The 115343-nt window shown below is 59.3% G+C and carries 96 protein-coding genes, 1 pseudogene and 1 riboswitch (1 of these 98 running past the window's edge); of the genes and pseudogenes, 46 read left to right on the top strand and 51 right to left on the bottom strand.

What is annotated here, in order from left to right; translation table 11 throughout:
• Positions 1-408 carry the 5' portion of an NAD-dependent epimerase/dehydratase family protein gene (locus ACR0B5_RS15940; RefSeq protein ID WP_480541866.1) on the bottom strand. It extends 606 nt beyond the left edge of the window, so 408 of the gene's 1014 nt are visible here — the first part of the coding sequence; it begins with the start codon at positions 406-408; its stop codon lies off the left edge, out of view.
• A gap of 125 nt (positions 409-533) precedes the next feature.
• On the opposite strand from ACR0B5_RS15940, the gene ACR0B5_RS15935 reads away from it, so the two are divergent.
• On the top strand, positions 534-1277 hold the full coding sequence (locus ACR0B5_RS15935; protein WP_480541723.1) for a metallophosphoesterase: 744 nt from the start codon (positions 534-536) through the stop codon (positions 1275-1277).
• A 43-nt stretch (positions 1278-1320) separates the two neighbouring features.
• Here ACR0B5_RS15935 and ACR0B5_RS15930 read toward each other — a convergent pair whose 3' ends face one another.
• Complete coding sequence (locus tag ACR0B5_RS15930; protein WP_170472451.1) at positions 1321-1845, bottom strand: CBS domain-containing protein; 525 nt, start codon at positions 1843-1845, stop codon at positions 1321-1323.
• A 112-nt stretch (positions 1846-1957) separates the two neighbouring features.
• Here ACR0B5_RS15930 and ACR0B5_RS15925 point away from each other — a divergent pair, with 112 nt between their 5' ends.
• From ACR0B5_RS15925 to ACR0B5_RS15910, 4 genes are all read left to right on the top strand, one after another.
• A complete protein-coding gene (locus tag ACR0B5_RS15925) occupies positions 1958-2143 on the top strand; it encodes a hypothetical protein (RefSeq protein WP_170377287.1) in 186 nt (61 codons plus the stop codon).
• 66 nt (positions 2144-2209) lie between these two features.
• The gene (locus ACR0B5_RS15920) at positions 2210-3235 is read left to right on the top strand and encodes an FAD:protein FMN transferase (RefSeq protein WP_480541720.1); all 1026 of its coding nucleotides are present in this window, start codon (positions 2210-2212) and stop codon (positions 3233-3235) included.
• A gap of 15 nt (positions 3236-3250) precedes the next feature.
• Complete coding sequence (gene nqrM, locus ACR0B5_RS15915) at positions 3251-3487, top strand: (Na+)-NQR maturation NqrM (RefSeq protein WP_170377292.1); 237 nt, start codon at positions 3251-3253, stop codon at positions 3485-3487.
• A gap of 93 nt (positions 3488-3580) precedes the next feature.
• On the top strand, positions 3581-5221 hold the full coding sequence (locus tag ACR0B5_RS15910; RefSeq protein ID WP_480541864.1) for a sulfatase-like hydrolase/transferase: 1641 nt from the start codon (positions 3581-3583) through the stop codon (positions 5219-5221).
• Here ACR0B5_RS15910 and ACR0B5_RS15905 read toward each other — a convergent pair.
• On the bottom strand, positions 5218-6639 hold the full coding sequence (locus ACR0B5_RS15905; protein WP_480541718.1) for a pyridoxal phosphate-dependent decarboxylase family protein: 1422 nt from the start codon (positions 6637-6639) through the stop codon (positions 5218-5220). The genes ACR0B5_RS15910 and ACR0B5_RS15905 overlap by 4 nt on opposite strands.
• A gap of 3 nt (positions 6640-6642) precedes the next feature.
• On the bottom strand, positions 6643-7776 hold the full coding sequence (locus ACR0B5_RS15900) for a DUF819 family protein (RefSeq protein ID WP_480541716.1): 1134 nt from the start codon (positions 7774-7776) through the stop codon (positions 6643-6645).
• Between the two features lie 213 nt (positions 7777-7989).
• Here ACR0B5_RS15900 and gpmI point away from each other — a divergent pair, with 213 nt between their 5' ends.
• Genes gpmI through ACR0B5_RS15885 form a run of 3 tightly spaced genes read left to right on the top strand, consistent with a single transcriptional unit; the run spans position 7990 to position 11975 of the window.
• A complete protein-coding gene (gpmI, locus tag ACR0B5_RS15895) occupies positions 7990-9504 on the top strand; it encodes a 2,3-bisphosphoglycerate-independent phosphoglycerate mutase (protein ID WP_480541714.1) in 1515 nt (504 codons plus the stop codon).
• Complete coding sequence (locus ACR0B5_RS15890; RefSeq protein WP_480541712.1) at positions 9501-10631, top strand: murein hydrolase activator EnvC family protein; 1131 nt, start codon at positions 9501-9503, stop codon at positions 10629-10631. The genes gpmI and ACR0B5_RS15890 overlap by 4 nt, the downstream gene beginning before the upstream one ends.
• 6 nt (positions 10632-10637) lie before the next feature.
• Complete coding sequence (locus ACR0B5_RS15885; RefSeq protein WP_170463085.1) at positions 10638-11975, top strand: S41 family peptidase; 1338 nt, start codon at positions 10638-10640, stop codon at positions 11973-11975.
• A 47-nt stretch (positions 11976-12022) separates the two neighbouring features.
• Here the strand turns inward: ACR0B5_RS15885 and ACR0B5_RS15880 are convergent, their stop codons facing one another.
• From ACR0B5_RS15880 to ACR0B5_RS15870, 3 genes are all read right to left on the bottom strand, one after another.
• Entirely contained in the window at positions 12023-13549 is a 1527-nt protein-coding gene (locus tag ACR0B5_RS15880) for an MFS transporter (protein ID WP_480541710.1), read from the bottom strand.
• Positions 13550-13626: 77 nt separating this feature from the next.
• Positions 13627-13986: a hypothetical protein gene (locus ACR0B5_RS15875; RefSeq protein ID WP_480541708.1), complete on the bottom strand. Its 360-nt coding sequence runs from the start codon at positions 13984-13986 to the stop codon at positions 13627-13629.
• Positions 13987-13997: 11 nt separating this feature from the next.
• Positions 13998-14759, bottom strand: coding sequence for a DUF6478 family protein (locus ACR0B5_RS15870; protein WP_480541707.1), 762 nt, complete (start codon positions 14757-14759; stop codon positions 13998-14000).
• 204 nt (positions 14760-14963) lie between these two features.
• Here ACR0B5_RS15870 and ACR0B5_RS15865 point away from each other — a divergent pair, with 204 nt between their 5' ends.
• The 4 genes from ACR0B5_RS15865 to ACR0B5_RS15850 are packed head-to-tail and all read left to right on the top strand — an operon-like array spanning position 14964 to position 21218.
• Positions 14964-18071 carry an ABC transporter transmembrane domain-containing protein gene (locus tag ACR0B5_RS15865; RefSeq protein WP_480541705.1) on the top strand — a complete coding sequence of 1036 codons (3108 nt, stop codon included), beginning with the start codon at positions 14964-14966 and terminating at the stop codon, positions 18069-18071.
• Positions 18058-18954: a CPBP family intramembrane glutamic endopeptidase gene (locus tag ACR0B5_RS15860; protein WP_419740747.1), complete on the top strand. Its 897-nt coding sequence runs from the start codon at positions 18058-18060 to the stop codon at positions 18952-18954. The genes ACR0B5_RS15865 and ACR0B5_RS15860 overlap by 14 nt, the downstream gene beginning before the upstream one ends.
• Positions 18955-19014: 60 nt before the next feature.
• Positions 19015-19947 (top strand): acetyl-CoA carboxylase, carboxyltransferase subunit beta, encoded by a 933-nt coding sequence (accD, locus tag ACR0B5_RS15855; protein ID WP_170377315.1) that lies wholly within the window; start codon positions 19015-19017, stop codon positions 19945-19947.
• The gene (locus ACR0B5_RS15850; RefSeq protein ID WP_480541702.1) at positions 19944-21218 is read left to right on the top strand and encodes a bifunctional folylpolyglutamate synthase/dihydrofolate synthase; all 1275 of its coding nucleotides are present in this window, start codon (positions 19944-19946) and stop codon (positions 21216-21218) included. The genes accD and ACR0B5_RS15850 overlap by 4 nt, the downstream gene beginning before the upstream one ends.
• Before the next feature lie 73 nt (positions 21219-21291).
• Here ACR0B5_RS15850 and zapE read toward each other — a convergent pair whose 3' ends face one another.
• Positions 21292-22350, bottom strand: a complete 1059-nt coding sequence (gene zapE, locus ACR0B5_RS15845; protein ID WP_480541700.1) for a cell division protein ZapE — start codon at positions 22348-22350, stop codon at positions 21292-21294.
• Positions 22351-22499: 149 nt separating this feature from the next.
• Here zapE and ACR0B5_RS15840 point away from each other — a divergent pair, with 149 nt between their 5' ends.
• Entirely contained in the window at positions 22500-23741 is a 1242-nt protein-coding gene (locus ACR0B5_RS15840; protein ID WP_480541698.1) for an MFS transporter, read from the top strand.
• Positions 23742-23825: 84 nt separating this feature from the next.
• On the opposite strand, the gene ACR0B5_RS15835 is transcribed toward ACR0B5_RS15840, so the two are convergent.
• The 4 genes from ACR0B5_RS15835 to ACR0B5_RS15820 form a co-directional block, all read right to left on the bottom strand.
• The gene (locus tag ACR0B5_RS15835) at positions 23826-24281 is read right to left on the bottom strand and encodes a YaiI/YqxD family protein (RefSeq protein WP_170641243.1); all 456 of its coding nucleotides are present in this window, start codon (positions 24279-24281) and stop codon (positions 23826-23828) included.
• Complete coding sequence (gene sthA / locus ACR0B5_RS15830; RefSeq protein WP_170377338.1) at positions 24278-25735, bottom strand: Si-specific NAD(P)(+) transhydrogenase; 1458 nt, start codon at positions 25733-25735, stop codon at positions 24278-24280. The genes ACR0B5_RS15835 and sthA overlap by 4 nt, the downstream gene beginning before the upstream one ends.
• Positions 25736-25738: 3 nt before the next feature.
• Positions 25739-26572: an S-formylglutathione hydrolase gene (gene fghA, locus ACR0B5_RS15825; protein WP_170555005.1), complete on the bottom strand. Its 834-nt coding sequence runs from the start codon at positions 26570-26572 to the stop codon at positions 25739-25741.
• A 105-nt stretch (positions 26573-26677) separates the two neighbouring features.
• Entirely contained in the window at positions 26678-27607 is a 930-nt protein-coding gene (locus tag ACR0B5_RS15820) for an AEC family transporter (protein ID WP_170555007.1), read from the bottom strand.
• Positions 27608-27754: 147 nt separating this feature from the next.
• Here ACR0B5_RS15820 and ACR0B5_RS15815 point away from each other — a divergent pair, with 147 nt between their 5' ends.
• Entirely contained in the window at positions 27755-28372 is a 618-nt protein-coding gene (locus ACR0B5_RS15815; RefSeq protein WP_170472485.1) for a TetR/AcrR family transcriptional regulator, read from the top strand.
• Between the two features lie 77 nt (positions 28373-28449).
• Here the strand turns inward: ACR0B5_RS15815 and ACR0B5_RS15810 are convergent, their stop codons facing one another.
• From ACR0B5_RS15810 to ACR0B5_RS15800, 3 genes are read right to left on the bottom strand one after another with little or no spacing between them, the layout of a single operon-like run.
• Positions 28450-29820 carry an HlyD family type I secretion periplasmic adaptor subunit gene (locus tag ACR0B5_RS15810; RefSeq protein ID WP_480541695.1) on the bottom strand — a complete coding sequence of 457 codons (1371 nt, stop codon included), beginning with the start codon at positions 29818-29820 and terminating at the stop codon, positions 28450-28452.
• Positions 29817-31568, bottom strand: a complete 1752-nt coding sequence (locus tag ACR0B5_RS15805; RefSeq protein ID WP_480541694.1) for a type I secretion system permease/ATPase — start codon at positions 31566-31568, stop codon at positions 29817-29819. Before ACR0B5_RS15805 ends, ACR0B5_RS15810 begins: the two co-directional genes overlap by 4 nt.
• A 60-nt stretch (positions 31569-31628) precedes the next feature.
• Positions 31629-35366, bottom strand: coding sequence for a beta strand repeat-containing protein (locus tag ACR0B5_RS15800; RefSeq protein WP_480541692.1), 3738 nt, complete (start codon positions 35364-35366; stop codon positions 31629-31631).
• A gap of 358 nt (positions 35367-35724) precedes the next feature.
• Here ACR0B5_RS15800 and ACR0B5_RS15795 point away from each other — a divergent pair, with 358 nt between their 5' ends.
• On the top strand, positions 35725-36681 hold the full coding sequence (locus ACR0B5_RS15795) for a LysR family transcriptional regulator (RefSeq protein WP_480541690.1): 957 nt from the start codon (positions 35725-35727) through the stop codon (positions 36679-36681).
• A gap of 18 nt (positions 36682-36699) precedes the next feature.
• On the opposite strand, the gene ACR0B5_RS15790 is transcribed toward ACR0B5_RS15795, so the two are convergent.
• Positions 36700-37401, bottom strand: a complete 702-nt coding sequence (locus ACR0B5_RS15790; protein ID WP_170555019.1) for a GntR family transcriptional regulator — start codon at positions 37399-37401, stop codon at positions 36700-36702.
• Between the two features lie 78 nt (positions 37402-37479).
• A complete protein-coding gene (locus tag ACR0B5_RS15785) occupies positions 37480-38838 on the bottom strand; it encodes a formimidoylglutamate deiminase (RefSeq protein ID WP_480541688.1) in 1359 nt (452 codons plus the stop codon).
• Between the two features lie 82 nt (positions 38839-38920).
• Here ACR0B5_RS15785 and hutI point away from each other — a divergent pair, with 82 nt between their 5' ends.
• The 13 genes from hutI (at position 38921) to ACR0B5_RS15720 (ending at position 53810) form a co-directional block, all read left to right on the top strand.
• Positions 38921-40129 carry an imidazolonepropionase gene (gene hutI / locus ACR0B5_RS15780; RefSeq protein WP_480541686.1) on the top strand — a complete coding sequence of 403 codons (1209 nt, stop codon included), beginning with the start codon at positions 38921-38923 and terminating at the stop codon, positions 40127-40129.
• Positions 40126-41664 carry a histidine ammonia-lyase gene (gene hutH, locus ACR0B5_RS15775; protein WP_480541685.1) on the top strand — a complete coding sequence of 513 codons (1539 nt, stop codon included), beginning with the start codon at positions 40126-40128 and terminating at the stop codon, positions 41662-41664. The genes hutI and hutH overlap by 4 nt, the downstream gene beginning before the upstream one ends.
• Complete coding sequence (hutG, locus tag ACR0B5_RS15770; protein WP_480541683.1) at positions 41661-42455, top strand: N-formylglutamate deformylase; 795 nt, start codon at positions 41661-41663, stop codon at positions 42453-42455. Before hutH ends, hutG begins: the two co-directional genes overlap by 4 nt.
• Entirely contained in the window at positions 42452-44134 is a 1683-nt protein-coding gene (gene hutU, locus ACR0B5_RS15765) for a urocanate hydratase (RefSeq protein WP_480541681.1), read from the top strand. Before hutG ends, hutU begins: the two co-directional genes overlap by 4 nt.
• A 126-nt stretch (positions 44135-44260) precedes the next feature.
• Complete coding sequence (gene bioB / locus ACR0B5_RS15760) at positions 44261-45241, top strand: biotin synthase BioB (protein ID WP_480541680.1); 981 nt, start codon at positions 44261-44263, stop codon at positions 45239-45241.
• The gene (locus ACR0B5_RS15755; protein ID WP_480541678.1) at positions 45238-46371 is read left to right on the top strand and encodes an 8-amino-7-oxononanoate synthase; all 1134 of its coding nucleotides are present in this window, start codon (positions 45238-45240) and stop codon (positions 46369-46371) included. Before bioB ends, ACR0B5_RS15755 begins: the two co-directional genes overlap by 4 nt.
• The gene (gene bioD, locus ACR0B5_RS15750) at positions 46368-46988 is read left to right on the top strand and encodes a dethiobiotin synthase (RefSeq protein ID WP_480541676.1); all 621 of its coding nucleotides are present in this window, start codon (positions 46368-46370) and stop codon (positions 46986-46988) included. Before ACR0B5_RS15755 ends, bioD begins: the two co-directional genes overlap by 4 nt.
• Positions 46985-48271, top strand: a complete 1287-nt coding sequence (gene bioA, locus ACR0B5_RS15745) for an adenosylmethionine--8-amino-7-oxononanoate transaminase (RefSeq protein ID WP_480541674.1) — start codon at positions 46985-46987, stop codon at positions 48269-48271. The genes bioD and bioA overlap by 4 nt, the downstream gene beginning before the upstream one ends.
• Entirely contained in the window at positions 48268-48888 is a 621-nt protein-coding gene (locus ACR0B5_RS15740; protein ID WP_480541672.1) for a pimeloyl-ACP methyl esterase BioG family protein, read from the top strand. The genes bioA and ACR0B5_RS15740 overlap by 4 nt, the downstream gene beginning before the upstream one ends.
• On the top strand, positions 48885-49646 hold the full coding sequence (locus tag ACR0B5_RS15735) for a methyltransferase domain-containing protein (protein ID WP_480541670.1): 762 nt from the start codon (positions 48885-48887) through the stop codon (positions 49644-49646). The genes ACR0B5_RS15740 and ACR0B5_RS15735 overlap by 4 nt, the downstream gene beginning before the upstream one ends.
• Positions 49647-49831: 185 nt before the next feature.
• Positions 49832-51193 (top strand): glutamine synthetase family protein, encoded by a 1362-nt coding sequence (locus ACR0B5_RS15730; protein WP_480541668.1) that lies wholly within the window; start codon positions 49832-49834, stop codon positions 51191-51193.
• A gap of 92 nt (positions 51194-51285) precedes the next feature.
• A complete protein-coding gene (locus ACR0B5_RS15725; protein ID WP_480541666.1) occupies positions 51286-52668 on the top strand; it encodes an aldehyde dehydrogenase family protein in 1383 nt (460 codons plus the stop codon).
• Positions 52665-53810, top strand: a complete 1146-nt coding sequence (locus ACR0B5_RS15720; protein WP_480541664.1) for an iron-containing alcohol dehydrogenase — start codon at positions 52665-52667, stop codon at positions 53808-53810. Before ACR0B5_RS15725 ends, ACR0B5_RS15720 begins: the two co-directional genes overlap by 4 nt.
• A 42-nt stretch (positions 53811-53852) precedes the next feature.
• Here ACR0B5_RS15720 and ACR0B5_RS15715 read toward each other — a convergent pair whose 3' ends face one another.
• The gene (locus ACR0B5_RS15715) at positions 53853-56258 is read right to left on the bottom strand and encodes a YbcC family protein (protein ID WP_480541662.1); all 2406 of its coding nucleotides are present in this window, start codon (positions 56256-56258) and stop codon (positions 53853-53855) included.
• 15 nt (positions 56259-56273) lie between these two features.
• Positions 56274-57824 carry a proton-conducting transporter transmembrane domain-containing protein gene (locus ACR0B5_RS15710; protein WP_480541660.1) on the bottom strand — a complete coding sequence of 517 codons (1551 nt, stop codon included), beginning with the start codon at positions 57822-57824 and terminating at the stop codon, positions 56274-56276.
• A 116-nt stretch (positions 57825-57940) separates the two neighbouring features.
• Between ACR0B5_RS15710 and ACR0B5_RS15705 the strand changes: the two genes are divergently transcribed.
• The gene (locus ACR0B5_RS15705; protein ID WP_480541658.1) at positions 57941-58819 is read left to right on the top strand and encodes a LysR family transcriptional regulator; all 879 of its coding nucleotides are present in this window, start codon (positions 57941-57943) and stop codon (positions 58817-58819) included.
• On the opposite strand, the gene ACR0B5_RS15700 is transcribed toward ACR0B5_RS15705, so the two are convergent.
• From ACR0B5_RS15700 to ACR0B5_RS15675, 6 genes are all read right to left on the bottom strand, one after another.
• A complete protein-coding gene (locus ACR0B5_RS15700; RefSeq protein ID WP_480541657.1) occupies positions 58813-60546 on the bottom strand; it encodes a thiamine pyrophosphate-binding protein in 1734 nt (577 codons plus the stop codon). The genes ACR0B5_RS15705 and ACR0B5_RS15700 overlap by 7 nt on opposite strands.
• A gap of 102 nt (positions 60547-60648) precedes the next feature.
• On the bottom strand, positions 60649-61560 hold the full coding sequence (locus ACR0B5_RS15695) for an SMP-30/gluconolactonase/LRE family protein (RefSeq protein WP_480541655.1): 912 nt from the start codon (positions 61558-61560) through the stop codon (positions 60649-60651).
• Positions 61557-62531: an ABC transporter permease gene (locus ACR0B5_RS15690; protein WP_480541654.1), complete on the bottom strand. Its 975-nt coding sequence runs from the start codon at positions 62529-62531 to the stop codon at positions 61557-61559. The genes ACR0B5_RS15695 and ACR0B5_RS15690 overlap by 4 nt, the downstream gene beginning before the upstream one ends.
• Positions 62528-63454 (bottom strand): ABC transporter permease, encoded by a 927-nt coding sequence (locus ACR0B5_RS15685; RefSeq protein ID WP_480541652.1) that lies wholly within the window; start codon positions 63452-63454, stop codon positions 62528-62530. Before ACR0B5_RS15685 ends, ACR0B5_RS15690 begins: the two co-directional genes overlap by 4 nt.
• Before the next feature lies 1 nt (position 63455).
• Complete coding sequence (locus ACR0B5_RS15680) at positions 63456-64925, bottom strand: sugar ABC transporter ATP-binding protein (RefSeq protein ID WP_170679925.1); 1470 nt, start codon at positions 64923-64925, stop codon at positions 63456-63458.
• A gap of 4 nt (positions 64926-64929) precedes the next feature.
• Positions 64930-65943 (bottom strand): substrate-binding domain-containing protein, encoded by a 1014-nt coding sequence (locus ACR0B5_RS15675; RefSeq protein WP_480541650.1) that lies wholly within the window; start codon positions 65941-65943, stop codon positions 64930-64932.
• A gap of 224 nt (positions 65944-66167) precedes the next feature.
• Between ACR0B5_RS15675 and ACR0B5_RS15670 the strand changes: the two genes are divergently transcribed.
• Complete coding sequence (locus ACR0B5_RS15670) at positions 66168-67358, top strand: GAF domain-containing sensor histidine kinase (protein ID WP_480541648.1); 1191 nt, start codon at positions 66168-66170, stop codon at positions 67356-67358.
• Positions 67331-68086: a response regulator transcription factor gene (locus ACR0B5_RS15665; protein WP_480541646.1), complete on the top strand. Its 756-nt coding sequence runs from the start codon at positions 67331-67333 to the stop codon at positions 68084-68086. The genes ACR0B5_RS15670 and ACR0B5_RS15665 overlap by 28 nt, the downstream gene beginning before the upstream one ends.
• An 8-nt stretch (positions 68087-68094) precedes the next feature.
• On the opposite strand, the gene ACR0B5_RS15660 is transcribed toward ACR0B5_RS15665, so the two are convergent.
• From ACR0B5_RS15660 to ACR0B5_RS15610, 11 genes and pseudogenes are all read right to left on the bottom strand, one after another.
• On the bottom strand, positions 68095-69105 hold the full coding sequence (locus tag ACR0B5_RS15660; RefSeq protein ID WP_170472546.1) for an iron ABC transporter permease: 1011 nt from the start codon (positions 69103-69105) through the stop codon (positions 68095-68097).
• 1 nt (position 69106) lies between these two features.
• The gene (locus ACR0B5_RS15655) at positions 69107-70057 is read right to left on the bottom strand and encodes an ABC transporter substrate-binding protein (RefSeq protein WP_480541644.1); all 951 of its coding nucleotides are present in this window, start codon (positions 70055-70057) and stop codon (positions 69107-69109) included.
• A 12-nt stretch (positions 70058-70069) separates the two neighbouring features.
• Complete coding sequence (locus ACR0B5_RS15650) at positions 70070-70846, bottom strand: ABC transporter ATP-binding protein (protein ID WP_480541642.1); 777 nt, start codon at positions 70844-70846, stop codon at positions 70070-70072.
• On the bottom strand, positions 70843-71247 hold the full coding sequence (locus ACR0B5_RS15645; RefSeq protein WP_480541640.1) for a DUF1636 family protein: 405 nt from the start codon (positions 71245-71247) through the stop codon (positions 70843-70845). Before ACR0B5_RS15645 ends, ACR0B5_RS15650 begins: the two co-directional genes overlap by 4 nt.
• A 49-nt stretch (positions 71248-71296) precedes the next feature.
• A riboswitch (cobalamin riboswitch) is annotated at positions 71297-71500 on the bottom strand.
• A 35-nt stretch (positions 71501-71535) separates the two neighbouring features.
• On the bottom strand, positions 71536-72024 hold the full coding sequence (locus ACR0B5_RS15640) for a hypothetical protein (RefSeq protein WP_480541638.1): 489 nt from the start codon (positions 72022-72024) through the stop codon (positions 71536-71538).
• Entirely contained in the window at positions 72021-72242 is a 222-nt protein-coding gene (locus ACR0B5_RS15635) for a hypothetical protein (RefSeq protein WP_480541636.1), read from the bottom strand. Before ACR0B5_RS15635 ends, ACR0B5_RS15640 begins: the two co-directional genes overlap by 4 nt.
• Positions 72243-72361: 119 nt before the next feature.
• Positions 72362-73027 (bottom strand): D-lyxose/D-mannose family sugar isomerase, encoded by a 666-nt coding sequence (locus tag ACR0B5_RS15630; RefSeq protein WP_480541634.1) that lies wholly within the window; start codon positions 73025-73027, stop codon positions 72362-72364.
• Positions 73028-73045: 18 nt separating this feature from the next.
• A complete protein-coding gene (locus tag ACR0B5_RS15625; RefSeq protein WP_480541632.1) occupies positions 73046-73972 on the bottom strand; it encodes a carbohydrate kinase family protein in 927 nt (308 codons plus the stop codon).
• A gap of 28 nt (positions 73973-74000) precedes the next feature.
• Positions 74001-74960, bottom strand: coding sequence for a glucokinase (locus ACR0B5_RS15620; protein WP_480541862.1), 960 nt, complete (start codon positions 74958-74960; stop codon positions 74001-74003).
• A gap of 66 nt (positions 74961-75026) precedes the next feature.
• Positions 75027-76328: pseudogene (locus ACR0B5_RS15615) on the bottom strand (GH1 family beta-glucosidase); the annotation flags it as partial.
• Positions 76325-77362 carry a LacI family DNA-binding transcriptional regulator gene (locus ACR0B5_RS15610; RefSeq protein WP_480541630.1) on the bottom strand — a complete coding sequence of 346 codons (1038 nt, stop codon included), beginning with the start codon at positions 77360-77362 and terminating at the stop codon, positions 76325-76327. The gene ACR0B5_RS15610 and the pseudogene ACR0B5_RS15615, both read right to left, overlap by 4 nt.
• Before the next feature lie 216 nt (positions 77363-77578).
• Between ACR0B5_RS15610 and ACR0B5_RS15605 the strand changes: the two genes are divergently transcribed.
• From ACR0B5_RS15605 to ACR0B5_RS15560, 10 genes are all read left to right on the top strand, one after another.
• A complete protein-coding gene (locus ACR0B5_RS15605) occupies positions 77579-78937 on the top strand; it encodes an ABC transporter substrate-binding protein (RefSeq protein ID WP_425085368.1) in 1359 nt (452 codons plus the stop codon).
• 55 nt (positions 78938-78992) lie between these two features.
• On the top strand, positions 78993-80000 hold the full coding sequence (locus ACR0B5_RS15600) for a carbohydrate ABC transporter permease (RefSeq protein WP_170377422.1): 1008 nt from the start codon (positions 78993-78995) through the stop codon (positions 79998-80000).
• A gap of 4 nt (positions 80001-80004) precedes the next feature.
• Positions 80005-81153, top strand: coding sequence for a carbohydrate ABC transporter permease (locus ACR0B5_RS15595; protein ID WP_419740820.1), 1149 nt, complete (start codon positions 80005-80007; stop codon positions 81151-81153).
• Positions 81154-81162: 9 nt separating this feature from the next.
• Positions 81163-82818, top strand: a complete 1656-nt coding sequence (locus ACR0B5_RS15590) for an alpha-amylase family glycosyl hydrolase (protein ID WP_480541628.1) — start codon at positions 81163-81165, stop codon at positions 82816-82818.
• A 3-nt stretch (positions 82819-82821) separates the two neighbouring features.
• Positions 82822-83904: an ABC transporter ATP-binding protein gene (locus ACR0B5_RS15585; protein ID WP_480541626.1), complete on the top strand. Its 1083-nt coding sequence runs from the start codon at positions 82822-82824 to the stop codon at positions 83902-83904.
• Between the two features lie 143 nt (positions 83905-84047).
• Complete coding sequence (locus tag ACR0B5_RS15580) at positions 84048-84731, top strand: sugar phosphate isomerase/epimerase family protein (protein ID WP_480541624.1); 684 nt, start codon at positions 84048-84050, stop codon at positions 84729-84731.
• Positions 84732-85772, top strand: coding sequence for a LacI family transcriptional regulator (locus ACR0B5_RS15575; protein ID WP_170702138.1), 1041 nt, complete (start codon positions 84732-84734; stop codon positions 85770-85772). It begins immediately after the preceding gene.
• 27 nt (positions 85773-85799) lie between these two features.
• On the top strand, positions 85800-86549 hold the full coding sequence (locus ACR0B5_RS15570) for a basic amino acid ABC transporter substrate-binding protein (protein ID WP_480541622.1): 750 nt from the start codon (positions 85800-85802) through the stop codon (positions 86547-86549).
• A 65-nt stretch (positions 86550-86614) separates the two neighbouring features.
• A complete protein-coding gene (locus ACR0B5_RS15565) occupies positions 86615-88261 on the top strand; it encodes an amino acid ABC transporter permease (protein WP_170718472.1) in 1647 nt (548 codons plus the stop codon).
• The gene (locus tag ACR0B5_RS15560; protein ID WP_480541620.1) at positions 88258-90219 is read left to right on the top strand and encodes a beta-galactosidase; all 1962 of its coding nucleotides are present in this window, start codon (positions 88258-88260) and stop codon (positions 90217-90219) included. The genes ACR0B5_RS15565 and ACR0B5_RS15560 overlap by 4 nt, the downstream gene beginning before the upstream one ends.
• A 10-nt stretch (positions 90220-90229) precedes the next feature.
• Here ACR0B5_RS15560 and ACR0B5_RS15555 read toward each other — a convergent pair whose 3' ends face one another.
• From ACR0B5_RS15555 to ACR0B5_RS15510, 10 genes are all read right to left on the bottom strand, one after another.
• On the bottom strand, positions 90230-92146 hold the full coding sequence (locus ACR0B5_RS15555) for a beta-galactosidase (protein ID WP_480541618.1): 1917 nt from the start codon (positions 92144-92146) through the stop codon (positions 90230-90232).
• Positions 92143-93003: an SMP-30/gluconolactonase/LRE family protein gene (locus tag ACR0B5_RS15550; RefSeq protein WP_425085377.1), complete on the bottom strand. Its 861-nt coding sequence runs from the start codon at positions 93001-93003 to the stop codon at positions 92143-92145. The genes ACR0B5_RS15555 and ACR0B5_RS15550 overlap by 4 nt, the downstream gene beginning before the upstream one ends.
• Complete coding sequence (locus ACR0B5_RS15545; RefSeq protein ID WP_480541616.1) at positions 93000-93605, bottom strand: 2-dehydro-3-deoxy-6-phosphogalactonate aldolase; 606 nt, start codon at positions 93603-93605, stop codon at positions 93000-93002. The genes ACR0B5_RS15550 and ACR0B5_RS15545 overlap by 4 nt, the downstream gene beginning before the upstream one ends.
• On the bottom strand, positions 93602-94495 hold the full coding sequence (locus ACR0B5_RS15540) for a 2-dehydro-3-deoxygalactonokinase (protein WP_480541614.1): 894 nt from the start codon (positions 94493-94495) through the stop codon (positions 93602-93604). Before ACR0B5_RS15540 ends, ACR0B5_RS15545 begins: the two co-directional genes overlap by 4 nt.
• A 4-nt stretch (positions 94496-94499) precedes the next feature.
• A complete protein-coding gene (locus tag ACR0B5_RS15535; protein ID WP_480541612.1) occupies positions 94500-95264 on the bottom strand; it encodes an SDR family NAD(P)-dependent oxidoreductase in 765 nt (254 codons plus the stop codon).
• Entirely contained in the window at positions 95264-96973 is a 1710-nt protein-coding gene (locus tag ACR0B5_RS15530; RefSeq protein WP_480541610.1) for an IlvD/Edd family dehydratase, read from the bottom strand. The genes ACR0B5_RS15535 and ACR0B5_RS15530 overlap by 1 nt, the downstream gene beginning before the upstream one ends.
• Positions 96974-97028: 55 nt before the next feature.
• On the bottom strand, positions 97029-98369 hold the full coding sequence (melA, locus tag ACR0B5_RS15525; protein WP_480541608.1) for an alpha-galactosidase: 1341 nt from the start codon (positions 98367-98369) through the stop codon (positions 97029-97031).
• A gap of 22 nt (positions 98370-98391) precedes the next feature.
• Positions 98392-99240: a carbohydrate ABC transporter permease gene (locus ACR0B5_RS15520; RefSeq protein WP_170377452.1), complete on the bottom strand. Its 849-nt coding sequence runs from the start codon at positions 99238-99240 to the stop codon at positions 98392-98394.
• Position 99241: 1 nt separating this feature from the next.
• Positions 99242-100165 carry a carbohydrate ABC transporter permease gene (locus ACR0B5_RS15515; protein ID WP_170555117.1) on the bottom strand — a complete coding sequence of 308 codons (924 nt, stop codon included), beginning with the start codon at positions 100163-100165 and terminating at the stop codon, positions 99242-99244.
• A 92-nt stretch (positions 100166-100257) separates the two neighbouring features.
• Positions 100258-101517 carry an ABC transporter substrate-binding protein gene (locus tag ACR0B5_RS15510; RefSeq protein ID WP_170377456.1) on the bottom strand — a complete coding sequence of 420 codons (1260 nt, stop codon included), beginning with the start codon at positions 101515-101517 and terminating at the stop codon, positions 100258-100260.
• A gap of 149 nt (positions 101518-101666) precedes the next feature.
• Between ACR0B5_RS15510 and ACR0B5_RS15505 the strand changes: the two genes are divergently transcribed.
• From ACR0B5_RS15505 to ACR0B5_RS15490, 4 genes are all read left to right on the top strand, one after another.
• Positions 101667-102473 carry an IclR family transcriptional regulator gene (locus tag ACR0B5_RS15505; protein ID WP_170667152.1) on the top strand — a complete coding sequence of 269 codons (807 nt, stop codon included), beginning with the start codon at positions 101667-101669 and terminating at the stop codon, positions 102471-102473.
• Positions 102470-103528, top strand: a complete 1059-nt coding sequence (locus ACR0B5_RS15500) for an ABC transporter ATP-binding protein (protein ID WP_209250735.1) — start codon at positions 102470-102472, stop codon at positions 103526-103528. Before ACR0B5_RS15505 ends, ACR0B5_RS15500 begins: the two co-directional genes overlap by 4 nt.
• 123 nt (positions 103529-103651) lie before the next feature.
• Positions 103652-104683 carry a trans-3-hydroxy-L-proline dehydratase gene (locus tag ACR0B5_RS15495; protein WP_480541606.1) on the top strand — a complete coding sequence of 344 codons (1032 nt, stop codon included), beginning with the start codon at positions 103652-103654 and terminating at the stop codon, positions 104681-104683.
• 222 nt (positions 104684-104905) lie between these two features.
• Positions 104906-107119, top strand: coding sequence for an NADP-dependent isocitrate dehydrogenase (locus tag ACR0B5_RS15490; RefSeq protein WP_480541604.1), 2214 nt, complete (start codon positions 104906-104908; stop codon positions 107117-107119).
• Between the two features lie 376 nt (positions 107120-107495).
• On the opposite strand, the gene ACR0B5_RS15485 is transcribed toward ACR0B5_RS15490, so the two are convergent.
• The 5 genes from ACR0B5_RS15485 to ACR0B5_RS15465 form a co-directional block, all read right to left on the bottom strand.
• A complete protein-coding gene (locus ACR0B5_RS15485; protein ID WP_480541602.1) occupies positions 107496-109916 on the bottom strand; it encodes a GcvT family protein in 2421 nt (806 codons plus the stop codon).
• Positions 109917-110111: 195 nt separating this feature from the next.
• Positions 110112-110351: a hypothetical protein gene (locus ACR0B5_RS15480; RefSeq protein WP_480541600.1), complete on the bottom strand. Its 240-nt coding sequence runs from the start codon at positions 110349-110351 to the stop codon at positions 110112-110114.
• Complete coding sequence (locus ACR0B5_RS15475; protein ID WP_480541598.1) at positions 110333-111805, bottom strand: aldehyde dehydrogenase family protein; 1473 nt, start codon at positions 111803-111805, stop codon at positions 110333-110335. The genes ACR0B5_RS15480 and ACR0B5_RS15475 overlap by 19 nt, the downstream gene beginning before the upstream one ends.
• Positions 111802-112959: an aromatic ring-hydroxylating oxygenase subunit alpha gene (locus ACR0B5_RS15470; protein ID WP_480541596.1), complete on the bottom strand. Its 1158-nt coding sequence runs from the start codon at positions 112957-112959 to the stop codon at positions 111802-111804. Before ACR0B5_RS15470 ends, ACR0B5_RS15475 begins: the two co-directional genes overlap by 4 nt.
• A gap of 103 nt (positions 112960-113062) precedes the next feature.
• Positions 113063-113968 carry a LysR substrate-binding domain-containing protein gene (locus ACR0B5_RS15465; protein ID WP_480541594.1) on the bottom strand — a complete coding sequence of 302 codons (906 nt, stop codon included), beginning with the start codon at positions 113966-113968 and terminating at the stop codon, positions 113063-113065.
• Positions 113969-114173: 205 nt separating this feature from the next.
• Here ACR0B5_RS15465 and ACR0B5_RS15460 point away from each other — a divergent pair, with 205 nt between their 5' ends.
• Positions 114174-115169 carry a PDR/VanB family oxidoreductase gene (locus ACR0B5_RS15460; protein ID WP_480541592.1) on the top strand — a complete coding sequence of 332 codons (996 nt, stop codon included), beginning with the start codon at positions 114174-114176 and terminating at the stop codon, positions 115167-115169.
• Positions 115170-115343: the final 174 nt, after the last annotated feature.

The raw sequence follows: 115343 nt of genomic DNA, 5'->3' as shown, positions 1-115343 counted from the left end.
CTCATTGGCGCCATAGACAGAAGAGGTGGATGCCATCAGAAGGTGCTGAACCTTGTGCTGGCGCGCGACCTCCATCACGTTGAACGTGCCGACGACGTTCGAGTTGACGTAGCTGCGCGGCTCTTCAAGGCTGTAGCGCACACCGGCCTGAGCGGCGAGGTGGATGATCACCTCGGGCTGAAACTCATCCGCGACCTGCATCAGCCGTTCATGGTTTTCCAGCATGTCCTCGGTGGTGGTAAAGCCGGGATTTTGTAGCAACATCTGGTGGCGGCGCTGCTTGAGGGCGACGTCGTAATAGTCGGTCATCCCGTCATAGCCATGCACACGGAACCCTTCGGACAGCAACAGCTTCGCCAGGTGAAAGCCGATAAATCCGGCCGTGCCCGTGATCAAAACCCGCTTCATACATCCCTCACGCTTCAGCGACCCGTCTGCAATGTCTATCAAGGTTGCGCGGCCATTGGTCAACCGCCGGTTTCCGGACCGATTGCCGATTGTCCGTCGCATCCGGTCAGAGTAGAGGTCTTTGCATGGTGACGGGCTGGATCAAAGGGCTGCTTGGGCCGGGCGGAATGCGCGGCGCGGATGTGTCGGGCATTAGGCCCGAGGCGCGTTTCGTGGCGGTCGGAGATATCCACGGACGTCTGGACCTGTTGCAAGCCCTACTGCCGAAGCTTGATGAGGGCCTGCCCTGGGTGTTTGTCGGCGATTATGTCGACCGGGGCGATTACAGCGCGCAGGTGTTGCGGCAATTGAAACATCTGAGTTTAACGTCAAACGGGCGTGTGACGTGCCTTTTAGGCAATCATGAAGAGATGTTACTGCGGTTTCTCGAAGACCCGTTCGGAATTGGCCCGCTGTGGATGAACAACGGGGGCGCCCAGACGCTTGCCTCCTTTGGAATAAAAGATTTCGATGCCGACAAGGGCGATCTGGCGGAGCGTTTGCGCATTGCCATGGGGCAGGAGCTTGCGGACTGGCTGATCGAGAGGCCCTTGATGTGGACCAGCGGCAATGTCTCGGTCGTTCATGCCGCTCTGGACCCTCGGGCATCAGCGGAAAACCAGGACCGGAGAACCTGCCTTTGGGGTCATCCCAAGTTCCGACAGCAGTCGCGCCGGGATGGTCAATGGGTGGTGCATGGGCACACGATCGTTGATCAGGTCGAAGTTCGAGATGGGGTGATTTCGATCGACACCGGCGCTTTCGTCACCAACTGCCTGACCGCTGCCGAACTGTATCCCGGAGGGGTCACATTCACGGCAACAGCTTAGGTCGTCTGGCCCGAGGCGAAAGACCGCCGCGAGCCGGGTTGCTTTAGCCAACGATCATCTGCTTCATGCGAAGCGCTTCGTATTCCAGTTCTTTAAGACGGAAATGCACGACGTCACCTATGGTGATCATACCGCACAAAAGTCCATCACGGACAACTGGCATGTGGCGGAACCGGCCTTCGGTCATGGTTTTCAAAACCGCATTCAGCGTATCGTCGGGCGAGCAGCTCTGAACCTCTTTGGTCATCAAATCCTCGACCGATTGCGGCAGGGTCTGGCCGGGCGTGTCAGCCATACGGCGCACGATGTCACGCTCGGACAGGATGCCCTGAAGCGCTCCGTTCTGATCGGTCACCAGAACGGCACCGATGTGTTTTTCCTTGAGAATATTCACCACCGTGTGGATCGTCTCGTTCGGACGGACCGAGAACACCGCGTCGCCTTTCCCCTCAAGCAGTTTCGCCACGGTCGTCTGCGACTGCGACAGGTTCGATCCCGTCGACTGGCTGTAGGTGGACTTGTCCTGCTTGTCGCCGCGTGTGGGGGCCTGGTATGAGGTTGGGGCCATGGGCAATCTCCTTTTTGGTTCTTGCAAAGTCTTTCCCTTTCACCTTAGCGCAGCTAAATGGCCTGTATAGGGTGCAAATGCCCGCATCGGCGAAAACCTGGAGTCCAAGCCTGTGAGTGACATCTATCTGACACCCCCCATTGCTGCGCTGATTTTCTTTGTTGTGGTGGTCTGCGGCCATAATTTTCGCATGGTGTGGAAACAGCAGCCGGACGGGTGGCAGAAGCGGGCGTGGCTGTTCGGACTTCCAGCTGGGATCGGCCTTTTGATGTTGGGCTTTTTGCCGCTGAAGCTGTGAAGCCGGTTTGACTCTGACCGGGGTGGCTGGCATATGCCGGGCACTGCTTTTCCCGGAGACTGATCCATGCGTCTACTGCCTGCGCTGGCCCTTGCAATCCTTTTGACTGGTTGTCTGTTCGACAAGGAACCCGATGTGGTGCGCCTGTCGGGTGAGACCATGGGCACGACCTTCAATGTCACTGCGATTGGCGAGGATCTCGACGAAACCGCGCTGGCTGCATCGGTCGAGGAGACTCTGGCCGCAGTCAACGCCAAGATGTCGAACTGGGATCCGAATTCCGAGGTTTCGACCTTCTCGGCGTCCACCAGCACCGACCCTGTTGCTGTATCAGGGGAATTCGCGCTGGTTCTGGCCGCTGCAAATGACGTCCACGACAAAACCGATGGAGCCTTTGACGTCACCCTCGGCCCGTTGATCGAGCTGTGGGGCTTTGGCCCGCGCAAGCCCGAAGACCCTGTGCCGTCGGATGCTGATATCGAGGCCGCGCTGGCAGGCGTTGGACAAAATCGGCTTTTGACGCTGGATGCTGAGGCAGGAACGCTGGCAAAATCCGAACCTGGCGTTGGGATCAATCTGTCGGCTATCGCTAAAGGCTATGGCATTGACGCCGTCGCCGAGACCTTGCGGGACGCAGGCATCGAAAACTATCTGGTCGAGATCGGCGGTGATCTGGTCTCGAGAGGCCAGAACGACAAGGGCGAGACGTGGCAGATCGGGATCGAAAAGCCTCAGGCCGGGTCCCAGAGCCTGCAATTGATCGTGTCGCTGGACGATCTCGGCATGGCCAGCTCGGGCGATTACAAGAATTACTTCGAACAGGACGGTGTGCGCTATTCGCATATCATCGACCCGACAACCGGGCGTCCAATCACGCACCGGACGACCTCAGTCACGGTTCTGGCGGAAAACGCCATGATGGCGGATGCCTGGGCGACTGCCATGCTGGCGCTGGGTCAGGAAAAGGGCATGAAGCTGGCCGAAGAGCATAAACTTGCCGTGTATTTCATCTCGCGGGATGTGACAGGCGGCGATGATGCCTATATAACGTCGCACAGCAGCGCGTTCAAAGACGCACTGGGCACCAACTGATTGGTAGGAACCGAGATGAGCACCTTCATTCTGGCCTTTATTCTCCTGTCTCTGGTCATGGTTGGCATGTCGCTGGGCGTGATGTTGATGGGTAAAACCATCAAGGGCAGCTGCGGCGGTCTGAACGCGATCTCGGGCGCGGATAAATGCGTGGTCTGCCAAAAGGACATCGACCCGGACAGCCCTCTGCGGGATCAGCTGCAATGCAAACGCGCCAAGAAGATGCTGGAGCAGATGGAGCGTCAGGCCTAATCGGCATTTGCGCTGCCCATTGGGAATTGGCTAGATAGCCTCCGGACCAGACCGGAGGCGCATGTGGCCAAAGCCAAGAATATCCTGTTCATCATGTTCGACCAGCTGCGCTGGGACTACCTGAGCTGCTACGGACACCCGCATCTTCACACGCCGAATATCGACCGTCTGGCCGCTCGGGGTGTGCGATTTAATCGCGCCTATATCCAATCGCCGATCTGTGGCAGTTCGCGCATGTCGACCTATACGGGTCGGTATGTGCATTCGCATGGTGCCTCGTGGAACGGGATCCCCTTAAAGGTCGGCGAGATGACCATGGGCGACCACCTGCGTAAGGCAGGGATGGAATGCTGGCTGGTTGGCAAAACCCATATGCGTGCAGATGCTGAAGGTATGGCACGGCTCGGCCTTGAACCGGACAGCCTGATTGGCGCCCGTGTGGCGGAATGCGGTTTTGACGTGTTCGAACGCGATGACGGCATGCGCCCTGAAGGGCCGGACGGGTTTTATGACCCCGATGGGGCCAAGGCCTACAATGAGTATCTGCGCGACAAAGGCTATGAAAGCGACAACCCCTGGCATGACTTCGCAAATTCCGGGTTGGACGCGGACGGCAATGTTCTGTCTGGCTGGTTCCTGAAAAACTCACCCGAGGCAGCAAATATCGCCGAAGAAGACAGCGAGACTCCCTATCTGACCGGGCGCGGGATCGAGTTCATGGAGACCCATGACGCCCCATGGTGCTGCCACCTGAGCTTCATCAAACCGCACTGGCCCTATATCGTGCCAGAGCCATATGCCTCGATGTACGGGCCTGAGCACGTGCTGCCGGTGGTGCGATCCGACGAGGAACGCCAGAACGCGCACCCGGTATTTAAAGCGTTCATGGAGACCAAAATTGGCGAGACATTCTCGCGCCAGGATGTGCGCGAGGCGGTGGTCCCCGCCTATATGGGTCTGATCAAGCAGGCCGATGATCAGATGGGCCGGTTGTTTGACTGGATGGAGCAGACCGGTCGGATGGACGATACGATGATCGTCCTGACCTCGGATCACGGGGATTTTCTCGGCGACCATTGGATGGGCGAAAAGACGTTCTTCCACGATACCTCGACCAAAATGCCGCTGATTATCTACGATCCCTCGTCCGAGGCCGACGCGACCCGAGGCACAATGAGCGATGCGCTCGTCGAATCCATTGATCTTGCTCCGACATTCGTCGAAGTGGCCGGAGGCGACGTCGCCAATCATATCCTCGAAGGCCATTCCCTGCTGCCGATCCTGCATGGGCAGGCGCAGGAGCTGCCTCGGGATGTGGTGATCTGCGAATACGATTATTCCGCGTCACCAATCGCCGAGCGCATGGACGCCTCGGTCCGCGATGCGGTGATGTTCATGGTCGCCAACAAACGTTGGAAGCTGATCCATTGCGAAGGTGGGCACCGTCCGATTCTGTTCGATCTGGAAAACGACCCGGAGGAGTTGGTTGATCTGGGCGACAGCGAAGATCATGCTGAAGTGATCGGTGAAATGTATGACCTCCTGTTTGCCTGGGCGCGCCGCCCGTCACAGCGCACGACGCGGTCTGAACAGCAACTGATCGAGATGCGAACCAAAAGCCGGGGCAGAGGGATCGTGTTGGGGATCTACGACGAAAATGACATGCCGCTAGACCTGACGGTCAAATACCGAAACCGGAAAGCCAAGCCGTACAAGAGTTATCTGAAGGACTAACTGCGCCGCGCTTTCCACTGAACATATCGGGCCATGCCGCGTTCCAGCAGGTTCGGGGTCTTGCCGTCATCCAGATGCAAATCTCCGCCACCGGCCCGGTACATTTCGGCAAACACATCCAGCACCTTGGATTTCACCATGCCGCGCAGCGGGACATGGGCCATCATGCCATAGGTCGCGGCCCCTCCGGATTTGGCGAGCTCGGGGTTGGCGCGAACGGTCGCGACCGCCTGGGCGAGATCGCTCAGGTATTCATCGGTGACATGCCGGTGTTTAGCAGTGACCATGCAATGGATGCCATCTGGGTTTTGAACGCGATTGATGCTCCAACCGGCGCGCTCCAGTTGATCCGCCACGGCATAGATGTTGAGCTTCGGATCAGTTGAGCCATAGGCCAGCAACGGCCCCTGCGGGTTCCCCAAAATGCGCAGGCCGTCTATCGCGACTATGCCTGCCTTCAACGTCTCGACCGCTTCGGTCGTGTCTCTCGCCAACCGGCAGTAGCCGTCCTCACCGAGTTTCTGCATCACAGCCCAGGCGGCGGCATAGGCCCCGCCCGGTCTGGTACCCAGCAGGGCGGGTGAGGCAAAAACCCCTCCGGGCCAGTCCTGACAGACAAACATCTGGTGCTTCAACAGGTCCAGATTGCGATAAAGGATGGTCGATGCCCCCTTGGCCGCATAGCCGTATTTGTGCAGATCAGCCGAGATGGACGTCACCCCCGGCACCCGGAAATCCCAATCGGGTAGGTCAACGCCGTTCCGCTCCATGAAGGGCAGGATCAGCCCGCCGACGCAGGAGTCGATATGCAAGGGGATGCCTTTGGACTGCGCGATTGCGCCCATCTCGGCAATCGGGTCGATGGTGCCATGCGGGTATTCCGGCGCTGACCCGAGGATCATCACCGTTCCGGCGTTAATCATCCTCGCAAGTTTGGAGATATCGGTGGCGAAGTCCGGCGTCATCGGCAAAAGGCGCGCCTTGACACCGAAGTATTCGGCCGCCTTGAACCACGCAACATGCGCGGTCTTGGGCAGGATCATGTTCGGGCGGCTAACTTTGCGCTTTTTGCGCGCCATGTCCCGGTAGGTCTTGACCGCCATCAGACAGCTCTCGGTGCCGCCCGCAGTGACCACGCCACAGGTGTCCGGTCCGCCTTTAAGCAACCCGGCCATGGTTGAGATGATCTGCGTCTCCATCCGCTTGAGGCTTTGGAACGCGGCGGGATTCAACCCGTTGGCTGATGAGAACGCGCTATAGGCCTTGGCTGTGAAGGCGTCGTGGTCATCGTCCAGATGATACACAAGGCTCCACGTCCGGCCCTCGCGGTAATTCGGGTCGTTTTCGGCAAAGGATTTCAGCTGGTCCAGTATCTTGCCCTCGGGGCGACCTGTCTCTGGCAATTTCTGATGATCCATATCCTATCCTTTCCCGGCCAGAAGCAGCGCCAGTGAAATGCCCAGATAGTTCCCGATGGCAAAGCCCAGAATGCCGGTTGCCATGCCCGACATCAAGATCGCAGGGTTGCGCAAACTGCGGGCGACCATGGGCACAAAAGCAGGCGACATGACCGCCGCGACCGAGGTGATCAGGAATGTATCCCGGTCGACCCCGGCGGTGCGTGCAAGCAGTGCGTGCAGACCGAAACTGCCGAAGGTGGCGATCAGTACAAAGCCAAGAACGGACAGATCCATATCGCGAAACTCCGCCAGATCCATCGAAGCCGCGACGCTGAATGAAAATACGTAGAGCAGGTACATGCCCATATGAGATGCGGCCCGGTTTTTGCGCAAAGACGGCGTGACCGAGCCGAGCAGACCTAGCGACGTTAGAAGAACCACGGTCATGACCTGCGATGGTGCAAAGCTGAACAGAGGAGTCAGCAGCACCGCCGCGGCCACGCAAAATGCACTAACCAGAAAAGCCACCACCCCCTGACGGAGCATATTCGGCGCATTGGCTTCGTCCGCTGCGGGCGCCTGCGTGTCGCGATCACCCGGGAACGGCTTCAGAAAGCGGGCGAAAACCAACGGGGCCAATGTCAGAACAAACAGCAGGTAACCTGCACCGACAATAGTATCTACGGTTGCAAACAACAGATAGCGGTTCTCTGGGATATCCAGTGCCAGTTTGATCGCTCCCATATTCGCAAGGCCGCCTGCGTACGTCCCCACAGCCATGCCGGACAACTGCTCGGTCTGCGCGGTGCCGCCCGCTTGGAACGCAAAGAACAGGCCCGTTGCAACAAGCGTGACCGAGACAACGGCCAGCGCCATCGACATAAGCGCGGAACCTGCGATCCGCCCCCAAGCCCCAAGGTCGACCCCAAACAGCAGCAACGGCAGGGCAAGTCCCAAACTGGCCTCCATGACCCCGTCACGGACCTGACCAGCCGCGTCAGGTTGCAGACCAGATAGCCCCAGCGCCAATCCGGCCATATAGCACAGCACAATCGGCCCCAGCCGTCCGGCCAAAGTCGAATGCCGCGCTAGCAGCATCATCGCGGCAGGCGCCAAAAGGTAGATCAGTGCGAAGACTGCGATCTCTGGCTGCATAGGTTCCCTCTCCCTGAAGGTGAGACTAGGCAGCACGACGCCGTTCGCACAAGGTGGTCTGACGTAAGGTTCACGTTCCTTAAAGGTAAGGAAATCCGGGTGTCGGGCTCAGTTTGTGAAACGATTAAATCTGCGCCGATGGGCGCAAAGGCGGTTCACCCCAAAGCGGTCAGGCGATAGAAGGTTCGCCAAGAGCAGTTACCGGAGACCAAAATGGCCACGCCCAAACCCATAGTCCTGTGTATTCTTGATGGTTGGGGATTGTCCGAAGACACTCAGGCCAACGCGCCATATTTGGCCAATACACCTACATTCGATGCGATCATGCAGGGCCCGCATGCCACGCTGATAACGCATGGGCCGGATGTGGGTTTGCCCAGCGGTCAGATGGGAAATTCCGAGGTTGGGCACACCAATATCGGTGCGGGCCGTGTGGTGGCGATGGACCTGGGCCAGATTGATCTGGCGATCGAGGATGGCTCATTTTTTAACAACGCCGCGCTGCAATCTTTCATTGCCAAGGTGAAAGCGACGGGCGGGACGGCGCATCTGATGGGGCTAGCCTCGGATGGCGGTGTCCATGGGCATGTGAACCATATCGTTGCAGCGGCCAAAGCGATCACGGATGCCGGCGTTCCGGTGGCTCTGCATGCAGTGACCGACGGGCGCGATGTCGCTCCGAAATCTGCTTTCACCTACATCTCCGAGCTTGAGGAACGTCTGCCCGAAGGCGCGCGTATCGTCACCGTTTGCGGGCGTTACTTCGCCATGGACCGCGACAACCGGTGGGAGCGTGTCAGCCAAGCCTACAACGCCATGATCAAAGGACAGGGCCGTGCCGGTACCGCGGCGCATGCGGCGGTTGATCACGCTTACAACCAATCCGAGACGGATGAGTTCATTGTGCCGACCGTGCTGGAAGGTTATGACGGTGTCAAAGATGGTGACGGGTTTTTCTGCCTGAACTTCCGCGCCGACCGCGCTCGGGAGATTCTGCGCGCGATTGCCGAGCCGGGCTTTGACGATTTCGACACCGGCCCGCGCCCAGCGCTGTCTGCCCTGCTTGGCATGGTCGAATATTCTGACGGCCACAACGCCTATATGACGACGGTGTTCCCCAAGCGGGCTATCGTGAACACTCTGGGCGAATGGGTGGCCAAACAGGGTTTGCGTCAGTTCCGTCTGGCCGAAACCGAGAAATACCCCCATGTCACCTTCTTCCTGAACGGCGGCAAGGAGGTCCTCGAAACTGGCGAAGATCGCTTCATGCCCAAATCGCCCAAAGTGGCCACCTATGATCTACAGCCCGAGATGTCCTCGGCCGAGGTGACGGACAAGTTCGTTGAGGCCATCGAGGCGGGCTATGATCTGATCGTCACCAACTATGCCAACCCCGATATGGTCGGCCATACCGGAGACCTGAGCGCCGCAATCAAAGCCTGCGAGGTCGTGGATCAAGGCTTGGCCCGTGTGGCGGCCGCGCTGGAAAAAGCCGGGGGGGCGATGATCGTCACCGCCGATCACGGCAATTGCGAAGTGATGGTGGACCCGGAGACAGGTGGCCCACACACCGCGCACACGCTGAATCCGGTACCGGTGGCTTTGGTTGGTGGGCCTGAGGGGGCGACGCTCCGCTCCGGGCGTTTGTCGGACCTTGCACCCACCTTGCTGGCCCTGATGAACCTGCCCAAACCGCCTGAAATGACTGGGGAAAGCTTACTGTCATGAGGGTTCTGGCCGCAGCCTTGGCGGTGGTTTTGTGTGGCCCTGCTGAGGCGCAGAACACCCCATCTCAAGCGGCGCTGGCGGCGGCCGAGATGTTGGAACAGGCGTCAATCTCGTTGTCCGAGGCAGAAAGCGCGCGCGACCGGGTGCGCGCTCTGACCGAGACAATCCAAGCCTATGAGGCTGGGTTGTCCGCCATGCGGGACGGGTTGCGCATGGCCGCCACGCGCGAGGCGCAGCTGTCGGCCGAGCTGCGCGCGCGGGAACAGGACGTGGCGCAATTGCTGGGTGTATTGCAAACCATAGAAACGACCACCCCACCGGTGCTGATGTTGCACCCTTCGGGCCCCTTGGGGGCTGCGCGGGCCGGGATGATGCTGTCCGAGGTGACACCGGGCCTGAATGCCAAGGCGCAGGCTTTGGCACAGGATTTGCAAGAGGTTCAAACCCTGCGCCTGTTGCAGCAGGATGCGGCGGAAACCCTGACAGAAGGATTGACGGGGGTGCAGTCCGCCCGCACCCGCCTGAGCGAGGCCATCGCGGATCGCACCGGGTTGCCGCAGCGCTTTGTTGAAGACCCGATCAAAACGGCGATCCTGATCTCTTCGACCGAAACACTCGATGGGTTCGCAACTGGCCTATCCGAAATCTCGGAAGGGGAGATCGCGCAAAGTGACGACTCTATTCAAAGCCGCAAAGGCGACGTGCCTCTGCCGGTCCAGGGCGTCCTATTGCACCGGGCCGGGGAAACAGACGCAGCAGGCGTAACGCGGCCGGGTCTCGTGCTTGGTGCGCGCCCTCGCGCCTTGGTAACGACGCCCACAGCGGCCACAATTCGCTACCGGGGGCCGCTTCTGGACCTTGGCAATCTGATCATTCTAGAGCCTCAGCCGGGCCTTCTGTTTGTCTTTTCGGGCTTGCAGGAAGTCTACGGAGACATAGGTCAAGTGATACCTGAGGGCACTCCGGTCGGTTTGATGCCCGGTGAAACGCCGGAAATCGGTGCTATTTTGTCAACTCGTGGTGATGGCACTGGAACTGACCGGTCAGAAACGCTCTATATAGAGGTCAGAGAAGATAACAGCCCCGTGGACCCCGAGTCGTGGTTTCGGACCAGCAAGGATGGATAAACGAGTATGAAGAAATTTGTGATGGCCGGACTGGCCGGAACGGTTGCAGGCATCATTGCAACAACTCAGATCGCAGGACCCCTGCTGGCGCAGGAGGCTGAGAGCAAGGCCGATGTCTACCAGCAACTCGACCTGTTCGGTGATATTTTTGAGCGGATCCGCGCGCAATACGTCGAAGAGGTTGAGCCGGAAGAGCTGATCGAAGCTGCGATTGACGGCATGCTGACCTCGCTTGATCCGCATTCCAGTTACCTGTCGCCCGACGATGCCGAGCAAATGCGCGTCCAGACCCGAGGTGAGTTTGGCGGGCTGGGCATCGAGGTCACGCAAGAGGAAGGCTTTGTAAAAGTTGTCTCTCCGATCGACGACACGCCGGCTGATGAGGCCGGGATCGAGGCCGGAGATTTCATCACCCATGTAGATGGCGAAAGCATTCTGGGCCTGACGCTTGACAAGGCGGTTGAGCTGATGCGCGGCCCTGTCGGCTCGGAAATCGTGATCACCGTTGTACGTGAGGGTGAGCCTGATCCATTCGATGTCACCATCATTCGTGACACGATCAAACTGACTGCCGTACGCGCCCGGACCGAGGGCACCAGCGTTGTCATGCGGGTGACCACGTTCAACGATCAGACCTTCCCCAACCTGCAGGCCGGAATGGAAGAACAGATCGAGGAAGCGGGCGGAATCGACAAGGTCAATGGCTTTGTGCTGGACCTGCGCAATAACCCAGGCGGTCTGCTGACGCAGGCGATCAAGGTCTCGGACGCGTTCCTGAACGAAGGTGAGATCGTGTCGACCCGTGGGCGTGACCCACAGGATGGCGAGCGTTTCAACGCGACTCCCGGTGATCTGGCCGAAGGCAAGCCAATTGTGGTGCTGATCAATGGCGGCTCGGCCTCGGCCTCTGAAATCGTGGCCGGCGCCCTGCAAGACCACCGTCGCGCGATTGTTGTTGGCACCAAGAGCTTTGGTAAAGGCTCGGTGCAGACGGTGATGCCGCTGCGCGGTGACGGTGCGATGCGTCTGACCACCTCGCGGTACTACACGCCGTCTGGCCGCTCGATCCAGGCGTTGGGTGTCAGCCCGGACATTATCGTGGAACAACCGCGCCCGGCTCCGGCAACCGAAGAAGAGGATGATCGTCCGGCACGCTCGGAAGCGGATCTGCGCGGCAGTCTGAACAATGACAGCCTCAGCGAGGATGAAATCCGCCAGATCGAAGAAGACCGCGCCAAGGCCGAAGCCACCGCTGAGCTGCGGGAAGAGGATTACCAGTTGGCTTATGCCATCGACATCCTCAAAGGTTTGTCGGCGTTCAATCCTGACGGCCCGTCTCAGTAAAATCCAATCTCAGTATAATCCAAAGGGTCGCGCCAGCCGCGGCCCTTTCAACTTTCGATCTTGTGCAGCTTGGCTTCGTCCAGCATCAGCGCCAGAAGAATGCCCAACGAGACCGAAATCGTGGAAAAGATGAAGGCCATGCTCATGCCGCTGTCAAAGGCGGTTGTTAGGGCGGATTTGACCGTATCGACCTGATCCGCGCTCAGCTTTGCCATCACCGCATGTGCAGAGTCGGTGCTGAGGGAACCGCCATTGATCGCCCGTTGTTCGGCATCGGTCAGATCAATGCCGGCGGCGGCCAGTTTGTCTCGTAGGGTAGACAGCGATACCGCATACATGATGGCGGTCGCACAGGCGACCGAGATTGCCCCGTAGACCAGATGCGTCATGAAGCTGAGGCCACCAACAAGCCCGGCACGTTCGGGTTTGACCGCGCATACCGCGGCGGTCCCGGACGGCCCGACCGTTAGTGTCGCGCCCAGCCCGATCATCGCCATGCCTGGCAGGATGTGGAAATAGCCCAAACTGCTAGGCAGGATCACGATACTGGCCGATCCGACAGCCGCCAGAACATAGCCCCAAAACAGCAGGCGTTTAGGCCCGAAATCATTGTAGAGCGTGCCGGAGACGATCGACCCCACCGCCAACAGGATAGTCAGAGGGGCCAGCCCAAGCGCCGATTGGAAAGTCGTCCAGCCCAGCACCTTTTGCATGTATTGCGGAAAGTACAACAACGCGACGAAGGCGGCTGAGACGTTGAACATATTAAGGCCAAGCGTGATCAGAAACTCTCTATTCTGCATTAGTTGCGGCAGCAGGAGCGGCTCCTTCACCCGCTTTTCAACGCGCGGAAACAGCAGGAACAGAACGGCGCTGACAAAGAACAGCAGCAAGAGCGGGATCGACGACCAACCCCAATCAGCCCCCACATCCAGCCCGTAGAGCAGAAGAAGCACAGCAAAGGACAGGATACCCATCCCGGCAAAGTCGATATGCTCGCCGTGTTTGTGCTGGGTCTCCCGCTCCATCAAAATCAAGGCGGTGGCCATTGAGAGGCAGGAGAACACGACATTGGCGAGGAAGAAGTATCGCCATTCGCCGAAACTGACAGCTAGCCCGCTGATCATTGGGCCAAACACATTGCCCGTGGTCACGCCCGCAAGGATCAGCCCCATGACAAGTGCGCGGTGTTCCTGTTTCGAGACTTTGGTGGCCCCAAAGGCCAAGGTGCAGGGCCAGACGCAGCCTGCGCCGATGCCTTGCAACGCGCGCGCGCCAATCAGGAAATCCAGGCCGGGCGCGAAGAAGCACATCACCGAGGCAAACAGAAAGATCGACAGGCCGATGATCATTACCTTGCGGTGGCCGTACATGTCGCCCAAGCGCCCTCCGGCAACCATGGTCATGGCGAAGAACAATGCGTAAATGTTCAACACCCATTGGGTGCTGGTGATATCGCTGTCAAAGCTGCTTTCGATCGACGGAACCAGCATCAGAGCCCCGGTAAAGTCGATGCCGATGCCAAATGCGGTCACCATCAAGGCAATTACTTTGATGATACTTTCGCGATCCATGGCGGCTTCCGGAGTGTTGCGGCTGCCTCAATGATGCATGTAAATGGCGAAAAAGATAGGAAAACCCGGGTAGCGGCTCAGCTCGGGTCCCGGCAAATTCTGCGAAAAGCCCGCTTGAGCATGTCAAGCTCACCGCGCAATAGTTCGACTTCCGCGCGCAGATCATCGGCGGCAGGTTCGCCCGATATCACCGTGAAATCACCCAGTTTTCGGGCCGTTGAGCGCTCGGATATGACAAAGCTGTGGACCCCGTCCGACAGGGCCGCGACCGGTACAGGGATGGCCACGGTCCAGCCGTCCTCGACATCCGAGAGGGTAACGCCATCGATGTCCTCACCCCGGTACAGCACCTGAATATCCGGCTGGGTCTGGGTGCGCAGATGTCCTTGCCAAATTCCGTTCTCAAACCGGGTCCGGGTCAGTAGTGGCTCAGTCATTCCCTAGGACCTCACAAATCAGCGCGATGGTGGCGGCACAAGGTCAGGTCGCGCAGAATGACGCTGTTCGTGCCGGGGTTTTCAAGGATTAGGTCCAACCAGACCTTCTCGATCCGTTTCTCATTCAACGGCAGATGGGCCAGATCGAAATCGACGCTGGGCGACGGGCTGGCCAGATCAAGCTTGCGCAGAACCTGTTCGGTATTCGGACCGCTGAGGATGTTGAGCCTGGCAAAGAGGTCGATCTCCTGTTCCGCGTCAATCTGCGTATCCAGACGGATAAGGTGTTGTAGGCTCAGACCCTGAGAAGCATCGCTTGGCAGTTGGATCGAAAGCGAGAGGAAGCTGCCTTCGAAACCAAAGACCTCTACGCCCATGTTGAAAGGGGCCAGATCGTTGGGCAGCCGGTTGCGGTTCTGGCGCAGAGCGATCTCGGCCTGTGGGCAGTCATGAAACACCTGCACCTGATCATTGAGGGACGCTTTGCGCGGGGGTGAGGCAAGGCCAGGTGTGGCAAGGGGCCATCGCCACAGATCGGGCCGCCAGCTCCAATCCGTGCCGATCGGTTTGGGAAACTGGTTCGAGCCGATTTGAGGGTCGCGTAGCCGCATATCCGCCGTATCAATCACCTGCCTGAGCTGTGTTTGCAGGGCGCGCGCACTGTCGCGTTGGCGTCGCAGTTCGGCCTGAGGGGCGACAGCCGCCATCTGCGCGGCCCTGCGCCAGCGCTCCAAAACCCTGCGGTGAAAATAGCGTTCGAGAATCCTGCCCATGGTCCCTTCGTCCAACGTAGGACCTCTTTAGTCAAAGACCGGGCGGGGGACAAACCCGGAATTTGGATCTGTCGGTTTTCGGTGCGTGAGGCCACCGTCGGTTCTTGCATTACGTCGGAACTGTGCTTAGGGTCGGGCCTCTTGAAAAAGCGGGTAGCCAGCAACCACGCCACGCATCAGTTTTTCATTCGACAAGGCCCGGCCATGGAACCCACCCTGTTTTCGTTCATTTGGAAACACTCCAAAAAACAACAGCTTGTGCTGTTGGTTCTGACGGTTCTTTCGTTTCCGTTCCTTTATGCCTCGCTTGAGTTGCCCAAGCAGATCATCAACGACGCTATTGGTGCGCCCGCAGATACGGTCACGATCTGGGGGGTGACCGTCACGCAGATTCAATACCTTATGATCCTGTGTTTTGCCTTTCTGGCCACGGTGATCGCCAGCGGCCTGATGAAGATGCGTATCAACACGATGAAGGGCGTTCTGGCGGAACGGATGTTGCGCCGATTGCGGTTTACCCTGATCAACCGGTCGATGCGCTTTCCGAAATCGTATTTCGCTACCACCAGCCAGGGTGAGCTGGTTTCGATGATCACTTCCGAGGCCGAGCCGATGGGCGGTCTGATGGGCGACGCTATCGCCCAGCCCGTGTTCCAGTTCGGTCAGATGATGACCATTGTCACCTTCCTGTTCATGCAGAGCGTCTGGTTCGGGCTGGCCAGTATCGCCCTCATCCCGCTGCAGGCGTGGTTGATCCCGAAACTGCAACGCCAAATCAACCTGTTGAACAAAGAGCGCATTCAGGAAGTCCGCCACCTGAGTTCCGAGATCGGCGAGAGTGCCGCCGGGATCAGCGATCTGCGCACCAATGGCGGCTGGCGCTACCGGTTGGCGCAGTTCAGCTACCGTCTGGGGAACCTGTTCGAGATCCGCTTCAAGATCTACAACAAAAAGTTCTTCATGAAGTTCCTCAACAATCTGATAACTCAGATGACGCCGTTCCTGTTCTACTCGGTTGGTGGATATCTGGCGATCACGGGTGAGGTGACGGTGGGTGCTCTGGTGGCAGCCTTGGGGGCGTACAAGGATCTGAGCGGCCCTTGGAAGGACCTGCTGACCTACTACAATCAGGTGCAGGACATGTCGCTGCGATGGGAGATCGTGACCGAACGCTTCGCCCCATCCAACATGATCCCCGAACACCTGTTCGAGGGCCGGCCCGAAGTCATTCCGCACCTCACAGGTGATATTGAGCTGCGGAACATCACCGTGCGCGATGATGACGGCAAAACCATTCTGGAAGATATCGATTTGAGAATTCCCAAAGGCGCGCGGGTGGCGATTCAGTCGACCAACGCGGCCGAACGCACCGCCTTGGCGCAGCTTCTGACGCGTGAGGTGGTGCCGGTTCAGGGCGAGGTCCTCCTGGCCGGGCACAATCTGAACGAACTGCATCAGGCGGTGATTGCTGCTCGGATCGGATACGCCTACTCGCGGCCCTACCTGTTCGATGGAACTCTGGGTGACAACCTGCTGATGCCGCTGCGCCCATATCCTCAGCACGAGACTGAGGCCAAGAAGGCTCCGACCCGCCGCCAGATCGAGGCTGTTCGGTCCGGCAATCCGATAGATTCGCTCGAGGATGAGTGGGTCGATCCGGGGCTGGCCGGGCTGGACGATATCGACGACATCCGAGCGTGGTGGTTCCAACTGGTCGAGGCGATGGGCATTGACGAGTTCATGTTGCGACGCACCCTGCGCACGCAGTTTAACCCGAAATTGCATCCAGGCTTGGCGCAAGAGCTTGTGAAACTTCGCGAGACAGTGGCCCAGAAATTGCAGGACAAGGGCCTCGATCGCTATGTCTACCGGTTCGACCCGGATCAGTTTAATCCGGCAGTGCCTTTGGGTGGCAACTTGCTGTTTGCAACGCCCGCGCGGGATATCACACCCGAGTCGTTGGCTGGTGATCAGCGGTTCCGCAACATGTTGCGCAGCCATGATCTGGCCGAGGAAGCAATGAACATGGCCAGCACCGTGATCGAGACGTTGGACCAGGCCTTCGGTCGCGATGGCACCGATCACCCGCTTTTCCTGCGGTTGGGAATGTCCAAAGACATGTATCACAGGCTTTTGGACATCAAGGATCGCCTGAAAACCAAAGGGGACGATGCGGTCTCAGAACCGGATTGTGCGTTGATGCTGACGGTGCCGTTCCTGTTGACGGCCGAGCAAATTGGCCCCGACTTTCCGGATGAATACAAGGACAAGATCCTTGCGATCCGAAAACAGCAATCCGCCGCCATGCATGAGGCGCTGGATGGGATGTTCGTTCCATTGTCACCTGACGCCTACTTCCCGCGGCTGACCGTGATCGAGAATGTCCTTTATGGGCGCGTTTCCCTAATGGCGGGTGCGCACGCCGAAGAGATTGAGGATCTGGTCGCCCAGGCCGTGAATGAGGCCGGCCTGCGCCGCCGCGCTGCAGCTACCATGTTTGACCTACCCTCGGGCTTGGGGGGGAACAACCTGCCTACGGTGTTCCAAGAACGCGCGTCGTTCTCGCGTGCGGGTATTAAGCGTCCCGATATCCTGATCCTCGATAAGGCGCTGGCCAGCCACGATTCGGAAAGTCGCCTGCGCACCCGGCTGCGCTTGCGGGAATTACTGCCCGAGTCGATCATGATCTTCATGGAGGATCACTTTGCTCATCCCGAAGCCTATGACCTGTTCGTCGAGGTAAAGGATGGCCGCATAGATGGGGTCTCACGCACGCCCGTTCTGCATCAAGAGGGGGCAACTGCCGACCTCAGCAGAAAGCTCGAAATCATCTCGACCACCGAGCTTTTCTCGGGCATCGACGCGCGGAACCAAAGGCTGCTGGCGTTCTCGGCACAATGGTATGACGTCGCCGCGGGGCAGGTGATCTTTTCGCGCGGGCAGACGGCGGACGCAGCCTACCTGTGCATTCGGGGTCAGGCCCGGTTGGACTGGTCGGATGAAGATGGCAACAAACGCCCCATATCGATTGTTGAGCCGGGCCGCCTGATCGGGGACCTGTCGATCATCACCGGTGACCGCCGACAACTTGATCTGGTCGCCAACACAGATTGCGCCTTCCTGCGTATCGGGGCCGAGGAACTGCGCGCCGTTGTCGAAAGCGACGCCTCGGTCGCGACGCAGTTGCTGCAGACCGTTGCAGGATACCTGACCACGCTCGCCACACGCGTGAACACGGTTGCCAATCCGGCGGATGTCTTTCCGGACGTGGTGCAGGAAACCGTTCTTGACGAGGCAGATGACAATGATTGAGCCCGCCGCCTATGCCGCGCATGAGCATCTGGTGCGCGACGCCCGCGTGCGCCCTGACTTGTGGCGGTTGCTAGTCGGGCTGGTGATTGTTTGCGCGCTCTATTTGGCGGCGAACACTGTTCTTTTTGCGGCTATAGGAGCCCTCATCCCGCCCACTCAGGCCCAGGGGTTTTTGCGAGGCACGTCGCCCCTAGCGACATTTGTCCTGCTGGCCAGCTTTGGGTTTCTGACGATTGGAGTCGCTGTCGCAGCAAAACAGATGCAGCAAAGGTCACTCTGGGCGATTCTCGGAGAGCGCCGCCTGGCGATCAGTCAATTCATACGGGTTTTGGTGGCCCTGGTGGTTCTCGGTCTGGCACTGGCAGCCCTGCCGCCCTACGGAATGGGGGATCCGCTGACCCAGAACCTTGCCTTCTCGACCTGGATTGTGCTTCTGCCTTTTGCGGCAGGCGCCGTGCTGATTCAGACCAGCGCCGAAGAGATCCTGTTTCGCGGCTACCTGCAGCAATCCTTAGCCGCGCGGTTCCGGTCGCCGCTGATCTGGGTAGGGGTGCCTTCGGCCTTGTTTGCAGCGGGTCACTATGCGCCGGGGATTGCTGGCGACAACGCGCTGCTGGTTGCGGTCTGGTCCTGTGTGTTCGGCGTTCTGGCGGCTGATCTGACGGCTCGTTCTGGCACTTTGGGTCCGGCTATCGCTTTGCATTTCTTCAATAATGTGATCTCTCTCCTGATTATCTCATTGCCCGATACGCTCAGTGGTCTGGCCCTTTTCGTGTTGCCCTACGATATGTCGGATGGTGGGGTGTTGCGGCAGTGGTTGTGGGTGGATTTCGGCTCGATGATGGTTTGCTGGCTGACAGCACGACTAGTCATCAGGCGCTGATTGCATTTCTTTCCGTAGCGTCTTATTTGACGTCAACGCCGCACAATCCAAGGCTCTGATATGAACTGGATCACAAACTACGTCCGCCCCCGGATCAACTCGATCTTCTCGCGCAGAGAAGTGCCAGAAAATCTGTGGCACAAATGCGGTGAATGCGGAACGATGCTGTTCCATCGCGAATTGGCCGAAAACCAGAACGTCTGCACCCAGTGCGGCCACCACATGGCAATCACGCCGCGCGACCGGTTCGGTCACCTGTTCGATGGCGGGATTTTCACCGAAGTTGCGGTGCCTGCGCCCAAAGATGACCCGCTGCAGTTCCGTGATCAGAAGAAATACCCTGATCGTATGAAGGCGGCCCAGAAGAAAACCGGCGAGAAAGAAGCCATGCTTGTTGCCACAGGCGAAATCGGGCGCACCCCGATTGTTGCCGCCGCGCAGGATTTCTCCTTCATGGGTGGGTCCATGGGCATGTATGTCGGCAACGCGATCATCGCCGCCGCGCAAGAGGCGGTTAAGCTAAAGCGCCCGCTGATCCTGTTCTCGGCCGCCGGCGGTGCCCGGATGCAGGAAGGCATCCTGAGCCTGATGCAGATGCCGCGTACCACCGTGGCCGTCGAGATGCTGAAAGAGGCGAACCTGCCCTATATCGTCGTTCTGACCCACCCAACCACCGGTGGTGTGACTGCATCTTACGCGATGCTGGGCGACGTGCATATCTCGGAACCCAACGCGCTGATCTGTTTTGCGGGTCCCCGCGTGATTGAGCAGACCATCCGTGAAAAGCTGCCCGAGGGGTTCCAGCGCGCCGAATACCTGCTGGATCACGGCATGCTGGACCGCGTGACTAAACGCACCGAGCTGCGTGAAGAGCTGATCACCATCACGCGCATGCTGATGAACCAGCCTCCGGCGATCAAAGGCGATCTGCCCGCACCGGAACCGGAAGAGGCTGCGGCAGACGCACCTGCTGAAGATACGGATCAGAAATGACCACCCAAACATCGGACGCCATCCTCGACCGGATGATGGCGCTGCACCCCAAGATCATCGACCTGACCTTGGACCGCGTCTGGCGTTTGCTAGAGGCATTGGACAACCCGCAAGACAAGCTGCCGCCGGTGATCCATATCGCCGGAACCAACGGCAAAGGTTCGACCCAAGCGATGATCCGAGCCGGGCTTGAGGGGGCAGAGCTGTCGGCCCATGCTTATACCTCACCGCATCTCGCTCGGTTCCATGAACGTATTCGTCTAGCCGGAGAGCTGATCTCGGAACCCGACCTGACGGCGGTGCTCGATGAGTGTTACGCGGCCAACGGCGGCGAGAACATCACCTATTTTGAGATTACGACCTGCGCGGCCCTTTTGGCCTTCGCACGAGCCAAAGCGGATTACACCCTGCTCGAGGTCGGCCTCGGCGGACGTCTGGATGCGACTAACGTGATCGAGAAACCCGCCGTGACGGTGATCACCCCGATCTCGATCGACCATGAACAATTTCTGGGCAATACGCTGGCGAAAATCGCCGCTGAAAAGGCCGGTATCATCAAACGCGGCGTGCCCTGCATCGTCGGCCCGCAACCTGATGAGGCGATGGAGGTGATCGAACAGACCGCCGCACGTCTCGGCGCGCCTCTCATTGCATATGGTCAACATTGGCACGTCACCGAAGAAAATGGCCGCCTGATTTATCAGGACGAAACAGGCTTGCGTGACCTGCCACTGCCCAACCTCTTGGGTGCCCACCAGATCCAGAACGCAGGCGCGGCCCTTGCCGTTCTGCGCCACCTCAACCTTGGTGACGCCGCTTATGAGGCCGCCATGAGCAAGGCTGAATGGCCCGCGCGGATGCAACGCCTTAAAACCGGCCCGCTCGTGCAAGCCGCAGGGCAGGCCGAACTTTGGCTGGACGGAGGGCACAACGCCGCAGCCGGGATCGCTCTGGCCGAGGTTCTGTCGAACTTGCCGAAGCGCCCGACCCATATGATCTGCGGTATGCTGAATACCAAAGATGTGACGGGCTACCTCGCGCCGCTTGCCAAACAGGCCCAAAGCCTGACCGCCGTTTCCATCCCAGGTGAGGCCGCAACCCTCAGCGCGGATGAAACAGCCGCCGCTGCCGCCAAGGTAGATCTGCCCGCATCAACTGCCAACAGCGTGACCGAGGCGCTCGACACAATCGTCGCCAAAGACCCGCGTGCACGTATCCTGATCTGCGGGTCCCTCTACCTTGCGGGCAATATCCTGCGCGAAAACGGCTAAGATCCGCCCGCAGGGCTTCATCTGGCTAAAAATATCCCGGGGGAGCCGCCAGCGGCGGCGGGTGCGGAGCCCCCTATTTCCCCCAATCCTGATCCTGCATTTCCCGTAGCCGAGACGCGGTGCGCTCAAACTCAAAAGTCCCTTCGCCCTCGACATACAGCATCTCGGGCTCAGCCGCCGCAGAACAGATCAACCGAACTTTTGCCTCATACAACGCGTCGATCAAGGTCACAAAGCGTTTGGCCTCATTGAAGTTGTTGCGGGACAGACGGGGAATATCCTCCAATACCAGAACCTTGACCGTTTCGGCGATAGCCAGATAGTCCCCGGGACCCAGCATCCGACCGCACAGGTCATAGAAGGATGCCCGTGCAACCCCATTGCGAAAAGCTGGCAGCTCAACAGCGCGACCTTTGACCTGCAAGATCAAGGGCTCTGCCGTGCCGCCGGACAGATCCGTCCAAACGGCGCGTATCTTCTCACGCGCTTCCGGGCCAATTGGCGAGAAATAGACCGGCGCGCCCTCAAGGCGGTTTTGGCGGTAGTCGGTCGGCGAGACCAGCTCCCATACCTGAAGCTGCTCTTTGATATGGGCGATGAAAGGCAAAAACAGCTGTCGGTTCAAACCGTCCTTGTACAGATCATCTGGATGCCGGTTCGAGGTCGTTACGATGACCACGCCCCCTGCATGCAGCAGATCAAACAAGCGACCGACGATCATGGCATCGGTGATATCAGTGATCTGCATTTCGTCAAACGCCAGCAGCTTTACCGATTTCACGACCTCCTGCGCGACCGGGGCCAGCGCGTCTTCGACGCCATCCTTGCGCGCCTTGTGCATACCCGCATGGATTTCCTGCATGAACGCGTGAAAATGCACTCTCCGCGCCGGTACATCTTCCAGCGCATCAACGAACATATCCATCAGCATGGACTTCCCACGCCCAACCCCGCCCCACAGGTACAACCCTTTGGGCGGCGGCGGAGCCTTGCGGAACAGACCCCGCTTCACCGGTGCACTCAACTCGGCCCGGATACGTTCGAAATGCGGCAGAACGGCTTCCTGCGCGTCATCCCGCGTCAGAGACCCATCGGAGATACGTTCGTTATACAGCGAAATCAGATCCGTCATGGGTTTGAGCCATAGCGCCCGCACTACGCGTTGAAAAGCGGGCATTTTCAGGCACGCATCAATTTTCCTTATGTCGAACCGCAAATCTACTGAATTGACGGGGCGACGAAAAACAGTAGCGTCGCAAAACTTGTTTGTCTGAGGTCCCCATGCCGCACTCCGCACGTCTGCTGAATCCAATTCTGATCGTAGGCTGTATCATCATTACAGTCAGTTTCGCGGTGCGTGCCTCGTTCGGGGTGTTCCAGATCCCGATCGCCTCTGAGTTCGGCTGGCTGCGGACAGAATTCTCAATGGCCATTGCGATCCAGAATCTGGCCTGGGGTATTGGGCAGCCGATCTTTGGCGCCATTGCTGAAAAGATCGGCGACCGAAAGGCCATTGTGCTTGGCGCGCTGATTTATGCCGCTGGCATGGTGCTTTCAGCCTGGTCCATCACTCCGTTTGAACACCAGATTTATGCGTGGTTGGTCGGGTTTGGCATTGCAGGGACCGGCTTCGGCGTGATTCTGGCCGTGGTTGGGCGGGCGTCCTCCGACGAAAACCGATCCATGTCTTTGGCCATCGTCACGGCTGCGGGCAGTTTCGGTCAGGTTTTAGGTGCGCCTACGGCCGAATGGATGCTGACCTTCCTGCCTTGGCATCAGGTCTATATTGTGTTCGCCGTCGCCATTCTTTGCCTCGTGTTGATCCTGCCCTTTATGCGCGTGCCTCAGCAAACCAGTAAGGCTGAGTTGGAAGAAAGCATGGGCCAGATCTTGGGGCGTGCCCTCCGAGATCCGTCTTACACGCTCATTTCACTCGGCTTCTTCAGCTGCGGTTATCAGCTCGGCTTTATCACAGCTCACTTCCCGGCATTCGTAACCGAGATGTGCGGCCCCATCCAGCCGGGTGGCGTGTTGCATTCGATAGGCATAACGACCACGTCCGCCTTGGGTGCGTTGTCCATTTCGCTGATCGGGTTGGCCAATATCGGCGGCACGCTTTTGGCGGGCTGGGCTGGGAACCACTTCCCTAAGAAATACTTGCTGGCCATCGTATACACGGCGCGCACACTGGCTGCTGTTGTGTTCATCATGTTTCCGATCACGCCAATATCGGTCATCGTTTTTTCGTTGGCTATGGGCTCTCTCTGGCTGGCCACAATACCACTGACATCCGGTCTGGTCGCGCATCTCTATGGTCTGCGCTACATGGGTACGCTGTATGGAATTGTCTTCCTCAGCCACCAACTTGGGAGTTTCCTTGGCATCTGGCTGGGCGGGCGGATGTATGACGTCTATGGCGACTACACGATGGTTTGGTGGATCGGTATCGCCGTGGGCGCGTTCAGCGCGATTGTCCACCTGCCCATTCGTGAGAACCGAGGTCCAACCCCCGCCGCTGCATAGCTGGGCGCACCCGCAGCGCGGCACGCGCTGCCTGGCCCGCTAGGCGAGGGCGCATCTTTGATGCGTCTTCAACTGGCGGGAGGGTTAGCCGCGCAGCGCCGCTCGCAGTTCCCGCTCCAGAGCGTCCAAGAACCGCGAGCGATCGGCTTTCCCAAACGGTTTGCCGCCACCCCCTGCGCCCAGAGGGTTCGCCGCGCGCAAATCCGCCATCAGGTCGCGCATCGCCAGTTGCTGGCCGATATTGGCGGCTGTGAAAGCCTCACCATTGGGACGCAGCACTCGGGCACCGGCCTCGACACATTTCGCAGCCAACGGGATGTCCGAGGTGACCACGACATCGCCGGTTCCGCAACGCTCGGCGATCCACTTGTCCGCCTCATCCGCGCCCTCGGCGACAATGACGACCTGGACCAGAGGGTTTGCCGATGGCCGCAACCCGCCATTCGACACCAGCGCCATAGGCACTTTGTGTCGGGTGGCGACCCGCTCAGCCTCGGCTTTGACCGGGCAGGCGTCCCCATCGACATAGAGCGTTGTCACGCCTTCTTTGCCTCTTTCTTTGCGGGTTCAACAGGCTTTTTCTTGACCTTGAACTCTTCGGGGATTGGCATCCGGTTGAACGCGTCCAGACCGGCGATCTTATAGGCCTCGGCCAGCGTCGGATAGTTGAACGTGTTTTGCACGAAGTAATCTACGGTGCCTTTCAGGTTTAACACGGCTTGGGCGATGTGGATCAGCTCCGTCGCGCCTTCGCCCACGATCTGCACACCAAGCACCCGGCGAGTTTTCAGGGAAAACAGCATTTTCAACATGCCATGTTCCAGACCCATGATATGCCCGCGCGAGGTTTCGCGGAACCGCGCCACACCGACCTCATAGGGGATGCCGCGCTCCTGCAATTCTTCCTCGGACATGCCGCAAGTCGAGATTTCGGGCACGGAATAGATCCCGTAAGGATACCAAGGGCTTTCCGGCAGGGTCGGGGTTTCAAGCGCATGACAGGCCGCAACGCGCCCCTGTTGCAGAGAGGTCGAGGCCAGCGATGGATGCCCGATCACGTCTCCTGTCGCGTAAACATGCGGCACTTCGGTTTGGTAGGTCTTGCGATCCACGCTGATCCGGTTGCGGTGATCGGTTTCAACTCCAACAGCCTTCAGGTTCAGCGTCGAGGTCGCGCCCATCCGACCGGCAGCAAACAACAGCATCTCGGCCCGGACGTGACGACCGTTTTCAAGAGTGACCTCGACATGCTCGCCCGCATCTTCGATCTTTTCGACGGCCGACCCGAGCCGCAGATCCACCCCATTCTCGCGGATTTGATGGGTGAAATCGTGGATCAGGCGTTTGTCGATGAAATCAAGGAAGGTGTCGCGCGGCTCGATCAGGGTGACACGGACATCCAGGGCCGAGAACATGGTGGCGTATTCAACACCAATCACCCCGGCACCGATCACGACCAGCGACCGAGGGATCTCGGCCATTTCAAGAAACTCATCGCCATCCACAACGGTTTTGCCGTTGAACGGCACATAGTCCGGGCGATAGGTTTTTGTTCCGGTCGCAATCAGAAACTTTGCGGCGGTCAGGCGGGTTTTCTCACCGCTATCCGTCGCCACCTCAATCTCATGCGGACCCGTGAACGAGGCCAGCCCGTTCAGAGTATCCACATGGTTTCGGTTGAACTGATGCTCCAGCACGTCAACTTCGTGGTCGAGTGTCATGTGCAGCCGGGCTTTCAGGTCTTCGGCGCGAATCTGTTCCTTGACCCGGTAAGAGCGGCCGTAAAAGCTGCGCTCACGCCAGCCCGAAAGGTTCAGCACGGTTTCACGCAGGGTTTTGGACGGGATCGTGCCGGTATGCACCGAGACGCCGCCGAAACGGTCGTGCCGGTCGATCACCAACACTCGGCGCTTCAATTTGCCCGCCTGAATTGCCGCAGACCGGCCCGAGGGGCCAGACCCGATGATGATCAGGTCATAGTCATACTTGCTCATGCCTCAGTCTCCGTACAGCGCTTCGGCGTGGAACGTGATGTGGTCTTCCATGAAGGTGGACACAAAGAAATAGGAATGGTCATAGCCTGGTTGCAGACGATAGGTCGCCTGCTGGCGGCGCTCGGCGATGGCCGAAGCCAAAGTTTCGGGGCGCAGGAGGTCGATGAACTGGTCGTTCGCACCGGTGTCGATCAGGACAGGGCCGTCAAAACCGACCTCTTTCATCAGGAGCGAGGCGTCGTGCTTGGCCCAAACGGCCTCATCATCGCCCAGATAGGCGCTCAGCTGTTTGCGGCCCCAATCCGCGCCGCTCGGGTTCGAGATTGGCGCAAAGGCCGAAACCGAGCGATAGCGTCCCGGCAGGTTCATCGCCAGTGTCAGCGCACCATGGCCGCCCATCGAATGGCCGGTGATTGCCTGACGATCCATGTCGATGGCAAAGTTCTCGGCGATCAGCTCGGGCAGTTCCTCGGCCACATAGTCCCACATGTTGAAATGTGGGGCCCACGGGGTTTGCGTTGCGTTGACGTAGAAACCCGCGCCTTGGCCAAGATCATAGTCTTCGTGGTCGGCGACGCCTTCGCCGCGGGGCGAAGTGTCGGTGAACACGATGGCGATGCCCTGTTCGGCGGCCCAGGCCTGTGCACCGGCCTTGGTCATCGCGTTTTCATGGGTGCAGGTCAGGCCAGACAGGTACCACAACACCGGAACGGGGCCGTCCTTGGCCTCGGCAGGCAGGAACAGGCCAAAGGTCATATCGCATTGGCAGGCGGTTGAGGCATGGCGGTAGACACCTTGCACACCACCAAAACAGGCATTTTCCGAAAGGGTTTCCATCTGGTCGAGTCCTTAATTTAGGGTCGCGCCATGGCTATCGCCCTAAGGACGCCGCGTAAAGTGCGGCGGTCGCCATGCGCATGACTTTTTGGTGGGGTTGCACGCTCACAAAGCGGTAAGCCATCCGATGATCAGCGGAACCGTCAGAATACTGGCTGCCGTAGACAGCAGGATCGCCGCTGAGGCGCGCTGAGGTGCGATCCCATAATGTGCCGCCAGCATGTAGACATTGCCCGCAACCGGTAGCGCAGCGGCGGCAATTGCAACCGTGGCCGAGAATGTATCGACTGGAACCAGCCAAAGCAGGGCGACGGCGACACAGGCGGGGTGGACGATCAGCTTGCAAAAGCTCAGCCAGCCCGCGATTTCGATCCGCTCCGCCGATTTTCCGGCTAGCGAGGCGCCAATTGCGAACAGTGCTCCGGGCGTTGCGGCCCCACCTAATATGGTCAGAAAATCGTTCATCGGACCGGGGACCGGAATCTGCAGCGCCGACCAGATTAACCCGGCCGAGATCGACACGATCATTGGATTCTTGAGCAACCCGACCCCGATCAGGCGCAGCGTTTTGACCGTTAGCTTTCCGTCCCGGCCGCCATTGATTAGGATCACAATGAGTGAGGAAAACACCACCAGATCCACCGCAAGGATCAGCATGACGGGTCCGATCGCGGCCTCGGACAGCAGCATAGCCAGCATGGGCAGGCCCAGAAAGCCGACATTGCCGATGGCGGCACACTGGGCCTCAACCGCGGCGGTGGGGATGTCGAGGCCCCGTATCCATGCCACCAGCGAAGCCAGCGCGTAGACCGCAAGTGTCCCGATCAGATAACCGATGATCAGCCGCCCGTTGAAAATCTCAGCAAAGGGTAGGGTGGCGGCAAAGCGGAACAGCATGGCCGACAGGGCAAAGAAAAAGACGAATTTCGTCAGATAGGCGGTGGCTTCCTCTGTGAAGAACCGCGTGCGCCCGGCCCAGTAACCCAGGCCGATGATCACGAAGAAGGGAAGGGTGCGCAGAAAAATCTCGACCATGGGTACCCTCCTAGCATGGATTGCGCGACCTGCAAGTCACGGATCGAACGGCGTTTTGGGTGACGGCCCGTTAGAAAACACCAAGAATCCTTGTGTCTGAACAGATCGGTTTATAAATTCGGTCCACAACCCGCTGAAGGAGCCATCATGACCCAATCCGCCACCATCCTGCGCACCGGCCGAAAATTCGACCAGGTTCTGCGCGGGGCCCGAGAGGTTTTCCTCGCGGATGGGTTCGAGGGGGCCAGTGTGGATGACATCGCGCGGGCGGCGGGTGTCTCGAAGGCGACGCTATATAGCTATTTCCCCGACAAGCGCCTGCTGTTTATTGAGGTGGCGCAAACCGAATGCCGCCGCATGGCCGAGCGTGTGATCTCGATGATCGACGAAACCAAACCCGTGCGTGAGGTTCTGACGATTACCGCGACGCAGTTGGTTAGCTTTTTCGTGTCGGATTTCAATCGTCAAATTTTCCGCGTTTGCGTGGCTGAACGGGATCGGTTCCCGGAACTTGGACGCGTTTTTTATGAAGCTGGGCCTCAGAACGGTCAGCGCAAGATGGTTGAGTATCTGGAAAAGGCTGTCGCTAAGGGCGAATTGGTGATCGAGGACGTGACGATCGCAGCAGAACAATTCGCAGAGCTGTGCAAAGTTCGCCTATGGCTGCGCGCCGCCTTTGGCATCCAGGAAGAGTTCTCCCAGGCCGAGATTGACGAGGTTGCCCTGCAAGCTGTCGACATGTTCATGGCCCGCTACGGCGTTTGACAAAGTGAAATGGCCTGCAGCCCCATCTGCAGACCATTCCCACTGGTTAAAATTTTACTCGTTACCTGAGCACCCACTCACTCGATAAAGGTTTTGGCCAACCGGTCGCTGATGGGTTGTGACAGATAGGCGATCACGGCCCTCTCGCCGGTATTGACGAACAGATCAGCCGGCATACCGGGCACCAGTTCCAGCGCCGCCACCGCGTCGGGTTGCTGGGCATCCAGTTTGACCCGCGCCTTGTAGTAGGGCTCGCCCGTGCGTTCATCTTCCAAAGCGTCGGCCGAGATATCGAAGATCTTGCCGCTGGCCTCGGGGACGTCTGCCTGTGCAAATGCGGACAGACGAATGCGGGTGGACTGGCCGATCCGCAGCTTGTCAATGTCACCGGTCTTGACCCGCGCCTCGACGATCAGCGCCTGATCCGCCGGGACAATGTCCATGATGTGTTCGCCCGGACGAATGACACCGCCCGTGGTGGAGGCTGCCAGATTGACCACCCGCCCGCTGGTGGGGGCCAACAGCTCGATCCGCTTGCGGCGCTCGGCGGTGCCTTTATATTGCGGGCGCACCAAATCAAGCTGCGCTTCGACCACCGCAAGCTCACCCGCGATCACCTCATCCCGCAGCTTTTGCTGGCTGATCAGCGTCAGTTCCAGCTCTCTAACTTGATTTTCAGCCTGCGCGATCTGAGTGCGCAGCGAAGCATCGACGCCGTAGAGACGCTGCAGCTCAATCTGTCGCGAGCTGACGCGGGTGGCCGCGACCAACCCTTTGTCCAGCAGGGTTTGCAGGCTGTCCAGTTCGGTCAGAGTGATCTCGATCTGGTTTTGGGTCCTGACACGCTGTTCGGCCAGCCCTTGGGCCTCATCCTTCAGGCCCGATATCCGCTGTTCGTTGATCCGGGTTTCTGTCTGGCGGGCGCGGGCTTCGGCGTCAAACAGCTGTTTCTGCGTCAGATAGGCGGACGTCCAATGCAGCCTCTCCATTCCCGCCTCAAAACCGGCCATGGCCGAGGCCTCATCAAACCGGTCCTGACCGCTCATCTGTGCCAGCAGGCGGGCGCGGCGGACCGAAAGCTCACCCATCTGGCTGCCCAGCACATTCAGGTCGACGTCGATATCGGTGCTGTCCAGCCGGATCAGGGGCTGACCGGCCTGAACGAAATCTCCGTCGGCGATCAGGATGTCGCGGATGATGCCGCCGTCCAGATGCTCGACCGTTTTGCGATCGCCTTCGACCACGAATGAGGCCGGGGCAACCACCGCCCCGTCCAGTTTCGAGGCGAAGGCCCAGTAGGCGCTGCCTCCGACAAAGGCCATCAGGGTGATCACGCCGACCCAGACATAGCGACCGATCCGGGGGAAGGCGTCCGAGATGTCGATGAACTCTGCCTCATTGAGCGACAGCGCATTGCGAGAGGCTTTGTGCGGGACAATCTGTGTCATTGGGCTGCTCCTGTGATTTGCGTTTCGGGAACTGGCTGAGGGGTCGGGCGGGTGCCCTTGCCCGAGCTATCCAGAACATTGCGGCGATTGACTTTCAGCACGTCATCCTTGCCGCCAAACTGGGTCTGGGACCCGTTCCGCATAACCATGACCTTATTGGCGGCCTGCAATGTTGCGGGGCGGTGGGTCATGACGATGGCGATGGAGCCGCGGGCCTGAGTGGCCAGAATGGCATCGCGCAAGGCCTGTTCCCCTTCGGCATCCAGATCCGAGTTCGGCTCGTCCAGCACCAGCACAAACGGATCACCATAAAGCGCGCGGGCCAGGGCCAAACGCTGCCGCTGACCGCCGGACAGAAAGAACCCCTGACCGATGCGCGTTTCATAGCCTTCGGGCAGAGCGCTGATCATCTCGTGAATGCCAGCCTCCTGCGCGACGCGGAAAACCTCAGCGTCGTCGATGGCGACCGAAAAGCGCGCGATGTTTTCGCGGATCGTGCCGTCGAATAGCTCGACATCCTGCGGCAGGTAGCCGATCTGTTTGCCCAAATGCTCGGCGTTCCATTTCGACATCGGGCTGCCATCCAGCAGAACCTCACCCCGTTGCGGGTGCCAGATCCCGGCCAGCATCTTACCCAGCGTCGTCTTGCCAGAGCCGCTATGGCCAATGACAGCCAGAACGTCGCCTGCGGCCAGATCAAAGTCAATACCCCGAATGGTGGCACTGATCGCGCGCGGTGGACCGGCCTGAGCGATTTTCACGTCCAGCGTCTTGAAGGCGCGGGGCAGGTGCAGGTTGGGTGTTTCTTCGGCGAAATCTTCGGTCAGCGCTTTGATTTTGGAATACGATCCGCGCGCGGCCAAAAATCCTCGCCATTGGCCGATGAGCTGATCAATTGGCGCCAGCGCCCGCGCCAACACGATAGTGGCGGCGATCATGACACCAGCGGTAGATTCGCCGGTAATGGCAAGGGCGGCACCCAGGCCCAAAATGGCCGATTGCAGGCCCATGCGGATGGTCTTGGACAGAACCGAAAAACCAGCGATCCGGTCAGCCGCGCGTGTTTTATGCGCGTGCGCGTCGATTTGCAGGGCGGTCCAGCGGCGCACCAGATCGGATTTCATGCCCAGTGCGTGGACCAGTTCGGCATTGCGATCCGAGGTTTTGAACAGCGCGTCCGAGCGTCCTCGGGCCTCGGCGGCGTTTCGCATCGGTTTCTGCGCGCGGGCGTTGTTGATCAGCGCCATGACGGTCAGGGTGACGGCTCCGGCCAGTCCCAACAGGCCCAGCAGCGGGTGCAGGACGTAAAGGACGAGCAGGTAGATCGGGATCCATGGTGCATCGAAAAAGGCGGTCAGGGTCGAGCCCGAGATGAACTCGCGAAATCCGTTAACGTCGTCGACCAGATTTTCGGCGCTTTGCGCCTCGCCCTGAACCCGGCGGCGCATGGCGGCCCCGAGAACAGGCGCGCCGACGGCCATCTCGAACCGAGCGGCCAGGCGACCCAGGATGCGCATCCGCATCAGGTCGAGACAGGCGATCACGACAAAGACGCCACCCAGCAGAAGGGTCAGCGCGATCAGCGTTTCGACATTCTGGCTGGTCAGGACCCGGTCATAGACCTGCAGCATGTAAAGCGGCCCGGCCAGCATCAGCAGGTTGAGAAACAGGCTGAAGAAAGCGACAGCAACAAACCCTTTGCGCAACGAGGCCCATGCGGTTTGTACGGGGTTGGATTTCTGAAACATCGTCTTGCCCTTTTCCGGTTTGGCAAACGGGGCGGTGTGACCCGCCCCGTCCGTTTTCGATTAAGCGACGAAGTCGTCTTCGGTCAGGTCGGTGGTGTTGACGCCCGCCAGACGGACCGAGCCTTCGGTGCCGAACGAGATCACAGCGTCGTTGCCATCCTGAGCAACATTCACAGCGCCGCCGAAATCGGGACCGAAATCGCCAAACTGCAGCTGGTCGAGGCCGACTTCGAAGTCCTGGATCACGTCGTCTCCGAAGTTCGCGCCGAAGGTGAAGGTATCCGCACCTGCGCCGCCGATCAGGATGTCATTGCCACCCTCACCCGAGATCAGGTCATCGCCGTCACCACCGCTGAGTTTGTTGTCCAGATCGCTGCCGATGATGATGTCACCATCGTCCGACCCGATCACATTCTCGATCGACTGCAGAACATCGACTTCGATCTGGTTGTCGATGACGTCCTGACCGATGACGCCTGTGCCGCCTGTGGCGTTCACGTCCAGCGTGGCGCCCGCATCCACCAGCGTGTCCTGTACGACCGGACCATTTGCACCAGCCGGAGCATTGTGCAGATGGATGGCCGAGACAACACCCGGGATCGGCGTGTTCAGGTCGGCCTCGTTCAAGCCCACAACGCTCAGCTCGCTGGAATAGGTCACCTCACCTGTGTTCAGGTTCTGGATGATGACCAGAGAGGCCTCGCCGGAGGCTTCGCTGTCCGAGGTCGGCCCCGGTTCCTGCGCCGCGTCCAGACCGCCGCTCAGGGTGACGGTGCGGATGCCATGCTCGGTCTCGACACTGTCCACCAGCAGCTGCCCGCGGATTTCGCCGCCGGGGAAGTCCGATGTGTGGATGTTGTAGTACAGGTTGCCCTGAAGCGCCTGTTCCACAAAAGCCGCACCATTGGCGATGTTCGCGCCGAACTGACCGGGGGCAGAGACCACGGCGTCCTTGACCGAGACATTGAAGCCCGTATCGCGGGTTGCGGTGCCGTTGCCATTGGCGCCCAGGCGCACTTCGACCGCGACATCCAGATCCGAGAAATCGGCCGTGTCGATGCCCTCGCCACCGTCGATGAAGTCATTGCCCAGACCACCGGTCAGAACATTGTCCGCATCGCCTGCGATCAGCACGTCGTCGCCCGCGCCACCGTCGATAGTGCCGTTGGTGGTGCCCAGATCGACAAAGATGTCATCGCCAGCGCCCAGCAGGACGTTGCCGTTGATCACGCCTTCGTCGTCATTGACGATGGTCACGTCACCCGCATCTGAGGCGTCGATTGCATTGACCGTTCCGCGGATCTCACCTTCGTTCAGGATCGCCCCCAGAAGGTTCAGGCCACCGTCAACGCGGATACCTGCGGCTGAATCCGAGGTCTCGGACCCTGCGATCAGGCCTTCATTGACGACCACCCCGGCAAATCCGGCCTCGGACTGGCTGGTAAACAGGCGCAGGCCATCGCCGACCTGATTGCCCTCAACCGCGTCGCCGCGACCTTGCAGGGTGCCTTCGTTCAGAATGGCTGCCGACACGATATCGCCTTCAACATTGCCGGTTTGCAGCGACACGGCCGAGCCGTTGTTGCCCAGACCCGCATCAACCAGACCGGTGTTGTTGAAGGTGTAGTTGTCGGCAGTGCCATCGGCATAGACGGTGCCATTGCGCTGATCGCCGGTGCCCAAGATTTCGCCTTCGTTGACGACCTCAAGCCCCTCACCGTCGATATTCACCGCACGGCTGTCCGACGTGACTGTTCCACGGTTCACAAACGAGCCGCCGTTATGATCGCCGGTCCCGAAGTAGACACCGTTTTGCACGCCTGCGAATACGCCGCCTTCTTCGTTGAACAATTGGCCTTGGAAGTTGACGTTGTTCACAGCGCGGAACGCGCCAACGGTTCCGTTTGCACCTTCCGACAGGACGGTGCCCGCGTTGGTGATGGAGCCGGTGAACGTGCCAGCGTTGCCGACATTGCCGATGCGGATACCGTCGCCTGCGGCATTGGTGCCTGCCGCCGCGTTGCCGCGACCCTGGATCAGACCGTCATTGTTCAGCGTGAACGCGTTCTCGCCCGCGATCTCCGCGCCAAAGCCAGACCCTTCATTGCCTTCACCCGCATCGACGACGCCGGTTTCTTTGTTGTTGAAGGTGAAGTCTTGTGCCGTGCCATCAGCATAGACGGTGCCGTTGCGCTGGCTGTCGGTGCCGACGATCTCGCCTGCGTTGTTCACTTCCAACCCGATGCCGTCGATATTGAACGCGCGGCTGTCGGACGAGATCACCCCGGTTTCGAGGTTGTTGAACACACCACCGGTGTGATCCGCACCTTCACCGGCAACCGGGTTGCCGAAATAGACGCCGTTCTGAACGCCCGAAATCTGGCCCGAGTTGTTGAACTCACCCTGGAAGGACACACCGTTGACGAAACGCACACCGGCAACGGTGCCGTTTGCACCCTCCGAGTCGATAGTGCCCGAGTTGTTGATGACCGCATCGGTGACGCCAATGTTGCCCACATTGCCGACCCGGATACCGTCGCCTGCCGCGTTGGAGCCTGCCGCTGCATTACCGCGACCCTGAATGGTGCCTGCATTATCCAGCGTGAACGAGGATGCGCCATCCGCAGTTCCGCCGATTTCAATGCCAAAGCCCGACCCTTCATTGCCTTCACCGGCGTCGATCGTGCCTGTGACCAGGTTGTTGACTGCGAAATCATCGGCGGTGCCGTCGGCATAAACGGTGCCGTTGCGCTGGCTATCCGTACCAAGGATATCGCCGCCGTTCACTAGGTTCACACCGGTGCCGTCGATATTCACCGCGCGGCTGTCGGACTGGATCGTGCCGAAGTTCAGAACGTCCAGATCATGTGTGCCCTGACCGATGTAAAGCCCGTTTGCGGCCCCCTCGATCACCCCGGTCGAGGTGTTCAGGATCTCGCCCTCGGCGCTTGCGCCATCCGCGATGCGGATACCGGCTGCGGTGCCTTGGGTGCTTTCCGATGTGATCAGCCCGCTGTTGAGAATCTCAGTTTCGAGGATCGTGCCCTCGGCACCGTTGTTGATCCGGATACCGTCACCGGCCAGACCGGTGTTCGATGCCGCCTGACCACGGCCCTGAATGGTGCCGCCAAAACCGTTGAAGATATCGGTTTCCACACGGTCGCCAACCTCATCCCCGACCTGAAGCGAGATGCCAGCACCCTGATTGCCCTCACCTGCATCCACGGTTCCGCCCGTGAAGTTCGAGATCGAGATATCCTCGGCGGTGCTGTTGGTGTAGATCGTGCCGTTGCGCTGATCTCCGGTGCCGAGGATGTCGCCGAAGTTGCGCACATCAATGCCCTGGCCCTGAATATCCACGGCACGGCTGTCGGATGAGATCACGCCGCCACGGAAATTGTCCAGGCTGCCCGAGCTTTCGGGACCTGCAAACTGAACACCGTTAAAGTCGCCCGAGATCTCACCGAAGTTGCGTACAGCGGCGCTGCCGGTGACTTGGACGCCGGTCGCCAGTGCATCAGGGCCGCTATTCGCCTCGATCACGCCCGAGCGGAAATTGAACACGTCAACATCCTCGCCCTGCGCCTGAACGGCGGCGACGGCGTTGTTGGTGACGATCTCGCCAAAGTTCAACAGGCGCGAAAAGTCATTGGCCAGAACAAAGGCCGGCGTGTCATCCACGATTGTGTTCTGAAAGAAGTTGTTGAAAAGGGTTTGGCCGTCACGTGTGGTCTCTTGCGCCAGTGTTGACGTGGTCAAGAGACGGGCGCGCAGGCTTTCTACGAATTGGGACAGCATGGGTCACTCCGTCTGGTTTGTTGCGTGATGCAGGTGGCCCGTTCGATTGGGCAACCGACGCATCAAATCAGTAGGCCTGGCCCGTGGTCAGCGGAAATTCATGGTCCAAATTGGGGGTATAACCAACGCAAATACTCACGGGTTTCGTGAGGTCTTCGCTGGTCAGGGCCTTGATTCAAACGGCGATGCGATTGGAAAACGCGGGTCGCTCACTTATTTGATGACGAAGTTTCACCTATTTGTGACGAATTGTGGGGGCCAAATTCGCCTCAAGCCGCTGTCCGGGCTTCTGAAACAGGTGGTCACCGCGTAGTGTCACAGGTACCTTGACCTATTTGATTGTTTGAATTGCCCCGCCATGAACCTCAGAGACTTGGAATACGTCATTGCCATCGCCAAGCACGGCCAGTTCAGTCAGGCCGCCTCGGCCTGCAACGTGTCTCAGCCCGCGATGTCCAATCAGATCAAGAAGCTTGAACAGGAACTGGGGGCCGAGCTGTTCCTGCGCCTGAACAATGAGGTCCGCCCAACCGCTTGCGGCGCGCGGATCGTCGACATCGCAACCCGGATGCTGAATGACGCGCAAAAGATCCGCGACACAGCGACCGAGTTCCGCGACCCCGAGGCGGTGCCTTTTACCATCGGCATGACGCCCACGTTGGCGCCGTACCTGACACAGTATTTCTCGGAGCTGTTCAGCACTTTGTTTCCGCGCATGCGGGTGACAATGATCGAAGACCTGCCGCAAAACATGTTGCAGATGGTCGAAGACCACACGCTGGACCTGGCGCTTGTCGCCAAGATCAACAATAGCGACGCGCTGGATTTCACCTCGATCTGGTCCGAGCCTCTGTTTCTGGCGCTGCGCGAGGGGCATCCGCTGCATACTCTGCCCTCGATTTCTGCCGATGAGGTGCCAGTGCATGATTTCATCCGTTTGCCCCATAGCTTCGGCTATGCGTTGGAAGATTGGTTGCCCAAGCAGGATCCCTCCAGCCGTATCAGTAAGCGCTTTGATCTGACCGCTTTGCGGTTTGAGACGATCTGCCGTCATATCTGCCACTCTGACGATTGCACGATTGTTTCCGCCCTGGCGGCCGAGCAGTTCAAGCGGGATAACTGGCCGCTTTGCTTTATTCCGTTCGAAGGACCAGGCCATCTGCGCGATCTGGGGGCGGCGACGCGGCCAAATTGCCCGCGCAAACCGATGCTGGCGCGGATCGGAGAATACATTCGCGAAAAACCCCCGATCGGAGTGATCCCGACCTATCAACCCGAGGAAGTTGATCCGCCGAAACAGCCAGCGACGGTCTGAGCGTTTTCGGCAAAGGGGTTAGTAGGTGGTCCGCATCTGATAACCTTGATGGAAGGTCATTCTGACGAATGTGACCGGTTTGCTTTGGAACCATGTCGTGCGTTCCAGTTGGAACAGCGGCGTGCCCGGTGGCACTGACAGAAAGTCCTGCAACTGCCCGGTGGCTGGAACCGCCGAGAAGGCGATCTCAGCGTTGGAAAAGGGAACCTCGGACAGCAGCCATTCATTGGGGCCGGTGGTCAGAAAGCTCTCATTCACCACATGCGGGACGGCGTCGACACTGATCCAGCGTTCTTCGAACTGAAAGGGGCGGTTGTCGGCGTGATGCATGCACTGCAAATGCAGGATTTGCGCGCCTTCCTGCAGGCTCAGCTTGGCCTGTAGCCACGCTGGGCAGTCGATCTGCGTGCGGCTGACAAGCGCATAACGGTATTCGGCATTCATATCCTCGATCGTCTGGCGGACAACGGTGATCGGCAGTTTGGCTTGTTTGACCGGGGTCGTGACGACCCGGGTGCCGCCTTTGCGCTTGCGGGTGATGATGCCCTGTTCCGCCAGCTCTCGAAGCGCGCGGTTCACGGTAGCTCGGGCGCAGCCGAACTCGGCAGCCAGTTCCAGCTCGGTCGGAAGCAAGCTTCCCTGAGGCCAGATGCGGCTTTGGATACGGTTGATCACCTCGTCACGGATATCCTGAAAACCGATGTTCTTCTGTTCCGTCACGATCTGATCCCGTTTCCTCAATAAGCTTATTCATAATATGTATTGCAGGCGACCCTCGCGTAAAGAGGATGTCTAGCGTTACAAGTGAGGCAATATCTCGGCTATGGCTTTTCTGTACCGCGCCACGATCTGGTCACGTGCCACGTGTTGACCCTCCTTGACCTTGTGTCGCCCAGCCGACCAAAGGTCGGTCACCACTCTGTCTTGTGCGGCAAACACAAACCCGTCCAGTAACTGTTCAGGTCGCAAAGTGCACAGCGCCGGATCACTGCTATCGATGGCAACGAGGTCGGCCAAAGCCCCCTCAGCGATCTGCCCCGCGTTGCGGCCCAGCGCTTGCGCTCCCCCCGTCGCGGCGCCGCAATAGAGGGTTTTCCCAACGGACCCTTCGCCGACCACGAGCACATTGCGCGACAGGTCCCGCAGGCGTTGGGAATACTCCAGCGTCCGAAGCTCCTCGGTCAGTGAAATCCGCACGTTCGAATCCGATCCCACACCGAATGCGCCGCCTGCGGCCAAGTAAGTCGCGCCATTGAACGGGCCGTCGCCCAGATTGGCTTCTGTGATTGGGCAGAGGCCAGCGACAGCGCCTGACGCCGCCAAGGCGCGCGTCTCTTCATCGGTTATGTGTGTGGCGTGGATCAAGCACCACTGCCCGTCGACGGGGGTATTTCCCAGCAGCCATTCGACCGGACGCGCGCCGAGGCCAACCTGTACCTGCTCAACCTCCTTCGGCTGCTCGGCTATATGGATGTGGACCAAACCGGTGTGATGGCTCAGCACTTCTTTCAGATCGGCGGGTGAGGTCGCGCGCAGGGAATGCGGGGCAATTCCCACCCGGACATCCTCTGGCAATGCGGCGCTGGCCGCTTTGGCCTCGTCCACCAGTCGCAGGAAACGTGTCACGTCGTTGCCGAACCGCTGTTGCCCGGGTTCCAAAGGCACTTCTCCGACCCCGGCATAGGAGTAGAGGACGGGCAGATGCGTCAGGCCGATACCTGTTTCGACGGCGGCAGCCATGATGCTATCGGACAGCTCGGCTAGCCGCTCATAGGGTGCGCCGCCGGGTTGATGGTGCAGATAGTGAAACTCTCCGACGGAGGCGAACCCGGCCTCCTGCATCTCCATATAGACAAGTGCAGCGATGGCCTGAATCTGACCGGGCGTCAGTTGTGCAGTGAAGCGATACATCACATCGCGCCACGTCCAGAAGCTGTCCTGCCCGGCGCGTCGGTATTCGGTCATTCCTGCCATGGCACGCTGAAAGGCATGGCTGTGAAGGTTGGCCAGCGCAGGCAACAGGGTGTCGACCGTGACATCTGCGTCCTGCGCTTTAGCGCCAACTGTCACAGCGGCAACGTGCCCGCCTTCCAGATCCAGCCTGACATTCTCTGCCCAACCTGTTGGTAGCAATGTGCGCGTCGCGAAGATGGTCATGTGGCTCTCCATTTTATGGATAGACATAAAACATATTGGAATGTACTAGAAAAGAGAGAATTGCATCCACTGCGAGAATCAAATGTCTACAACCCACATCCTCAAGGACCTGAGCGCCGCAACCATGGTGGAGAATGGCGCGCCTTATGGGGTGATTGAGTCGGCGGCAATTGTGATCGAGGACGATAAAATCGCGTGGGTCGGGCCGCAGACCGCTTTGCCCGAAACCTATGTCGGGTTGTCTGAGACGTCCTGCGCAGGGCGTCTGGTGACGCCCGCTCTGATCGATTGCCACACGCATGTGATCCACGGCGGCCACCGCGCTGTCGAGTTCGAGATGCGCTTGAATGGGGCGAGCTATGAAGAGGTCGCCCGCGCCGGAGGGGGGATCATCTCGACGGTAACGGCCACGCGCGATGCCAGTTTGGATGACCTGATCGCTCAGGCGCTGCCGCGCGTGGATGCGATGCTGGCCGAAGGTGTCTCGGTCATCGAAGTGAAATCCGGCTACGGCTTGGATCGCGAGACCGAATTGACCATGCTCCGCGCCGCGCGGGCTTTGCAAGACCACCGCCCGGTGCGGGTCGTTACCAGTTTTCTGGGCGCCCATGCGGTGCCGGTGGAGTACAAAGGTAATCCGGACGCTTATATAGGCGAGATTTGCATTCCAACCCTTCGGGCCGCCCATGCCGAGGGGCTGGTTGATGCCGTGGATGCCTTCTGCGAAGGGATTGCCTTTCTGCCCGACCAACTCGTGCCGCTGTTTGATGTGGCGAGAGAGCTTGGCCTGCCGATCAAACTCCACGCCGAACAGTTGTCCAACCTGGGCGGCGCAAAGCTGGCGGCCAGCTACGGCGCACTGTCTGCGGATCATATCGAGTATCTCGATGACGAGGGTGCCAACGCGATGGCGCGCGCTGGCACGGTTGGCGTGATCCTGCCCGGTGCTTTCTATACCCTGCGCGAAACGCAATCTCCGCCCATTGACCTGCTGCGCAAGCACAATGTGCCGATGGCTTTGGCGACGGATTGTAATCCGGGTTCGGCCCCGATGACCTCTCTGCTTTTGGCGATGAACATGGGCTGCACCCTGTTCCGCATGACGCCCGAAGAGGCGCTGAAAGGCGTGACCCTCAACGCGGCCCGCGCGCTGGGTTTGCACGATTGCGGCCAGATTGCACCCGGCATGCGCGCTGATCTGGCGATCTGGAACGTCACTCACCCGGCCGAGCTGTCCTATCGCATCGGCTTCAATTCGCTACACACTCGCATTATCGGAGGCGCAGTTTGACCACCCTGACCCTTACACCCGGCGCTGTTTCTCTGGCGCAGTTGGAGCAGGTGTTCTTAGACGAATGCGCCGTGCAGCTAAATCCGGTATGCCATCCCGGCATTCTGGCTGCCCACGCGCGCATCGCGGATGCCGCTGCGGGTGAGGCCGCAGTCTACGGTGTCAACACAGGCTTCGGCAAACTAGCCAGTGTCAAGATCGCGGCCGAGGATACGGCGACCCTGCAACGCAATCTGATCCTGTCGCATTGCTGCGGCGTCGGCCCTGCGATCCCGCGGGCGCATGCACGGTTGATGATGGTCCTGAAACTGCTCAGCCTCGGGCGCGGAGCCTCGGGCGTGCGGCTGGAGTTGATCACGCTTCTCGAGGCTATGCTGGCCAAGGGCGTCACGCCTGTGATCCCAGCGCAGGGCTCGGTCGGGGCCTCTGGTGATCTGGCGCCGCTGTCGCATATGGCGGCTGTCATGATGGGCGAGGGTGAGGCCGAATATGGCGGCGAGGTCTTGCCGGGTGCTGAGGCGTTGGCGGCAGCTGGCCTGACGCCGGTGGGGCTTGGCCCGAAAGAGGGTCTGGCGCTGATCAACGGCACCCAGTTTTCGACCGCTTTTGCTTTGGCGGGCCTGTTCGGGGCGTGGCAAGCGGCGCAAAGCGCGCTGGTTACTTCGGCTCTGACCACGGACGCCATCATGGGATCCACCGCGCCGTTGCAGCCTGAAATACACAGCTTGCGCGGCCATCGCGGCCAGATTGAGGCCGCAGCCACCATGCGCGCCCTGCTGGCCGGATCGGTGATCCGCGAAAGCCACCGCGACGGCGATACCCGCGTGCAGGACCCGTATTGCATCCGCTGCCAACCGCAGGTCGTCGGTGCGGCAATGGACGTGATCCGACAAGCCGCCACGACGCTTGAGCTTGAGGCGAACGCCGCCACCGACAACCCTCTGGTTCTGTCCGAGGCCGGGCTGATCGTCTCGGGCGGTAACTTTCACGCCGAACCGGTTGGGTTCGCCGCCGATATGATCGCGCTGGCTGTGGCCGAGATCGGAGCCATCGCCCAACGCCGCATCGCGCTGATCGTGGACCCCGTCCTCAGCTTTGATCTGCCGCCGTTCCTGACCCCCAATCCCGGGCTGAACTCGGGCCTGATGATTGCCGAGGTCACGACGGCGGCTTTGATGAGCGAAAACAAACATCTCGCCAACCCCTGCGTGACGGATTCGACGCCCACCTCCGCCAATCAGGAGGACCATGTCTCAATGGCGGCCCATGGCGCGCGGCGTTTGGGCCAGATGGTTACCAACCTAGAGCGCATTCTGGGGGTGGAACTGCTCTGCGCCACGCAAGGGATCGAATTCCGCGCCCCACTGCCCACTAGTGAGACGCTTCAAGGCGTGATGGCTCGGCTGCGCGCGGTGGTGCCGCCTTTGGGGGATGACCGCTACACCGCGCCGGATATCGAGGCGGCCTCGGCCCTGATCGCCAGCGGTGAGATCGCGCAGAATACAGGCGTTGCCATGCCGGAGCTGGGTGCATGACCAATCCCGTCGAGATCACGCAAGGCAACGGCCCCATTGTTCTGGGTCTGCCCCATACCGGCACCTATGTGCCGCCTAAGATCGAGGCAAAGCTGAATGATCGGGGCAGGGGGCTGGATGATACAGACTGGCACATCCATACGCTCTATGACGGGTTGCTGCCCGGAGCGACCACGGTACGCGCGACCTTCCACCGCTATGTGATCGACGCCAATCGCGACCCTTCCGGCGTGTCGCTCTATCCCGGTCGGAACACCACAACGCTGGTGCCGCTGACAGATTTTAACGGGCGGAATATCTGGGATCAGCCGCCATCCGAGGCTGAGATCGCGGAGCGCCGAGCGGCTTTCCACGCGCCCTACCACGCCGCGCTTGAGGCCGAACTGGCGCGGGTGAAGGCGATCCACGGCTTTGCTGTCCTTTATGATTGCCACTCGATTCGGAGTCACATCCCGTTCTTGTTCGATGGCATTCTGCCGGACATGAACCTGGGCACAAATAACGGCACAACCTGCGCGCCGGAGATTGAGGCCATCGCCCGCGAATTTGCCGCCTCGTCGCCTTACAGCACTGTTTTGAACGGACGTTTCAAAGGCGGCTGGACGACCCGGCATTACGGCCGCCCGTCTGAGGGCATCCACGCTATTCAGATGGAGCTGGCCCAATCAAGCTATCTGAGCGCTGAGTCCCCACCGTGGACTTATGACACTGATAAAGCCGACCGCCTGCGCCGCTGGCTCAAAGACATTCTGGATACGATCCAGGACACCGCATTGGAGATTGCCGCATGACCGACCCTCGCAAGAACACCCGTGATATCTATCCACCCACCGGGCCAGAGTTAAACACCAAAAGCTGGATGACCGAAGCGCCGCTGCGGATGCTGATGAACAACTTGCACCCGGACGTGGCCGAGAACCCGCATGAGCTGGTCGTCTATGGCGGTATCGGGCGCGCGGCGCGGACTTGGAGCGATTTTGATACGATCGTCTCAAGCCTCAAGGATCTGGAAGAAGACGAGACACTGGTTGTGCAGTCCGGCAAGCCGGTGGCCATTGTGCGGACCCACGCTGATGCGCCTCGGGTGCTGATCGCGAATTCCAACCTCGTGCCGCATTGGGCCAATTGGGATCACTTCAACGAGCTCGATAAGAAGGGCCTGATGATGTACGGCCAGATGACCGCCGGCTCGTGGATCTATATCGGCACGCAAGGTATCGTGCAGGGCACCTACGAGACCTTTGCCGAAGCCGGGCGTCAGCACTACGGCGGCGATCTGACCGGCAAATGGATCCTGACCGGCGGTCTGGGCGGCATGGGCGGCGCGCAGCCCTTGGCGGCTGTTTTTGCCGGGGCCTGCTGTCTGGCTGTTGAATGCAATCCGGACAGCATCGACTTCCGCCTGCGCACAAAATACCTGGACGAAAAGGCCGAAACGCTGGACGAAGCGCTTGAGATGATCGACCGCTGGACCAAGGCGGGTGAGGCGAAATCGGTCGGCCTGCTGGGCAATGCTGCCGAAATCTTCCCCGAGATTTACGCCCGGATGCAGGCCGGTGGCATGCGCCCCGATATCGTTACCGACCAGACCAGCGCCCATGACCCGGTCAACGGCTACCTGCCGCTGGGCTGGACCATGGCGCAGTGGAAGGACAAACGCGAAAGCGATCCCAAAGCGGTTGAAACTGCCGCGCGCGCCTCAATGAAACAACATGTCGCTGCGATGGTCGATTTCTGGAACGCGGGCGTGCCGACGCTGGACTACGGCAACAACATCCGTCAGGTGGCGCAAGATGAAGGGTTAGAGAACGCCTTTGCCTTCCCCGGTTTCGTGCCCGCTTATATTCGCCCGCTGTTTTGCCGCGGGGTCGGCCCGTTCCGCTGGTGCGCCTTGTCTGGCGACCCCGAGGATATCTACAAAACCGACGCCAAGATGAAAGAGCTGTTCCCCGAGAACACCCATCTGCACAATTGGCTTGACATGGCGCAGGAGCGTATTGCCTTCCAGGGCCTGCCCGCACGGATCTGCTGGATCGGTCTTGGGGATCGCCACAAGGCCGGGCTGGCCTTCAACGAAATGGTGCGCGACGGAGAACTAAAAGCCCCGGTTGTCATTGGTCGGGATCACCTCGACAGCGGGTCCGTCGCCTCGCCCAACCGTGAGACCGAGGCGATGAAGGACGGCTCGGACGCTGTTTCCGACTGGCCGTTGCTGAATGCGCTGGTGAATACGGCCTCGGGCGCAACATGGGTGTCTTTGCATCATGGCGGTGGGGTCGGCATGGGCTTTAGCCAACACGCGGGCGTGGTCATTTGCGCCGATGGTACCGATGCAGCGGCCAAACGGTTGGAGCGGGTTTTGTGGAACGATCCGGCCTCGGGCGTGTGGCGCCACGCAGATGCGGGGTACGAGGATGCCAAGGCTTGTGCCCGCGAACACGGTCTGCGGTTGCCGGGTATTCTGGGATAGCCCTCGGTCAACGATCCGCGAATTGATGCGTCATATTGAACTTGTGATGCATGCCGGGTTGCGTCGTGAATTTTTGTAGATAATAAACTCGACGCAACGCAAGCTGCCGAAGGTTTTATAGATAAAATGATCATCCCTCATTCCGGCTGGACCAAAAAATCCGCGCAAGCTGTTCATGATCTTCCGCTGATGGATCTGTTGTTCCGGGCGCAAACCGTCCATCGTGAGCATTTCGACCCCAACAAAATCCAGACCTCGAAGCTGCTGTCGATCAAAACTGGAGGCTGCGCCGAGGATTGTGCCTATTGCTCGCAATCGGCCCGCAACGGCTCGACCCTGCCTGCCTCCAAATTGATCGAGGTGCAGCGTGTTCTGGCCGAGGCGAAGAAGGCCAAGGATGGCGGCGCGACGCGGTTCTGCATGGGCGCTGCCTGGCGTGAGCCCAAGGCGCGCGACATGGCAGCTTTGGTCGCGATGGTCGAAGGCGTCAAGGCCATGGGGATGGAGACCTGCATGACGCTGGGCATGCTGGACGACACTCAGGTCGTGCAGCTGCGCGATGCGGGGCTGGACTACTACAACCACAATATCGACACGTCTGAGCGCTACTACTCCGAAGTCATCACAACCCGGACCTTCGCCGACCGGATCGATACGATGAACCGAGTGCAGGAAGCGGGGATCAAAGTGTGTTCCGGCGGCATTCTGGGCATGGGTGAGCATACGGGCGACCGCATCGATATGCTGCTGACGCTGGCCAACATGCAGCCTGCGCCGGATTCGGTTCCGATCAACATGCTGATGCCGCAGGCCGACACACCTCTGGCCGATGCCGAGCCGATCGACCCGATCGACTTTGTGCGCATCATCGCAACGGCGCGTATCCTGATGCCAACCTCTTACGTTCGCCTGTCCGCTGGCCGCAGCGAAATGAGCGACGAGATGCAGGCGATGTGTTTCTTCGCCGGTGCGAACTCGATCTTTGTGGGCGAAACGCTTCTGACGGCGGAAAATCCCGAAGAGGACACCGATATGGTCCTGTTCGCCAAACTTGGTCTGCAGGCCGAAAAAGCCGGGGATCAGGCGGGCCGGGAAGCCGCTGAATGAAGGCTGCTGCTCGGCTCGAATCCATGCTCGACAACTTGCAGGCCCGGCACCGCCGCCGGGTCCTGACGCCTGCGTCGGGATTGGATTTCGCGTCGAATGACTATCTGGGCATTGCCGGGTCGCAGCTTCTGCAAGAGGCCGCGCAAGAGGCCTTGTCGCGTGGTGTTCCGGTTGGCTCTGGCGGCTCGCGTCTATTGCGCGGTAACCACTCTGAGCATGAAGCGTTGGAGGCCGAGGCAGCCACCTTTTTCGGGGCCGAGGCTGCCTTGTTCATGGGTGGCGGCTTTCAGGCCAATCAGGCGATTTTCGCAACCCTTCCTGCGGCCGATGATCTGGTTCTCTTTGACGCTCTGGTTCATGCCAGCGCGCATGAGGGCATGCGCTCTTGCCGGGCCGATCAGCGGTCGTTTCGGCATAATGATGTCGGCGACGCGCGTGAAAAGGCGCAGCTGTGGCGGGCCGAGGGCGGCGCGGGCCAAATTTGGATCGCAGTCGAGAGCGTCTATTCGATGGAAGGGGATCTGGCCCCTCTGACCGATTTGGCGGGTTTGGCGCGGGAACAGGACGCCGTTCTGGTCGTCGACGAAGCCCACGCGACCGGCGTGTTCGGACCTCGGGGACGGGGGCTGGCGCATGACCTCGACTGCCATCTGTTGACGCTGCACACCTGCGGCAAAGGTCTGGGCGTGGCTGGAGGGTTGATCTGCGGCCCTAAGGTTTTGATCGAAACGCTGATCAACCGCGCACGCGCCTTCATCTTTGCCACCGCACCGTCGCCTCTGAACGCTGCTTTGGTACGTGCGGCCCTTGAGGCGCTGGCTACTCAGACAAGTCTGGTCGACGCCGCCCAGAAGCGCATTGGCCATGCCCATGATGCGGGGCGCGCAATTGGAATTGCTGAGGCTGCGCTCAACAGCCAGATCATTCCGGTCATTCTGGGCGATGATGCGCGCACGATGACGATGGCTCAGACCTTGCAAACGCATGGGTTCGACGTCAGGGGCATCCGCCCGCCAACCGTACCGCGTGGAACGTCGCGGTTGCGGATTTCCATCACCGGCAATGTAGATCGCGCCGATATCTCGTCCCTGTTCAAAGCCTTAGCGGCATATCAATCGGAGGCCGCATGAGCACGCTGATCATCACCGGAACTGACACGGGCATCGGCAAGACTGTTTTCTCCGCAGGTCTAACCGCCGCCCTTGGAGCCACCTACTGGAAGCCGGTGCAATCCGGGCTTGAGGATGCGACCGACGCCGACATCGTGCGCACCCTGTCCGGGGCCGAGGTGCTGCCTGAGGCGTACCGCCTAAACATGCCCGCCTCTCCGCATCTGTCCGCCGAGGATATGGGGGTCGAGATCGACCTTGCCCAACTGGCACTGCCGCAGGTCGATGGCCCTCTGGTTGTTGAAGGGGCAGGGGGGGTGATGGTTCCTCTAAATCGGCAGGTGTTCTATCTGGACCTCTTCGCGCAATGGAAAGCCCCCATGGTTCTGGTTGCGCGCACCGCGCTTGGTACGATCAACCACACAGCGTTGTCCCTGATGGCGTTGCGCAATGCGGGGTGCGATGTCGTTGGCGTTGCTTTTGTCGGCGACCCTGAGCCGGATGTGGAACAAACCATCGCACAGATGTGCAAGGTCCGGCATTTGGGGCGGCTGCCCTATCTCTCGGACCTGACCCGTGAAAACCTGTCGGATGCGTTCCAGACCATCGACCTTGATGCGATCCGGAGGGCTCTATGACCCCGCTGGAGTTTGACGCCCGCCACCTGTGGCACCCCTACACCCATGTGCTGGATCCCGGACCGATGCATATGATTACCGGGTCCGAGGGCGTCTGGCTGACGCGTGAGGACGGCGGGCAGATGATCGACGCCATGTCGTCCTGGTGGTGTACCGTTCACGGCCATCGCCACCCAGCCATTATCGAGGCGATGCAGGCCCAACTGGCGCAACTGCCGCATGTCATGTTCGGAGGTCTGACCCACGCACCCGCGGTCGAGCTGGGCCGCAGGCTGATCGGAATGCTGCCCGATGGTTTGGATCGCATCTTCTACAGCGACAGCGGCTCGGTCGCAATCGAAGTCGCGCTGAAAATGGCGGTGCAGTACCAGATCGCAAAAGGCCGAAGCGCGCGGTCAGAGTTCGCCACCATTCGGGGCGGCTATCACGGTGATACGTGGAAAGCGATGAGCGTGTGCGACCCGGTGAACGGGATGCACGGGCTGTTCAAGGGCGCTCTGTCCATCCAGCATTTCTTGCCACGCCCGACCATCCGGTTCAATCAGGACTGGTCAGAGGATGCCGCCGAAAACGGGCTGAAGGCACTTGAGCAGTTGTTGGACGAAAAAGGCGACAAGATCGCGGGACTGATCCTGGAGCCTGTCGTGCAGGGTGCGGGCGGGATGTATTTCTACCACCCGAACTGGCTGAAAGGTGCGCGGGCGCTGTGTGACGCGCATGATGTGCTGCTGATTTTCGATGAAATCGCCACGGGCTTTGGCCGCAGTGGTGAGCTGTTTGCCATGGACCACGCGGATGTGGCGCCCGACATCCTGTGCCTCGGCAAAGCCCTGACCGGAGGGCACATTACACTGGCCGCCACCATCGCGACCGAGGCGGTTGCGCAGGGCATCGGCGAAAGCGAGGCCGGGGTGCTGATGCATGGCCCGACCTATATGGCCAACCCTCTGGCCTGCGCCGCTGGTGTGGCCAGCCTCGATCAGTTGGTCCAACGCGACTGGCGGGCCGAGGTCACCGGGATTGCTGAGCAGATGCAGGACGAACTCGCTCCGTCTCGTGACTTGACCGACGTTGCGGATGTGCGGGTTCTGGGCGGCATCGGTGTGATCGAGATGAAAGACCGTGTCGACCCTGCCGTAGCCCATGGCCTCGCCCCAAAAACAGGCGTCTGGTTGCGTCCGTTTGGGCATAATATTTACTGCATGCCGCCCTACATCATCTCGCCAGATGAGCTGAGCCGCGTCACCGCCGCCATGGTTGATCTCGCTGGAGGCGACGGATGAGTCATCGCTGGCTGGCACGCTCGGATAGCCCCGATCTGATACTCGTGTTCGGGGGGTGGGCGTTGGGTTCTGCGCCATTCTCCTGCCTTACAGGTGGGGAAAATGTGCTGTTCGTTGAGGGCTATACCCGACTGGATGACCCGCTGCCGGACTTGTCGCGGTTCGACCGTGTGAATTTGCTGGCCTTCTCTTTCGGCGTCGTCTCAGCCGCGCATTGGCTGAACCAAACGGGGATGCGCCCAGATCGCTTGGTTGCAGTCAGCGGCACGCTGAACCCTGCAAGTGCCGAGCATGGGATCGCACCCGACATGATCCGCGCAACGGCGGATCAATTGTCTCAGACCAGCTTTGCCAAATTCTGCCGCCGCGCGGGTGTGAGCGGAGAGGTTCCCGAACTGGATATCCCTTCCGCTCGGGCCGAGTTACACGCGGTGATCGACCGTGGCCCAGCTGAAGATCCGGGTTTTGATCGTATTTGGATTCCCACCCGCGACCGCATTGTGCCAACAAACGCGCAAAAGGCCGCATGGGCCTCGCGTGCTGATAGTATTCGAAGGATCGAAGGTCCTCATGTCCCGTTCCGCGCGGGGCAAAGCTGGGCAGAGTGGCTGGCATGACCGTGCAACTCTCGGACCGGGTTCAGCGTAGCTTCAGCCGTAGCTTCCAAAGCTATCACGACACGGCCTGCCAACAGGCTTGGGTGGCCGAGAAACTGGTGGAAGAGATGCGCCGACACGGTGCCCCGACCAAGTTTGAACGCGGATTTGAGCTGGGTTGCGGAACCGGACACTTCACGCGGCTTCTATTTCAGGCCCACTGTTTTGACAGCCTCACATTGAATGATGTCGCACCCGAAGCCCGCCAAACAGCAGATGAGATTGGCGCGCAATTTGTCTGCGGGGACGCGCGGCAGGTCATCTGGCCCGAGAAGGCTGATCTTTTTGCCTCGGCGTCGATGATCCAGTGGATGGAAGACCCGCAGGCGCTTTTGGAACAAGCGGCTAGATCCCTCGCACCGGGCGGCTGGTTGGTGATTTCGGGCTTTGGGCGGGAACAATATCGGGAACTAAGCCAGATCGGCAGTTCGGCCTGTGCCCCCGGTTTGTGCGGCCCCGACCAGATGGCAGGGGCTGTGGAGGCTCATCTGGAAGTGCTTGCGACAGGCGAGGCGCTGCGACCTTCATACTTTCCTACCCCGCGCCATGTTCTGCGCCATATGCGTAAGACCGGCGTCAACGGGCGCGCGAAAAGTGTCTGGACCAAATCCACACTCGCCCTGTTCGAGGCAGAGTACACACGCCAGTTTCAGACCGAAAACGGCGTCTCTCTCAGCTATCATCCCGTCTGGATCGTCGCGCGCAAGCCGCAGGTCTGAGGCCTCGCGGTTAGTACCTCGCGTCCGTCTTTTCAGCGTTTGCAGGCACTCAGGCGCAGATTGTGAAATCTCATACCGAAACGTCGCAATGATCTGTTGCGTTCGCGGTCACAGGTCGCCACGGTAGCATTTGAGATTTTGGCGTTGCTGTGGCCCGCCATCAGGAATTTGAAGGAGGGGGCAGAATGACCGCGACACTTACATTCGAACATCTCAAAACGCAGGTCTCAGCGGGTGAAGTAGATACCGTTCTGGTGTGCTTTGTTGACATGCAGGGCCGTCTGATGGGCAAGCGCTTTCACGCGGGTCATTTCGTTGCGGGCGCGTGGGAAGAAACCCATTGCTGCAACTACTTGCTGGCCACTGATCTTGAGATGGGCACACCGGACGGCTATGCCTCGACCAGTTGGGAGCGGGGGTATGGCGACTATGTCATGAAGCCCGATCTTTCGACCCTGCGCCCGGTGCCATGGCTTGAAGGCACTGTTATGGTGATGTGCGATATTCTCGATCATCACACGCATGAAGAGGTGCCGCATGCGCCTCGGGCGATGTTGAAGGCGCAGGTCAACCGCTTGAAAGCCATGGGCTATGAGGCGATGTGTGCGACAGAGCTGGAGTTTTTCCTTTTCGAGAAGAGTTTCGACGAAATCCGCAAAAACGGCTTTCGCGATCTCGAGCCGATTTCCGGCTACAACGAGGATTATCATATCCTCCAGACCACCAAGGAAGAGCATGTGATGCGCCCGATCCGTAACCATCTGTGGGATGCGGGGATACCGGTTGAGAACTCGAAAGGTGAGGCCGAAACCGGGCAAGAAGAGCTGAACATCAAATACGCGCCTGCGATGGACACGGCCGAGTACCACTCGATCGCCAAGAATGCGGTGAAAGAGATCGCCTGGCAGCGTGGTCATGCGGCGACCTTCCTGCCGAAATGGCATCACGACAAGGTCGGCAGCTCCAGCCACGTGCATCAATCCCTATGGAAAGACGGCGCGGCTGCTTTCTATGATGAAGGCGATCCGCTTGGCATGTCGGATGTGATGAAAAGCTACTTGGCTGGCCTGTTGAAATACGCCCCGGACTACACGTATTTTATGGCCCCTTACATCAACAGTTACAAACGCTTCATGAAGGGCACCTTTGCGCCGACGCGGATTATCTGGTCGGTCGATAATCGCACGGCTGGCTTCCGTCTGTGTGGAGATGGGACCAAGGCCATTCGGGTGGAATGCCGGATCCCCGGTTCTGACATGAACCCTTATCTGGCGATGGCCGGTATGCTGGCGGCGGGAATTGCCGGCATTGAGGAAGGATTGGAATTGCAACCTGCGGCAACCGGCGACGTTTACCAGGGCGATACGGGGATGATCCCCAGCAATCTTAGTGCGGCACTTGGCGCTTTGCGCGGCTCGGCCATGTTGCGAGCCGCCATGGGGGATGAGGTGGTCGATCACTACGCCCGGGCCGCTGAGGTGGAGATCGAAGAATTTGCGCGTGTGGTAACCGATTGGGAAGTTGCCCGTGGGTTTGAGCGCGCGTAAAGGACGGGAGTGAGGGGCCAGCCCCTCCCGCTCCCCGGGATATTTTTAGCCAGATGAAGCAGGGACCCTGATTTTTTGGAAATGGAGTGACTATGGGGCAGATGTTGAAGTGTGTCTCGCCGATTGATGGGTCGGTTTTTGCGGAGCGAGAGGTGTTATCTCGGGACGCGGCGTTTGAGGTGGCGGCTCGGGCGCGCGCCGCGCAAGCGGCTTGGGCGGCGCGGTCCTTACAGGAGCGAGTTGATCTGGTAATGGCCGGTGTGGCAGCTGTTGGTGCGATGAATGATGAGATCGTGCCGGAGCTTGCCCATATGATGGGTCGGCCCGTGCGCTACGGTGGCGAGTTTGGTGGGTTCAATGAACGCGCAAGCCATATGGCGGAGATTGCCGAGCGTTCTTTGGCCGATATTGCCGTGGGCGAGGATGAGACGTTTCGGCGGTACATTAAGCGCGTTCCGCAAGGGGTGGTCTTTGTGGTGGCCCCCTGGAACTATCCCTATATGACGGCGATCAACACGGTGGCTCCGGCGCTGATTGCTGGGAATACTGTAATCCTGAAACATGCCACTCAGACGCTATTGGTGGGTGAAAGGATGGCGCAGGCGTTCCACGCGGCCGGTGTGCCCGAGGATGTGTTTCAGAATGTCTTCCTCAGCCACGATGTGACCAATGATCTGATTGCAGGAAATGCGTTTGATTTCGTGAACTTCACTGGCTCGGTCGGTGGTGGTCGGGCCATGGAGCACGCGGCGGCGGGGACCTTTACGGGCGTGGGCACGGAACTGGGCGGGAAAGATCCGGGCTATGTCATGGAGGATGCCGATCTGGATGCCGCGGTGGATACCTTGATCGACGGGGCGATGTTCAACTCGGGTCAATGCTGTTGCGGGATAGAGCGGATCTATGTGCATGAAAGTCTTTTCGACGACTTTGTTGCAAAGGCGGTCGAGATTGTGAAGGGCTACAAGCTGGGTAATCCTCTGGACCCGGAGACGACGCTGGGTCCGATGGCCAATGTGCGCTTTGCCGATGAAGTGCGTGCTCAGATTGCCGAGGCTGTAGCGGATGGCGCGGTTGCCCATATCGAGACATTCGCTGAGGATGACGGTGGTGCCTATCTGACGCCTCAGATTCTGACCAATGTCACCCATGATATGCGCGTGATGCGGGATGAGAGTTTTGGGCCGGTCGTGGGGATTATGAAAGTGTCCTCTGACGAAGAGGCCATCGCTCTGATGAATGACAGCGAATTTGGCCTGACCGCCAGCCTGTGGACCCGTGACGTGGACCGGGCTGCGCGGGTGGGGGATCAGATCGAAACCGGCACTGTGTTCATGAACCGGGCGGATTATCTGGACCCGGGTCTATGCTGGACCGGCTGCAAGAATACAGGGCGGGGTGGTGGCCTGTCGGTCATCGGGTATCATAACCTGACCCGTCCAAAATCCTACCATTTGAAGAAGGTAACATCATGAGCCTTGTTGGAAACTGGTCCTACCCGACCGCGATCAAATTCGGTGCTGGCCGCATCAAGGAATTGCCCGAGGCCTGTGCGGCGGCAGGGATGAAGCGCCCCCTGTTGGTGACGGACAAGGGGTTGACCGATTTGCCGATTACCACGGCGACGCTGGATATTCTTGAGGCCGCCGGGCTGGGTCGGGGTATGTTCAGCGATGTGGACCCGAACCCGAATGAAAAGAACCTTGATGCCGGTGTCGCGGCCTACAAGGCCGGCAGTCATGACGGGGTAATTGCCTTCGGCGGCGGCTCGGGACTGGATCTTGGCAAGATGGTTGCCTTCATGGCGGGTCAAACGCGGCCGGTTTGGGATTTTGAAGATATCGGCGATTGGTGGACCCGCGCGAATACGGATGTGATTGCGCCGATCATTGCGGTGCCGACCACGGCCGGAACAGGGTCCGAGGTGGGGCGTGCCAGTGTCATCACCAATTCCGAGACCCACGCCAAGAAGATCATCTTTCACCCGAAGGTTTTGCCGACCGTGGTGATCTGCGACCCGGAAATGACTGTGGGCATGCCGAAATTCATCACCGCAGGCACCGGGCTGGACGCCTTTGCCCATTGTGTCGAGGCCTATTCCAGCCCGCATTACCACCCAATGAGCCAAGGCATCGCGCTGGAGGGGATGCGGTTGGTCAAGGACTATCTGCCGCGCGCCTATGCGGATGGCACTGATCTTGAGGCGCGCGCGCAGATGATGAGCGCGGCGGCGATGGGGGCGACCGCGTTTCAAAAGGGGCTCGGTGCGATTCACGCCATGAGCCATCCGATTGGCGCAGTGTTCAACACCCATCACGGTACGACCAACGCGGTCTGTATGCCCGCGGTGCTAGAGTTCAACGCACCCGCCATTGCGGATCGGTTCCAACAGGCTGCCGCTTATCTGGGTATCGAGGGCGGCTTCGACGGATTCCAGAGCTTCGTTCAGGAATTCAACAATGCGCTTGGGATCCCGCGTCAGCTGTCGGAACTGGGCGTGACCGAAGATCGGATTCCGGAACTGGTCGAAGGCGCGATCATTGACCCCTCCTGCGGGGGCAATCCGATTGAGCTGACGAAAGAGAACCTGACGCAGCTGTTCCACGCCGCGCTTTAGGTGAGACGGCCCGGCGAGTTTCCTTGCCGGGCCTCCTAAGTGTTACTCAGCCGCCATGGCGCTGATCTCGGCACGCGCCATCGCGACCCATTCCAGATCCTTGGTGTAACGCCAGGCCAGATCGCCGTTTTCATCCATGGCGATCAGGTGCAGCCAACGATTGTCGAATAGCTCTTTCACGGTTTCGTTGCGTCTGAGGATGTCGTTCATCGCCTCTCGTGGGGCCTCGATGATGACCGACAGCCGTAGCGGATCGTGCTGGAACGCCTCTCCGTCATGCACGGATTGCCAAGGTAGGCCGGGGCGCAGCGCGCCGCCATTGCCTTCGACAACACCGATGCCGCCGACCACATTGTGCAACAGTTTGTTGCCGCCACCGAACAGGCTAGGCGCGACGGTCGAGCCGTAATACTGCAGGCTGATCCAGCTGGCGACCACGACCGGGGCGGTCATGATCAGTTCCAACACGCCAAAGCCCTCATCCGCGCGCCAGTCATAGCTGTGCAGGAAGGACTGGCCCGCAAGACCCGTGCCAACAGTCCGGGACCGCGGCGCGGCAATGAAGGCGCGGCATCCGGCCAGACCCCATTCGGGGCGCAGCTCAGCCCAATCGGTGGCGCGGCGGGCGATGTCATTGGCCCCCTTGGCACGCGGCAGACGCGCGGCACGCTCAGACCGGGCCAGCTGTCCGGCCGAGGTCAGCCAGTTTTTCAGCTGTGCAATCTGCGCGGCCCACTGACCCGTCGCCTGATCCTGATCGAACAGAGAGACCTTGTCGGTCGTAGTGTGGTGCATCGCCGCCAGAAACAGCGTGTCCGCCGGGATGTCAATCCCCTCGGCGCGCAGCCCTTCACGTACCGCATGATCGTTCAACAACCCGGCCAGAAGGCGGGCGCTGACGTCACCGGCATGACCGCCACATGCGCCACATTGCAGGGCGCTTTCATGGGGGTTGTTGGTCACATCCGCGCCATGACCGGCCAGCATCACGATACGAGCAAAGTTGCTGGTCAAAGACATCGCCCCAAGGATGGCCTTGGCCGAGGCGACGCGTGCAGGTAGGTCGATCCCGTCGTCAAGCTTCGGCGCGGGGTCGAACTTCGCGGCGCCGTGGCCCTTGCCCAGAGCATCACGCAGCAGTTTGCCCGCATAGACGGGCCCTGTTGCCTCGACAAAGGCGAATGAGGAGACGGCGGCCAGTTTGAACCGGCCCCAGGCCCGTTTGGCCCGTGCGGTGTAGCGGCGATTCAGGTCAGCCTGCGCGCCCTCGGCCGCGTGGGAGCATACGTTGGGGTTCAACAGGACTGGCCCCCGTATTTCGGTCACGTCGGAACCGGCTGCTTTGTGGGCGCTGGCGAGGCCGAAGAATCCCGCAAAACCAATGGTCTCGATCCCGCTGTCCTGCGATTCCAGCGCGCGGCGGAAGACTTCGGAGCGGACGTCGATGCAAAACGCCGCTTGCACTTCGGGGCGGCCTTCGACCATCCGCGGCTGACGGGCGCTAAGGGTTTGTGCCAGTTTGCGTTGTTGCGCGCGCTCCGAGGCGTCCTGTAGCACCGCGTCGATCACCAGATCGCGGGTCGGGGTGATGGGGGCCTCATGCCGGGCAATGGTTTCAGCCCAGCGATCGGCAATCTGATCGTGGTAAAGACCAAACAGAGCCTCTTCGAATACCATGCGAATGGCCAGCAGTTCGGTGGTGCTTGTATCCGTCTGCCCTTCCAATTCAGCCTGCCACAGCAGATAGCGGGCATATTGCGCCCATCCGCCCAGTGTCATCAGCCAGCGATGGAAGGCCGTGCTGGCCGCCTCAGGGGTGACACCCAGAGCCTCAGAGGCGCGACCAATCGCCCGCCATTGCGAGCGGTTGGTGCCAGCGACAAAAGCTCCGAACCCTTTCAGGCCGTGGATTTCCGGGGTCAAATCGCGTGAGGCGAACTCACGCCACGCACTGTAGGCACCGCCTGTGCGGTTGGGTTGCCATAGGGCCTGACCCTGATCGAAATGACTGGCGGCCCAGGCTCCGATCCGTTCGTCAATCAGACCCGGCCAGTCGATGCCGGAGACCTCGGCGGCCAGATCGGCAACCGTGGGCAGGGGGGACAGCTTCGCGGTCTCGGACCCAAGCGCAGCTTGCAGATCTTCGAAACTGGGTGCGTCAAAGCGGCTTTCGACACTGGCGAGGGCCTCCCGCAGATCGGCCTCAGAAATCTCTCCGCTTGCCAGTTTCTGCGCAAGTACCGTCCGGTCCGGTGTGATCCGCGTGCCTGCAACCCGCGCCAGCCGGGCGGAGGTCACGGCCAGCGTCTCTTGCGTTTGTCCCAGAAACGGGTTCACCGCGACGTTGGAGGCAAGCGGGAACAGCGGCGGGATTTGACGCACCGCGTCATTGGCCAACGCGACCAGTTCCAGAAGGGCGGCGGGATAGCTTTCGTGCTTCATATACATCTTGAGAAACCCCTCTTACACGGTTTGGCGCTTGGACCATCCGTCCAGCAGCCGGTCAAAGATTGCGTTGGCATAAAGCCCGTTTGACAGATGCACCCGAATACCAGCCGCCGCCGGGTGCGAGGCCCATAGCGGGAAGGTCGATTGTGCCAGAGCGACCGCGCCAAAGCTGATCAGGGCGAGAATGATCAACGTCCACTCCAACGGCCCGGGCGCGGGCGCAGCGGGCAGGGTGCCCTTGGTCAAGTACACGGCGATGATCTGCAGGACGAAGTAGCTGATCGAGGTTACGCCAGCATAGACAACAGTGCGGCGGGTCAACGCGCCGGGTGCGGCATCAGCAAAGCCCTGCGCCAGCAGATAGGCGACGCCGAAGATCAGGATCACGCCAAGGGCAATCGCCTGAACGGATTTGCCGTCTACGCCAAAGGTCATGGCGACGATGCCGTAGATCAGGATGCCGGTGGCAAAGGCCAGCAAAACGTTCCGCGCGCTTGGAACCGCGACTGGACCGGGCCTGCGGATTGCGGCCACGTTGCGCACGGCCTCACCCGCGCTGAGGAAAGCATGCGCTTTGTAGAGCGAATGCGCCACGATGTGCAGCAGCGCCAGCGGGAACAGGGCCAGCCCGCATTGCATGATCATGAAGGCCATCTGCGCAATGGTCGACCACGCCAGCGAGGTCTTCACTGCAGGTTGTGTCAGCATAACCAGACCGCCGAATAGCGCGGTGAACCCGCCTAGCATCACCAGCAGCGCCATGATGCCCGGTGCGGCCAGCATCACGTCGGCAAATCGGATCAGTAGGAACCCGCCGGCGTTGATGACGCCCGCATGCAGCAGGGCCGAGACGGGGGTCGGGGCCTCCATCACCTCGGTCAGCCACCCATGGACCGGGAACTGGGCCGAGGCCATGATGGCGGCCAGCGCAATCAGCAGCGCGGCGGCGATGGTCAGCCCGTTGGGTTCAGCCGAAGACAGGATCGAGGCAATGTCCGTGGTGCCATAGGTTGAGATCAACAGGACTACCGCAAGGGCTAGCGCGCCTTCACTGATACGCGCCACAACGGCCTTTTTCCGCGCTGCCCTTCGGGCGGTGGTCCGCTCGGGGTAGAACAGCAACAATTGGTGCAGCAGCAGGCTGGTCGCAATCCACGCAGCGAGCAATTGGATCAGGTTGCCCGACATCACCAACAACAGAACCGAGGCGAGTGTTGCCGACATCCAGCCGGTGAACGCACCCTGACGGGCCTCGCCATCCATATAGGTAGCCGAATAACGTATAACGACCCATCCGATGAAGCTGACCAGAACCAGCATGATGGCGCTGACCGCGTCAAGCCGCACGGAAAGGCCAACGCCCCAGACCCCGATCAACCCCGAGGTGCCGGAGCCGTTAAGAACCAGCATCAGGGCCGACAGCGCAGCGCCTCCGAAAGCCGCCAATGCAGCCCATTCCGACAGCCTGACGACGTGGTTTGGCCGCAGTCCCGGGTTGCGGCTGGCATAGTAGGCCGATGCCAGCAAGATCAGAGGGCTAAGCAAGGGTAGAAACAGGTAGGTCATGATGCGCGTTCCTTGTGAGTCCAGCCTGATTTGGCCGGTTGAGCAGGACATATTGCGCCTTCGTCAGTATGAAAAATACATTGTTATGGAGATTGCGTTCTATTATTTAGAACGGTATGCCGCTTAACTATCATCACCTACGTTACTTCTGGGCGGTCGCCCATGATGGCAATCTGACCCGGACAGCCCAGCGGCTGAACCTGTCGCAATCCGCGCTGTCCGTTCAGATCAAAGAGCTTGAGGAACGGCTGGGTCATCCCCTGTTTGAACGTCGCGGGCGCAAGCTGCATCTGACCGAGGCCGGGCGTATCGCGCTGGACCATGCGGATGCAATTTTCGCGACAGGACAAGAACTTGTGGCCACTCTGCAGGATGAGGGCAACGCACGTACTGCGCTGCGGGTTGGTGCGCAGGCGACCTTGTCGCGGAACTTTCAGATCGGCTTTCTGCGCCCGATGCTGGCGCGCTCAGATGTCGAGGTGATCCTGCGATCAGGCAATCCCAGCGAGTTGCTTGAGGGGCTGGAGACGCTGAATTTCGATCTGGTTCTCATGAATCATGAGCCCGCCAGTGACAGCTTGACCAGTTTTGAAACGCATCATCTTGCGGAACAGCCCGTCAGCATCGTCGGCACGCCGGCGCGACTGGATCCAAAGCGCCCGATCCGGGAACTGTTGGAGGAGCAGCCCTTTATCCTGCCCACCACCAATAACAGCGTCCGCACCGCGTTTGATTCGATGGCCAGCCGCATGTCAGTCCGGCCTCAGATCGCGGCCGAAGTGGATGATATGGCCATGATGCGCCTGCTCGCGCGTGAGGATATCGGGCTTGCACTTGTAGCCCCGATCGTTGTGCAGGATGAGCTGTCCTCGGGCCGTCTGGTTGAGGCCGAGGAACATCCCCGCATCAAGGAAAGCTTTCACGCCGTCACCTTCAAACGTCGCTTTCCCAATCCGCTGGTGCGGGAGTTGCTGACCTATAGCCTGCCTCAATAGAAGTGAGGCAGGTTCTTTGCGCGGGCCACGCGAACCCAATTGGGAACGAAGGGGATGATCTTGTCTTGTGAGGGCACCATCATCTCGATGAAATTCGCGCCCGGATTGGCGATGGCGTCTGACAGAATGGGTTCAATATCGGCTTCAGAGGTGATCCGGGCGGTTTTGAAGCCGAACCCTTCGGCCACTTTGCAATAGTCGACACGCCCGAAATCGGTGGTCCAAGGCTCATCCACATCGTCGAGCAGGATCGCCTCACCTCTGATCCAGCCAAACGTGTCGTTGCGGGTCAGGATAACGGTGATGTTCTTGCCGCTGCGCTTGAGGGTCTCCATATCGCCGATGACGAACCCGAACGATCCGTCTCCGGTGAAGGAAATGACCGGGCCGTCATGGGCGTAGATCGCGCCAACTGCGGCAGGCACCGAATATCCCAGCGCCCCCATCGAGTAGTTGGTGATGTAGCGCCGCCCCGGTTTGCGGAAGGTCAGCAGCGCCGAAGGGTAAATCGCACTGACGCCGGGCTCAGACGTGACAACCGCGTCATCAGGCATGATCCGGTCCAACACTTGAGACAGCTTGACCGGTGAGATCGTACCCTCTGGCATCGGGATGTTCGAGTTGAAGACCTTGTCCAGCGCGGTTTGTTTGATGGGGTTCAAATCCAGTGGCGTCCGCTGAAGGCCGGGATGCTCAGCCTTAAGAATTTCAACCATATATTCGATCGTTGCGCGGGCATCACCAACAAGGCCAACCTTCAGCGGGAAGGTGTTTCCGACATGAGCCTCTGCAATATCAAGGTGCAGGAAGGTTTTGGTATAGGGATCGCCATAGAGTTTCCAGTGATCCGTTCCGGCGCTGTCGGTATTCGAGCCGATGAAGAAGATTGTGTCGGCCTCGAGCAAGTATTGGTTCGAATACTCCATACCTCCACGGCCACCGATGACGCGCAGGGCCAATGGATGATCCTCTGGAATGGTGCCTTTGCCGGGCGTGGTGGTGCCGACCGGGATTTGCAGCCGTTCAGCCAGTTCAAGGATTGCATCCGAGGCTTGTGAGATCAGCGCGCCCTGGCCACAGACAATCGCAGGTTTTTGCGCCGCCAACAGCACGTCGATTGCAGCGCGGATCTTGCTGTGATCCGCGACCGGTCGGTGCGCGGGATAGGTGCTGTAGTCCGGTTCGGCATACAGGTCGATGATGTCGGCCTCTTCGCCAAAAATGTTGATCGGCACACGGATATGAACCGGCGCCGGACGGCCCGAGGTTGCAACGCGAAAGGCCCTGCGTATCAGGAACGGGATATCGCGCGCATTGGTCAGTACGAAGCTTTCCTTGCAGATACTGTCATAGAGCCGAGTTTGATCGACGCCGGTCAGACCGTGCTTTTTGTCCTGATTGATCGGAATGTCCGAGCTGAAATAGATCACCGGCACCGAGCTGAGGAACGCCTCAGTAATGCCCGGGGTGCAATGGGTCACACCGGGGCTGGGCGCTTCAAGCACGGCAGGGCGACCTGTGATCTTAGCATAGGCTTCAGCGGCGAAGGCCGCGGTGCGTTCATCGCGGGTCAGCACGAACTCGATCCCGCTATTGGCGCGCCATTCCTTGTACCAGCCAATCGTTGTCTCACCGGGCAGACCGAAAACATGGGAAACGCCGTGAAGCTCCAGCATTTTCAGGATGATCTGCGCGCCATTCATGCGCGTCGTATGGGGTTGGTTCATCAGGTGGACCTTCGTTGGTGGCGTGTTTCGGGCAAACCCTTTTGAGGGGGTTTGCGCACATCGCCACCATGTCTAGGCGAGGATCGGAAGTCCAGAATTTGCTTATCCTACAGCGCCCTTGGTGTTCACGTGAACTGCGTAAACACTGGTGGTTGCGGTGATGAACAGCATATTGCCGCGCGGGCCGCCGAAACACAGGTTCGCGACGGTCTCGGGCGTTTTCACCTTGCCCAGCAGCTCTCCGTCGGGCGAGAACACATGCACCCCGTCCGCCGCGGAGCACCAGACATTGTCGTATTGGTCTACGCGTAGCCCGTCGGGCAGACCCTTATCAATCGCGGCGAAATCGCTGGGTTTGCCAAGCCCGCCGTCCGGCTGGACATCAAAGACCTTCAGTAAAGAAGGAACGTCCGGGTCATGGCTGCTGCCGGATTCGGCGACGTACAGGCGGCCTTCATCTTTAGAGAATGCCAGCCCGTTCGGCTGCACGAAATCGCGTGAAACAATGGTGGGTTCCGGACTGTCCGGATCAAGGCGGAAGACAAAGCTGCCGTCTTGCTCGGGCTTGGCTTTGTGACCTTCAAGATCAGAGAGGATGCCGTAAGTCGGATCCGAGAACCAAATCGAACCATCCGAACGGGTGATCACGTCGTTGGGCGAATTCAATCGGCGGCCATCATGATGGTCAGCCATTGTTGTCTGTCGTCCGTCATGCTCGGTCCGCACCACTGAACGGGTTGCGTGCTGGCAGGTCACCAGCCGCCCCTCGCGATCACGCGTGTTGCCGTTGGAATAGTTTGAGTTCTGGCGGAACAAGCTGGTGCCGCCATGCGGGGTCCAGCGATACATTTGGGCATTCGGGATGTCCGAGAACAGCAACGTTTCATGTGCGGGAAACCAGACCGGCCCCTCGGTCCAGACATGGCCCGTCGCGATCCGTGCCAGCGTGAGGTTGGAGTGGATCAGGTCCCGAAACACGGGACGGATGACCTCATATGTCTGCGAATGACTCATGCGCTATATCCCTTTCGGCTGGCCAGAGTGACCACACCCACAATCACAAGCCCGGTCAAAATCAGGCGAATTCCGGCGCCCAGACCGTATGAATTCAGCATCGATACGATCAAAAACATGAACAGCGCCGCCCCCCAGATACCGGGCACGTTCGAATTGCCTCCGCCGATGGACGACCCGCCAATGACGACGACTGCAATGGACATCAGCATGTATTCGGTGCCCATGTTCAGGTTGGCCCCGCCCGAGAAGCTGGCCAGCAGAAACCCCGCCAAGGCGGCACAAATGGCTGAGTTGACATAGATGCCAAAGCGCACCGCGTTCACCGGGACCCCGCTGAGCCTTGCCGCGCGTAGGTTTTGCCCGATGGCCGAGATCCACCGCCCTGCAATCGCGCGTTCCAAAAGCAGCCATGCACAGAAGGCCAGCGCAATGCCGACCCAGGCGACATTCGGAACCCCGAACGTCCCGCCCGAGGCGAACTCGGCCAAGGGTTCCGGTGGTTTGATGCGCAGCCCCCGGTTCGACCAGATCGCCAGTGATTGGTACAGGAACGAGGCGGACAGAGTTGCGATGATGGGCGGGATACGCAGTATCAGGATCAGCGCGAAGTTCACGATCCCGCAACCGATGCCTATTCCGATTGCAACCAGCAGGCCGGGCAGGATCAGCGCGGACTGCGTGTCCATGAACTTTAGCGCCAAAGTGGCGGCCAATGTCATTGTGGCTGGAACAGACAGGTCGATATTGCCGGGACCAAGCGTAATCACGAGCATCTGTCCGATGCCGACAATAGCCGAGAAGGAGGCAAAGGTCAGCGCCGCATAGAGTAACGACCCCGCCCCGGACCCGGCCAGCAGACTGGTGGCGACAAAGGTAATCCCTGCGGCCAGATAAGCCCAGAGCCACGGTTTCTGAACAAGTGCCCGCAAGGGATTGTGTCCGGTGTCAGGGGTGGTTTGATCACTCATGCCGAGACCTCCTTGCGGACAAAGAACAGTCGCACGGCCAGAACGAGGATCAGGATCGCGCCCTGTGCACCGATCTGCCAATCCGGCGAGAGGCGCAGAAAGGACAGGAAACTGGCGGCAAGGGTCAGGGTCAGCGCCCCGATAACGGCCCCGAAGGGCGAGACACGACCGCCGACAAATTCGCCTCCGCCAAGGATCACGCCAGCAATCGACAACAGCGTATAGCGCAGCGCGATATTGGCATCCGCCGCAGTGGTCAGTCCGACAAGGCACATGCCTGCCAGCACTCCGAACAGGCCCGCCAATCCATAGGCAGAGGCCCGCAGGCGGACGACCGACCAACCAGCGCGCTCCATTGCGCGTTCATTGCCGCCAACACCCTGAAGAACCACGCCCACCCAGGACCGTTTGATCAACAGATGCACGGCAAAGGCCACGACCAGCGGAGCAATCACGGCAACCGGTACCAGTGGGGTTTTGAAATTCATCAGTGTTTTTAACCACTCGGGCGACGCTCCGCCGGGTGAGGGCAGGATCAGCACCGCTAGCCCGCCCCAGACGAAAGACATGCCCAGGGTCACGACGATTGCGGGCAATCCGCGCAGTTGGATCAAGGCCCCAAGTGCTGCATAGGCCAGAACCGCCGCGGCCAGAATGCCATAGCCCAGCAGAGGCGTGTCGTGCACGAATGTGGCCGTGACACAGGCGCAGAAACTGACGAAAGTGCCGATCGATAGGTCGATGTCGTTGACCATGATGATCATCATCTGCGCAATGGTGGCCAAGGCCACGGGAATCGCCAGATTGAACAGGAGGTTCAGGCCAAAATAGCTCATCGCGCGGGGTTGCAGGTAGAACACGGCCCCCAACAGGACGGCCAGAGACAGAACGGGCAGCAAAAGGCGCAAACGGTCGCTGGTCATATCAGGCCTCCTGCATCTGGAAAGAGGCGTGCAGGATGTTCTCCTCGGTGATCTCGTCACCTTCCAGCTCGGCTGCAATCTGACCGGCGCGGAACACGAAGACCCGGTCACATTCGAGGATTTCGTCGGTCTCGGTCGAGTACCACAGGAAGCTGCGGCCTCTTGCGGCTTCTGCCTGGATCATCTGATAGACGTCTTTCTTGGTGCCCACATCCACGCCGCGCATCGGGTCATCCATCACAACAATCGGCGCGGAGGAGGCCAGCGCGCGGGCAAACAGAACCTTCTGCTGGTTGCCGCCCGAAAGGGAAAGGATCGGGTTCAACAGGTTGTCTGTGCGAATGCCTATACGGTCTTTCCAAGTCTGAACCATGTCCGCCTCATCGCTTCGATCCACCATCACTTTCTGGCTGAACTCGGGCAGAGTTGTCAGCGAGAGGTTTCGCATGATCGACCAGAGCGGCATCAACCCGTCACGGGCGCGGTCTCCGGCGACAAAGACCACCTCGGGCTGGCGCGCGGATTTCCATTTTGGGGCGTGGTCGAAGTAGATTTGCGCTAGTGCTTCGGCCTGTCCGTGACCTGCAAGCCCGGCCAGCCCGACAATCTCACCCGCGCGGGCGTTCAGCCCATTTGCCGCCCGTACAACCTCGGCCCCGAGGGTCCGATCTGCCCGCCCGGCGCCCGAGGTGTCTTCATCTGGCGCGACATGCCCCATCGCATCCACGATCGAGGCTCGGGTGAATTGGCTGGCAGGTTGGTCATCAACGATCTGGCCATCTTTCATGACGATGATCCGGGTCGAGACTTCGAAAATCTCACCCATCATGTGCGAGATGAACAGCACCGCACCGCCTTTGGCGCAGAACCGTTTGATATGGTCCAGCAATTGTTGCGCGATGGCGGCGTCAAGGGACGAGGTCGGCTCGTCCAGAATAACAAGGCTGGGTTCTCGGTCGCGGTCGGCAAAGGCGATGGCGATCTCGACCATCTGACGCTCGGCTATAGTCAGGTTTCCGACCGTTGCGCGGGCGTGGATGCCATGACCCGGAAAGACAAGGTCCAGCGCGTCGAGCATCTTTTGCCGCGCAACCCGCCGCCAGGCTTTGCGCGGCATGTTGCGATAGGGAATACGCAGGTTCTCCAACACGGTCAGGTTCGGGCAGAGCGACAGCTCCTGAAACACGCTACGAATACCTGCATTCTGCGCGTTTAGACTGTTGCGTAGGGCAGGATCTGCGTTCCGATGGTGAACGGCGCCCTGAGTTTGCGTGAGGCGGCCGTTGATCACATTCGCCAGCGTGGATTTCCCGGCCCCATTGTGGCCGACCAGTCCGACGCATTCTCCTGCGCTGATGCTCAACGTCGCACCACGCAGGGCAAGAACAGGCCCATAGGACAGATGGGCCTGCTCCAGAGAGACGACCGGAGCGGCGGTGGCTCCGGGTCCCGTATTCTCGTCGGTCTTCACGCGCTTACTGGGCCGACGCGATGACGTCTTTGGCCTGATCCTGCGTGTATTCCACGTTGGCGACCGAGCCCTTGGGCGTTGTTTTCAGGGCGTCCTTCAAATCTGCCTGATCGATTTTCAGGAACGGCACGGTCAGGTCCTTCGGCACCTCTTGCCCATCCAGAATCTGCTGGGCGACCCAAAAGGCCAGCGTGCTGACGCCCGGCGCAATCGACAGAGAGGTTGTCTGATACCCGTTTGCGTCCTGCTCATCTGACCACCACTGAAGTTCGTCCTGACGGTTGCCCATTACGATGGTCGGCATTGGACGATCCGTGGCCCCGATGGCCTGCGCGGCCCCATAGCCGTCACCACCCTGGGTTACGACGCCCACGATCTCGGGCAGGCTGGGCAGGATACCGGCGACGGCCTTCTGCGCCACATCCTGCGCCCAATCCCCATGGACCGAGCCCACGATCTCGAAATTGGTGTTCTTCACCTCGTCATGAATACCCGCGCTGATCTCGTCATCGACGAACACTCCGGCCAGACCGCGGATTTCCAGCAGGTTGCCGCCATCAGGATAACGCTCGGCCAGGTATTTCACCTGCTCGCGCCCCATTTGCTGAAAGTCGACCGCAATGCGCCACGCGCAGGGTTCCTGAACGATGCCGTCGAAGGACACAACGGTGATACCCGCATCGCACGCGGCCTTGACCGCGCCATTGATTGCGGTGGGTGAGGCGGCGTTGATCACAATGGCATCATAGCCCTGCAGGATCATGTTCTGGATCTGAGCCGCCTGTTCAGTGGCCTGATTTTCCGAGGTCGTAAAGGCGTCAGCAGCGGCGACAACACCATCCGCGACGGCCTGATCTCCGTTCTTATGCCAGCTTTCCAGCATGGCTTGCCGCCACGAATTACCTGCGTAGTTGTTCGACAGGGCAATGCGTTTGTCGGATGTATCCGCTTCGGCAGCCGGGGCTGTCAGGGTGATGAACCCGGCCGCAGCGCCGAGCAATATGGCCTTTAGTGTCATGTTTTCCTCCCAAAGCGGCCCAAGCGCCGCACGATTTTGGTGCCAGCCTGACGGGGCCGACGTGCCTAAAGTCGCTAAAGGGCACGCACAGCGTAAGAGTAGGACGCGCGCATTCCTTGCGGGTTCCCGCAAATAGGCTGCGGCGACCCGCATGACACCTGATCCGCCGGTCGATATACTTGCACATGCCGGTTGCGGCGGGCTGGCGCTGCGAAAGAGAACACATGGCCGATCTTGCCTATTATTTACGGATTTCGAATCATCTGGCGGGCAATCTGGATATCAAATCCGCGTTGCGGTCAGTGAAATCCGAGATTGTGCGCATTCTGGAAATTGACCATCTGGATGTCTGCCTGATCGACGAGGAAGGGCGGCTTAACACAAGTTATGAGGTCGGCCTGCGCACCAGTTGGAGCCGCACCCGCGCCCCGGTCGAGGTCTCGCCCGTGCGCGATATCCTGCGGGGGGATTGCGACTACATGCTGACCGGAAACGCCCCGAAGGACCCGCGATATGTGTTCGAAGGAGGGGACTACGATCCCATCCTCAAACACAATATGCGCAGCCGCGTGAATGTGGCGATGAAAGTGCTGGGCCGCACGATCGGGTCCTTGAACTGTTCGTCACAAAAGCTTGATTTCTATGATGAACAAGCGGTCGAACAGGTTCGCAATATTGCGGATATTCTGGCCCCGTATTTCTATGCTCTGCGTGCGAATGAACAGGCCCGGCGTGAGGCGATCATGCGGACCGAGGTGCAAGCGCGGGAAGAAGGGCTGCGGCTTGGGGCCCTCAGCCTGACAGACGCGCTAGAGCTGGAACGCCAACGGGTAGGGATGGATCTGCACGATCAGACTCTGGCCGATATGACGCGGATCAGCCGGGATTTGGAGCGGTGCGAAACGCCTCAGGACTTGGACGGGCTGCGCAGCAGTATGAGGAACTGCATCCAGGGATTGCGTGAGATCATCGATACCTCGATTCCGTCGCTGCTGGAGCTGTTCGGCTTTCAGCACGCCGTGCGAACCCATCTTGAACGCGCGATCGACCCGGATGAAGGGGTCGAGATTGACGTGCGTGATCTGTCCGGCGGGATGGTCGACCGGCTGCCGCAAACCAAGCGCATCGCTTTGTTCCGTATCGCACAAGAGGCCATCAACAACGCGGTCCGGCACGCCTCGGCCAGTCGGATCGAGGTCGAGATTGTATGTCAGGACGGGCTGCGCCTTCGCGTGCGGGACAATGGGCGCAGCATGGGAGCGATTGAAATCCGGCAGGCCTCGGGCGGGTTGACGCACATGCGCACCCGCGCCCGGCTGATAGCCGCGCAGTTTGACATCCGCTACAATGGCGGGACCGAGATTACGGTCTGCCTGCCGGCTTCTGAATGCCCGAAAACCGAGGTGTTGGCATGAAGGTTCTGCTGGTCGAAGACGATGCCATGCACGCGAACTACCTGCGGGAGCTGGTTCAGGATGCCTTGCCCGAGGTGACCGACCTGAGCCTCGCCTCGAACGGCCGGGAAGGGGAAGAGCAGGCCCGACAGAATTGTGTTGAAGCCATCGTCATGGACTTGCGCATGAAAGAGCGAAACGGGATCGAGGCTGCGCGGACCATTTGGTCGGAACGCCCCGCGACCCGCATTCTGTTTTGGTCCAACTATTCTGACGAGGCCTATCTGCGCGGCATTGCGCGGATCGTTCCGAAAGAGGCCGCCTATGGTTATGTTTTGAAGACGGCCAGCCCCTCACGAATGCATCTGGCCCTGCGCGCCGTTCTGATCGAGGCGCAGATCATGGTGGACCGCGAAATCCACCAGATCCAGCGGGAACAGAGCCGCTCGGGCGAGGCGCTGACGGAGGTTGAGCTGGCAATCCTATCCGATCTCGCCCTTGGTTTGCCCGACAAGACCATCGCGCTGCGTCGTAAGCTGGCCCTGAGGACGGTGCAGAACCGGCTGCTGTCGATCTATGAAAAGCTGGATGTGGGCGATTTGCCGGTGGATGCCAGCGATATCGCGATCAACAAGCGTGTCCGGGCGGTTTCAAAGGCCATGACTTCTCAGATACTGAACCGTGAGAGCATCTTTTCGGCCGAGAAAGAGCTGGGCAGCTGGCTTGAGCGTCGGCAAAACTTGGGATGACGGCCACGCTAGTCAGATCGTGAGGATTTGAACAGGTAGAGGAACACAAACAGCGACCCAATCGAAGTTGTGACGATCCCCACCGGCAGTTCCTGCGGGGCCAGAAGCAATCGGGACAGGATGTCTGAAAGCGTCAACAGGATGGCACCGACGACGGCAGATGTGATCAACAGATTGCGGTGCAGCGTTCCGGCGATACCTCGGGCGATATGCGGAACCATCAGGCCGACGAACCCGATCACGCCTGCCACCGATACAAAGCTGGCCGTGGCCAAGGCGGCGACCAGAAACATTCGAAACCGCAGGCCTTGCACTGGAATACCCAGTGTTGAGGCCGTGAAATCCCCCGTCAGAAGCGCGTCGAGCCAGCGGCTGCGATAGAGGGAATAGCCCAGGATCAAGGCTAGCCCCAGTACGACAAGTGGAAAGGTCTCCCACCGGGCAAGACCAAGGCCGCCTAGCATCCAGAAAATGACGGAATGCGCGGCGCGGCTGTCGCCTGCGAAGATCAGATAGTTGGTGATGGCCGAAAACAGGAAGGATACAGCCAGGCCTGCAAGGATCAGTTTTTCCGGCGCGCTGGTGCGCAGGCTTTGAACCAGGGCCAGAACAATGCCGGACGCGATCAGGCCTCCGCAAAAGGCCGCAAGCGGCAGGGTCCAGATGCCCAGAACATCGCCTGTCACAGTGATGACGAGAACGGCACCAGCAGCAGCCCCGGACGAGAGGCCAAAGAGAAACGGGTCAGCCAGGTCATTGCGCGTTGTCGTCTGCAATACGACCCCGACAACACCCAGCCCAGCCCCAATCACCGCCGCAAACAACGCGCGGGGCAGGCGCAGGTCAAAGACGATCCGGTGCAGAGGGGACATGTCGCCCTCAGTCACGCCAGTCCCCAGCCCAATCGCGGTGAAAACCTCGGCCAAGGGGATCGGGGTGGTGCCATAGATCGTCGACAGCAGCAAAAGGGCGGTCAGAATGACCGCCCCCAGCAGGACCGCCTGGCCCGTCTTCGTCATCTCAGCTGTTACCCCGGTGCATCGCCGTTGCCATCTTCTGGATCGCTTCGATGTTTGCCGGTCCCGGTGTCAGCTCTTCGTAGCGCAGGCCGATCCAGCGCTCGTTCTTGACTGCATCGGTCTGCGACATCACCGGATGTTCCTGCAGGAACTTAAACGTATCTGCCGCGCCATTGCCCGTTTGGTAGTCCAGCAGAACAAGGAATTCGGGGTTCGAGGCGGCGACAGCCTCCCACGAGGTGCGGCCCCAGCTAGTGTCCATGTCATGGGTGACGTTGACGCCGCCAGCCGCTGCGATCATCGCGTCGGGAATGGCATATTTGCCTGCGGTAAAGGGCGCATCGGCCGGGCCGTCCAGCAGGAAGACGCGGGGTTTTTCCAGATCGGCGGTTTTGGCTTCGATCGCGGCCAGTTGGTCTTTCCAGCCCGAGACCAGCGCGTTCGCCTTGTCCTCGACATGCATGACCGTGCCCAGACGCAGAACGTCGTCAAACAGCAGGTCCATGCTGGCTTCGGGACGGTCTTTGTTCAGGTGAATGCAGCTTTCGGTCAGCACCATGGTCTTGATGCCAAAGGGCTCCAGCGTGTCAGGGGTGACGTCTCCGCCGGGTTTCATGCCGTAATACCAACCGGCGAAGAACATGTCGGGTTCGACCGCGACGAGGTTTTCGACCGTCGGGTATTTCGGAGCGAGTTCGGGGATGTCACCGCGCTGCGCGTCGAAATCGGGGCTGGTCTTGTACCAGCCGGTGATCCCGGTCAGGCCAACGATGCTGTCTTGAAGACCCAGTGCAAAGGCCATGTCGGTCATGTTCATGTCATGAACCACGATCCGCTCGGGCTTGCTATCGAACACCAGAGGTTCACCGCAATTGTCGACGGTGACCTCTTGCGCGGCAGCGCCGCCCGCCAGCGCGCTTAGGACCGCAGCGGACAAGAGTTTCAGTTTCATCAATCTCTCCTGTTAAGACGAAAGCTTTCGTTTTCGGATGTCCAGCGCGGGGATCACGCGTCCTTCGTGCTGGAAACACAAATAGTCAACACCAAAAGTCTCGCGCACGCGGTCTGGGGTCAGAACCTCGGCGACCGGGCCGAAGGCCGTAAGCTGTGCGTTCTTCATCAGGGCGACGTGGCTGGCGAATTCGGGGATCATGACCAGATCGTGGACGATCATTACAACCGTCACACCCAACTCGGCCACCAGAGACAGCATGTGCCCTTTGGCATCCGGATCCAGGTGGTTGGTCGGTTCGTCCAAAAACAGCAGCGAGGGGTTCTGCGCCAACGCCCGTGCGATATGGGCGCGCTGGCGCTCTCCGCCCGACAGTTTTGCCATCTGTTTGCCAGCCAGATGGGACAGTTCGGTGGTGTCTAATACGCGCTGCAGGTCCGTCTTAAGAGCTTCGGCGGATTTGTCGGCCTTGATCGGGATTTGCCCAAGGGCCACATAGTCGCGCAGTTGCAGCCGCCCGTCGGGCATTTCTTGCTGGCCGACAACGGCAATCCGTCGGGCCCGCTCCAGCGACGACAGTTTCCGCAAGCTTTGACCCTGAATACGTACATCGCCCAGCGCCAGTTTTGCGACACCGCACACGAGGTTGAGCAACGTCGTCTTGCCCGCCCCGTTCGGGCCAGCAACGGCCAATATCGCGCCTTCCTCAAGCGTGAACGAGGTGTCCCGCAGCAGAACATCTCCGTTCAGGGCGTAGTATTCCAGGTTTTCAGCAATCAGAAAGCTCATGCTGTGCCCTCCGGCGGCAGGCAGGGCATGCGCGACAGGGTTTTGGTGTAGAGCGCCAAAGGACGGGTTGAGGCGCTGGTCCAACCATCCTCGCTGTCCCGGAATTGATGGGCGAACTCCGCCAAAGCCCTCAGATCGTCGGTGGATTGAATATCGCCAAACAGATATTGCGCCTTGCCCTTGGCCTGCAGCCCGACTGTCATCGGGCGGTCGCACCCGGCCATACAGTCGATCAGACGTGTCGAGAACCCCTCGGGCAGCTGGCCGTCCAGCGCTTCTTTCGCCTCGTGCGGAGGGATCGGCCCTTTGCAGGTGCCGCATATCAGGACGAAATGATCAGCCATGGCACGCGTCGCCGACTTGAACAAAAGCCGATTGAAGGCAAAAGCCATGAGTTGCATCAGCACGCAGATGTGCCATCGAGCCTCCTTCCGGGACACCCCGCCCCGGGTTGGTTAATCTGTGATGGCAGGTCTCCTGACTTGCGGGTCATTGCTCGGCCAACCTTCCCGACCTTAGGGGCCAGTGGTTTTGTGGCGTCGCTCTCCGCTTACAGTTGCGGGGGCAGTCACGGCATTGGCCTTTGGGCCGCACCGTATTCCCATTTTCATCCCTAAGGCACAGGCCGTCGGGAACCATCCAGAGCAGCTAGTCTGCTCACGCTCCTATTGTCAAGCGCAGGAATCGCGCTATCGGACCACGCGCAGGGTTGGCCTGCGCGCGCTTTGGCCCGGTCCGACGCCATTTGTCGGGAACTGGCTGGCCAGGGTCAAACCGGCCTGTATCAGATGGGCGTCCGGGTAGCCTCCGGTCAAATCATTCAAGGCATCGCGCGCTGCCGGAGTTTCGTCGCGGCGCATGTGATGCAGCATCCGGAGCAGGGCGTGCTCGTCACATGTCAGTTCTTGCCGTGTTTCAACACAAAGCGGGTCTTTGAAGGCCAGACCCAGAAGGCGGGTGCGTAGCGTGGCCTTGATAATCTTGAAGACCAGATGCGCCAGAACAAGCCCCTGATCGCGCCCCCAACGCTCGGTCGCTACCGAAAAGGCATGTTGCCAAGCCTGCGTTTCCGGCTCTGTGAAGCTGAGGATGAAGTGCCGCATGACAGGCAGCAAACCGCGTTCGAAACCGTCAAATTCGACGCGGGGCAGTGTGTGGTTGGATGCCGAGTGTTTCATGCGCGTTCCCTTTTGGGTTCGAGGGCTTTCGCGGCCAAAGTGTGGACGTTTTGCGGAAGGTTGTTTGGTTCAACCGGTGTTTCAGAACGCGGTGATGCAGCGCGGACGGAAAAGCTGAGATCAGCCTCAATCGCCTGCCTCAGTTTCGGTTTCAATGCGCAGCCAAAGCGGCTGGCAACGGCGTCCATGGCCAACAGGTCGGCGAGGGATTTTCGCATGTCAGGTTATCTTTCGGTCGCAAAAATGGGACCGGGCGATGATTCCAAGGAATCTGACTGGGTCGGCCGTCAACTGACTAAATTAGTCAGAAAATGCAAGCGCGAAATTCCAAATGAAGTCAGTAGTCGGCAACTAACAGGAAATCCGGTACTGCATCTTCTTCGATTGTTGCAAAGCGGGGGATCGGGTCTTCAAATACGTTGTCCGTCCGGTCGTCATTCACGGTTGAGACTTCGCCGATCAAGCAATCCGCACCTTCCGCCCAGAAGGCATGCCAGATGCCGGGCATCAAGGTCACGCTCTGGCCTGGCTTCAGGCGCAGATGCTCTCCGGGCTTTATGGTGACGGGGCAGGCATCGCTGGGAACGGTGACCGGGGTATTGCGGTCGATACCGCCGTCGGGGTCCGAGGCATAGATTTCCATAACCAGATCGCCACCCCCTCGGTTGATGATGTCTTCGGCTTTGACGATATGGCGATGCATCGGCGACAGCTGTTTTTCGCGAGAGATCAGCAGCTTTTCGGCATAGAGCATACCGCGCCCCCGGCTCAGATCGCTCACGTTGCCGTTGCGCAGGGTGAACAGAAACAACCCAAGCTCATCGAATTTGCCCTGACCGTAGTCGGTGATATCCCAACCTAACCCATGGGCACGGATACTGTCCGCCTGGGCGCCGCGCATCTGCTCAGGTGTCCAATCTGCGAAAGGCGGCAGAACGGCACCAAATGAACTGATGAATGCCTGGGCTTCGGTCTTGATACGGTTGATTTCGGATCGTTTCATCTCGGACTCTTCGTAGGGCTATAATTCATGCGACCAGGGCGGATTTGCTCCGGCGCGCGAGACGGTGACGGCAGCCACCTCTGCGCCCAAGGTCAAAGCGTCGCGTAGCGCATCCGGGGACAGTGACCTCAAGCCCGGCTTTGTCAGCTGGCCTGCCCGTTCCAACGAGGCCAGAACCCCTGCATTGAACGTGTCCCCCGCGCCAACCGTATCCACAACTTGCACCGGTTTGACTGGGACTGAGACCACAGCACCGTTGGCCTGATAACCTGAAGCGCCCTCACTTCCGCGGGTGACGATGACGGCAGAGGGGCCTGCTTGAAGCAGCAAAGGGACTTTTTGATCGTGGCTTTCCGGGCCGGGGATGATCCAGTCCAGATCCTCATCCGAGACTTTGACGATATCGGCCTGTTCGATCATTTGGTTCAACCGCGTGCGATACCGGGTCTGATCCTGTATGAAACCGGGTCGGATATTGGGGTCCAACATCACAGCACAGTTCGCGCCATGTTGCGCCAACATCGCTGCATAGGCATCCGCGCAGGGCTCGCAGGCAAGGCTGATGCCACCAAAATATAACGCCGAAACCGCGGGGAGTTGGCGTGGCATATCCTCGGCCCGTAACATCCGACCCGCAGTGTTTTCATCGACAAACGTGTATGTGGCGTGACCGTTCTTCAGTTGAACGAAAGCCAGCGTGGTCGGCCTGTCCGAAGCAATCACATGTGTCGTGTCTACATGGCTGGCCCGCAGGTCATTGGCCAATTGCTGCCCGAACATGTCTGAGGACAGACCGGTCAGCAAGCCTACGGGCGCGCCCAATCTGCCTAAAGCGATAGAGGTATTGAATATGGCTCCGCCAGAATGGGGAACGAAACCGTCCCGCCCGGACGGGGTCGGTTCGGCAATCATGTCGATCAGGGCTTCTCCGCAACACAGGATCATCCCACATCCTCTTCCAAAATACGCTCAGTTATCGCTGAAGCGCATTTTTGCAGAAGTTGTTAGCGCCAACAATGCCAAATTCGGCTTGTTCCGAGATATAAAGGTTCATCGACTGCCGCAACTCGCTAAAACGTCCGCCTGCATTGAACGCGTTGCGGAAGGTTTCGCCAAACATCCAGCGGTTTTTCTCGGCTACGCCACCAACAAGGAACACACCACCGGCAGGCATCACTGTGACGGCCATGTCACCCATCAACGCACCCAGATGGCCAATGAACAATTCTGCAGTGCGAACCGCGATCGGGTCACTGCCGTCACGTGCGTCCTGCAGAATATCTCGGGCGGTGCGAACCGGAGGCTGAGCCTGCCCAGCCGCCATGCCTGCGGCCTGATACAGGATCGGCAAGCCGGTTCCGCTGAGGAACATCTCAGCCTCAAGCACGAGGCTGTTGTCGAAAAAGCATTCGGGTGCCAGATGGCGCGCGGCGTCGAAGATATCGACTTCATCCCGCGCGCGCGGAGACAGGCCAACATGGCCGCCTTCGCCTGACACGGTGTGGAAATGCCCTTCCGAATAGAGCAGCGCGCCGACACCCAAACCGGTTCCAGGCCCGACGACCAATCGCGTACCCATCGGCGGAGTGGCAGAACCTTGCAGGACGGATACGTCAGCCTCTGTCACTTCGGCCACGGACCACGCTGCAGCCGTAAAGTCATTGATCACGTAGGTGTTGGTGGCCCCCGTCGCCTTGGCCAGAGCGTCCTCGGACAGGTCCAAATTCGCGTTGGTCAGTTGGATGCGCCCGTCGCGCACCGGTCCGGCTCCGGCCGCGACCACGGCTTGGGGCGCGGTGCCAATTTCATCGCGGATATGATGCAACGCGTCCAGCAGATCGGGCAGGGTGCCCGTCGGGTGTTTGTGCAATGCGGTCAGCTTACCATCGGAGACAACGCCTAGACGCGTATTCGTTCCGCCGATATCGGCCACCAATGTCCAATGTGGGCACAAAGACCCGGACGGCTGGCGATAGGCCTGCCGGTCGGCGGCGCCCTCGGAAAGTGCGGCCTTTACCGCCGCGAAGGAGGCTTTGGGCCTGCGGTCCAGCGTTTCAAAATCCACGTCTACCAATCCAAACCGTTTTTCATAGCCATAGGCCCATTCGTAGTTGTCCAGCAAAGACCAGATGAAATAGCCCTTTACAGGCACATCTGCGGCCAAAGCCTGTTGAACCGCCGTCAAGTGAGAGTCCAGATAGGCGATACGCTCATCATCCTGCTGGCGCTCGGCGCTCGCCATGCCGTTCTCTGTAACATAGATAGGAAGATCACCGGTATAGTCTTCTGCGGTCCTTTTCAGAAATCGGGTCAGGGCGTCGGGGTCTATTTCCCAACCCATCTGGGTCTTGGGCAAAGGGCCGGGTACTTCGGTCAGGCTTGGCCATGCACTGTCTGCCGAGGTAATCAGCTTGCGGGTATAGTAGTTCAAGCCGCACCAATCGACCGGTGCCCCGATTGTGTCGAAATCATTTTGCCAACCCGCGGGCAAATGAGGCTCCAGCCCCTCCAGCACGTTTTCGGGATAGGCTTTTTTAAACACACCGCCCAAAAAGAACCGGTTGTAGATCCCGTCATAGAGCGCGGCCGCGTGCTGTGCAGCCGCGCTATCATCCGCAGGCTCCGCCCATTCTAGGTTGAAGACAGCGCCCAGATTGGACATGCCTAGGCTGCGCATTGTTTGAATAGCGCTGCCATGGGCCAGAAGAACATGGTGCATCGCGCGTGCAGCCGCGCGAATATCGCGCAAGCCCGGTGCGTGGTGGCCTTCGAAATGGCTGAGCCAGCTGACGCACCACGGCTCATTGATCGGCGCGACCGAATACATGCGGTCTCCGATACGGCCCATGATCACTTGGGTGAAATCGGCGAACCACCCGGCGATATCCCGATTGCGCCAGCCCCCCAGATCGGCAAGTGCCGAAGGTAGCTCCCAGTGGTAGAGCGTCGCACAGGGGCGGATGCCACGTTCAAGCAGCGCGTCGGCTAGGCGGTCGTAGTAGTCCAGCCCGGCTTGGTTTACATGCCCCCGACCTTCGGGCAGCACACGCGCCCAGCTGGTCGAAAAGCGATAGCAGTCAAACCCTGCATCCTGAACCAGATCAAAGTCTTGTTCGAACCGGTTCAAGTGATCGCAGGCGAGTGCGCCGTTTTCCGCGCCGACGACATTGCCGGGGGTGGCCGCGAAACTGTCCCAATGCGTCCGACCCGCACCGCCTTGAGCGTGGCCTTCGATCTGGTAGGCGGATGTTGCGACGCCGAATAGAAAATCGTCGGGGAAGTCGTTGCGTTTATATTTCATCGTCGAACCCCACTCGGTGCAGGCCCGGTTGATCGCCCGACGACCAACTCGGCCTCAAGCAACCTCGTATGTACCGGCGCACCCGGAGACTTGATCCGCTGGATCAGCATCTCGGCCGCCATTTCCCCGGCGTCCCGGACCGACGATCGCGTTGCGGTGAAGATCGGCACATCCTGTCCGTTTTTCAAATAGGAAAGATCATCGTCATGGGCGATGACCGAAATATCCCTCCCCATCTGCAGCCCGGCTTCTTCCAAGGCGCGGCGCACGCCTATGGCTGTGATCATCGACGAGGCTAGAATTGCGGTCGGAGGCTCCGCGATCTGCAGCATCTGATGGGTTTCCCGGTGACCATAGACTTCAGTCATTTCGGCGCTGCGCATTAAGGCGGCATCCGGCGTCAGCGCGGCCTGTTGCAGAGCGTCCAGATATCCGGCGCGACGGCGTTGGGCAAAGTCCATATCCTCCAGCCCGTTGATCAGAGCGATGCGACGGTGGCCCAGATCAATCAGAAACTGCGTCGCGCGCTGGAACGAACTTTTGTTGTTCACATCAATCCAGTCATATTCAGCCTGCACGCCGGTAGAGCGGCCATGAACGATAAACGGCACCGCCATTCGCGTCAGAACCTCGATCCTTGGCTCGTTGACTTTGGGACCCTGCAGCACGACACCATCGACCGCCCCGCGTTGAAACAGATTTCGATAGGCCGCCTCGATCGAGGTGTCATCCGCGTTGGTGAACATCATGTCATAGCCATGCTCGGCATAGGTTTTTGACGCTCCGGCGACGAAATCGCCGAAGATCGGGTTCACCATTTCATGCCTTGATGAGCTGGGGATGACGTGACCGATGACCATGGACTTGCCGGTCGCCAACCCCTTAGCGCGACTGTTGGGGCGGTAGCCATGTTTGGCCGCTGCAGCCTCAACCCTCAGACGTGTTTCAGCGTTGACTTCAGGGTAGCCGTTCAGCGCCCGGCTGACCGTGGTTTGCGAAAGACCCAGTGTTTCAGAGAGCTGCTTGAGGTTCATAGGTAGTCAAAGCGCCTTCAAATCGAAGGCTTTACTGGTGAGGTCCTGTTTTGTGCGCCGGCCAACCTGTTGTGATAACAGACAAGCATGTTTTTCTGACTTATTCGAAAATACGACTCATTGACAGAGTAAAAATGTTAGCGGATAACAATAATCATTCAAAGCGCTTTGAAAAACGTGAAGCGAAGGCGCTGGAGAGTATTGGGAGGAGATTTCATGAAACGCACGCTGTACGCAGGTGTGGCCACGTTTGCCCTGACTGCCGGGGCTGTTCACGCACAGGGTCAGATGATCCACTCCGTTGGAGAGGGCGGCTTTGACTGGGATGGGTTCCAGGCCTTTGCAGACGCTCATGATCTGAGCGGTCAGGACCTGACCATTTTCGGCCCCTGGCTTGCGGGTGAGGGGCAATCCTTCGAAAACCTGGTCGCCTATTTCGATGAGGCAACAGGCGCAAACTCCAGCTATGTCGGCTCGGACTCGCTGGAACAGCAGATTTTAATCGACGCGGCGGCAGGATCAGCGCCGAACCTGACGGTTTTCCCGCAGCCCGGCCTTGCGGCGAACATGGCCAAGAACGGCTATCTGACGCCGCTTGCCGAAGGATCGGCAGACTGGATTAAGAACAATTTCGCCGCCGGTCAATCTTGGGTCGATCTGGGAACTTTCGAAAACGCAGACGGAGCCAAGGACTTCTACGGCTTCTTCTTCAACGTGAACGTCAAGTCTCTGGTCTGGTACATCCCCGAGAATTTCGAGGACTTCGGCTATGAGGTCCCGCAGACCATGGAAGAGTTCAAAGCGCTTATGGATCAGATGGTCGAAGATGGTGAGACGCCGCTCTGTGTCGGCCTCGCATCCGGTGGCGCGACCGGTTGGCCCGCAACGGATTGGGTTGAGGACCTGATGCTGCGCACGCAATCGCCAGAGGTTTACGACCAGTGGGTGTCGAATGAGATGAAGTTCGACGACCCGCGCGTGATTGCCGCGATCGAGGAATATGGCAGCTTTACCCGCAATGACGACTATGTGGTTGGGAACGCAGATGACACGGCTGCAATCGATTTCCGCGACAGCCCCAAGGGCCTGTTTGACAGCCCGCCTGCTTGCATGATGCACCGCCAGGCCTCATTCATTCCGGCCTATTTCCCGGAAGGGACAGAGCTGGGCGTGGATGCCGATTTCTTCTATTTCCCGGCCTATGCCGAGAAGGATTTGGGCACTCCCGTTTTGGGCGCGGGCACCCTGTTCACTATCACGAACCCGAGCCCTGCGACTGAAGTGTTCATGGAGTTCCTCAAGACCCCGTTTGCGCATGAGATCATGATGTCTCAGGACGGGTTCCTGACGCCGCATCTGGGGGCAAACCCGGAAAACTATGCCAATGACACACAGCGCGGTCAGGGTGAGATTCTGACCAACGCCACCACGTTCCGCTTTGACGGCTCAGACTTGATGCCGGGCGCAGTCGGTGCGGGCACGTTCTGGACAGGAATGGTCGACTATTCCTCGGGCGCGAAGGACGCGGCCACTGTTGCGGGCGAAATCCAGTCGTCATGGGATGCCGCGAAGTAACTGACGCTTCGGGGCGGCTATTTGGCCGCCCCGTTTCCAAACCGACGAGGGCATCATGACACCGGCACTTCAGGGCCTGCTGACCATCATCATCGGTGTGTCGGGTTGCGTGGGCTACTTCTATCTCTCGAACCAATTCCTGGACAAAGTCCTGTTCCCGCCGCGCGGGCCGAACGCAGGGCGCAATATTAACCGCGCGAACATGATCCGACCCTGGCTGTTCCTGTTCCCCGCGCTGGCGGCGCTTGGCCTCTATCTGGCCTATCCGGTGGTTGAGACTTTGCGCCTTTCACTCACGGAGCGCGTGCCTGGCGGCGGGTACAGATGGGTTGGTCTGGACAACTACACCCAGATGGCGGCTGAGCCGAAATTCTGGGAAGCCATGCGCAACAATATGTTCTGGCTCATCGTGGTGCCCGCGATGTCGACCGGTTTTGGTCTGCTCGTGGCGCAGCTGACCGATCGCATCCGCTGGGGTAATTTCGCCAAATCGCTGATCTTCATGCCGATGGCGATTTCCTTCGTAGGGGCCTCGGTGATCTGGAAGTTGGTCTATGACGCGCGGCCGGCGGAACAGGATCAGATCGGCATTCTAAACGCCCTCTACATCTTCTTCGGCGGGACTGAGCCGCAAACGTGGCTGACCGTTCCCTTCTGGAACTCGTTCTTCCTGATGATCGTTCTGGTCTGGATTCAGACCGGATTTGCCATGGTGATCCTGTCGGCTGCCTTGCGCGGCATCCCAGAAGAAACCGTCGAGGCCGCCATTCTGGACGGTGCCAACCCGTTCCAGATCTTCTTCAAGATCAAAGTACCTCAGATCAAAACAACCATTCTGGTGGTCTGGACGACGATTACGATTACCGTCCTGAAGGTCTTCGACATTGTCTTTGCCATGACCAACGGCCAATGGGAGACGCAGGTGCTGGCCAACTACATGTACGACAAACTGTTCCGCGCCAATGATTGGGGGGTGGGGTCCGCCTCGGCCATGGTTATCATGCTGTTGGTCACTCCGATCTTGATCTGGAACGTGCGCAATGCACGCAAGGAAATGGAGTGAGGCCATGAGCGATATTGCAGGAACCAAACCGGCACTGCGCTGGGTCGTCCATGCCTCGGTTGTTTTTCTGGTGGTGCTTTGGGTGATCCCGACCCTCGGTCTGCTGATCTCGTCATTCCGGACTGCGGATCAGATCTCGGGCAGTGGCTGGTGGCGGTCGATCTTCCCTTCCGAGCAAAACCTGACCCTGCGCAGCGCTGCACCTGATACACAGGTGCTGGAGAATGGCCTCTACGTGATCGAAGGCCAGCTTTTCGGGGACGACGAGCAGGTCAAGATCTCGAACTGGGGTATCAGTGCCCGTGAGGTTGACGCCTTTGTTCCCGGCGACACCGCCGAGCTGCGTCGAGGCGGCACGATCACCGTTGATGCGGACGGCGCCTATAGGATGGAGAACACTGAGGAGTTCACCGGAAATCGAGGCGCCCGCGTGTTCGTTACGGCCGAATTGCCGCCGGAATTCACCTTGGACAACTACCGAAAAGTCCTGCTGGATCAGAGCAGTTCGGACAGTATGGCCAAAGCCTTTTTCAACACTTTGACGGTGACAATTCCCGCGACAATCATCCCGATCCTCGTTGCAGCCTTTGCAGCCTACGCGCTGGCGTGGATGGAGTTTCCGGGCCGTGCACTGCTGATCGCGGCCGTCGTTGGGCTGTTGGTCGTGCCCTTGCAATTGGCGCTGATCCCGCTGTTGAAATTCCACCTGAACATCGGGATCGGGAAAGGCTATCTGGGCGTCTGGCTGGCCCATACTGGCTTTGGTATGCCACTGGCGATTTACCTGCTGCGCAACTACATGGCCGGGTTGCCGCGGGATCTGATCGAGAATGCTCGCGTCGATGGCGCGACCGAGTTCCAGATCTTCACTAAGCTGATCCTGCCGCTCAGCTTCCCAGCGCTGGCCTCTTTCGCGATCTTTCAGTTCTTATGGACATGGAACGACCTTCTGGTCGCCAAGGTCTTCCTGATCGATGCGACCGGCCAAACCACTGTGATGACCAACCGCATCGTCGAGCTTTTAGGCACGCGAGGCGGCAACTGGGAAATTCTCGCGACGGCGGCCTTTGTGTCGATTTTTGTGCCGCTGGTCGTGTTCTTCGCAATGCAAAAATACCTGGTCCGGGGCCTATTGGCCGGATCCGTCAAATAGAGGCGTCTGATGAACGTGCAAAACACTGTAGACCTATCCAACTCAACCAAAGCGCCTTCAGATTGGTGGCGGGGCGGCGTGATCTACCAGATCTATCCGCGCAGCTTTCAAGACAGCAATGGCGACGGAATTGGTGATCTGAAGGGGATCACCCAACGGCTCGACTATATCGCCTCGCTCGGCGTCGATGCGATCTGGATTTCGCCTTTCTTCAAGTCGCCGATGAAGGATTTCGGCTATGACGTGAGCGATTATCGTGATGTCGATCCGATGTTCGGCTCGCTTGAGGATTTCCAAGAGCTACTGGGTCAGGCCCACGCAAAGGGTCTGAAAGTGATGATTGATCTGGTGTTGTCTCATACATCGGATCAACACCCGTGGTTCAGCGAAAGCCGTGCCTCAACAGACAATCCGAAGTCCGATTGGTATGTCTGGGCCGACCCCAAACCCGATGGGACGCCGCCCAACAACTGGTTGTCGATCTTCGGGGGGTCTGCCTGGCAGTGGGACCCGCGCCGCCTGCAATACTACTTGCACAACTTCCTGACATCGCAGCCGGACTTGAACTTCCACTGCGAACAGGTGCAGGACGCGCTGCTGGACGTATCCCGGTTCTGGCTGGAGATGGGGGTCGATGGTTTCCGCCTGGACACGATCAACTTCTATTTCCACGACAAGCAATTGCGCGATAACCCCGTGCTGCCGGTTGAGGAGCGCAATGCCTCGATTGCGCCCGCAGTGAACCCGTATAACCACCAAGACCACCTCTATTCCAAAAGTCAGCCTGAAAACATCGCCTTCCTCGAGCGACTGAGGGCGCTGACCAACGAATACGAAGGCCGAGCCTGTCTGGGTGAGGTCGGCGACGCGCAGCGCGGGCTTGAGATCATGGGGGAATACACCTCGGGTGATGCGCGTATGCACATGTGCTATGCGTTCGAATTCCTGGAAAAACGCGCGTTGACAGCAGCTTACGCGAAGCAGGTGTTTGACCAGCTTCAGACCAAGGCGGGAGATGCCTGGCCTTGCTGGGCGTTCTCGAACCATGATGTTCAACGCCATGCCTCTCGCTGGGACCTCAGCGATGCAGCAACGCGCCAACACGCGGTTCTGATGATGTGCCTGCGCGGTTCGGCCTGTTTGTATCAGGGCGAGGAATTGGGCCTACCTGAGGCCGACGTGCCCTTCGAACGCTTGCAAGACCCCTATGGCGTTGAATTCTGGCCTGAGTTCAAAGGCCGTGACGGATGCCGGACGCCAATGGTCTGGGCAACTCAGGATGAACAATCGGGCTTTAGCACCGGCGAGCCATGGTTGCCTGTTAGTGATACGCAGTCCGAACGTGCGGTTGACCGTATGGAGGCGGACGACCAATCCATGCTGCACCACTATCGCCGCGCGGTTGCTCTGCGACACGCGCATCCGGCGCTGGCTGCGGGGGCGCAATCAGAGATGGTGCAAGTCGGCCCGATCCTGATGTTCCGCCGCGAAAACGCCAGCGAGGAGGTGTTTTGCGCCTTTAATCTGGGACGAGGGGCGGGGCAGGTTGATCTGCCCTCGGGCAGCTGGCAGGCAATTGGTGAGGACATTGGCAGTGTCACGGGTGAAGGTCGCGTCACGCTGCAACCTGCCGAATTCTGCCTGATGCGCAGGGACAAGGGGTAAGTCATGTCGGAACTCAAACTCACAGACGTGGCGAAATCCTATGGACCAGTTGATGTCCTGAAACACATTGATCTGGATATCGAGCAGGGCGAGTTGATCGTCTTTGTCGGCCCGTCAGGATGCGGAAAATCCACTCTGCTCCGGATGATTGCGGGGCTGGAGAAGATCACCGGCGGCACGCTGGAGATCGAAGGTCAGGTCATGAATGACGTGCCGCCCGCGCAGCGCGGCATCGCGATGGTGTTCCAGTCCTATGCCCTCTATCCGCATTTGACCGTGCGCGAGAATATGTCTTTTGCGCTTAAGATCGCCAAGCGACCCGCCGCAGAGATTGACGCTGCTGTTGAGCGCGCGGCTCAAATTCTGCAATTGGACCCATATCTTGATCGCCTACCCAAAGCCCTTTCTGGTGGTCAGCGCCAGCGCGTCGCAATCGGGCGGGCGATTGTGAGGGATCCTAAGGTTTATCTGTTTGATGAACCGCTCTCGAACCTCGATGCCGCGCTGCGCGTCGCCACGCGGATTGAGATTGCGCGCCTGAAAGAGGCGATGCCCGACAGCACCATGATCTATGTGACCCATGATCAGGTCGAGGCGATGACCTTAGCCAGCCGCATCGTTGTGCTGGCCAACAAAGGCATTGCCCAGGTTGGCACCCCGCTTGAGCTGTATGAAACCCCGGACAATGAGTTCGTGGCCCAGTTCATCGGCTCGCCTTCGATGAACCTGTTACCCGGAACGATCACTGACACTGGGCAGATGACGACGATAGCCCTGGAGGGCGGAGGCATGGCGATTTCCGCGATCCCGACCGGGCCCGAGGATGAAGGCAAGCAGGTAAACATCGGCGTCCGGCCCGAAGATTTCACTTTGACGGATAGCGACCCGATCCTGAGCGGTGAGGTTGATTTCACCGAAGCATTGGGTGAGGTGACTCTGCTATATTTTGCCAAATCCAACGACGCGGATCAGGTCATCGCCAAACTGCCGGGTATTCAAAGAAACCTTCGCGGGCTGCAGGTTTCGGTCACAGCACGGCCGGAAAAAGTGCATCTGTTCCATAACGGTCTGTCCATGCGCAAGTGACTTGGCGCGCGCTGCTTCAAGCCGCTTGACAACTGATACAACCCCGTTCAACCATTATTGAAACGTTTCAATGGTGGTAAATGCGGGTTTCTGCGCAGCTATACACAGTCCGGAATTGTGGTGATCTTGGCGATCAACTGCAAATGGCGGCAGCCTGTGGCTATGCAGATGTCGAAACGACGGGGTTGCACGACCTGACGGCGCCTCAGATGGCCCGGATCGTTGCGCAATCGGGCCTACGGGTGCGTTCGGCGCATTTCGACTGGGAAGAGTTCGAGGGGCGTTTACCCGAAATTCAGGACCTTCTGGAACGATTGGAGTGCCCGGTTGCCGTCATGCCTTGGCTGGCACCAGAGGCGCGGCCCGACACTGCCGAGGGATGGAAGGCTGTGTCGGGCCAGTTATCACAATTGGCTGCGCAACTGTCAGGCTCGAGCGTTCGGCTGGCCTATCACAACCACGATTTCGACCTGGTCGGGTACCCCTCGCAGACGCCGTTGGAGATGATCCTGGAGACAGGGAGCGTCTATTGGCAGCCCGATATCGGTTGGCTGGGGGCGGCCTACCTGGACCCGGTTGAGATGATTGAGCGCTATGCCGACCGTGTGGTTTCGGTCCATGCTAAGGACGTGGATCCCAGCCAAAAGGGCGACGCTAGGTGGCGGGATTTAGGGCAGGGCGACATAGACTGGAGCCCGGTTCTTGACGCTCTGGATCGCACCGCCTGTTCGGATCTGTTCGTTGAACATGACGAGCCTCCTAGCCCGGCAAAGACTCTGACAACAGGAAGGCGCTTTCTGACCGATCTTTTGAAAGGTCGTATCTAGATGGCCCGCGCAACGATCAAGTCTATCGCCAAGCAGACAGGCTACTCCGTCGGGACCGTATCCAATGCGTTGCGCGGGGAGGACTCGGTCAAACGCGAAACCCGTGAAGAGATACAGAAAGTGGCCGTGGAGCAGGGTTACAAAGTAAACCTTGCTGGGCTGAAATTGCGCACGAACAAGTCCTACCGGATCGCGGTACTGGTGGGCGTCTCCGCCGACGCAACCGAGGAGTGGGAGGGTGTCGAGTTCACCCGAATTGTGGCTGGCATCTCAACCGCTTTGCAGGGGTCACGCTATGAGCTGAGCGTGTGCAGTGTGGCTGATCTGGACGACGCGATGGCCGCCCTTCGCACGATCGTACAGGAACGCTCGGCGGATGGGGTGATCTTTTCGGGCACCCGACGAAACGACCCGCGTATCGCCTATCTACAAAGTCAGAACTTCCCCTTTGTAACCTATGGCATGAGCGACAGTTCTGAACCTCATCCCTATGTCGATTTCGATAGCGAAAGTGCGGCGCGTGATGCCACAGAGCGGCTGTTGCGTTTAGGTCATCGACGAATTGCTCTCATCAATCCACCCGCCGAATTGGTTTACACCGGACAACGCCAGACTGGCTATGCCGCCGCGCTACAGACGGCGGGCGTGCCCGTTCAACCCGATCTGATCTACAACGGCCCCACAACGGCGCAAAGCGGCCAAGAGGCTTTTCGCAGCCTCATGCAGCGCAAAGACCGCCCGACCGGTATCATTTGCGCCAATGAGGCGATGACACTGGGCGTTTTGTCGGCGGCCGCCGAAGATGGCATCAGGGTCGGGCGCGATGTCGTGGTCATTTCGACAGATGACCTCCAACTCAGCAAGTATTTCGTACCCGCGCCCAGTGCCTATTACGTGCCGATTGACGAGACCAGCCAGTTGCTGGGCGCGTTCATGTTAAAATCACTGGACGGGGTCGATCCGTCCGAAATTCAAAAGAAGATCAGGGCCACGTTAATCGAGCGGCAACCTGACACACCTCCGCCGAACCCGGCGATTTGACCTGACCCAACAAAGGAGAAACCAAACATGTTCAAACATCTACTTGCCGCTGCAGCCGTTGCAACGATGACGGTCCAAGCCGCCTTCGCCGCCGATTTGGAAGGTCGCGTTCTGAAGATAGGAACGGATGCAACCTATCCCCCGATGGAAACCGTCGACGAAACAACAGGCGAGATCGTGGGCTTTGACGTCGATGTGATGAACGCCATTTGCGAGCGCGTGAACTGCGTGCCGAATTTCGTCAACACTGCGTGGGACGGGATCTTCGCAGCCCTTCAGCAAGGTGAGTTCGATCTAGTCATCTCGGGCGTTTCGATCACGCCGGAACGGGAAGAGACCATGGATTTCTCAGAGCCGTATATCGTGGTCAGCCAGGCCATCCTGTTGCAAGTCGACAAGGGCGACACGACCCTGGATGACTTCAAGGCCGGAGGTCTCAAGCTGGCCGCTCAAACCGGAACAACCAACGCGCAGCTAGCGGAAGAGCTGGTCGGGCGCGAGAATGTCAGCCTCTATGACAACTTCTCGGCTGCCATTCTGGCGTTGCAGAACGCCGACGTCGAAGGCGTGATCATCGACGGAACTTCGGCCACCGCGTATGAGCAGGAGTTCGCGGGTGAACTGACCGTGGGCATCACGGGTCTGCAGTCCGATCCGCTCGGCATCGTGTTTCAGGAAGGTGATCCGACTGTCGATGCGATCAACGAAGGTCTGGCCGCAATCCAGCAAGACGGCACATTGGATGAGCTGAAAGCCAAATACTGGGGCACCAACTGATCCTTTGAACCCCCTCCAGCCCCGGCGGGTTCTGCCGCCGGGGCTTTGACTTAGCGGAGAACATCATGTCGCGCCTCAGCTCGATCCGCCCGAGCAACCTCGTGTTGCTCGCAGCCGCGCCGTTTATCATCTATCTGTTTGCCACCTCGTCCAAATATCTGCGATCTCTGGTCGCCATTCTGGGGATCGGTAACAACGCAGGACCGATATTCGTGGGGTTTCTACTGGTCCTTGTGACGGCGATCCTGGGCTATCTTTGCGCCCGCCACTCCCGGTTCGAAGCGCAAGCACCCGCATGGCTGCGGATTTCGGCTTTGGCGGCGTTTCCGGCGGCTGTTTGCCTGTCCATTCTGGCGTTTGTCGCCCCGCATGTCCTGATGCCTTTCGCTGAGTCCGTCTTCTTTCATGCGCTCAGTGAGAATACCTCGACCCTGATTGACCGCTCCAACCAAACCTGGGTTTTGTTTCCCGAAGTGGTGGCACAGGTTCAGAGCGGCCTGCAGATCCTTCTGGCGGTCTATGCTGTGATCATCGCGTTGTGCCTGATCTCTGGTCGTTTGACGAAACCAATGCGCGGGCGCGTGCAGCTCGGGTTCGAAATTCTGACAGGCGCCGCGTTGTTCTACCTGATGTTCATGGCCCATTGGCAATTCGCAACAGGCGTCGCCATTACGTTCCGCGCGGCGATCTTTGCCTATATCTTCGCCGCGATCCTGGGTCTGATCTGGGTGGGGCTGCAGTCTTTCAAGCCAAAGGCCCGGACAACGATGGTCTATGGCGCGATCAGTCTGGCGTTGCTTGCAGTATCCACCTTTTTCTTCATGCAGCCCAAAGTCAGCTATGTCCTTGTCGGCAATACCGAGGGCCGTATCGCTATCGTACGCGGTACCCCTCAGGCGCAAGCCGATGTGATCCGCTTCGGTGAATTCGAAGGCGGCGGCGATCAGCAAATCCGAATTCGGAGCGCCCCTGACGCTGCATCCGCTTTGGAGCAGATTGAGACCGTCGACAGCGTCTCGGGCGCGTTTGTTCCGGTTGAAGCCCATACACAGGGCTATCCGGTGATCTGGCAGACCAGCTTTCTGCCAGACAAGTTTCGAAATCCGGGGCTGGCCTTTGCCGTTTTCGGTTTCCTTTTGCTGACACTGACGGTCGGTGGGGCTCAGCACAAACTGCACCCGCTTGCGGTCGGGGCCGAGTTTTTCGTGGACACGATCCGAGGCATACCGATGCTGGTGATCATCCTCTATATCGGCCTTCCTCTGGCGGGCGCGGTCAAGGATGCCACCGGCGGTGGTATCGACATGACCAACATGACCCGCGGGATCATCGCCATTTCGGTTGGGTATTCTGCCTATATGGCCGAGATCTTCCGATCTGGCATCGAAGCCATACCCAAAGGCCAGCTTGAGGCTGGCAGCTCGCTGGGCCTGTCGCGCTGGCAAACTGCGCGGCTGATCGTGCTGCCGCAGGCCTTGCGGATCGTGACACCGCCGTTGGGCAATGAATTCATCGCGATGATCAAGGACACCTCGCTGCTGTCGATCCTGTCTGTGCGCGACATGACCCAGCGAATGCGCGAGTTCCAGGCCTCTAGCTTCCTGCCCTTTGCACCCTTCAACACGGCGGCGATCCTCTATGTCGTGATTACTCTGGGTTGCGCCAGCTTCCTGAAATGGATCGAGCGGCGAACCGCGAAGGACACCAGATGAGCAAACTTGAGCTAGGGGTTTGCTACTACCCCGAACAATGGGACCCGTCCCAGTGGCGAGACGATGCTGCGCATATGGTCGATATGGGCCTCGATTGGGTGCGGATTGCCGAGTTCACCTGGGGCCTGATCGAGCCCCGGCGCGGTCAGTTCGAGTGGGGTTGGTTGGATGAGGTCATCGGGATTTTGGGTGAGGCTGGCCTGCGGGTCATGATGTCTACGCCCACGGCTTCGCCACCCAAATGGCTGATCGACGAGTATCCAGAGATTCTGCCCGTGGGTCCTGACGGTCGCGTGCGCGGCTTTGGATCGCGACGGCACTATTGCTTCTCCAGCGATGTCTATCTGGAGGAGGCCAAACGGATCGCCACCGAATATGCCCGGCGCTATGGGAAAAACCCGCATGTTCACGCGTGGCAGATCGACAATGAATACAATGACCATGACACCGTCCTCAGCTACTCGGACGCGGCTCGCCATGGGTTTCGCCGATGGCTGCAACAGCGTTATGGCACGATTGAAGAATTGAACCAGAGATGGGGTGCGGTTTTCTGGGGCACACAGTATTCAAGTTTTGACCAGATCGAGCTACCAAACGGCTTGGTCGCGGCCGCGAACCCAACGCAATATTTGGATTTTGCGCGTTATTCCTCGGACCGGGTCCGACTGTTCAACAAGGCTCAGGTGGATATTCTTCGGGCGCATTCGCCGGGCCGGGATATCACGCATAACTTCATGGCGGGCAGTTTCGAGTATGATCACCACGCGGTGGCCGCCGATTTGGATATCGTCGGTTTCGACAGCTACCCGCTGGGCAATCTGCTGGGATCATCCCTGTCTGGTCAGGACAAGCATCGCTACTTGCGAACCGGAGCACCTGACTATCAGGGGTTTCACTGCGATCTCTATCGTTCGCAGGGACGCGGGCGCATGTGGGTGTTAGAGCAGCAACCCGGTCCCGTCGACTGGGCGGAAAAGAACCCTTCGCCCGCAGATGGCATGGTTCGGCTATGGACATGGGCAGCTTATGCCCATGGCGCGCAGGCGGTGATGTTCTTTCGCTGGCGGCAGGCAAAGTTCGCTCAGGAGCAGTTCCACACCGCGCTTTTACGGTCGGATGGTAGTCTGGATCAGGCAGCGGTCGAGCTGGCGCTGGTGGTGAAGGATCGCGCGGCTTTGCCGTCGACCAAAAGAAAGAAGGTCCAAGTTGCGATGCTGATCGACTATGCATCGATCTGGGCGGCAGACATCCTGCCGCATGACGATGCATTTCCCAACACGAACATCCTGCGAGACTGGTACGCGGGTTTGCGCGGTTTCGGCGTCGATCTGGATTTTGTCGGGCCGGAGGACGACCTCGATGGCTATGCCTTGATCGTTTTGCCGCAGAGTATGATCGCCAGCGACGGTTTGGCCTCCAGACTTAAGACTACCTCAGCGAAACTGTTGATCGGGGCGCGGTCGGGTAGCAAGACGCCAGATATGCATAGTCCGGATGCTCTCGCGCCGGGCGTTCTTGGGGATTTGACAGGTGTTCGCGTTTTGCGAGTCGAGTCCTTGCCCGATCTTGCGGAAGAAGCCGTACAGTTGGGTGAGAAAACCCCGTTTCCTTTTACCGGTTGGCGTGAAATTGTCGAGACAAGTGAACAAGTTATCGGCCGTTTCGCTAGCCGATATCAGAATGGCAGTCCGGCGGTCATACGCTCAGACAGAGCGACCTACCTTGCGATGGTTCCGAGCGGCGCGTTGTTGCAAAACATTTTGCGCGAAGTGTTGGATTGGGCTGGGCTGGAGGTCACCGAAACGCACCAAGATCTGAGGCTCACCCGACGCGGGGACCTGCGCTTTGCCTTCAATTTCGGTGATCAAGACCAACCGCTGCCTGTGAACTCAAAGCGCAAGCTTCTGGTCGGAGAAGACCCGGTCGCCCCTCACAACCTTGCGATCTGGACGGAATAGCGCGCCCGGTTCAACCCTCCGAGGACGCGCTGTTTTCAAGGACGAGAACGTCGCAGCCCGCAATGGCGTGCCCGTTCCACTCAACCGGATCGGCATTGTAGTTGATCAGGAACGTATGCTCGGCCGTTTCCCGAAGCCGCAAGCCCTCGGGCATCGGCTGCAGGGTAAGCCCGGTGTGGTGCGCCGCCAATCCGATGAGACGATCCCAGAGCGCCTCGTCGGGGAAACCCGCCAGATACCAAACGCCGTCCCCCGTTTTCACGGCAGGAGTCCCATCAGCAAATTGCAAGAGGTCTGCACCGTCTCCCGACAGGCGGTCGATCCAGTGCTGCGCCGCGCCGCCTCCTACCACCGGTCGTTTGACACTCGGCGGCAGGGTTTCAACCAGATCGACATGGCAATCGACGCCATCAAGGCCGGGGCGACCCGACAGAGGGATCTGGAAATCGCGGGTGATTGCGCCGCTGCGCGGGCCAAGTATGGCAAGCTCGCAGGCCTCTGCCAAACGTGTTTCCAACTCGGCATCGATAGTGGCTAGACCCGGCGCAAGGATAACCGCGTAACCTTTCGGCAGGTCTTGAGGTGAAACGATGTCCACCGAAAGCCCGGCGCGACGCAGAGCGCGATAGGCCGAGAATACCAGCCGGAAATAGTCAAAACCTGCGCCCTGCGGCTGCGTGGTCCACGCCCAATCCGAGGCATAGTCGAACAGGATCGCAACCTGCGCCTGTTTCTGGTGAACCGGACCGATGGCCTTCAATTCATCCGCCGTCTGGCGCGCCTCGGCCAGACCGGGGGCCGCGCGGCTGTCTGCTGTCAGCAATCCGGCGTGCATCTGCTCTTGCGCGAAGGGCGCTTGGCGCCAGCGGAAATAGCTCACCACCTCGGCCCCGTGGGCCACGGCCTCAAGCGACCACAGCCGGACCATGCCGGGCAGGGGGGCGGGGTTGTAAGGGGCCCAGTTCACAGGGCCGGGCTGTTGTTCCATCACCCACCAACGACCACCGCCAACCGCGCGATAGAGATCGTGGTGAAAGCCCTGCATATCCGGATCGCCCTGTTGCAGGAATTTGGCCTTGTGTTCGGCGTCATCTTCCAATCGGTCGGACAAGAAGCCGATCGGATAGCTGTCCCAGGTGGCGATATCGAGGTCCGCACCGACGTCGAAATGGTCGAACTCAAGCACACGTCCCATGTAGTTATGCGACAGCGGCGCATCGGTCAGCGGGCGCAATACATCGGCCTGAGCCTTGTTGAACGCCGCCACCTGGTCTGAACTAAAGTGTCGGAAGGCCAGAACATGGGCCGGGTTCGGTTCGGTTACCGTTAGGTTTGGCAGGTCGATCTGGTCAAAGTGGTCGTATTCCATCGACCAGAACACATTGCCCCAAGCCTCGTTCAGATCGTCGATGCTGCCATATTGATCCGCCAGCCAAAGACGAAACGCTGCCAGCGCCGGGGCGCTGTAGCTGATCGTGGTGTCGTGGCAACCGTATTCATTGTCGATTTGCCAGGCGGCGACGTGTGGATTGCGGCCATAACGTTCGCCAAAGATCCGGGCGATGCGGACGCACTCTTCGACATAGCCCGCATGGCTAAAGCAATAGTGCCGGCGCGACCCGAATTTACGCGGTTGGCCTTGGGCGTCGACGGCCAGCATGTCGGGGTGTTTGTCCAGCATCCAGCGCGGAGGTGTGGCCGTGGGTGTCCCCATAATCACCTTCAAACCGGCCGATCCCAATACCTCGACCGCGCGGTCCAGCCAGTCGAATTGCAGATCACCGGGCGAGGGTTCCAACCTGCTCCAGGCGAATTCGCCGATGCGCACCCAGCTCAAGCCCGTTTCGACCATGCGCGCGGCATCATCGGCCCAAACAGCCTCGGGCCAGTGTTCGGGGTAGTAGCAAACGCCAAGTTTGGGGGTCATAGAAGGACTCTGTGTTCCGGTTGGCCCTGGCCTGCGTTCGGCTCGGCAAAGGTCATTCCGTTCGTGGATTGTGTTTCAAGCGTCTCAGTACTTAGCCCTTCGCGGGCCGTCGTGCAGAACAGCGTCGTCAGATCGTCTCCGCCAAAGGCGGGGCAAGACGTTTGAGCGGCGTCAATGGTGACCGCGCGCAGGAACTTGCCCGTCGGATCATAGGCCGCGACCCGGCTCGCCCCCCATTGAGCGATCCAAACGTTCCCAGCGGAATCAACCACCGCACCATCCGGGTTCAAACCGTCTTCGTTCAGATCCAGAAAGACCGAAGGTTCCCCCTCAGGCCAGCCGGTTTCGGAGTTCAGATCCCACCGCATGACCTGTCGAGTCGCGGTGTCTGCGAAGTAGGCGCAGGACCGGTCCGGAGTGAAACAGATCGCGTTTGAGATGGTGATACCCGGCGCCAAACGGCGCAACTCGCCCTTGTAGAACCGGTAGATTGAACCAGCACCGGGTTCCGCGCTTTTGCCCATCGTCCCGATCCAGAACCCGCCCCACGGATCGGCGCGGCCGTCATTCGAACGGGTGACGGGATTTTCAGCCTCTAGCGGGACAACCAGTGACTTCTCACCCGTGGCCAGCGAAAACCGCCACAACCCGGATTCCGAGGCCATCAGCAGAGTGTCACGGTCCACCCAGCCTGCGGCTGAGACATATTCGTCGAAATCCCAGCTTTTCTGCGCCTCGTCCTCGCGGGTCAGAAGGCGTTTGCCGAGGATGTCGAACCAGAACAGCTGCTTCCGCTCTGGATGCCAGAGGGGACCTTCGCCCAGAATACACGGGCGGTCGTCGAAAGTGACGCTCATGCAACGGCCTCGTCATAGGCGGCTACGATCCGGATGGCGCGTTCCGAGATTTCCGCGATCTCCATGTCCGGCTTGAACAGGGCCGAGCCAATACCAAACCCGTCTGCGCTGGCTGCGATCCATTCGTCGAAATTGTCTGTACCCGCACCGCCAACCGCGAAGACCTGCGTGCCCGCAGGCAAGACGGCCCGCAACGCTGACAGACCCGCGGGGCCTGCCAAGGAGCCGGGGAACAGCTTCAAACCGGTTGCCCCTGCCTTGAGGGCCGAAAAGGCCTCGGTCGGGGTGAAGATGCCCGGCCAGGATTGCAGCCCCAGTTCGCGACTGCGCCGGATCACGTCCGGGTCGGCATTGGGTGAGACGATCAGCTTGCCGCCCACATCCCGTACGGCCTCAACCTGTTCGGGCGTCAGCACCGTGCCCGCACCGATCAGGGCGCGATCGCCGAACGCCTCGACCAGAATGCCGATGCTCTCAAGAGGATCCGGTGAGTTCAGCGGCACCTCGATCCGGTCGATCCCGGTTTCGATCAGAAGTCGACCGACTTTCTCGGCGTGCAAGGGGGTCAACCCTCGCAGAATGGCAATGATAGGGCGGCTCATACGGTTTCTCTTGTCATATTGCGGGCTTTGTTCAGCCCGGCCAGAGTGGATGCGGTGGCGTCGGCCATCTCAACAAACGCGCCTTGCGGTTGCAGCGCTTGCGCGTAGGCGGCCGATAGCCCCTCGGCCCCGATGATCGCGATCTGCTGACCCAGCCAATAGGGGCGTGAGGCCGCAAGTTCGGCCCCGATCAATAGCCCGGACAGACGTGCGCGGGCCGTGCTGCCATCCTGCCCGTGCAGCAGATCTGCCGCACGCAAGCTGAACAGACGGGCGGCAAGCTGTTCGGGTTTGGACAGAGTATCCTCGACAGCCTCGGCAAACGCGGCCTCGTCCCAGCCTTCACCTACCGAGTGCCGAAGGACCGATTGACCGCGCAGCAGGTCGAACACCTCTCCGGTCATGAATGTGCGGAAGCTGACGACCTCGTTCGCGCTGACCTGCACCCATTTTGTGTGAGTGCCGGGCAAGCAGATTACCCCATCCCAGTTGGGGTGCGTATCCAGAAATCCCGCGATCTGCGTTTCTTCGCCGCGCATCACATCCGGCGGGGACACCTGTTTCAAACCGGGCACGACAAAGGCGCGGATCCGAGGGTCGGTGGCGGGCACGCGGATCGGAACGCCCTGCACAGGCGCGCTTGGAACGGCGGCATAGGGCGCTTCAACCCATCCTTGGCGGGCACCGACCATGCCGCAGGCGACGACGTCGACAGGGGCACTGCCCAACCAGCCTTCGATCAATGCCAACAGGGCGTCCTCAAATCCGCCCTTGGAGACGCGCGCCATGCCCATGTCTGACTGGGCGTGGTCAATAGGGGTCGGCCCCTCCATCGCCCAGACGCGCAAGTGCGAGGTGCCCCAGTCCGTTGCGATCCATTCTGGTTTCATAACTCTACCCCGTTACCACGACGCCACCATCAGCAACCATGCATTGTCCGGTCATGGCGCGGCTGGCGTCTGAGGCCAGAAATAAGGTGGGTCCGATCATGTCGTCGGGCTTTAGATGTTCTTTCAGGCATTGGCGATCCAAATGTGCGGCGAGGTCTTCGGGGGTGGCCCACATGTCCATCTGCTTTTGCGTGAGAACCCAACCGGGGGCCAACGCGTTGACGCGAATGCCTTTCGGTCCAAGCTCACGCGCCAGCGAGCGGGTCATCCCGGTGATGCCGGCGTTAGAGGTCGTGTAGATCGGGTAGCCCGCATTGCCCATCATATAGCTGATCGAGCTGAAATTGATGATTGAGCCGCCTTGTTCCATCTGCCGTGCAGCTTCCTGACAGGCGAAGTAATAGGCCTTGAGGTTTACTTCGATCATCCAGTCCCAGAATTCGGGAGTGGTTTCATCCAAGCTGTGGCGTTGATCATTGGCGGCGTTGTTGACCAACACGTTGATCGGGCCATGCGTTTCGGCTGCCTTCTGCATCGTGGCGTGCAGCAACTCGGTGTCGGTCATGTCACCTTGCAGAAACAACGGCGCGCGGCCGTGTTTTTCGTGCATCTCGTCGACAAAAGCGCTGGCATCTGACCGACCGATAAAGGCCACATGCGCCCCTTGCGCCATGAAGCCGTCGGTCAGCGCCGCGCCGACGCCCGAGCCGCCGCCGGTGATGTAAACCGAGGCACCGTTGAGGTCATGGAATGTGGCGGGTTGGGTCATCAGTGGCTCTCTCTGGTCACAAGGCGGGTGTCTTTGCCGACAAGGAAATCAAGATCGGCGCCCTGATCGGCTTGCAATACGTGGTCGATATAGAGTTTCGCATATCCGCGTGTGTAATGCGGATCATCCGGTTGCCACGCAGCACGGCGCGCGTTCAGTTCGTTTTGATCGACCAGTAATTCCATCTGACCCTTGCTGGCCGAGATGCGAATACGGTCGCCGGTTTTGACAAGCGCCAGCGTGCCGCCGGCCTGCGCCTCGGGGCTGACATGCAGGATCACGGTGCCATAGGCGGTGCCGGACATGCGCGCGTCCGAAATGCGGATCATGTCGCGCACGCCCTGCTTCACCAGCTTGGCGGGGATCGGCATGTTGCCGACCTCGGGCATACCCGGATAGCCCTTGGGCCCGCACCCTTTGAGCACCAGAATGCTCTGCGGTGTCACCGGCAGATCGTCACGGTCGATATTGGCCTTGAGGTCCTCGATATTGTCAAAAACAAACGCTTCGCCTTCGGTCTCAAGCAGCTCATCGGTTGCTGCCGAGGGTTTCACGATGGCCCCGTTCGGCGCAAGGTTTCCGCGCAGCACCCGCAGGCCAGCGGCGGGTTTCACCGGATCATTGAAGGGGCGAATGACGTCTGTATTGAAACACTCAGCCCCTTCATAATGGGCTGATAAGTCTTTGTTCAGCACTGTTTTGGCGGGGCGCAGGAAGGGTTTGAGTTCATTCAGAACCACCGGCACACCGCCTGCATAGCAGAAATCCTCCATCAGGTATTTGCCCGAGGGCATGCAGTTTACCAGCAGGGGGATTTCCGACCCGATTTCAAAGTCTTTCAGCGTCAGGTCCACTCCGACCCGGCCTGCCAGCGCCAGAAGATGCACCACCGCGTTGGTCGACCCTCCTACGGCGGCATTGGTCAGAATGGCGTTCTCGACCGCTTCTTTGGTCAGAATGTCCGAGGGTTTTAGGTCTTCCTCCACCATCTCCACAATGCGTTTGCCGGTCAGATGCGCCAGCGCCATGCGGCGCGCATCAACCGCCGGAAGGGCGGCGTTGGTGGGCAGGGACATGCCCATCGCCTCGACCAGTGAGGCCATGGTGCTGGCCGTGCCCATGGTCATGCAGACCCCCGCGCTGCGCGACATGCCGGATTCCGCGTTCATGAAATCCTTCAGCGTCATCTCGCCTGCGCGGACTTCCTCCGAGAACTTCCAGACATCGGTGCCCGACCCGATATCCTTGCCCTTGAACTTGCCGTTCAGCATCGGTCCCGAACTGACCACGATGGACGGCAAATCGACCGAGGCCGCGCCCATCAGCTGCCCCGGTGTGGTCTTGTCACATCCGCCCAGCAGCACAACGCCGTCGATGCCATAGGCGCGGATCGATTCCTCGACATCCATCGCCAGCAGGTTGCGGAACAGCATGGCGGTGGGTTTCATCTGGGTTTCGCCAAGCGACATGACCGGGAATTCGACCGGGAAACCTCCGGCCTCCCACACGCCGCGTTTGACGCCTTCGGCCAGATCGCGCAGGCCCGAGTTGCAGGGCGTCAGCTCGGACCATGTGTTGCAGATGCCGATGATCGGGCGACCGTCAAAAGCGTGATCGGGGAAGCCCTGATTTTTCATCCACGAGCGATGGATAAACCCGTCTTTGTCGAGTTTTCCGTACCAATGCGATGAGCGGCGATTCTTTGTCATTCTGGCTTTGGTTCTTTGGCTGGGGCTGGAATTGAGGTTCGTGATGAATTGAAGATCATGCGGCGCGAAGTGGGCGGCACCAGTCAGGCAGCCAGTCCGAATGCGCGGTCAGTAGGTCCGTGACAAGGCTGCGGATTTGGCGCAGGTCCAGTTCGGCCGCGGTATGCGGATCCATCATGGCGGCATGGTAGATGTATTCGGCGTTTTGCTCGGTCAGCGCCCGGACGGTTAGCTCTTGCACGTTGATCTGCGTGCGCATCAGCGCCACCAGCTGCGGCGGGATGTCGGTAACGATTGAGGGCTGAACGCCGTTTGAATCGACCAGACAGGGGGTTTCTACCGCAGCGCCCAAGGGTAATTGCGGGATCTGACCCGTATTGGGCAGGTTTCCATAGGCCGTATAGGGAGTGTCTGTGACGACGGCGTTCATCAGATCCGCTGCGAATTCGTGGCTGCGAATAACCGAGACATCGCGCCCGTCTGTCAGTGTCTTAGCCTGTTCTTTCCAATCCGCGACCTGCTCGACACAGCGGGTTGGGTATTCATCCAGCGGGATCGAGAACTGCTCAATCAGGTCTTGCCGCCCGTCCTTGATGAACCACGGCACATATTCTGCCAGATGTTCCGAACTCTCGGTGCAGAAGTAGCCCAAGTGGTCCATCACCTCGTACCGCACCTTATTGGGGCAGCGTGGCATCAACAGAGGTGGTTTCGGCAGAGAACCATGGGCATAGCCCCGGCGCAAGGCGGGATACAGGTCGCGGCCCTGATGATCCAGCCGCAGGAAGAAAGCCACATGGTTCACGCCTGCGACCTTGTAGCGGATCTCATCCTTGGGCAGGTCCAGATCATGGGCAAGTTCTTCGACTGTATTCTGGACCGAATGGCACAGGCCGACATGTTTCAGGTCCGGGAATTGCTCGGCCAGAGCCCAGGTGTTGATCGCCATCGGATTCACATATTGCAACAGCGTCGCGCTGGGGCAGAGCTGCATCATATCCTGTGCCACGCCCCACAGAACTGGAACAGTGCGTAGCCCGCGCATGATCCCTCCGATCCCGAGCGTATCTGCGATGGTCTGGCGCAACCCGTATTGCTTGGGGATCTCGAAATCCGTCACCGTGCAGGGTTCATACCCGCCGACCTGAAAGGCGGTGATGACGAAATCAGCCCCCTTCAACGCCGCGCGGCGGTCGGTGTGGGTCGTCACCGTAGCTCCGGTGCCGACTGAACGGATCATGGCCCGCGCCACGGTTTCGCTTTCAGCCAGACGCTGCGGGTCGATATCCATGAGCGCGAAATGGCTGTCGGCGAGGGCAGGGGTCAGCAGCGCATCGCCCACAATATTACGCATAAAGATCGTGGAACCCGCGCCGATAAAGGTGATTTTGGTCATTTTGCAAAACTCTCGTTTGGCGTTATTTAACAGCTCCAAGGGTCAAACCCGCGATGAAGTGTTTCTGCATCAGGAAGAACATGGCCACGGGCGGCAAGGCGGCAACGAGGGAACCCGCGCTCATCAGTTGATATGCCGCGCGGTACTGCGCGTTGAAGCTGGTGATCCCGGCGGTCACAGGTTGGCTTTCGGCCCCTTGGGTGAGGACCACGGCCCAGAAGTAGTCGTTCCAGATGAAGGTGAAGATCAACACGCTTAGCGCCGCGATGGCGGGTTTCATCAGGGGCAGGACCACGTACCAAAAGATACGGACCTCACTGATGCCCTCGACCCTTGCAGCTTCGATCAGCTCAAAAGGCAGAGCGCGGATGAAGTTGCGCATGAACAGCGTGCAGAACCCGGTCTGGAACGCGATGTGGAACAGGACCAGCCCGGTTTTGGTATTGTAGAGGCCAAGCTCCAAAGTAAGGTCGCGGACTGGAACCATGAGGATCTGGAACGGGACAAAATTGCCCGCCACGAACATGAAGAAGATCCACAGGTTCGACTTGAATTTGTAGATCCCCAGCGCGAACCCGGTCATGCAGCTGAGCGCAACCGCCCCTATCACCGTTGGAATGGTGATCATGAATGAGTTCAGCAGATATCGCGGCATGTCCGAGTTGAAGAAGACCTGCCCGTAATTAACCGCGCCCTCAAACCGGGACGGCAGGCCCCAGTAGTTTGCGTTGGTGAAATCCGCCTCGGGCTTGATTGAAAACAAGGCGACAGCAAGCAAGGGACCGAGCCACAGCAGCAGGGCAATGGGCAGCATGGCCTGATAGGTGATCTGCGCCGCGCGGGGTTGTTTTTCGATGGGTTTGGGAAACATCTCAGTGCCCCCTTTCTTCGCGGTACATCGACCACAGGAAGTAGGCGATGAAGCACAGCATGATGAGGAACAGGATCACAGCGATGGCGGCGCCATATCCCATGCGGAAGCCGTATTCGGACAGGGCGACCTCGAACATGTAATAGGCCAGCACGCGGGACGACCCGAACGGCCCACCTTGCGTCATGATGGAGATCAGATCGAAGGACCGCAGAGCGCCAATGATCGTTACGACAAAGGCGATAAACGTGGCGGGGCGCAGTTGCGGCAGGATGATGTGCCACAGCATCCGCCCTCCCTTTGCACCGTCCAGACGTCCAGCCTCGATCTGTTCGGGGTCCACGGCGTTTAGGCCGGTGAGATACAGGATCATGCAATAGGCCGTCTGCGGCCACAGGCCAGCGACGATGATGCCGTAAGTGACCAGTTTTTCATCTCCCAGCACATTCAGCGGGCCAAGACCAAAGAAACTGAGGAATTCGTTCAGTAGCCCGAATGTCGGATCGTAGAACCATGTGAAAACCAGCCCGACAACGACCTGAGAGATCACGAACGGAAAGAAAAATAGAGACTTGTAGAGTCGAATGCCCCAGACCGTCTGATTCAGGAACAGGGCGATGAACAGGCCCGCGGGGATCGCTGCGAGATACAGGATCAACCAGATCAGGTTGTTCTTGAGCGAGATATAGAATGCATCGCGATCCACCCACTCCCAATAGAGGTCCTCGTAGTTGCGGAAACCAACATATTCAGCAGCGCCCAGCCCATCCCATTCATAAAGTGACAGGTTGAAGGACTGAAAGACCGGGATGATCACATAGACCATGAAGAACAACAGGCCCGGCGCAAGAAAGAGCCAAGGCGCGATGCGTTGTTGGTTGCGATGGAACCAGCTTTCCTGTTCCGGTGTGTCGACGGCTGACATGGGCTATCTCGGATCTGGGGGCGAAGGCGAGCTTCAGCTCGCCTTGCAATTGAGGAAGGCGTAGGCCGGGTTTTCACCCGGCCCCTGCCAGATCAGTTGTCGTAGATACGGCTACGAGCGCGTTCCAGTTTGGCTAGAATCTTGTCCAGATTGTCGGGCTTGACCATGAATTCCTGGAAGCCTTCCATCGAGACCTTGGCCATTTCAGCTGGTGCGTCACGATCCCAGAACTGTGCGACACCACCGGGGCTGTTCGAGGACAGCATGGTGAACCCTTGCTGCAGGAACTTGTCGTCATCCACCGAGGATTGCGCGTTGACCGGAAGCTGGCCCAGGTTGGAACCGTTGTTGATTTCGGTCTGAACGTCCGGAGACACGACGAAGCGCAGGAACTCACGCGCGGCTTCCTTGTTCGACGCGTTGGCCGGGATGTGGAACGTATCGGTCGGGGCGTCCTCGGCCAGTTCAACATCAGGGTTGATCGCGACAAACTGGTAGAAGTCCAGCTGATCGTCGCTCAGACCTGCTTCGCGCAGAGGTGCAACAGCGAAGTTGCCCATCAGATAGGCGGCGGCGTCTCCGTTCACCATGAAGGGCAGGGCTTCCTGCCAGCTATAAGTCTGGTGGTTGTCAATGAAGGCACCCATGTCGACCAGCTGCTTCCAGTTGGCGAAGGTCTGCTTGACGCGGTCGTCTTCCCAGCTGATTTCACCATTGGCGAGCTGGTTGTGGAAGTCGAACCCGTTGGTGCGCATGTTCAGATAGTCGAACCAGCCACCTGCGGTCCACAGGAACTTGGTCCCGATGGTATAGCAGGCACGGCCCGAATCGATGATCTTCTGGCAGTTCGCCAGCTCTTCTTCCCAGGTAGTCGGCTCGGTCAAGCCCAGTTCGTCAAAGATGTCTTTGCGGTAGTAGACACCCCACTGATAGTAGGTATAGGGCACGCCCCACTGCTTGCCATCGAGGGTCATCGCGCCTTTGGTCGAGGCTAGGTTTTCGGCGATCTCAGGTTCGGCCCATAGGTCCGAAACATCTTCGAACAGACCCGCCTCAACATAAGGCTTCATGCGGTTTGCGGCATACCATGTAGCAACATCCGGAGTATCAGCCGTCAGGAAGTTGCGGATCTGCGTCTTATACGCCTCGCGGTCGATCACTGTGGTTTCAATGGCCAGATCCGGGTGCTGAGCCTGAAACTGTTCGATCATCGCTTCCATCGTCGCACGTGGCGCCGGGTTCGAGGTGTCAAGAAAGATGCGCAGTTCGCCGGTCAGTTCGGCGGCAACGGGTGCAGCTAGTGCCACACTCGCCGCCAGTGCGGCAGCGGTGCGCTTGAACATGGAATGCATGGTGTCCTCCCTTAGCTTCCATTTTAGTTCCAAATAATGAAACCGTGTTTTATATATTGAAAACTACACATCGACTCGGCTAGTCTTGTCAAGACCCTCGTGCAAACACTGTGGTTGAACGGGGGTCAAACGGAGGAGAACACACACCCGTGGCTGGTGACGGAACAATAGGCAAAGCATGCGATGTGCTGGAGCACGTGGCCTCGTTCGAGCGCCCGGTGCGGTTCGCGGAACTGCTGGAGAGCAGCAGCTTTCCCAAAGCGACGCTCTATCGCTTTCTGCAATCGCTGACCAATCAGGGCATGCTGGCCTATGAGCCAGACCGCCAGACCTATTCGCCGGGTCTCCGGCTGGTCCGTCTGGCGCATACGGCGTGGACGCAAAGCTCTCTGGCCCCTATTGCGCGGCCGTTTCTGGATACGCTCAGCTCCGAGACGGGCGAAACGGTGCATTTGGCGCAGCTGGATTCCAATCAGGTTCTGTATGTCGACAAACGCAACGCGGCCCAACCGGTAGAGATGTATTCTCAAGCCGGCAAAGTCGGCCCGGCCTATTGCACGGGCGTCGGAAAAGCGATGATGGCGTTTCTGGATGGGCCCGCATTAGATCGCGCCGTATCCCAGCAAAGCTATCACCGTTTCACGGACAAGACGCTGACCTCGGAGGCGGCGTTGCGGGCGGATCTGGAACTGATTCGCAGCCGAGGCTACGCGATCGACGACGAAGAGCATGAACCCGGCATTATCTGCGTTGCCTGTCCCGTTCTGACTTCCGGTGGGCGCGTTTTGGGCGCGATTTCCGTGACCGGTTCAACCGGGCGGATGGATTTCAATCAACTAGAGGCCTGGGTCCCTCGGGTGCGGCGCGTTGCCGACCAGATCGCGACCGAGGCGCAGGCTTGGCGGTTCCCTGAAACCCGCCCGAATGGACAGAACAACAGGATGCAATCGACATGACAGGTGTAACGCTCAATCAGGCGATCAAACGCTACGGCCAGACTCAGGTGATCCACGGGATTGATCTGGAAATCGAAGATGGTGAATTCTGTGTGTTCGTCGGCCCCTCGGGCTGCGGCAAGTCAACGCTGCTGCGAATGATTGCAGGGCTCGAGGAAACATCGGAAGGCCAAATTCATATTGGCGCGCGCGAAGTGACCCACATGGATCCGGCAAAACGCGGCGTGGCGATGGTGTTCCAGACCTACGCTTTGTACCCGCATATGACGGTCGCCGAGAATATGGGTTTTGGCCTGCGCATGAACGGCGTTCCCAAGGCAGAGATCGACCAGAAGGTTCAGGACGCCTCCAGCATTCTGAAACTGGATCAATACCTGAAACGCAAGCCCAAGGCCCTGTCCGGTGGTCAACGTCAGCGAGTTGCCATCGGGCGTGCGATTGTGCGCGGCCCCGAAGTGTTCCTATTCGACGAACCGCTCTCCAATCTCGATGCCGAGCTTCGGGTGGAGATGCGGGTCGAAATCGCGCGCCTCCATCAGGAGATTGGCGCTACCATGATCTATGTGACCCACGATCAGGTCGAAGCGATGACAATGGCCGACAAAATCGTCGTGTTGCGCGATGGCCGGATTGAGCAGGTGGGCGCGCCGATGGACCTGTACCGCGATCCGGACAATCGCTTTGTGGCGGGCTTCATCGGCTCGCCAGCGATGAACTTTCTCGACTGCGACTATGCAGACGGCCACGTCACGCATCCGGCCCTTGGTCAACCGTTGCCGGTATCGGCCCAAGTTCCGGCTGGGGTAAACAAGGTGACCCTTGGCATGCGGCCCGAACACATCCAGATCGACCGCAGTGCCGACACCTGCACCGTTGATTTGACCGAGGCGCTTGGGGGCGTGTCCTATTCCTATCTTCTGACCCCGAATGGCGACAAGCTGATCGTTGAAGAACGGGATGACCAACGCAGCACTACAGGCGAGAAGATCGGGATCACGGTCCAACCCGAACGTGCCATGGTGTTCGACCCTGAGACTGGCGTTCGGTTTAGGTAGCAGCGATTCAAGTTCAACTGGGGTGTTTTGAGCGCAGGTTTAGGCTTGACCGAAACGGGGTCGTTCTCTGAACTGGTCCAAACGAGGCCAGTCGGCCCGACTCATTTCGAGTAGAGAGGCCTCATGCGCAGCGTCAAAACCGTCCACGTGATCTCGGCCCATGCGGAAGGCGAGGTGGGCGACGTCATCGTCGGTGGCGTGCAACCACCACCCGGAGAAACCCTGTGGGACCAACGCACATTCATTGCGCAGGATCAGAGTTTGCGCAATTTTGTGCTGAATGAGCCTCGCGGCGGCGTCTTTCGCCATGTCAACCTGCTGGTCCCTCCGAAACATCCGCAGGCGGATGCGGCGTTCATCATCATGGAGCCGGAAGACACGCCGCCCATGTCGGGGTCAAACTCGATCTGTGTCTCCACTGTTCTTTTGGACAGCGGTATCATCCCCATGCAACAGCCGGAAACCCATATGACACTCGAGGCTCCCGGCGGTTTGGTACGGGTCCGGGCAGAGTGTCGGGACGGTAAAGCCCAGCGTATCTATGTGCAAAACCTGATAAGCTTTGCCGACAAGATCGCGGCTCCTCTAGAGGTGCCGGGCCTCGGCACCCTTACCGTGGATACGGCCTATGGAGGGGATAGTTTCGTGGTGGTCGATGCCGAGGCCTTGGGGTTCGAAATTGTCGAGGCCGAGGCCCGCGATATCGCTCGTCTGGGCGTTGCCATCACCAATGCCGCCAATGATCAGCTTGGCTTTACCCACCCGCAAAACGCGGCTTGGGATCATATCTCCTTCTGCGCTTTTTGCGGGCCTTTGAAGACAACCGAAACCGGACTCACAGGGAAATCCGCCGTTGCGATCCAGCCCGGCAAAGTTGACCGCTCGCCAACGGGAACGGCGGTCTCGGCGCGCATGGCCCTGATGGCGGCGAAGGGCCAGATGAAGGTCGGTCAGACTTTTGAGGCCGTCTCGATCATCGGATCGCGTTTCACCGGCCGGATTGTCGAAGAAGCCAAGGTCGGGGACCGTGCGGCCATCATCCCCGAGATTAGCGGCCGAGGCTGGATCATTGGCGTTCATCAGCACATGCTGGACCCGGATGACCCATGGCCCGGCGGATATCGGCTAAGTGATACCTGGGGCGTTGGGCGCTGAAGGGCGTGCAATCACAGGCCCATCGGCGTGTTTTTCCCCTACCGTGGCAATTTGCACCCCCAGTAGACGATTGATCCCAACGCAAACCTGATTTAAGGGAAGCCCTGTCAAATCAGAGTCACTCAGGGGTGTTATGTCATTCGCGCCCCTCCCGCGCCGCAATAAAGCGGCCCAAACTCTTGCAGCGATTGCCCCTTAAAGGCTTAAAAAAGGTGAAAGAATATGGCAGATAAATCGAACTTCGACATATTGTATACCATTGTAGACGAAGCGCCCGAGCTGGCCAGCGCCTCATTCCTGCCCATCATTCGCAAATTCGCCTCGGCGGCGGGTGTCAGCGTGGGCACTAAGGATATTTCGCTTGCAGGCCGTATCATTTCGACCTTCCCAGAAAAGCTGACCGACGCGCAACGCATCACAGATGATCTTGCCGCATTGGGCGATCTGGTGAAAACGCCCGACGCTAACGTGATCAAACTGCCCAACATCTCGGCCTCGGTTCCTCAGCTTGTCGCCGCAATCGAAGAGCTGCAGTCGCAGGGTTACGACATCCCCAACTACCCCGAAGAGCCTTCGAGTGACGAAGAAAAGGCGATCCGCGCGCGCTATGACGCGATCAAAGGCTCGGCGGTGAACCCGGTTCTGCGCGAAGGCAACAGTGACCGCCGTGCGGCGCGGGCGGTGAAGAACTACGCCCAGAAGAACCCTCATTCGATGGGGGAATGGGTGTCGGACAGCAAGACCAAAGTGTCCTCGATGTCCGGCAACGATTTCTACGCCAATGAGAAATCGGCGACGATCACAGCGGCACAAGCCGGTGACGCGAAGATCGAATTTGTCGGCAAAGACGGCAGCGTGACCGTGCTGAAAGACGGCTGGCCGTTGGAAGAGGGCACCGTTGCCGATGCGACCTTCATGTCGGTCAAAGCGTTGTCGGCCTTCCTGGCCGATGCCATCGAGGACACCAAGAAAGACGGCACCATGTTCTCGCTTCACATGAAAGCGACGATGATGAAGGTCAGCGACCCGATCATCTTCGGCTATGCCGTTCGCGCGTGGCTGGCTCCGGTGTTCGAGAAATTTGGCGCAGAGCTTGAGGCTTTGGGTGTTAACCCGAACTCGGGTCTTGGGGATCTGCTGGACCGCGTGAAGGACAATGCCGACATCGTGGCTGCAATCGACGCCCTCAAGGGTGACCGTCCATCCATGTATATGGTCGACTCGGACCGTGGCATTACCAACCTACACGTCCCGTCCGATGTGATCATCGACGCCTCCATGCCCGCCGTTATCCGCGCAGGTGGCAAAGGCTGGGATGAAACCGGAGCCAAAGGCGACACTAATTGCGTGATTCCTGATCGCTGCTACGCGTCGGTTTATGACGAATCCATCAACTTCTTCAAAGCCAATGGTGCGCTGAACCCGGTCACTGCCGGTGCGGTGGCCAACGTTGGCCTGATGGCGCAAAAGGCCGAAGAGTACGGCTCGCACCCGACCACGTTCCAGGCACCTGCGGATGGCACAATCCGCGTCGTTCTGGCCAATGGCGAAACGTTGCATTCTCATGAGGTCGAGGCCGGAGACATCTGGCGAGCCTGCACAGTGAAAAAAGCGCCCATCGAGAACTGGATCCAACTGGCGATGGATCGTCAGCGCCTGACCGGATCCGAGGCGATCTTCTGGCTGGACGCAAACCGCGCGCATGATGCGGAGTTGATCCAATATGTTAAGCCCGCGCTGGAAGCGGCTGGTGTTGCTGATAAATTCCTGATCATGGCTCCGCGTGAGGCGACACGTCAGTCGCTGGAGACTATCACCGCTGGCAATGACAGCATTGCCATCACCGGCAACGTGCTGCGTGACTATCTGACCGACCTGTTCCCGATCCTCGAGCTGGGCACCTCAGCAAAGATGCTGTCGATCGTCAAACTGATGAACGGCGGTGGTCTGTTCGAGACCGGCGCAGGCGGGTCCGCTCCGAAGCACGTGCAGCAGCTGGTTGAAGAAAACCACCTGCGGTGGGATTCGATGGGCGAATTCTGTGCGCTGGGTGAATCCCTGAACTTCCTCGCCGACAGCAAGGGCAACGCCAAGGCAGGTGTTCTGGGTGCTGCGGCCGAGGCGGCAACGCAGGGCATTCTGGACAACAACCGGTCCCCCAGCCGTAAGGTCGGCCAGCCGGACAACCGTGACAGCCACTACTGGTTCGCGCGCTATTGGGCCGAAGCGCTGGCCGCGCAGTCGGATGATGCGGAACTGGCAGCTGAATTTGCCCCGCTTGCAACTGCTCTGGCCGACAAGGAAGAGCAGATTCTGGGTGAGCTTGCCTCGGCCCAGGGTGGGGCTGCCGATCTGGGTGGCTACTACCACACCGATCCTGCCAAAACCGCGGCTGTGATGCGTCCGAGTGCGACTCTGAACGCCATCATCGGCTAAGAAAACGACCTGCGCCCTAGTGGCGCGGGTCCTTCCCACTGGTTCGGAGACCCGACCAGTTTTTCCTTTTGCTTCAGACTGTTGCGAAACTTTTCCCGCAAGACATGACTAAAACTGCATGATCTACGGGATTTCCCCAATACACTGATCCGTCCCCGCTTGATAACTTGTCCAAGACAAGAGATTCACCGGTGAGGCCTTCGGGCCTATCACTCACTCGAAAATGGCCAGCATTTGGGGTGCTGGCCATTTGCTTGTCTGAAATCTGCTCGCGCTTAGCTGGATCGAACGCGCCTTTGCGGTGCCACGCGACTTTTATGCAGAAATGAAAAAGCCAGCCCCAAGAAGGACTGGCTTAAACATGATTGTTCGACGTTTAGCCCCGAAGGACTTTGCCTGCCGCGTCAAAGGGCGGCTCGTGCAGGATGGTGGCTTTGTGAGGTTGGCCCAGAACCATTACCTCAACCTCGTCTCCGGGTTTGGCGTTTTTGACGTAACCCAAGGCCAGCGACATGCGGACGGTATAGCCATAGGTGCCCGAGGTGACCCGACCAATGCCTTCGCCGTCCTTGAAGATTGGCTCACCGCCAGTGGCGTCCGCGTTGGAGGCCGTCACGTCGGCCTCATCCAGATGCAACAAGACCAACTGTTCACGTGCAGGGTTTTCCAGCACTTTCTGGGCGGCGTCCTTGTTGAGGAAGTCTTTCTCGAACTTGCACAGACGGTCCAGACCCACCTCATGCGGCCAGTATTCGGGGCTGTATTCCCGGCTCCACGAGCCATAGCCCTTTTCCACGCGCATCGACATCAGGGCACGACTGCCAACCGGGCCTGCGCCGAACTCTTTGCCCGCCTCAAGCAGAGCATCGTAAAGGCGCGCCTGATCTTCTGTCTTGCAGTGCAGCTCCCACCCCAGATCGCCGGTGAAGGAGACACGGAGGGCCAGAAGCTCAACGCCTGCCAGCTCAATCTTGGCGGAACGCATGAAGGGGAAGTCCTCATTCGCTAGCGACGTGTTGGTCATCCGCTGCAGGATCTCACGCGATTTCGGACCGGCGACGTTGAAGCCGCACATGGCCTCGGTGTTGCTTTCGAATGTGGTGCCTTCGGGCAATGGGACCTGTTTGAAGAAGCGCTTGTGATAGCGCTCTGCCATGCCCGATCCGATGATCCAGAACTCATCCTCGGCGACGCGGGTGACGGTGAAGTCCCCGGCAATGCCACCGCGTTTTGAGATCAGCGGAGTCAGGCAGGACCGGCCAACCGCTTTGGGCATGTTGTTAGCGAAGACCGCATTCAGCCAATCCGCAGCGCCGGGGCCTTTGCAGATGTATTTGGCAAAGTTCGAAATATCGATGATCCCCGCACGCTCGCGCAGCATCTTGCATTCTTCGCCAACCGGGGTCCACCAGTTCTGACGAGTGAAGCCGTTTGTATCCACGACACCCGGCTCATCAGCGAACCAAAGCGGGTGTTCCCAACCGACGTTCAGGCCAAAGACAGCGCCCATGGCTTTTTGGGTTTCGTAGATGGGGCGCACGCGGGCAGGGCGGCCTGCGCTGCGTTCTTCGTTCGGGAAGTGAATGGCGAAACGGTGCGCGTATTGGTCTTGCACCTTGGCCTTGGTGAATTCCTTGGTGGCCCAGGTGTCAAAGCGCGCCATGTCCCATGCGAACATGTCGTATTGGGTTTCACCTTCGATGATCCACTGTGCCGCCATCAGGCCCATGCCGCCCGACTGCGAGAATCCGGGGATAATGCCGTTGCAGCAGAAATAACCATCAACCTCGGGTACTGGTCCCATCAGCACGTTAGAGTCCGGAGACCAGATCATCGGGCCGTTTATTACGCGCTTGATCCCGGCCTCAGCCACGGCGGGCAGGCGTTCGATCGCGTTCATCATGTTCTCTTCAATCCGCTCCAGATCGTCTGGGAACAGGTCATGGGCGAAATCCAGAGGTGTGCCTTCCTCGGCCCAGAACTTCATGTCCTTCTCATAGGCCCCAACGAGCAGGCCGTTACCTTCCTGGCGCAGATAATACTCGCCATCGCGGTCCGAGACAGAGGGCAGGCGGGTGCCGTGGCCTTCGACGTCAGACATCGCCTCGGTCACGAAATACTGGTGTTCGGTGGGCTGCAGCGGCAACTCGATGCCAGCCAGCTTGGCGACTTCGCGGCCCCAGAGGCCTGCCGCGTTGACGACCCAAGGCGTTTTGATGTCACCTTTGGGCGTTTTGACGATCCAGGTGCCGTCTTCCTGCTGCTCAGTCGCGGTGACAGGGGTGAAACGATGAATCTCGGCCCCGCGCTGGCGGGCACCGACCGCATAGGCGTTGGTCACGCCCGACGGGTCAACGTTGCCTCCATCGGGTTCGAACATCACACAACGTATGCCTTCGTAATTGACCAGCGGGTTCAGTTTTTGCGCCTCTTCAATGCTGATCTCGTAGAAATTCATTCCATAGAGCTTGGCCTTTGCGGCCTGCAGTTTCAGCTGGTGTTCCCGCTCTTCGGTCTGGGCCAGATACAGCGAGCCGGGCTGGAAGACACCGCAGCTTTGGCCGGTTTCTTCCTCCAGCGAGTTATAGAGGTTCATCGTATAGTGCTGGATGCGGCTGATATTGGTGCTGTCATGCAGACCGTGAATGTTGGCTGCCGCATGCCAGGTTGATCCAGAGGTCAACTCATCCCGCTCCAGCAGGACCACATCGGACCATCCCAATTTGGCCAAATGGTAGAGGATCGAGCAACCGATCACCCCGCCGCCGATAACTACCGCCTGTGCTTCTTCGCGCATTTCATCTTCCTGATTTGCTGTGTCATGTCAGAACCGGTCTTTCGTTAAGAATATGTCGATTCAGACCCATAACTGTTCTAAACGCGTCAACTGAGAACCCGGTTTGACCAGACACGCAGCCTGCATTCACTTCTTGGGGATACTGGGCGCCGCCGGGTACCGCGTTTTATTTCACTTAGACTTTGCCGACATTGCTCAGAACTCCAGTCTGTGGGCGCGGCCATAGTCAGCCAGCCGTTTGTTCAGATTACCTGCCTCTGGGTGGCCGGACTCCAGCGCAAAGACGAAGGCGTGGGTTAGATAGAAACAGGCGGCATCAATGTCCTGGGCCAGCTCTCGTTCGTCGGCGGCAATCGTGTACAGGCGCACAAGCGCCTCTTGGTCGCAATTGGCATGTGCCTCTAGCAGTTCACGGTCTAAGGCTTCGCGATCCATGGCGATCCCTTTAGCGAAATGGCGATGTTTTTGGTGCGAACATAGTTGTAGAGCGCCTCAAGCCCCTTTTCGCGACCGAAGCCGGATTTGCCGACGCCACCGAACGGGGTCGAGACACCTCCGGCGAACCATTCGTTGACAAAAACCTGACCTGCCCGCAATTTGCGCGCCACCCGATGGGCACGGGCGAGATCACGCGTGAAGATGCCCGCGACCAAACCGAATTCGGTGCCATTGGCCATGGCGACGGCTTCTTCTTCGGTATCGAAGGGCGTGAAGCAGGTGACGGGGCCAAAGACCTCCTCCTGCGCGATGCGGCTGGCGGGGTCGACATCGGCCAGAATGGTCGGAGCCATGAAATACCCCTTGCGATCCAGTCGCGCACCACCGGCTGCGACCCGCGCACCGTCCTGACGGGCGGTTGAGGTGATCTCTTCCACGCGCTGCAGCTGCAGGCTTGACACGACCGGCGTATGATCGGGGTTCTCAAGCCCGTGACCGACGCTTAGGCCATTGGCCAGCGCAGCCGCACGTTCCACGGCCTGATCGTAGATTGAGCGATGCACCAGCACGCGGGCCATGGCAGAGCAAACCTGACCGGCATTGTAGAAAATACCGCTTTTCAGGCTGGACATTAGCGTATCCATATCCGCGTCGTCAAAGGCCACAGCTGCGGATTTGCCGCCAAGCTCCATCAGCGATGGCACCACGTTGTCTGCGGCCGAGCGCAGGATATGCTGGCCGGTTGGGACTGATCCTGTAAAGACGATCTGATCCACCTGCGAACTCGCCACCAGTTTGGCGCCCAGATCTGAGCCGATACCGTTCAGGATCGACACCGCACCGGCAGGCACCTCGGCCCGTTCCAGCGCCACGCCCAGCATCGACAGCGCAAGCGGGTCCAGCTCGGGCGATTTGATGATGGTCGAGTTTCCCGCCGCCATAGACGGCGCGAGTGAACGACCGGCGATCGAAACAGGGAAGTTCCAAGGCACGATCTGCGCCGACACGCCGTAGGGTTCAAATACAGTGAAATCAGCATAGTCTGGGCCCAGCGGGATCGACTTGCCCTCAATTTTGTCCGCGACGCCGCCGTAATATTCGAAATACTGAGCCGCCTCGATGAACTCATCCCGAGCCGCATCCAGCGTTTTGCCGCTCTCACGGCACAGCAACTCAGCCCCTTCATCCGCGAGGTTGCGGATTTCCTGCGCGATGCGGATCATCAGGCGGCCACGCTCGGGCGGTTTCATGTCTGCCAGATCACCGCGATCGAACGAGACGCGTGCGGCCTCAAGCGCCTGAGCCAACGACCCTTCACCGGCTTGCGCGCAGTCCGCCACGTGATCCTGATTGCCGGGATCTTCCACCGCGATGGAGGCGCCCTTGTCGCCCTCCACCCACGACCCGGCCAGGAAATTCCTGGCCAAGCCGTCGTTCAGAAAAGTGGTCATGCCTCCGCGCGTGCCTTTTCGATCTGCGTTGCAACCCAATGGTGGAAGCAATGGGTGGGGCCGTCCATTGCGGGCGAGAAGCGACCACCATCAAATTTGACGCCATGGCGACCTTTCTGCATGCCTTCGACAACGAAGACGTCTTCTTCAAACACGGTTTTCCAAAGCGCCGCGTTTTGCGCGCGCAGGCCTTCGTGCTCGGGGCTGTCTTCGGGTTTCTGGGCATAGTACAGCTCAATCCGCTCGTTCGACCGCTCGTGAGTGATCGGGTCGATGATGAAGGCAAAACCGTGGTCGCGTTGAACGCCCAACAGGGTATTGGGGTAGACCACGATATACTCCGCGCCTTCGTGCCACTTCTCGCTCAGGCCATCAAAATCAGCCAGTTTCGAGCCGTCTTCCCCTTCGAACTGACGATACACAAGGGTGCCCTGACCCGAGTATTTGCCGAGCTCGTTGATGTTGTAGTGGTCTTCCAGACGGGAATAGCTATTCAAACCGGGGTGAACCCAGGGCAGGTGGTAGCTTTCGCAGAAGTTTTCGACCGCCAGTTTCCAGTTCGAATCCAGCTCAAGCTGGACCGACGCGCCAGCGCCGCCGTGATACATAGGTTGTTCGAACTCTTTCCAACGCTCCATCAGCTCGCCGTGAACTTCTTCAAACTCGGGGGCGTTGCCGTCGACGTTAACAAAGATCACGTCGCGCCAGACGTAGGAACGGATGCGGATCAGACCCAGTTCCGAGAAATCCAGATCTTCGTGGGTATTCTGACCAGGGCCACCGACATGAGGGGCGGTGCGCAGCTCACCGTTCAGGCCGTAGCACCAGCTGTGGTAGGGGCAGCGGATGGCGCCGCGGATTTTCTGAGGCTTGTCGACCAGGATCATGCCACGGTGGCGGCAGGTGTTCTGGAACACGCCAATCTGACCGTCGCGATCACGAACCATCAACATGGGCATGCCAAGAAAATCAATGGGATAGGCATCTCCTGCCTCAGGGATATCCTTGCCGAAGCCGATCCCGGACCAGTTCGCAAACAGGACCGAGTCGCGTTCCTCGGTAAACACTTCAGGGTCGATATAATGCGCGTTCGGCAGCCCCTTTGCTGTGTTTACCGGGGTCAGAACAGACGAAAGCGGTGCATGCTTGTTCATCAGTCACTCCTAAGACTTTTGAATTGGCGTTTTCTAGGCTCCCATTGGCAGCGCAGAGGCCCTGCATTCAATACTAAAAATCCTAACCGATAGATGAGCGGAGCTAAACCGAATTCTCCTCAAGCTCATTCAGCAGCCATTCTTTCAAGGCCAGCGCCCCTTCTGACAGGCTATCGTTTTCCCGTTCAACCAGATAGAAATTATGCGGCGCAGGGATGTTGAAGTCCTCTAAAGCCACAAGTTTCCCAGAATCCAGCATGGGTTTTAGCAAACGCTTCCAGCCGAGGGCGACTCCAGCGCCCTTTCTGGCAACCTGCAGGGCCAGAGCATAGCTGCTTACACGCGCTTGCGTCTGAATACTCTCATTAAACCCTAACGCCTGAAACCAGTCTGTCCATGTGGTCCAGTTGCTGTGTTTGGTTGCAAGGTGAATCAGGCGGTGTTCGGTCAGGTCCCTGAGGTTGGCCCCTTTGAGATCTTCCGCCAGTTCGGGGCTGCAAACCGGTGTCAGGATATCCCGATACAGCTTGGTATGCGGCAGAGAGACATTCGGGTCTTTGCCGTATCGAATGAAAAAGTCCACGTCAGAACGATCTGCGAAATACGTGTCCTCGGCCATTTGGTTCACTTTTACGTGCGGATAGTCCTGCCAAAACCGAATGACCGACGGGGAAAGCCACAAGGCGGCAACTGCTGTTGTGGACCCTACGGTGACATGATTGTCGGAATCCCCACTGCGAATCTGCTCAAGAATTTTCGAGATTTTCAGGAAAGAACTTCCCAGTGCCTCTAGCAGCGCGGCGCCATCCTCGGTCAGTTCAACGCCGCGATGTTTACGTATGAAAAGCGGGGATGCCAGCTCGGTCTCCAGCGCTTTGATCTGATGACTGACAGCGCCGGGCGTGACGGACAATTCGCTTGCAGCAACCTTGAAACTGAGGTGCCGGGCGGCTGCCTCGAAGGCAGAAAGCGAGGCAAGCGGAGGCAGATTGTAGTGGCGTCGCGACATGAGGGATACGTGGCTCTGAGATTTTTGATTGAGCTACCTTCACCTGAGTGCGAAAAATATTGCAATTGAAAACTATCTTTTTTTCTGCAGTTTTGCGCCCGATTAAGTTCCGCCTTTCTCCAAAGGCGGTATTGCAGTTCTTTGCCGTCCCTACGAGGCGCGCCCCGACCCAAGCCAGGTAGTAGTCAACACCAAGGCCGACACAATGACCGCGTTTCTGCGGTTCTTTTCGGCGGAAGATAAGATGAGTAGCCCGATGAACACTCAGAAAGCGCGTCTGATCCGAAAAACTGAACTCAGCTCGGACACTTCGGATTTCTGCTTCGAAATTGAACAGGGGCGTTTCACCGGACTTGAACCCGGCGCGCACGTGGATATCCACCTTTGTGACGATCTGGTGCGTCAGTATTCTCTCTGGAGTTGGAGCCAGGACGGTCGCACCCTGAACGTCGCCGTCAAGCGCGAGGATGGTGGTCGCGGTGGGTCGCTGGCCATGCACGCCTTGGAAGAGGGGGTCGAGGTCGCCATCGGAGGTCCGCGTAACCACTTCAAGCTTGAAAGCCATGATCGCCACGTGACCCTTATTGCGGGCGGTATCGGTGCCACCCCGATGGTCGCCATGGCCCGAGAGCTGCTGAACCGGGGTCAGGATTTCCGGGTCTACTATCTGGTCCGATCCAAGGACCTTGCCGCGATGGATGACAAGTTTCGCGCTTTGGGTCTGGATGAGTGGTACCATCTCCATTGCGACGACAAAGATGGGCAGTTCGATTTGACCGCCGTCATGCAATCCATGCCGATGGGCGCTGATGTCTACACATGCGGTCCGGAACCGATGCTGAACGCGGTCCTCGAGTCTGGTAGCGCTCTACGCGGAGGGGCCATCCACTTCGAGCGTTTTGCAGCTGCTTCCGATATCGAACACGCGCCTAATGACAGCTTTGAAATCGAGGTCCAGTCGACGGGCGCCGTTTTCAAAGTGTCGAAGGATGAAACCATTCTCGACGTCCTAAGAACCAATGGGGTTCATGTGGACTTCGGTTGCTCTGAAGGTCTGTGCGGGTCGTGCATGGTGGACGTCGTCGAAGGTGAGGTGGACCACCGGGACGGCATACTGACACCCGAGGAGCAAGCCTCGAACAGCTTTCTATGCACCTGTGTATCCAGAGCAAAATCCGATCGTTTGGTACTAGCACTCTAAGAAAGTAACCTGACAGCAAGCCGGATTTTTCCGGCGCGCAACGCCTGCAAAAAACGCAAAATGGGAGGAAATTGATGTCGATTAAAGAACCGTTTACGGATTTGGACATTAAGACCGCGGATAGCGGTTTTTATGAGAATAACAGCGTTCCGATTGCGCTGATCAGTAAGGGTG

This window comes from Ruegeria sp. AG1 (genome assembly GCF_056541705.1).
Note: the sequence above shows the minus strand (reverse complement) of the source record. Positions and strands in the feature narration are given on the sequence as shown.

Coding starts and splice junctions, on each gene's coding strand:
- ACR0B5_RS15640 (WP_480541638.1), bottom strand. CDS start 72,024: ATGAAACACTCGGCATCCAACCACACACTGCCCCGCGTCGAATTTGAC.
- ACR0B5_RS15725 (WP_480541666.1), top strand. CDS start 51,286: ATGGGGCAGATGTTGAAGTGTGTCTCGCCGATTGATGGGTCGGTTTTT.
- zapE (WP_480541700.1), bottom strand. CDS start 22,350: ATGACGGATCTGATTTCGCTGTATAACGAACGTATCTCCGATGGGTCT.
- ACR0B5_RS15590 (WP_480541628.1), top strand. CDS start 81,163: ATGAACGTGCAAAACACTGTAGACCTATCCAACTCAACCAAAGCGCCT.
- ACR0B5_RS15585 (WP_480541626.1), top strand. CDS start 82,822: ATGTCGGAACTCAAACTCACAGACGTGGCGAAATCCTATGGACCAGTT.
- bioD (WP_480541676.1), top strand. CDS start 46,368: ATGAGCACGCTGATCATCACCGGAACTGACACGGGCATCGGCAAGACT.
- ACR0B5_RS15710 (WP_480541660.1), bottom strand. CDS start 57,824: ATGACCTACCTGTTTCTACCCTTGCTTAGCCCTCTGATCTTGCTGGCA.
- ACR0B5_RS15865 (WP_480541705.1), top strand. CDS start 14,964: ATGGAACCCACCCTGTTTTCGTTCATTTGGAAACACTCCAAAAAACAA.
- ACR0B5_RS15645 (WP_480541640.1), bottom strand. CDS start 71,247: ATGCAACTCATGGCTTTTGCCTTCAATCGGCTTTTGTTCAAGTCGGCG.
- hutI (WP_480541686.1), top strand. CDS start 38,921: ATGTCTACAACCCACATCCTCAAGGACCTGAGCGCCGCAACCATGGTG.
- ACR0B5_RS15470 (WP_480541596.1), bottom strand. CDS start 112,959: ATGAACAAGCATGCACCGCTTTCGTCTGTTCTGACCCCGGTAAACACA.
- ACR0B5_RS15685 (WP_480541652.1), bottom strand. CDS start 63,454: ATGACCAGCGACCGTTTGCGCCTTTTGCTGCCCGTTCTGTCTCTGGCC.
- ACR0B5_RS15715 (WP_480541662.1), bottom strand. CDS start 56,258: ATGTATATGAAGCACGAAAGCTATCCCGCCGCCCTTCTGGAACTGGTC.
- ACR0B5_RS15900 (WP_480541716.1), bottom strand. CDS start 7,776: ATGCAGCCAGAGATCGCAGTCTTCGCACTGATCTACCTTTTGGCGCCT.
- bioB (WP_480541680.1), top strand. CDS start 44,261: ATGATCATCCCTCATTCCGGCTGGACCAAAAAATCCGCGCAAGCTGTT.
- ACR0B5_RS15535 (WP_480541612.1), bottom strand. CDS start 95,264: ATGACCCAACCCGCCACATTCCATGACCTCAACGGTGCCTCGGTTTAC.
- ACR0B5_RS15670 (WP_480541648.1), top strand. CDS start 66,168: ATGGCCGATCTTGCCTATTATTTACGGATTTCGAATCATCTGGCGGGC.
- ACR0B5_RS15755 (WP_480541678.1), top strand. CDS start 45,238: ATGAAGGCTGCTGCTCGGCTCGAATCCATGCTCGACAACTTGCAGGCC.
- ACR0B5_RS15465 (WP_480541594.1), bottom strand. CDS start 113,968: ATGTCGCGACGCCACTACAATCTGCCTCCGCTTGCCTCGCTTTCTGCC.
- ACR0B5_RS15720 (WP_480541664.1), top strand. CDS start 52,665: ATGAGCCTTGTTGGAAACTGGTCCTACCCGACCGCGATCAAATTCGGT.
- ACR0B5_RS15785 (WP_480541688.1), bottom strand. CDS start 38,838: ATGACCATCTTCGCGACGCGCACATTGCTACCAACAGGTTGGGCAGAG.
- ACR0B5_RS15485 (WP_480541602.1), bottom strand. CDS start 109,916: ATGCGCGAAGAAGCACAGGCGGTAGTTATCGGCGGCGGGGTGATCGGT.
- ACR0B5_RS15860 (WP_419740747.1), top strand. CDS start 18,058: ATGACAATGATTGAGCCCGCCGCCTATGCCGCGCATGAGCATCTGGTG.
- ACR0B5_RS15625 (WP_480541632.1), bottom strand. CDS start 73,972: ATGATCCTGTGTTGCGGAGAAGCCCTGATCGACATGATTGCCGAACCG.
- ACR0B5_RS15575 (WP_170702138.1), top strand. CDS start 84,732: ATGGCCCGCGCAACGATCAAGTCTATCGCCAAGCAGACAGGCTACTCC.
- hutU (WP_480541681.1), top strand. CDS start 42,452: ATGACCGACCCTCGCAAGAACACCCGTGATATCTATCCACCCACCGGG.
- ACR0B5_RS15545 (WP_480541616.1), bottom strand. CDS start 93,605: ATGAGCCGCCCTATCATTGCCATTCTGCGAGGGTTGACCCCCTTGCAC.
- ACR0B5_RS15560 (WP_480541620.1), top strand. CDS start 88,258: ATGAGCAAACTTGAGCTAGGGGTTTGCTACTACCCCGAACAATGGGAC.
- ACR0B5_RS15840 (WP_480541698.1), top strand. CDS start 22,500: ATGCCGCACTCCGCACGTCTGCTGAATCCAATTCTGATCGTAGGCTGT.
- ACR0B5_RS15905 (WP_480541718.1), bottom strand. CDS start 6,639: ATGGATCATCAGAAATTGCCAGAGACAGGTCGCCCCGAGGGCAAGATA.
- ACR0B5_RS15910 (WP_480541864.1), top strand. CDS start 3,581: ATGTTCGACCAGCTGCGCTGGGACTACCTGAGCTGCTACGGACACCCG.
- ACR0B5_RS15595 (WP_419740820.1), top strand. CDS start 80,005: ATGAGCGATATTGCAGGAACCAAACCGGCACTGCGCTGGGTCGTCCAT.
- ACR0B5_RS15705 (WP_480541658.1), top strand. CDS start 57,941: ATGCCGCTTAACTATCATCACCTACGTTACTTCTGGGCGGTCGCCCAT.
- ACR0B5_RS15610 (WP_480541630.1), bottom strand. CDS start 77,362: ATGAACCTCAAGCAGCTCTCTGAAACACTGGGTCTTTCGCAAACCACG.
- ACR0B5_RS15920 (WP_480541720.1), top strand. CDS start 2,210: ATGCGTCTACTGCCTGCGCTGGCCCTTGCAATCCTTTTGACTGGTTGT.
- ACR0B5_RS15600 (WP_170377422.1), top strand. CDS start 78,993: ATGACACCGGCACTTCAGGGCCTGCTGACCATCATCATCGGTGTGTCG.
- ACR0B5_RS15880 (WP_480541710.1), bottom strand. CDS start 13,549: ATGGATCGCGAAAGTATCATCAAAGTAATTGCCTTGATGGTGACCGCA.
- ACR0B5_RS15735 (WP_480541670.1), top strand. CDS start 48,885: ATGACCGTGCAACTCTCGGACCGGGTTCAGCGTAGCTTCAGCCGTAGC.
- ACR0B5_RS15555 (WP_480541618.1), bottom strand. CDS start 92,146: ATGACCCCCAAACTTGGCGTTTGCTACTACCCCGAACACTGGCCCGAG.
- ACR0B5_RS15800 (WP_480541692.1), bottom strand. CDS start 35,366: ATGCTGTCCCAATTCGTAGAAAGCCTGCGCGCCCGTCTCTTGACCACG.
- melA (WP_480541608.1), bottom strand. CDS start 98,369: ATGACCAAAATCACCTTTATCGGCGCGGGTTCCACGATCTTTATGCGT.
- ACR0B5_RS15605 (WP_425085368.1), top strand. CDS start 77,579: ATGAAACGCACGCTGTACGCAGGTGTGGCCACGTTTGCCCTGACTGCC.
- ACR0B5_RS15890 (WP_480541712.1), top strand. CDS start 9,501: ATGAGGGTTCTGGCCGCAGCCTTGGCGGTGGTTTTGTGTGGCCCTGCT.
- ACR0B5_RS15650 (WP_480541642.1), bottom strand. CDS start 70,846: ATGAGCTTTCTGATTGCTGAAAACCTGGAATACTACGCCCTGAACGGA.
- ACR0B5_RS15740 (WP_480541672.1), top strand. CDS start 48,268: ATGAGTCATCGCTGGCTGGCACGCTCGGATAGCCCCGATCTGATACTC.
- sthA (WP_170377338.1), bottom strand. CDS start 25,735: ATGAGCAAGTATGACTATGACCTGATCATCATCGGGTCTGGCCCCTCG.
- ACR0B5_RS15495 (WP_480541606.1), top strand. CDS start 103,652: ATGCGCAGCGTCAAAACCGTCCACGTGATCTCGGCCCATGCGGAAGGC.
- ACR0B5_RS15530 (WP_480541610.1), bottom strand. CDS start 96,973: ATGACAAAGAATCGCCGCTCATCGCATTGGTACGGAAAACTCGACAAA.
- ACR0B5_RS15805 (WP_480541694.1), bottom strand. CDS start 31,568: ATGTTTCAGAAATCCAACCCCGTACAAACCGCATGGGCCTCGTTGCGC.
- ACR0B5_RS15520 (WP_170377452.1), bottom strand. CDS start 99,240: ATGTTTCCCAAACCCATCGAAAAACAACCCCGCGCGGCGCAGATCACC.
- ACR0B5_RS15655 (WP_480541644.1), bottom strand. CDS start 70,057: ATGAAACTGAAACTCTTGTCCGCTGCGGTCCTAAGCGCGCTGGCGGGC.
- ACR0B5_RS15870 (WP_480541707.1), bottom strand. CDS start 14,759: ATGGGCAGGATTCTCGAACGCTATTTTCACCGCAGGGTTTTGGAGCGC.
- ACR0B5_RS15635 (WP_480541636.1), bottom strand. CDS start 72,242: ATGCGAAAATCCCTCGCCGACCTGTTGGCCATGGACGCCGTTGCCAGC.
- ACR0B5_RS15580 (WP_480541624.1), top strand. CDS start 84,048: ATGGCGGCAGCCTGTGGCTATGCAGATGTCGAAACGACGGGGTTGCAC.
- ACR0B5_RS15875 (WP_480541708.1), bottom strand. CDS start 13,986: ATGACTGAGCCACTACTGACCCGGACCCGGTTTGAGAACGGAATTTGG.
- ACR0B5_RS15690 (WP_480541654.1), bottom strand. CDS start 62,531: ATGAGTGATCAAACCACCCCTGACACCGGACACAATCCCTTGCGGGCA.
- ACR0B5_RS15490 (WP_480541604.1), top strand. CDS start 104,906: ATGGCAGATAAATCGAACTTCGACATATTGTATACCATTGTAGACGAA.
- ACR0B5_RS15660 (WP_170472546.1), bottom strand. CDS start 69,105: ATGACGAAGACGGGCCAGGCGGTCCTGCTGGGGGCGGTCATTCTGACC.
- ACR0B5_RS15510 (WP_170377456.1), bottom strand. CDS start 101,517: ATGCATTCCATGTTCAAGCGCACCGCTGCCGCACTGGCGGCGAGTGTG.
- accD (WP_170377315.1), top strand. CDS start 19,015: ATGAACTGGATCACAAACTACGTCCGCCCCCGGATCAACTCGATCTTC.
- hutG (WP_480541683.1), top strand. CDS start 41,661: ATGACCAATCCCGTCGAGATCACGCAAGGCAACGGCCCCATTGTTCTG.
- ACR0B5_RS15815 (WP_170472485.1), top strand. CDS start 27,755: ATGACCCAATCCGCCACCATCCTGCGCACCGGCCGAAAATTCGACCAG.
- ACR0B5_RS15500 (WP_209250735.1), top strand. CDS start 102,470: ATGACAGGTGTAACGCTCAATCAGGCGATCAAACGCTACGGCCAGACT.
- ACR0B5_RS15570 (WP_480541622.1), top strand. CDS start 85,800: ATGTTCAAACATCTACTTGCCGCTGCAGCCGTTGCAACGATGACGGTC.
- ACR0B5_RS15540 (WP_480541614.1), bottom strand. CDS start 94,495: ATGAAACCAGAATGGATCGCAACGGACTGGGGCACCTCGCACTTGCGC.
- fghA (WP_170555005.1), bottom strand. CDS start 26,572: ATGGAAACCCTTTCGGAAAATGCCTGTTTTGGTGGTGTGCAAGGTGTC.
- ACR0B5_RS15550 (WP_425085377.1), bottom strand. CDS start 93,003: ATGAGCGTCACTTTCGACGACCGCCCGTGTATTCTGGGCGAAGGTCCC.
- ACR0B5_RS15885 (WP_170463085.1), top strand. CDS start 10,638: ATGAAGAAATTTGTGATGGCCGGACTGGCCGGAACGGTTGCAGGCATC.
- ACR0B5_RS15480 (WP_480541600.1), bottom strand. CDS start 110,351: ATGGATCGCGAAGCCTTAGACCGTGAACTGCTAGAGGCACATGCCAAT.
- ACR0B5_RS15695 (WP_480541655.1), bottom strand. CDS start 61,560: ATGAGTCATTCGCAGACATATGAGGTCATCCGTCCCGTGTTTCGGGAC.
- ACR0B5_RS15930 (WP_170472451.1), bottom strand. CDS start 1,845: ATGGCCCCAACCTCATACCAGGCCCCCACACGCGGCGACAAGCAGGAC.
- ACR0B5_RS15730 (WP_480541668.1), top strand. CDS start 49,832: ATGACCGCGACACTTACATTCGAACATCTCAAAACGCAGGTCTCAGCG.
- ACR0B5_RS15935 (WP_480541723.1), top strand. CDS start 534: ATGGTGACGGGCTGGATCAAAGGGCTGCTTGGGCCGGGCGGAATGCGC.
- ACR0B5_RS15850 (WP_480541702.1), top strand. CDS start 19,944: ATGACCACCCAAACATCGGACGCCATCCTCGACCGGATGATGGCGCTG.
- ACR0B5_RS15565 (WP_170718472.1), top strand. CDS start 86,615: ATGTCGCGCCTCAGCTCGATCCGCCCGAGCAACCTCGTGTTGCTCGCA.
- ACR0B5_RS15460 (WP_480541592.1), top strand. CDS start 114,174: ATGACCGCGTTTCTGCGGTTCTTTTCGGCGGAAGATAAGATGAGTAGC.
- bioA (WP_480541674.1), top strand. CDS start 46,985: ATGACCCCGCTGGAGTTTGACGCCCGCCACCTGTGGCACCCCTACACC.
- gpmI (WP_480541714.1), top strand. CDS start 7,990: ATGGCCACGCCCAAACCCATAGTCCTGTGTATTCTTGATGGTTGGGGA.
- nqrM (WP_170377292.1), top strand. CDS start 3,251: ATGAGCACCTTCATTCTGGCCTTTATTCTCCTGTCTCTGGTCATGGTT.
- ACR0B5_RS15810 (WP_480541695.1), bottom strand. CDS start 29,820: ATGACACAGATTGTCCCGCACAAAGCCTCTCGCAATGCGCTGTCGCTC.
- ACR0B5_RS15630 (WP_480541634.1), bottom strand. CDS start 73,027: ATGAAACGATCCGAAATCAACCGTATCAAGACCGAAGCCCAGGCATTC.
- ACR0B5_RS15515 (WP_170555117.1), bottom strand. CDS start 100,165: ATGTCAGCCGTCGACACACCGGAACAGGAAAGCTGGTTCCATCGCAAC.
- ACR0B5_RS15820 (WP_170555007.1), bottom strand. CDS start 27,607: ATGGTCGAGATTTTTCTGCGCACCCTTCCCTTCTTCGTGATCATCGGC.
- ACR0B5_RS15665 (WP_480541646.1), top strand. CDS start 67,331: ATGCCCGAAAACCGAGGTGTTGGCATGAAGGTTCTGCTGGTCGAAGAC.
- ACR0B5_RS15475 (WP_480541598.1), bottom strand. CDS start 111,805: ATGACCACTTTTCTGAACGACGGCTTGGCCAGGAATTTCCTGGCCGGG.
- ACR0B5_RS15795 (WP_480541690.1), top strand. CDS start 35,725: ATGAACCTCAGAGACTTGGAATACGTCATTGCCATCGCCAAGCACGGC.
- ACR0B5_RS15675 (WP_480541650.1), bottom strand. CDS start 65,943: ATGACACTAAAGGCCATATTGCTCGGCGCTGCGGCCGGGTTCATCACC.
- ACR0B5_RS15700 (WP_480541657.1), bottom strand. CDS start 60,546: ATGAACCAACCCCATACGACGCGCATGAATGGCGCGCAGATCATCCTG.